At 63.2% G+C, this 112,863-nt stretch carries 113 protein-coding genes and 1 pseudogene (2 of these 114 only partly in view); 67 read left to right on the top strand and 47 right to left on the bottom strand.

The genetic code is table 11. The features are described 5' to 3' along the window. Together J5J10_RS08570 and J5J10_RS08565 are read right to left on the bottom strand one after the other, a co-directional pair. Nucleotides 1-481, bottom strand: partial view of an FAD-dependent monooxygenase gene (locus J5J10_RS08570; RefSeq protein WP_211929583.1) — the start only. It extends 683 nt beyond the left edge of the window; the window shows 481 of its 1,164 coding nt (coding positions 1-481); it begins with the start codon at nt 479-481; its stop codon lies off the left edge, out of view. A gap of 40 nt (nt 482-521) precedes the next feature. Further along, nucleotides 522-767, bottom strand: coding sequence for a zinc-finger domain-containing protein (locus J5J10_RS08565; RefSeq protein WP_208549902.1), 246 nt, complete (start codon nt 765-767; stop codon nt 522-524). A 162-nt stretch (nt 768-929) separates the two neighbouring features. On the opposite strand from J5J10_RS08565, the gene J5J10_RS08560 reads away from it, so the two are divergent. Beyond that, nucleotides 930-1,727 (top strand): alpha/beta hydrolase, encoded by a 798-nt coding sequence (locus J5J10_RS08560; protein WP_211929582.1) that lies wholly within the window; start codon nt 930-932, stop codon nt 1,725-1,727. Here the strand turns inward: J5J10_RS08560 and J5J10_RS08555 are convergent. Continuing rightward, complete coding sequence (locus tag J5J10_RS08555) at nt 1,714-2,517, bottom strand: enoyl-CoA hydratase-related protein (RefSeq protein ID WP_211929581.1); 804 nt, start codon at nt 2,515-2,517, stop codon at nt 1,714-1,716. The two genes, J5J10_RS08560 and J5J10_RS08555, sit on opposite strands and share 14 nt — an antisense overlap. 72 nt (nt 2,518-2,589) lie before the next feature. Between J5J10_RS08555 and cysE the strand changes: the two genes are divergently transcribed. From cysE to clpA, 5 genes are all read left to right on the top strand, one after another. Beyond that, nucleotides 2,590-3,414, top strand: coding sequence for a serine O-acetyltransferase (cysE, locus tag J5J10_RS08550; protein WP_211929580.1), 825 nt, complete (start codon nt 2,590-2,592; stop codon nt 3,412-3,414). 120 nt (nt 3,415-3,534) lie between these two features. Continuing rightward, on the top strand, nt 3,535-3,738 hold the full coding sequence (locus J5J10_RS08545) for a DUF3126 family protein (protein ID WP_208549909.1): 204 nt from the start codon (nt 3,535-3,537) through the stop codon (nt 3,736-3,738). 169 nt (nt 3,739-3,907) lie between these two features. Further along, nucleotides 3,908-4,252 (top strand): phasin family protein, encoded by a 345-nt coding sequence (locus tag J5J10_RS08540; protein WP_208549911.1) that lies wholly within the window; start codon nt 3,908-3,910, stop codon nt 4,250-4,252. 225 nt (nt 4,253-4,477) lie between these two features. After that, nucleotides 4,478-4,825 (top strand): ATP-dependent Clp protease adapter ClpS, encoded by a 348-nt coding sequence (clpS, locus tag J5J10_RS08535; RefSeq protein ID WP_208549914.1) that lies wholly within the window; start codon nt 4,478-4,480, stop codon nt 4,823-4,825. Between the two features lie 10 nt (nt 4,826-4,835). Then, a complete protein-coding gene (gene clpA / locus J5J10_RS08530) occupies nt 4,836-7,286 on the top strand; it encodes an ATP-dependent Clp protease ATP-binding subunit ClpA (RefSeq protein ID WP_211929579.1) in 2,451 nt (816 codons plus the stop codon). Between the two features lie 81 nt (nt 7,287-7,367). Here the strand turns inward: clpA and J5J10_RS08525 are convergent, their stop codons facing one another. Further along, nucleotides 7,368-7,766, bottom strand: coding sequence for a RidA family protein (locus tag J5J10_RS08525; RefSeq protein WP_208549918.1), 399 nt, complete (start codon nt 7,764-7,766; stop codon nt 7,368-7,370). Between the two features lie 160 nt (nt 7,767-7,926). Between J5J10_RS08525 and J5J10_RS08520 the strand changes: the two genes are divergently transcribed. The 4 genes from J5J10_RS08520 (at nt 7,927) to J5J10_RS08505 (ending at nt 10,680) form a co-directional block, all read left to right on the top strand. Continuing rightward, complete coding sequence (locus J5J10_RS08520) at nt 7,927-8,520, top strand: TetR/AcrR family transcriptional regulator (RefSeq protein WP_211929578.1); 594 nt, start codon at nt 7,927-7,929, stop codon at nt 8,518-8,520. A 44-nt stretch (nt 8,521-8,564) separates the two neighbouring features. Then, nucleotides 8,565-9,323: an AzlC family ABC transporter permease gene (locus J5J10_RS08515; RefSeq protein ID WP_211929577.1), complete on the top strand. Its 759-nt coding sequence runs from the start codon at nt 8,565-8,567 to the stop codon at nt 9,321-9,323. Further along, on the top strand, nt 9,320-9,652 hold the full coding sequence (locus tag J5J10_RS08510; protein ID WP_211929576.1) for an AzlD domain-containing protein: 333 nt from the start codon (nt 9,320-9,322) through the stop codon (nt 9,650-9,652). Before J5J10_RS08515 ends, J5J10_RS08510 begins: the two co-directional genes overlap by 4 nt. A gap of 107 nt (nt 9,653-9,759) precedes the next feature. Next, nucleotides 9,760-10,680, top strand: a complete 921-nt coding sequence (locus J5J10_RS08505; protein ID WP_211929575.1) for a DUF1989 domain-containing protein — start codon at nt 9,760-9,762, stop codon at nt 10,678-10,680. On the opposite strand, the gene J5J10_RS08500 is transcribed toward J5J10_RS08505, so the two are convergent. The 5 genes from J5J10_RS08500 to J5J10_RS08480 all read right to left on the bottom strand — a co-directional run bounded on the left by J5J10_RS08500 (nt 10,637) and on the right by J5J10_RS08480 (nt 13,987). Then, nucleotides 10,637-10,831, bottom strand: a complete 195-nt coding sequence (locus J5J10_RS08500) for a hypothetical protein (RefSeq protein ID WP_211929574.1) — start codon at nt 10,829-10,831, stop codon at nt 10,637-10,639. The two genes, J5J10_RS08505 and J5J10_RS08500, sit on opposite strands and share 44 nt — an antisense overlap. Before the next feature lie 285 nt (nt 10,832-11,116). After that, on the bottom strand, nt 11,117-11,536 hold the full coding sequence (locus tag J5J10_RS08495; RefSeq protein ID WP_211929573.1) for an HIT family protein: 420 nt from the start codon (nt 11,534-11,536) through the stop codon (nt 11,117-11,119). Nucleotides 11,537-11,593: 57 nt separating this feature from the next. Continuing rightward, nucleotides 11,594-12,787, bottom strand: coding sequence for a GNAT family N-acetyltransferase (locus J5J10_RS08490; RefSeq protein WP_211929572.1), 1,194 nt, complete (start codon nt 12,785-12,787; stop codon nt 11,594-11,596). Then, nucleotides 12,784-13,518: a glycerophosphodiester phosphodiesterase gene (locus J5J10_RS08485; protein WP_211929571.1), complete on the bottom strand. Its 735-nt coding sequence runs from the start codon at nt 13,516-13,518 to the stop codon at nt 12,784-12,786. The genes J5J10_RS08490 and J5J10_RS08485 overlap by 4 nt, the downstream gene beginning before the upstream one ends. Before the next feature lies 1 nt (nt 13,519). Continuing rightward, nucleotides 13,520-13,987 (bottom strand): RidA family protein, encoded by a 468-nt coding sequence (locus J5J10_RS08480; protein ID WP_211929570.1) that lies wholly within the window; start codon nt 13,985-13,987, stop codon nt 13,520-13,522. A gap of 119 nt (nt 13,988-14,106) precedes the next feature. On the opposite strand from J5J10_RS08480, the gene J5J10_RS08475 reads away from it, so the two are divergent. The 14 genes from J5J10_RS08475 (at nt 14,107) to lpxB (ending at nt 28,303) form a co-directional block, all read left to right on the top strand. Then, nucleotides 14,107-14,934: a cell envelope integrity EipB family protein gene (locus J5J10_RS08475; protein WP_208549931.1), complete on the top strand. Its 828-nt coding sequence runs from the start codon at nt 14,107-14,109 to the stop codon at nt 14,932-14,934. Between the two features lie 198 nt (nt 14,935-15,132). After that, nucleotides 15,133-15,900, top strand: coding sequence for a 30S ribosomal protein S2 (gene rpsB / locus J5J10_RS08470; protein ID WP_208549932.1), 768 nt, complete (start codon nt 15,133-15,135; stop codon nt 15,898-15,900). Nucleotides 15,901-16,121: 221 nt separating this feature from the next. Further along, a complete protein-coding gene (gene tsf, locus J5J10_RS08465; RefSeq protein ID WP_208549933.1) occupies nt 16,122-17,048 on the top strand; it encodes a translation elongation factor Ts in 927 nt (308 codons plus the stop codon). A gap of 99 nt (nt 17,049-17,147) precedes the next feature. Next, nucleotides 17,148-17,870, top strand: a complete 723-nt coding sequence (gene pyrH / locus J5J10_RS08460) for a UMP kinase (protein ID WP_208549934.1) — start codon at nt 17,148-17,150, stop codon at nt 17,868-17,870. Nucleotides 17,871-17,929: 59 nt separating this feature from the next. Then, nucleotides 17,930-18,490 (top strand): ribosome recycling factor, encoded by a 561-nt coding sequence (gene frr, locus J5J10_RS08455; RefSeq protein ID WP_208549935.1) that lies wholly within the window; start codon nt 17,930-17,932, stop codon nt 18,488-18,490. Nucleotides 18,491-18,535: 45 nt separating this feature from the next. Next, nucleotides 18,536-19,282, top strand: coding sequence for an isoprenyl transferase (locus J5J10_RS08450; RefSeq protein ID WP_211929569.1), 747 nt, complete (start codon nt 18,536-18,538; stop codon nt 19,280-19,282). 5 nt (nt 19,283-19,287) lie between these two features. After that, nucleotides 19,288-20,121, top strand: coding sequence for a phosphatidate cytidylyltransferase (locus tag J5J10_RS08445; RefSeq protein WP_211929568.1), 834 nt, complete (start codon nt 19,288-19,290; stop codon nt 20,119-20,121). Nucleotides 20,122-20,154: 33 nt separating this feature from the next. Further along, nucleotides 20,155-21,288, top strand: a complete 1,134-nt coding sequence (gene rseP / locus J5J10_RS08440; RefSeq protein ID WP_211929567.1) for an RIP metalloprotease RseP — start codon at nt 20,155-20,157, stop codon at nt 21,286-21,288. Nucleotides 21,289-21,497: 209 nt separating this feature from the next. Then, entirely contained in the window at nt 21,498-23,858 is a 2,361-nt protein-coding gene (bamA, locus tag J5J10_RS08435; RefSeq protein ID WP_211929566.1) for an outer membrane protein assembly factor BamA, read from the top strand. Nucleotides 23,859-23,905: 47 nt separating this feature from the next. Further along, the gene (lpxD, locus tag J5J10_RS08430; RefSeq protein WP_211929565.1) at nt 23,906-24,967 is read left to right on the top strand and encodes a UDP-3-O-(3-hydroxymyristoyl)glucosamine N-acyltransferase; all 1,062 of its coding nucleotides are present in this window, start codon (nt 23,906-23,908) and stop codon (nt 24,965-24,967) included. Continuing rightward, nucleotides 24,960-25,430, top strand: a complete 471-nt coding sequence (fabZ, locus tag J5J10_RS08425; protein WP_208549954.1) for a 3-hydroxyacyl-ACP dehydratase FabZ — start codon at nt 24,960-24,962, stop codon at nt 25,428-25,430. Before lpxD ends, fabZ begins: the two co-directional genes overlap by 8 nt. Beyond that, nucleotides 25,427-26,242 carry an acyl-ACP--UDP-N-acetylglucosamine O-acyltransferase gene (gene lpxA, locus J5J10_RS08420; RefSeq protein ID WP_211929564.1) on the top strand — a complete coding sequence of 272 codons (816 nt, stop codon included), beginning with the start codon at nt 25,427-25,429 and terminating at the stop codon, nt 26,240-26,242. The genes fabZ and lpxA overlap by 4 nt, the downstream gene beginning before the upstream one ends. 1 nt (nt 26,243) lies before the next feature. Next, on the top strand, nt 26,244-27,125 hold the full coding sequence (gene lpxI / locus J5J10_RS08415) for a UDP-2,3-diacylglucosamine diphosphatase LpxI (protein WP_211929563.1): 882 nt from the start codon (nt 26,244-26,246) through the stop codon (nt 27,123-27,125). Then, nucleotides 27,122-28,303, top strand: coding sequence for a lipid-A-disaccharide synthase (gene lpxB, locus J5J10_RS08410; RefSeq protein WP_211929562.1), 1,182 nt, complete (start codon nt 27,122-27,124; stop codon nt 28,301-28,303). The genes lpxI and lpxB overlap by 4 nt, the downstream gene beginning before the upstream one ends. Nucleotides 28,304-28,321: 18 nt before the next feature. Here the strand turns inward: lpxB and zigA are convergent, their stop codons facing one another. Together zigA and znuA are read right to left on the bottom strand one after the other, a co-directional pair. After that, nucleotides 28,322-29,530 carry a zinc metallochaperone GTPase ZigA gene (gene zigA, locus J5J10_RS08405; protein ID WP_211929561.1) on the bottom strand — a complete coding sequence of 403 codons (1,209 nt, stop codon included), beginning with the start codon at nt 29,528-29,530 and terminating at the stop codon, nt 28,322-28,324. A 38-nt stretch (nt 29,531-29,568) separates the two neighbouring features. After that, a complete protein-coding gene (znuA, locus tag J5J10_RS08400; protein WP_211929560.1) occupies nt 29,569-30,618 on the bottom strand; it encodes a zinc ABC transporter substrate-binding protein ZnuA in 1,050 nt (349 codons plus the stop codon). Nucleotides 30,619-30,719: 101 nt separating this feature from the next. On the opposite strand from znuA, the gene J5J10_RS08395 reads away from it, so the two are divergent. The 3 genes from J5J10_RS08395 to J5J10_RS08385 are packed head-to-tail and all read left to right on the top strand — an operon-like array spanning nt 30,720 to nt 32,804. Next, on the top strand, nt 30,720-31,592 hold the full coding sequence (locus J5J10_RS08395; protein ID WP_211929559.1) for a metal ABC transporter ATP-binding protein: 873 nt from the start codon (nt 30,720-30,722) through the stop codon (nt 31,590-31,592). Continuing rightward, nucleotides 31,585-32,409, top strand: a complete 825-nt coding sequence (locus tag J5J10_RS08390) for an iron chelate uptake ABC transporter family permease subunit (protein ID WP_211929558.1) — start codon at nt 31,585-31,587, stop codon at nt 32,407-32,409. The genes J5J10_RS08395 and J5J10_RS08390 overlap by 8 nt, the downstream gene beginning before the upstream one ends. Then, nucleotides 32,406-32,804 (top strand): Fur family transcriptional regulator, encoded by a 399-nt coding sequence (locus J5J10_RS08385; protein ID WP_211929557.1) that lies wholly within the window; start codon nt 32,406-32,408, stop codon nt 32,802-32,804. Before J5J10_RS08390 ends, J5J10_RS08385 begins: the two co-directional genes overlap by 4 nt. A 3-nt stretch (nt 32,805-32,807) precedes the next feature. Here J5J10_RS08385 and J5J10_RS08380 read toward each other — a convergent pair whose 3' ends face one another. From J5J10_RS08380 to J5J10_RS08350, 7 genes are all read right to left on the bottom strand, one after another. Next, nucleotides 32,808-33,335 (bottom strand): gamma carbonic anhydrase family protein, encoded by a 528-nt coding sequence (locus J5J10_RS08380; RefSeq protein ID WP_211929556.1) that lies wholly within the window; start codon nt 33,333-33,335, stop codon nt 32,808-32,810. 39 nt (nt 33,336-33,374) lie between these two features. Next, a complete protein-coding gene (locus J5J10_RS08375) occupies nt 33,375-33,644 on the bottom strand; it encodes a hypothetical protein (protein WP_211929555.1) in 270 nt (89 codons plus the stop codon). 47 nt (nt 33,645-33,691) lie between these two features. Further along, nucleotides 33,692-35,140: an SPOR domain-containing protein gene (locus tag J5J10_RS08370; RefSeq protein WP_211931184.1), complete on the bottom strand. Its 1,449-nt coding sequence runs from the start codon at nt 35,138-35,140 to the stop codon at nt 33,692-33,694. A gap of 169 nt (nt 35,141-35,309) precedes the next feature. Next, nucleotides 35,310-36,068: a hypothetical protein gene (locus tag J5J10_RS08365; RefSeq protein ID WP_211929554.1), complete on the bottom strand. Its 759-nt coding sequence runs from the start codon at nt 36,066-36,068 to the stop codon at nt 35,310-35,312. A 220-nt stretch (nt 36,069-36,288) separates the two neighbouring features. Then, nucleotides 36,289-36,903 (bottom strand): transglutaminase-like cysteine peptidase, encoded by a 615-nt coding sequence (locus tag J5J10_RS08360; protein ID WP_211929553.1) that lies wholly within the window; start codon nt 36,901-36,903, stop codon nt 36,289-36,291. Nucleotides 36,904-37,366: 463 nt separating this feature from the next. After that, nucleotides 37,367-37,735: a VOC family protein gene (locus J5J10_RS08355; RefSeq protein ID WP_211929552.1), complete on the bottom strand. Its 369-nt coding sequence runs from the start codon at nt 37,733-37,735 to the stop codon at nt 37,367-37,369. A 151-nt stretch (nt 37,736-37,886) separates the two neighbouring features. Continuing rightward, nucleotides 37,887-38,498, bottom strand: coding sequence for a PilZ domain-containing protein (locus J5J10_RS08350; protein WP_208550001.1), 612 nt, complete (start codon nt 38,496-38,498; stop codon nt 37,887-37,889). Between the two features lie 287 nt (nt 38,499-38,785). Between J5J10_RS08350 and J5J10_RS08345 the strand changes: the two genes are divergently transcribed. Together J5J10_RS08345 and J5J10_RS08340 are read left to right on the top strand one after the other, a co-directional pair. Further along, complete coding sequence (locus J5J10_RS08345; protein ID WP_211929551.1) at nt 38,786-39,505, top strand: rhomboid family intramembrane serine protease; 720 nt, start codon at nt 38,786-38,788, stop codon at nt 39,503-39,505. 131 nt (nt 39,506-39,636) lie between these two features. Next, nucleotides 39,637-40,071, top strand: a complete 435-nt coding sequence (locus J5J10_RS08340) for a CBS domain-containing protein (RefSeq protein ID WP_208550005.1) — start codon at nt 39,637-39,639, stop codon at nt 40,069-40,071. 39 nt (nt 40,072-40,110) lie between these two features. Here the strand turns inward: J5J10_RS08340 and J5J10_RS08335 are convergent, their stop codons facing one another. From J5J10_RS08335 to folE, 3 genes are all read right to left on the bottom strand, one after another. Next, on the bottom strand, nt 40,111-41,061 hold the full coding sequence (locus tag J5J10_RS08335; RefSeq protein WP_211929550.1) for a patatin-like phospholipase family protein: 951 nt from the start codon (nt 41,059-41,061) through the stop codon (nt 40,111-40,113). Nucleotides 41,062-41,167: 106 nt separating this feature from the next. After that, a complete protein-coding gene (hisI, locus tag J5J10_RS08330) occupies nt 41,168-41,626 on the bottom strand; it encodes a phosphoribosyl-AMP cyclohydrolase (RefSeq protein ID WP_211929549.1) in 459 nt (152 codons plus the stop codon). 28 nt (nt 41,627-41,654) lie between these two features. After that, the gene (gene folE / locus J5J10_RS08325; RefSeq protein WP_208550011.1) at nt 41,655-42,260 is read right to left on the bottom strand and encodes a GTP cyclohydrolase I FolE; all 606 of its coding nucleotides are present in this window, start codon (nt 42,258-42,260) and stop codon (nt 41,655-41,657) included. A 240-nt stretch (nt 42,261-42,500) separates the two neighbouring features. Between folE and J5J10_RS08320 the strand changes: the two genes are divergently transcribed. From J5J10_RS08320 to J5J10_RS08290, 7 genes are all read left to right on the top strand, one after another. Further along, nucleotides 42,501-42,947: an iron-sulfur cluster assembly scaffold protein gene (locus tag J5J10_RS08320; protein WP_211931183.1), complete on the top strand. Its 447-nt coding sequence runs from the start codon at nt 42,501-42,503 to the stop codon at nt 42,945-42,947. A 56-nt stretch (nt 42,948-43,003) separates the two neighbouring features. Then, nucleotides 43,004-43,372, top strand: coding sequence for a membrane protein insertion efficiency factor YidD (gene yidD, locus J5J10_RS08315; protein ID WP_211929548.1), 369 nt, complete (start codon nt 43,004-43,006; stop codon nt 43,370-43,372). An 8-nt stretch (nt 43,373-43,380) separates the two neighbouring features. Then, complete coding sequence (locus tag J5J10_RS08310) at nt 43,381-43,743, top strand: nuclear transport factor 2 family protein (protein WP_211929547.1); 363 nt, start codon at nt 43,381-43,383, stop codon at nt 43,741-43,743. Then, nucleotides 43,740-44,168 (top strand): DUF2267 domain-containing protein, encoded by a 429-nt coding sequence (locus tag J5J10_RS08305; RefSeq protein WP_211929546.1) that lies wholly within the window; start codon nt 43,740-43,742, stop codon nt 44,166-44,168. The genes J5J10_RS08310 and J5J10_RS08305 overlap by 4 nt, the downstream gene beginning before the upstream one ends. Nucleotides 44,169-44,220: 52 nt before the next feature. Then, nucleotides 44,221-44,418: a hypothetical protein gene (locus J5J10_RS08300; RefSeq protein WP_211929545.1), complete on the top strand. Its 198-nt coding sequence runs from the start codon at nt 44,221-44,223 to the stop codon at nt 44,416-44,418. Between the two features lie 107 nt (nt 44,419-44,525). Next, nucleotides 44,526-46,544 (top strand): threonine--tRNA ligase, encoded by a 2,019-nt coding sequence (thrS, locus tag J5J10_RS08295; RefSeq protein ID WP_349252054.1) that lies wholly within the window; start codon nt 44,526-44,528, stop codon nt 46,542-46,544. Nucleotides 46,545-46,644: 100 nt separating this feature from the next. Next, the gene (locus J5J10_RS08290) at nt 46,645-47,487 is read left to right on the top strand and encodes a lysophospholipid acyltransferase family protein (protein WP_211929544.1); all 843 of its coding nucleotides are present in this window, start codon (nt 46,645-46,647) and stop codon (nt 47,485-47,487) included. Nucleotides 47,488-47,511: 24 nt separating this feature from the next. Here J5J10_RS08290 and J5J10_RS08285 read toward each other — a convergent pair whose 3' ends face one another. Beyond that, nucleotides 47,512-48,402 (bottom strand): hypothetical protein, encoded by an 891-nt coding sequence (locus J5J10_RS08285; protein ID WP_208553528.1) that lies wholly within the window; start codon nt 48,400-48,402, stop codon nt 47,512-47,514. A 159-nt stretch (nt 48,403-48,561) separates the two neighbouring features. Here J5J10_RS08285 and J5J10_RS08280 point away from each other — a divergent pair, with 159 nt between their 5' ends. Continuing rightward, on the top strand, nt 48,562-49,152 hold the full coding sequence (locus tag J5J10_RS08280; RefSeq protein ID WP_211929543.1) for a nitroreductase: 591 nt from the start codon (nt 48,562-48,564) through the stop codon (nt 49,150-49,152). After that, complete coding sequence (locus J5J10_RS08275) at nt 49,152-49,757, top strand: flavin reductase family protein (protein WP_211929542.1); 606 nt, start codon at nt 49,152-49,154, stop codon at nt 49,755-49,757. The genes J5J10_RS08280 and J5J10_RS08275 overlap by 1 nt, the downstream gene beginning before the upstream one ends. Nucleotides 49,758-49,761: 4 nt before the next feature. Here the strand turns inward: J5J10_RS08275 and J5J10_RS08270 are convergent, their stop codons facing one another. After that, the gene (locus J5J10_RS08270; protein ID WP_211929541.1) at nt 49,762-50,523 is read right to left on the bottom strand and encodes an aldolase/citrate lyase family protein; all 762 of its coding nucleotides are present in this window, start codon (nt 50,521-50,523) and stop codon (nt 49,762-49,764) included. 86 nt (nt 50,524-50,609) lie between these two features. On the opposite strand from J5J10_RS08270, the gene J5J10_RS08265 reads away from it, so the two are divergent. Next, the gene (locus tag J5J10_RS08265; RefSeq protein ID WP_211929540.1) at nt 50,610-51,749 is read left to right on the top strand and encodes a DUF2336 domain-containing protein; all 1,140 of its coding nucleotides are present in this window, start codon (nt 50,610-50,612) and stop codon (nt 51,747-51,749) included. A 13-nt stretch (nt 51,750-51,762) separates the two neighbouring features. Here the strand turns inward: J5J10_RS08265 and J5J10_RS08260 are convergent, their stop codons facing one another. Then, complete coding sequence (locus J5J10_RS08260; RefSeq protein ID WP_211929539.1) at nt 51,763-52,176, bottom strand: hypothetical protein; 414 nt, start codon at nt 52,174-52,176, stop codon at nt 51,763-51,765. 211 nt (nt 52,177-52,387) lie between these two features. Between J5J10_RS08260 and J5J10_RS08255 the strand changes: the two genes are divergently transcribed. Then, complete coding sequence (locus J5J10_RS08255; protein WP_211929538.1) at nt 52,388-54,115, top strand: ABC transporter ATP-binding protein; 1,728 nt, start codon at nt 52,388-52,390, stop codon at nt 54,113-54,115. Nucleotides 54,116-54,125: 10 nt separating this feature from the next. Here J5J10_RS08255 and J5J10_RS08250 read toward each other — a convergent pair whose 3' ends face one another. From J5J10_RS08250 to pdxY, 3 genes are all read right to left on the bottom strand, one after another. Continuing rightward, nucleotides 54,126-55,313 (bottom strand): AI-2E family transporter, encoded by a 1,188-nt coding sequence (locus J5J10_RS08250; protein ID WP_211931181.1) that lies wholly within the window; start codon nt 55,311-55,313, stop codon nt 54,126-54,128. Between the two features lie 109 nt (nt 55,314-55,422). Then, complete coding sequence (locus tag J5J10_RS08245) at nt 55,423-55,764, bottom strand: hypothetical protein (protein ID WP_211929537.1); 342 nt, start codon at nt 55,762-55,764, stop codon at nt 55,423-55,425. Beyond that, nucleotides 55,761-56,609, bottom strand: coding sequence for a pyridoxal kinase PdxY (gene pdxY / locus J5J10_RS08240; protein ID WP_211929536.1), 849 nt, complete (start codon nt 56,607-56,609; stop codon nt 55,761-55,763). The genes J5J10_RS08245 and pdxY overlap by 4 nt, the downstream gene beginning before the upstream one ends. Before the next feature lie 277 nt (nt 56,610-56,886). On the opposite strand from pdxY, the gene J5J10_RS08235 reads away from it, so the two are divergent. Further along, nucleotides 56,887-58,551, top strand: a complete 1,665-nt coding sequence (locus J5J10_RS08235) for a sensor histidine kinase (protein ID WP_211929535.1) — start codon at nt 56,887-56,889, stop codon at nt 58,549-58,551. Here J5J10_RS08235 and J5J10_RS08230 read toward each other — a convergent pair. After that, nucleotides 58,544-59,503: an HD-GYP domain-containing protein gene (locus J5J10_RS08230; RefSeq protein WP_211929534.1), complete on the bottom strand. Its 960-nt coding sequence runs from the start codon at nt 59,501-59,503 to the stop codon at nt 58,544-58,546. The genes J5J10_RS08235 and J5J10_RS08230 overlap by 8 nt on opposite strands. 203 nt (nt 59,504-59,706) lie before the next feature. After that, nucleotides 59,707-63,786, bottom strand: a complete 4,080-nt coding sequence (locus J5J10_RS08225) for a putative Ig domain-containing protein (RefSeq protein ID WP_211929533.1) — start codon at nt 63,784-63,786, stop codon at nt 59,707-59,709. Nucleotides 63,787-64,089: 303 nt separating this feature from the next. On the opposite strand from J5J10_RS08225, the gene J5J10_RS08220 reads away from it, so the two are divergent. Further along, entirely contained in the window at nt 64,090-64,710 is a 621-nt protein-coding gene (locus tag J5J10_RS08220; protein WP_211929532.1) for a hypothetical protein, read from the top strand. A gap of 40 nt (nt 64,711-64,750) precedes the next feature. On the opposite strand, the gene J5J10_RS08215 is transcribed toward J5J10_RS08220, so the two are convergent. The 4 genes from J5J10_RS08215 to parE form a co-directional block, all read right to left on the bottom strand. Next, nucleotides 64,751-66,739 carry an autotransporter outer membrane beta-barrel domain-containing protein gene (locus J5J10_RS08215; RefSeq protein ID WP_211929531.1) on the bottom strand — a complete coding sequence of 663 codons (1,989 nt, stop codon included), beginning with the start codon at nt 66,737-66,739 and terminating at the stop codon, nt 64,751-64,753. Between the two features lie 409 nt (nt 66,740-67,148). After that, entirely contained in the window at nt 67,149-69,740 is a 2,592-nt protein-coding gene (locus J5J10_RS08210) for an autotransporter domain-containing protein (RefSeq protein WP_211929530.1), read from the bottom strand. A 154-nt stretch (nt 69,741-69,894) separates the two neighbouring features. After that, the gene (locus tag J5J10_RS08205) at nt 69,895-70,836 is read right to left on the bottom strand and encodes a helix-turn-helix domain-containing protein (RefSeq protein WP_211929529.1); all 942 of its coding nucleotides are present in this window, start codon (nt 70,834-70,836) and stop codon (nt 69,895-69,897) included. A 228-nt stretch (nt 70,837-71,064) separates the two neighbouring features. Further along, on the bottom strand, nt 71,065-73,140 hold the full coding sequence (gene parE / locus J5J10_RS08200) for a DNA topoisomerase IV subunit B (protein ID WP_211929528.1): 2,076 nt from the start codon (nt 73,138-73,140) through the stop codon (nt 71,065-71,067). Nucleotides 73,141-73,369: 229 nt separating this feature from the next. On the opposite strand from parE, the gene J5J10_RS08195 reads away from it, so the two are divergent. From J5J10_RS08195 to J5J10_RS08180, 4 genes are all read left to right on the top strand, one after another. Continuing rightward, nucleotides 73,370-74,254 (top strand): alpha/beta hydrolase, encoded by an 885-nt coding sequence (locus tag J5J10_RS08195; protein WP_211929527.1) that lies wholly within the window; start codon nt 73,370-73,372, stop codon nt 74,252-74,254. Nucleotides 74,255-74,377: 123 nt separating this feature from the next. Further along, on the top strand, nt 74,378-75,148 hold the full coding sequence (gene tpiA, locus J5J10_RS08190) for a triose-phosphate isomerase (RefSeq protein ID WP_211929526.1): 771 nt from the start codon (nt 74,378-74,380) through the stop codon (nt 75,146-75,148). Nucleotides 75,149-75,242: 94 nt separating this feature from the next. Further along, nucleotides 75,243-75,641 (top strand): preprotein translocase subunit SecG, encoded by a 399-nt coding sequence (gene secG / locus J5J10_RS08185; protein ID WP_211929525.1) that lies wholly within the window; start codon nt 75,243-75,245, stop codon nt 75,639-75,641. 135 nt (nt 75,642-75,776) lie between these two features. After that, a complete protein-coding gene (locus J5J10_RS08180) occupies nt 75,777-77,414 on the top strand; it encodes a CTP synthase (protein ID WP_349252053.1) in 1,638 nt (545 codons plus the stop codon). A gap of 87 nt (nt 77,415-77,501) precedes the next feature. Here the strand turns inward: J5J10_RS08180 and J5J10_RS08175 are convergent, their stop codons facing one another. Next, a complete protein-coding gene (locus J5J10_RS08175; protein ID WP_211929523.1) occupies nt 77,502-78,290 on the bottom strand; it encodes a DUF4394 domain-containing protein in 789 nt (262 codons plus the stop codon). A gap of 199 nt (nt 78,291-78,489) precedes the next feature. On the opposite strand from J5J10_RS08175, the gene J5J10_RS08170 reads away from it, so the two are divergent. From J5J10_RS08170 to J5J10_RS08155, 4 genes and pseudogenes are all read left to right on the top strand, one after another. Beyond that, a complete protein-coding gene (locus J5J10_RS08170; RefSeq protein ID WP_211931180.1) occupies nt 78,490-79,035 on the top strand; it encodes a sigma-70 family RNA polymerase sigma factor in 546 nt (181 codons plus the stop codon). A 653-nt stretch (nt 79,036-79,688) separates the two neighbouring features. Next, nucleotides 79,689-80,135 (top strand): annotated as a pseudogene (locus J5J10_RS22385) (anti-sigma factor); the annotation flags it as partial. A 1,471-nt stretch (nt 80,136-81,606) separates the two neighbouring features. Further along, nucleotides 81,607-81,933, top strand: a complete 327-nt coding sequence (locus J5J10_RS08160; RefSeq protein ID WP_211929521.1) for a hypothetical protein — start codon at nt 81,607-81,609, stop codon at nt 81,931-81,933. Between the two features lie 163 nt (nt 81,934-82,096). Then, complete coding sequence (locus J5J10_RS08155; protein ID WP_211929520.1) at nt 82,097-82,624, top strand: DUF992 domain-containing protein; 528 nt, start codon at nt 82,097-82,099, stop codon at nt 82,622-82,624. An 80-nt stretch (nt 82,625-82,704) separates the two neighbouring features. Here the strand turns inward: J5J10_RS08155 and J5J10_RS08150 are convergent, their stop codons facing one another. From J5J10_RS08150 to gltA, 7 genes are all read right to left on the bottom strand, one after another. Continuing rightward, complete coding sequence (locus J5J10_RS08150) at nt 82,705-83,667, bottom strand: class I SAM-dependent methyltransferase (protein ID WP_211929519.1); 963 nt, start codon at nt 83,665-83,667, stop codon at nt 82,705-82,707. 339 nt (nt 83,668-84,006) lie between these two features. Then, nucleotides 84,007-85,230 carry a gephyrin-like molybdotransferase Glp gene (glp, locus tag J5J10_RS08145; RefSeq protein WP_211929518.1) on the bottom strand — a complete coding sequence of 408 codons (1,224 nt, stop codon included), beginning with the start codon at nt 85,228-85,230 and terminating at the stop codon, nt 84,007-84,009. A gap of 3 nt (nt 85,231-85,233) precedes the next feature. Beyond that, nucleotides 85,234-85,725, bottom strand: a complete 492-nt coding sequence (gene moaC, locus J5J10_RS08140; protein WP_211929517.1) for a cyclic pyranopterin monophosphate synthase MoaC — start codon at nt 85,723-85,725, stop codon at nt 85,234-85,236. Further along, a complete protein-coding gene (trpC, locus tag J5J10_RS08135) occupies nt 85,722-86,537 on the bottom strand; it encodes an indole-3-glycerol phosphate synthase TrpC (RefSeq protein ID WP_211929516.1) in 816 nt (271 codons plus the stop codon). The genes moaC and trpC overlap by 4 nt, the downstream gene beginning before the upstream one ends. Further along, nucleotides 86,534-87,559 carry an anthranilate phosphoribosyltransferase gene (gene trpD, locus J5J10_RS08130; RefSeq protein ID WP_211929515.1) on the bottom strand — a complete coding sequence of 342 codons (1,026 nt, stop codon included), beginning with the start codon at nt 87,557-87,559 and terminating at the stop codon, nt 86,534-86,536. The genes trpC and trpD overlap by 4 nt, the downstream gene beginning before the upstream one ends. 28 nt (nt 87,560-87,587) lie before the next feature. Next, on the bottom strand, nt 87,588-89,474 hold the full coding sequence (locus J5J10_RS08125; protein ID WP_211929514.1) for a peptidylprolyl isomerase: 1,887 nt from the start codon (nt 89,472-89,474) through the stop codon (nt 87,588-87,590). Between the two features lie 251 nt (nt 89,475-89,725). Then, nucleotides 89,726-91,015: a citrate synthase gene (gene gltA / locus J5J10_RS08120; protein WP_211929513.1), complete on the bottom strand. Its 1,290-nt coding sequence runs from the start codon at nt 91,013-91,015 to the stop codon at nt 89,726-89,728. A 208-nt stretch (nt 91,016-91,223) separates the two neighbouring features. On the opposite strand from gltA, the gene J5J10_RS08115 reads away from it, so the two are divergent. Beyond that, on the top strand, nt 91,224-93,683 hold the full coding sequence (locus J5J10_RS08115) for a ComEC/Rec2 family competence protein (protein WP_349252052.1): 2,460 nt from the start codon (nt 91,224-91,226) through the stop codon (nt 93,681-93,683). Here J5J10_RS08115 and lexA read toward each other — a convergent pair. Beyond that, entirely contained in the window at nt 93,664-94,380 is a 717-nt protein-coding gene (lexA, locus tag J5J10_RS08110) for a transcriptional repressor LexA (RefSeq protein ID WP_208550110.1), read from the bottom strand. The genes J5J10_RS08115 and lexA overlap by 20 nt on opposite strands. A 162-nt stretch (nt 94,381-94,542) precedes the next feature. Here lexA and J5J10_RS08105 point away from each other — a divergent pair, with 162 nt between their 5' ends. The 3 genes from J5J10_RS08105 (at nt 94,543) to kdsA (ending at nt 96,873) form a co-directional block, all read left to right on the top strand. Further along, nucleotides 94,543-95,082: a DUF1003 domain-containing protein gene (locus J5J10_RS08105; RefSeq protein ID WP_211929512.1), complete on the top strand. Its 540-nt coding sequence runs from the start codon at nt 94,543-94,545 to the stop codon at nt 95,080-95,082. 70 nt (nt 95,083-95,152) lie between these two features. Continuing rightward, nucleotides 95,153-96,031 (top strand): VOC family protein, encoded by an 879-nt coding sequence (locus tag J5J10_RS08100; protein ID WP_211929511.1) that lies wholly within the window; start codon nt 95,153-95,155, stop codon nt 96,029-96,031. Beyond that, nucleotides 96,028-96,873: a 3-deoxy-8-phosphooctulonate synthase gene (gene kdsA / locus J5J10_RS08095; RefSeq protein WP_208550116.1), complete on the top strand. Its 846-nt coding sequence runs from the start codon at nt 96,028-96,030 to the stop codon at nt 96,871-96,873. The genes J5J10_RS08100 and kdsA overlap by 4 nt, the downstream gene beginning before the upstream one ends. A gap of 89 nt (nt 96,874-96,962) precedes the next feature. On the opposite strand, the gene J5J10_RS08090 is transcribed toward kdsA, so the two are convergent. Next, entirely contained in the window at nt 96,963-98,930 is a 1,968-nt protein-coding gene (locus J5J10_RS08090; protein ID WP_211929510.1) for a methyl-accepting chemotaxis protein, read from the bottom strand. Between the two features lie 249 nt (nt 98,931-99,179). Between J5J10_RS08090 and eno the strand changes: the two genes are divergently transcribed. From eno to lipA, 11 genes are all read left to right on the top strand, one after another. After that, entirely contained in the window at nt 99,180-100,454 is a 1,275-nt protein-coding gene (eno, locus tag J5J10_RS08085; protein ID WP_208550120.1) for a phosphopyruvate hydratase, read from the top strand. A 141-nt stretch (nt 100,455-100,595) separates the two neighbouring features. Next, nucleotides 100,596-100,916: a septum formation initiator family protein gene (locus tag J5J10_RS08080; RefSeq protein ID WP_211929509.1), complete on the top strand. Its 321-nt coding sequence runs from the start codon at nt 100,596-100,598 to the stop codon at nt 100,914-100,916. A 138-nt stretch (nt 100,917-101,054) separates the two neighbouring features. Continuing rightward, on the top strand, nt 101,055-102,101 hold the full coding sequence (gene pdhA / locus J5J10_RS08075) for a pyruvate dehydrogenase (acetyl-transferring) E1 component subunit alpha (RefSeq protein ID WP_211929508.1): 1,047 nt from the start codon (nt 101,055-101,057) through the stop codon (nt 102,099-102,101). Between the two features lie 18 nt (nt 102,102-102,119). After that, nucleotides 102,120-103,526 (top strand): pyruvate dehydrogenase complex E1 component subunit beta, encoded by a 1,407-nt coding sequence (locus J5J10_RS08070; protein WP_211929507.1) that lies wholly within the window; start codon nt 102,120-102,122, stop codon nt 103,524-103,526. Nucleotides 103,527-103,542: 16 nt separating this feature from the next. After that, nucleotides 103,543-104,913 (top strand): pyruvate dehydrogenase complex dihydrolipoamide acetyltransferase, encoded by a 1,371-nt coding sequence (locus J5J10_RS08065; protein ID WP_211929506.1) that lies wholly within the window; start codon nt 103,543-103,545, stop codon nt 104,911-104,913. 123 nt (nt 104,914-105,036) lie between these two features. Then, nucleotides 105,037-105,291, top strand: a complete 255-nt coding sequence (locus J5J10_RS08060; protein ID WP_211929505.1) for a hypothetical protein — start codon at nt 105,037-105,039, stop codon at nt 105,289-105,291. A gap of 55 nt (nt 105,292-105,346) precedes the next feature. Next, entirely contained in the window at nt 105,347-105,985 is a 639-nt protein-coding gene (locus tag J5J10_RS08055) for an SGNH/GDSL hydrolase family protein (protein ID WP_211929504.1), read from the top strand. A gap of 88 nt (nt 105,986-106,073) precedes the next feature. Then, nucleotides 106,074-106,313: a YdcH family protein gene (locus J5J10_RS08050; protein ID WP_208550149.1), complete on the top strand. Its 240-nt coding sequence runs from the start codon at nt 106,074-106,076 to the stop codon at nt 106,311-106,313. A 64-nt stretch (nt 106,314-106,377) separates the two neighbouring features. After that, on the top strand, nt 106,378-107,823 hold the full coding sequence (lpdA, locus tag J5J10_RS08045; RefSeq protein WP_211929503.1) for a dihydrolipoyl dehydrogenase: 1,446 nt from the start codon (nt 106,378-106,380) through the stop codon (nt 107,821-107,823). 73 nt (nt 107,824-107,896) lie between these two features. Beyond that, nucleotides 107,897-108,151, top strand: coding sequence for a GlsB/YeaQ/YmgE family stress response membrane protein (locus J5J10_RS08040; protein ID WP_054148070.1), 255 nt, complete (start codon nt 107,897-107,899; stop codon nt 108,149-108,151). 38 nt (nt 108,152-108,189) lie between these two features. Next, nucleotides 108,190-109,179 carry a lipoyl synthase gene (lipA, locus tag J5J10_RS08035; protein ID WP_211929502.1) on the top strand — a complete coding sequence of 330 codons (990 nt, stop codon included), beginning with the start codon at nt 108,190-108,192 and terminating at the stop codon, nt 109,177-109,179. 6 nt (nt 109,180-109,185) lie between these two features. Here lipA and J5J10_RS08030 read toward each other — a convergent pair whose 3' ends face one another. Continuing rightward, nucleotides 109,186-109,479: a type II toxin-antitoxin system RelE/ParE family toxin gene (locus tag J5J10_RS08030; protein WP_211929501.1), complete on the bottom strand. Its 294-nt coding sequence runs from the start codon at nt 109,477-109,479 to the stop codon at nt 109,186-109,188. Continuing rightward, on the bottom strand, nt 109,476-109,721 hold the full coding sequence (locus J5J10_RS08025; RefSeq protein ID WP_211929500.1) for a type II toxin-antitoxin system ParD family antitoxin: 246 nt from the start codon (nt 109,719-109,721) through the stop codon (nt 109,476-109,478). The genes J5J10_RS08030 and J5J10_RS08025 overlap by 4 nt, the downstream gene beginning before the upstream one ends. A 145-nt stretch (nt 109,722-109,866) precedes the next feature. Here J5J10_RS08025 and J5J10_RS08020 point away from each other — a divergent pair, with 145 nt between their 5' ends. Beyond that, nucleotides 109,867-110,319 carry a type II toxin-antitoxin system RatA family toxin gene (locus J5J10_RS08020; RefSeq protein ID WP_211929499.1) on the top strand — a complete coding sequence of 151 codons (453 nt, stop codon included), beginning with the start codon at nt 109,867-109,869 and terminating at the stop codon, nt 110,317-110,319. Here the strand turns inward: J5J10_RS08020 and J5J10_RS08015 are convergent. After that, a complete protein-coding gene (locus tag J5J10_RS08015) occupies nt 110,316-110,810 on the bottom strand; it encodes a CinA family protein (protein WP_211929498.1) in 495 nt (164 codons plus the stop codon). The two genes, J5J10_RS08020 and J5J10_RS08015, sit on opposite strands and share 4 nt — an antisense overlap. Continuing rightward, nucleotides 110,807-112,015 carry a bifunctional 2-C-methyl-D-erythritol 4-phosphate cytidylyltransferase/2-C-methyl-D-erythritol 2,4-cyclodiphosphate synthase gene (locus J5J10_RS08010; RefSeq protein WP_211929497.1) on the bottom strand — a complete coding sequence of 403 codons (1,209 nt, stop codon included), beginning with the start codon at nt 112,013-112,015 and terminating at the stop codon, nt 110,807-110,809. Before J5J10_RS08010 ends, J5J10_RS08015 begins: the two co-directional genes overlap by 4 nt. Before the next feature lie 171 nt (nt 112,016-112,186). Here J5J10_RS08010 and dusB point away from each other — a divergent pair, with 171 nt between their 5' ends. Further along, on the top strand, nt 112,187-112,863 hold the 5' portion of the coding sequence (gene dusB, locus J5J10_RS08005; RefSeq protein WP_211929496.1) for a tRNA dihydrouridine synthase DusB. The gene runs 328 nt beyond the window's last position; only the first 677 of its 1,005 coding nucleotides appear in the window; the start codon lies at nt 112,187-112,189; its stop codon lies beyond the right edge, outside the window.

The following is a 112,863-nucleotide window of genomic DNA, read 5'->3' as shown; positions in this document are numbered from 1 at the left end:
GGGTCGACCACACGCCGTCGGCGCCGACGAAGAGGTCGGCCTTCACGCCGGTCAGTGCCTCGATGGATGCGGGATCGGTCGATGTCAGCCGCGAGCCGAGATGCAGCCGGCAATTGCGATTATGCAGCACCGCGTGGAGCAGGCCCTGTTGCAAGGTCGCGCGATGCAGGACGCCATAAGGCGCGCCCCAGCGCTCGCGGGCGAAACGACCGGCGGGCAGGGCGGTGATGGTTTTCAGCGAGCGCCCGTCGGCAAGCCGCAGCGTGTCGGGCTCGCACCATTTTCGCTCAAGATCATCGAGCACGCCGAGTTCGGCGAGAATGCGCGAGGCGTTCGGCGAGAGCTGCAGCCCGGCGCCGACTTCGGTCAGCTGCGGCGCCTGCTCGAGGATGTTGCAGTGTATGCCGAGACGCGCGAAGGAGAGCGCGGCCGTCAGCCCGGCGACACCGGCGCCGACGATCGCGACGTTCTGGATGGACATGGAAAACGCCGTCCTGACGGCCGGTTTCTAGACCTGGAGATCAGGCGGCCTTGCTGTGGAACACGCAGCCGGCCGGGATCGTCTGTTCCGCCTTCAGGGACGGATTGTAGCGATAGAGCGTCGAGCAGTAGGAGCAGACCTTCTCGTTGTCGTCGCCCATGTCGATGAAGATGTGCGGATGGTCGAACGGCACGGATGCGCCGGTGCACATGAATTCCTTCACGCCGATCTCGATCACGCGGTGACCGCCATCGTTCTGGAAGTGGGGGATGGAGTGCCCGGCCATGAATGTCTCTCCGCTGCCATTGCCTGTTTGCGGCGGACATTATCGCCGTTCGCCGCAAATGTGTAGTGCCGCGCCTGGGGAAGCGGCGAGAAAAACTTTCGCGGGCCGTTGGATGAAAGAGTGTGTTCTCTTATGGTGCGCGCCGACGAAAGGACCCGCCGCATGAACCTCAACGTGCCCGCATTCTCCCTGTTTTATCACGATGGCCTGCAGCTTGCCTATTTTGACCAGGGAGAAAGAGACGCCCCGCCGGTGTTGCTGATTCACGGCTTTGCCTCGACGGCGAGCGTCAACTGGGTCAATCCGGGCTGGCTGAAGACACTGATTGAAGCCGGCTACCGGGTGATCGCGCTGGACAATCGTGGCCATGGCGCGAGCGACCGCCCGCACGATTCGGAGGCCTACTATCCGCCGCTGATGGCCGCCGACGCCGCCGCGCTCTTGAAGCATCTGGGCATCGAAAAGGCCCATGTGATGGGTTACTCAATGGGCGCCCGCATCTCGGCGTTCATGGCGCTGGATTATCCAGATATGGTCCGCTCGCTCGTATTCGGTGGCCTTGGAATCGGCATGATCGAGGGTGTCGGCGACTGGGACCCGATCGCCGACGCGCTGCTGGCGCCATCGCTCTCCGACGTCACCCATGAACGCGGCCGCATGTTCCGCCTGTTCGCCGACCAGACCCGTTCGGATCGCTTCGCGCTCGCCGCCTGCATCCAGACCTCGCGTGTGCTGGTGACGCGCGAACAGGCCGAAAGCATCGACCAGCCGACACTGATTGCCGTCGGCACGAAGGACGATATCGCCGGCTCAGGCGAGGAGCTGGCGAAGATCATGCCGAACGCCCGGGCGATCGACATCCCGAACCGCGACCACATGCTCGCCGTCGGCGACCGGGTGTTCAAGGCGGCGGTGCTGGATTTCTATCGCGAGTTGGACGGTCCGCTCACCGCCCGGTGAAGATCGGCTTCCGCCGCTCGACGAAGGCGGCGCGGCCTTCCGCGTAGTCTTCGCTTTCGAAGGTCGAGGCACCGAGTACCGCCGCGTCCGACATAAGCACCGGGTCGGCGGTTTCGGTAGCCCGCAGCGCAAGCTTGGCCGCCTGCACGGAGAGCGGCGCGTTCTGCGCGATCATGCCAGCAAGCTCGAAGGCGGCGCCGTCGAGTGCGCCAGGTGGCGTGACCTCCAGAAGGAAGCCATTGGCGGCGAGCGTACCGGCGGTCATCGCCGCGCCGGTGAAGAGCGCCTTGCGCGCCTGTTGCGCGCCGAGCGACAGCAGGAAGTCGCCGACGGCATCGGCCGGATAGGCAAGCCCGAGCCGCGCCGCCGGCACGGCGAACACGGCGGTGTCGTCGGCCAGCCTCAAGTCACAGGCCGCTGCCAGCCCGAAACCGCCGCCGTAGCAGATGCCCCTGATCGCCGCGACCACCGGAACCCGGCAGTCGCGCACGGCGGCAAACGCCGCTGAATTGGCCGCCTCGTAGATTCGAGCCGTCTCCGCGTCCTTGCGGACGGTCGGAAACTCGGAAATGTCGGCGCCCGCGGAAAAATCCCGCTCGCCGGCCCCCGACAGCACGACGACCCGAGCGTGGGCGTCCGCCACCAGCCAGTGCAGCGCTTCCGGGATCGCCCGCCACATCGCAAGGGTGACCGCGTTCTTCCGCTCCGGATGGTCGAGTACCAGCGTACCCACGCTATCGCGACACGCGGCCTTCACTCGCCCTCGGGCGAAATCACTCGTTATCTTCATTTTGATCGGCCCATTTAAGTCGAGTCACACTTGCTATATATATTGTCATCGAACACGACGAGGAGACAGTCGATGCCGGCCAAGAGCGAAATGCTTCAGGGACAATCGCTGAAGACCATGGACCCGATCTGGGACACGCTCCGTCAGGAGGCCAAGCTTGCGGCGGAGCGCGAGCCGTTGCTCGCCGCCTTTCTCTATTCCACCGTCCTGAACCACCGCTCGCTGGAAGACTGCGTGATCTATCGGATCTGCGAACGGCTCGACCATCCCGATCTGCAGGCGACGCTGTTGCGCCAGACCTTCGAGGAAATGCTCGAGGACTGGCCGGAATGGTCGACGATCGTGCGCGTCGACATCCAGGCGGTCTACGACCGTGATCCCGCTTGCCTGCGGTTCCTGGAGCCGGTCCTCTATTTCAAGGGTTTCCACGCGATCCAGACCCATCGTCTGGCGCACTGGCTGTGGAAGAAGGGTCGCCGTGATCTGGCGCTCTACCTGCAGAGCCGCTCGTCGAGCGTCTTCCAGACCGACATCAACCCCGCTGCTCATGTCGGCCGCGGCATTTTCCTCGACCATGCCACCGGCCTTGTCGTCGGCGAGACCGCGCGGATCGGCGACAACGTCTCGATCCTGCACGGCGTCACGCTCGGCGGCACCGGCAAGGAGGGCGCCGATCGCCATCCAAAGATCGGCGATGGCGTGCTGATCGGCGCCGGCGCCAAGGTGCTCGGCAATATCACGGTCGGCAATTGCTCTCGTGTGGCAGCCGGTTCGGTCGTGCTGAAACCCGTTCCGCCTTGCTCGACCGTCGCCGGCGTCCCGGCCCGCGTGGTCGGCGAAGCCGGTTGCGCCGAGCCCGCCCGGTCGATGGACCAGATGCTCGCCTCAGAGGCGTGAGAGGCTCTTTCCAGCCGGGCTAATTCTCGGAGAAAACCGGATAAACGGCGCTCGCGCCTTTACAGCGGCGCGCGGGCCGTGCGACAAGCGCCGCGATTTGAACAGTTGATGGAGATTGCGGTGAAGCCGGAAGAAATCAAGAAACTCGAAGCCTACTTCAAGCGCATGTTCAATCCGAACATGGTCGTCAAGGCGCGGCCGCGCAAGGATGACTCGGCCGAAGTCTATCTGGGCGATGAGTTTCTCGGCGTCGTCTTCAAGGACGACGAGGATGGCGATCTGTCCTACAATTTCTCGATGGCGATCCTCGACGTGGATCTCTGAGCGGTTCCCCGTTTGATGACATTCGAGGGCCGGTTGAGCGATCAACCGGCCCTTCTTGATTGTCGTCAAATGCAACCAAGAGATTTTGTGCAATGCAACAAAATTCCTTGACCGAATGTGCGCCAGTGCTTATATGAGGCTCAGAACAACGACGGGAAGGAGCATTTGCATGTTCAATTTTGACGAAGCCAACCGGAAGGGCAAGGAAGCCATGGACAACGCGCTGAAGGGCTATTCCGACGTCGCCAGGGGCTTCCAGGCGATCGCCACCGAAGCAACCGAATATTCCAAGAAATCGTTCCAGGACATGGCCGCCCACATGGAGGCGCTCACCTCCGTGAAGAGCGTCGAGCAGGCCATGGAGCTCCAGACCTCGTATCTGAAGTCGTCTTACGAGAGCTTCGTTGCCGAAGCCACGAAGATGGGCGAAATGTACGCCGATCTCGCAAAGACCGCCTACAAGCCCTACGAGGCACCTGTTTCCAAGGCAATGTCGATGTCGAACGCCGCCTGAGCGGTTTAAACCCGACAATCCCAAGGACCGGTCGCGACATTCGCGGCCGGTTTTTTTTCGTTTGTACGCTCTCTTCCTCCTTATTTTTGGGCCCTTTGCGCAAATCTGTTTGCACTGCGCCACGGGGGGCTTAAAATTGGCTCAAATCGAACTACCTTATGACAACTGTGTCACGGGGCGGTCTTGTCGTTCAAAACCGTCCCTGGCCGAGGAGAATGAATTGAAATGATCGCCAAGCCGCTTCTCATGCAGCAGCAACGGGATGGGGACAACGCCAATCGCGGCACCTCGGTGATCACGCGTACGAAGCCGAAGACGAAGAAGCCGAACCTGTATCGCGTGCTGCTTCTGAACGACGACTACACACCGATGGAGTTCGTGATCCACATCCTGGAGCGTTTCTTCCAGAAGGATCGCGAGGCAGCGACCCGTATCATGTTGCATGTCCACAATCATGGCGTCGGCGAGTGCGGCATCTTTACCTATGAGGTGGCCGAGACCAAGGTCAGCCAGGTGATGGATTTCGCGAGGCAGCACGAACATCCGCTTCAGTGCGTGATGGAAAAGAAATGAGGAACTGACTGTGCCCACATTTTCTCCCAGTCTAGAGAAGGCGCTGCATCAGGCACTGACTTTTGCCAACGAGCGGCACCACGAATATGCAACGCTCGAGCACCTGCTGCTGGCATTGATCGATGATGCCGACGCGGCGGCCGTGATGGGCGCCTGCAACGTCGATCTCGACGCTCTGCGCAAGACCGTCAAGGATTATGTCGACAACGAACTCGCCAATCTCGTGACGGGGTATGACGAGGATTCCAAGCCGACGTCCGGATTCCAGCGCGTCATCCAGCGCGCGGTGATCCACGTCCAGTCGTCGGGCCGCGAGGAAGTCACCGGCGCGAACGTGCTGGTCGCGATCTTCGCCGAGCGCGAGAGCCACGCCGCCTTCTTCCTTCAGGAGCAGGAGATGACCCGCTACGATGCGGTCAATTATATCTCGCACGGAATCGGCAAGCGTCCGGGGGCGACCCAGACCCGCGCGCCGCGCGGTGCCGAGGAAGGCGAGAGCGAGGCCAAGCAGGCCCGCGACGCTGACGAAGGCGGCCAAAAGAAGCAGCAGGACGCGCTGAAGGCCTACTGCGTCAACCTCAACGAAAAGGCCAAGGGCGGCAAGATCGATCCGCTGATCGGTCGCCACGACGAGGTCAACCGCACGATCCAGGTCCTGTGCCGTCGCTCGAAGAACAACCCGCTCTATGTCGGCGATCCCGGTGTGGGCAAGACGGCGATCGCCGAAGGCCTTGCCAAGCGCATCGTCGAAGGCAAGGTGCCGGAAGCGCTGGCCGACGCCACCATCTTCTCGCTCGACATGGGCACGCTGCTCGCCGGCACGCGCTATCGCGGTGACTTCGAGGAACGCCTGAAGCAGGTCGTCAAGGAACTGGAAGAGTATCCGGGAGCCGTGCTGTTCATCGACGAGATCCACACGGTCATCGGCGCCGGCGCCACCTCTGGCGGCGCGATGGATGCATCGAACCTATTAAAACCGGCCCTCTCTTCCGGCGCGATCCGCTGCATCGGCTCGACCACCTACAAGGAATACCGCCAGTTCTTCGAGAAGGACCGGGCGCTGGTCCGCCGCTTCCAGAAGATCGACGTCAACGAACCGTCGATCGACGATGCGATCGAGATTATGAAGGGCCTGAAGCCCTACTTCGAGGACTATCACAAGCTGAAATACACCAACGACGCCATCAAGGCCGCCGTTGAGCTTTCGGCCCGCTACATCTCCGACCGCAAGCTGCCGGACAAGGCGATCGACGTGATCGACGAGACGGGCGCGGCGCAGATGCTTTTGACCGCGTCCAAGCGGCGCAAGCTGATCACCGAGAAGGAGATCGAGGCAACAATCGCCACCATGGCCCGGATTCCCCCGAAGACGGTGTCCAAGGACGACGAGATGGTTCTCGCCAATCTCGAAAAGGAACTGCGGTCTGTCGTCTACGGCCAGGACAAGGCGATCGAGGCGCTGTCGACCTCGATCAAGCTGGCGCGCGCGGGTCTGCGCGAACCGAACAAGCCGATCGGCGCCTATGTCTTCTCCGGTCCGACCGGCGTCGGCAAGACCGAGGTTGCGAAGCAGTTGGCTTCGTCGCTCGGCGTTGAACTGCTGCGCTTCGACATGTCGGAATACATGGAGCGGCACACGGTTTCCCGTCTGCTCGGTGCGCCTCCCGGCTATGTCGGCTTCGACCAGGGCGGTCTCCTGACCGACCAGGTGGACCAGCATCCGCATTCGGTCGTGCTGCTCGACGAAATCGAGAAGGCGCATCCGGATATCTACAACATCCTGTTGCAGGTGATGGACCACGGCTCGCTGACGGACCACAACGGCAAGAAGATCGACTTCCGCAACGTCATCCTGATCATGACGACCAATGCGGGCGCATCGGAAATGGCCAAGGCCGCGATCGGCTTCGGCTCGTCCAAGCGCACCGGTGAGGACGAAGAGGCGCTCAACCGCCTGTTCACGCCGGAATTCCGCAATCGCCTTGACGCAACCATTCCGTTCGCGCCGCTGCCGACGGAGGTCATCCACCAGGTCGTGCAGAAGTTCGTCATGCAGCTGGAAGCCCAGTTGTCGGAACGCAACGTCACCTTCGACCTGTCGAAGGAGGCAATCGCCTGGCTCGCGACGCGCGGCTACGACGAGAAGATGGGCGCCCGGCCGCTGTCGCGGATCATCCAGGAGCACATCAAGAAGCCGCTCGCCAACGAGATCCTCTTCGGCAAGCTGAAGAAGGGCGGCGTGGTCAAGGTCGGTGTGAAGACCGACGATACAGGCGCCGAGGTGCTGGATCTGGAGGCGGTGTCCGAAGTCGCTCCGGTCAAGCCGAAGCCCGAGGCCGAGCAGGTCGAGGCCAAGGCCAAAAAGCCCCGCAAGGCGGCGAAGGCCAAGGCGGAGAAGGTGACCGAGCCGGAACCGGAGCCGAAGCGCCGGACATCGGTTCCGCGGGTGCCGAAGAAATAAGTCGAGGAATTCGACACACAGAAAGGCCGGGCAATGCCCGGCCTTTCTGCGTTTCCAGAATTGAAGCCTCTCTCTGAGACCTCAGCCGGCATTGGGGACGCGGGCCACCACCTTGATCTCGAAGTCGAAACCGGCAAGCCAGGTGACGCCAACGGCGGTCCAGTTGGGGTAGGGCGCTTTCGGGAACACGGCTTGCTTCACGGCCATGATGGTGCCGAACTGGTTTTCCGGGTCGGTGTGGAAGGTCGTCACATCGATGATGTCATCGAGGCCGCACCCGGCGGCTGCGAGCGTCGCCCGCAGATTGTCGAAGGCAAGCTCAACCTGCCTCGCGAAATCGGGTTCCGGGGTGCCGTCTGTACGGCTGCCCACCTGGCCGGAGACGAACAGGAGATCACCGGATCGGATTGCGGCGGAATAGCCATGCTCTTCATAGAGCGCGTGCCGATTGGCGGGGAAGACGGGTTGAGGCTTGGACATTGATTTTCCTTATCTATGGCATGACGAGACCCGTTCCGCGGACGTCATGCGCCGCCGGCTTTCCAGGTCTTCAATTTTCATATACGGTGCGTATGTAATCTGATGACATACGCGCCGTATGTCAAGTTGAAATACGTTACGTATGTGAAAGAGTAGCCGAATGGCCAAAAGCCGTGCAGAAACGATGGAGGAAAACCGCGCCAAGCTGATCGGCGCGGCGCGCAAGGCGTTCGCGGAAAAGGGCTATGCGGCCGCGTCCATGGACGAGCTGACGGCTGAGGTCGGGTTGACGCGCGGCGCCCTCTACCACAACTTCGGCGACAAGCGCGGCCTGCTGGCCGCCGTCGTCGATCAGATCGACAGCGAGATGGCCGCCCGCGCCCAGCAGATCGGCGCAGAGACCGCCGATGACTGGGACGGCCTGCTGGCCGAGGGCGCTGCCTATATCGAGATGGCCCTTGATCCCGAGGTCCAGCGCATCGTCCTGCTCGACGGTCCCGCCGTGCTCGGCGATCCGTCGCTGTGGCCGAGCCAGAACAGCTGCCTGCAGGTCACGCGCCGAACGGTGGAGAAGCTGATCGAGCGTGGCGTCATGAAGCCGCTCGACGCCGAGGCGGCGGCGCGGCTGGTGAGCGGCGCGGCGCTCAACGCGGCGCTGTGGGTGGCTGCGAGTGACGATCCCAAAGGCGTGCTGCCGAAAGCGCTGGAGGCATTCCGGGCGCTCGCGGCGGGTTTGCTCGCCAAGCCGGCATGACAGGCGCATTGCCCGTGCCGCGCGTTTGCGCTAGCGGTAGATCGATGTCCGAAGCAGCATACTCATCATCCTCACTCCACTGGTTCCTTGCCGGCGCGCGGGGAATCTTCACGCTTCCGGCGCTGATCCTGATGACCTCCTTCGTCGGCTTCGCCGCCTTCGCCTTCGAGGCCGGACTGACGCGCGGCGAGGCAATGTTCATGACGCTGATGGTCTGGGCGCTGCCGGCCAAGATGATCCTCACAGGCATGCTGGTAAGCGGCGCCCATCTCTTCGCGATCATCCTCGCTGTCTCGCTCTCGTCGATCCGGATGATGCCGATGGTCGCGTCTCTGGTGCCAGACATGCGCAGCGAGCGGACGCCGACCTGGTGGCTGCTGTTCCTCTCGCATTTCGTCGCCATCACCGCCTGGGTCTTTGCCACCCGCACGATCAGCGCGGTCCCGCGCGAGCATCGCACCACCTATTTCGCCGGCTTCGGAATGACGCTGACGCTGGTCAACACGGCTCTGGTCGGCATCTGTTTCGGCCTTGTCGCGGCTTTTCCGCCCGTTGTCGCCGGTATTCTCTATTTCCTCACACCCGTCTATTTCATCGCCTCGATCTGGGCGACGTCGCGCCAGCCCCTGCTGAAGCTCGCTTTCGTCATCGGAGCGGTCGGCGGTCCGGTGCTCGCCCTTGTCGCGCCTGGCATGGATATCCTGATCGCCGGCATTGGCGGCGGAACGCTCGCGTGGGTGATCGACCGCCAGATCAGGCGCTCGAAAGCGGCCAGGGTGGCGCCGGACGAGGGAATGCCGTGATGTCCGACTACTGGGTTTATGTCGTCATCATCGTCGCCGGCTGGCTGGCGACCGATATCTGGCGCTGGCTGGGAGTTCTGGCCGGCAACCGGCTGGACGAGGAATCCGAGGCGCTGCGCTGGGTGAAGGCCGTGGCGACGGCCTTGGTGATGGCGGTCACGGTGAAGCTGATCGTGTTTCCCACCGGCTCACTCGCGGAAACGCCGCTGTGGTTGCGGCTCGGGGCGACGCTCGCCGGCTTTGCCGCCTTCCTTGCCACCGGCCAGCGCGTTGCCGTTGGCGTTGTGGTGCCGATCGTGCTGCTGGCGGCGGGCCTGGCGCTGTTGTGAGCCCCACGGAAAAGCCGCTGCCGCTCTTGGAATGGCAGTTTGTCACGCGGCAGGTCAGGATGCTGAAGAGAGTGGGGGAAAACCCCGGAAGAACTGAAGGACATGTCATGACGTCGAACGCCTCCGTCGCCACCCCTGCCGATGCTGCGGCCCGCCGCGCCGTCCAGCCGGTCATCTGCTATCCGAACGAGACCCTGCCGGCGCCCGATATGTCCTTGCTCGACAGGGCGCGGGCGACGATCGAGAAGATCGACGAAGTCATCGTGCCGCCGCGCGAGGGGCGGACGTTCGCCGTGCCGAAGGGACATTTCTTCCGCATCGTCAGCATCGAGGGCCCGCAGGTCGGCGATCTCAATCTCTGGAACGCCAACGATCTCAATGAGCGGTTCTTCAGCGGCAAGACGCGGGCGCTGCACGCAACGCATGTCACGACCGGAAACCGCTTGTGGAGCAATCTGCCGAATCTCAGGCCGATGGCGACGATCACGCATGACACGCTCGGATGGTACGGCTTCGACGACTATGGCGGCGGCGTCCACGACGTCATCGGGACGCGCTGCGATCCTTACACCCACCGCCTGCTTGCCGGCGGCGACTATCACCACTGCTGCCATTCCAACCTGACGCGCGCGCTCGCCGGCGCACGCGGCATGACATTCGGCCAAGCCGAACCGTTCGTCCACGATGTACTGAACGTCTTCATGTGCACCGGCTTCACCGCCGATACGCACCAGTATTTCATGAAGGCAAGCCCGGTCCGTCCGGGCGACTACCTGGAGTTTTTCGCGGAGATCGATCTTCTGGGTGGTCTTTCGGCATGCCCGGGCGGCGACTGTAGCGCCGAGCATTCGAGCGATACAGCCACCTGTCACCCGTTGAAGGTGGAGGTGTTCCAGCCGGATATGGAGATGCTGAAGACCTGGCCGTTCCCTGATCGCAACGGCTATGTCAGCCCCTCGTCAGGAGGGGCCGTGGGTGGCGCGCTTAACCCTGCCCGTACCGTTGCGGGTAGGGAGACAGCGGAATGAGGTTCAAAAGCTCTGTCACCTCGATCGCCTCGTGCTGGCGGAGCGACGAAGCCTCGCGGTCACCGATGAGCGATGGCCGGTTGGTGAAGGTATCAATGACAGTCCAACGACCGTCGGGTTCCCTGATGCATTCATAGCGTTGCTGGTTCATCGTTCCGTCCTCCTGTTGGAGAGAGAGCAATGAAAAGCGGATCGGACTTCTGTACTAGGAACCGAAACCGCCCGTTTCGGTTGATATGCACGGCGGCGACGAACGTCGACGCCTGATATGGTGGGCATGGAAGACATGATGTCCTCCTTGGCTTGGGGCAAAGGTAACGAGCCTCCCGCCGACAGCGCCCGTTTCAAAATGCTGTCGATATCATCATCATGCGGGTGAAATGCGTTATTAACAAGACCCAATTTTAGTCTGGCCAAAAAAACGGCCTTTGGTGCGCTAGAGTACCAACTTGATCTTTTCCGCGTTCGCCTTCAGCACCTCGATATCCTCCATGCCGCCGCTGTGCGGCTTGAGCGGCTGGCCGTCGTGGCGCGGGATCACGTGGAAATGCAGGTGGAAGACCGTCTGCCCTGCTGCCGGTTCGTTGAACTGCGCCACGAACACGCCATCGGCCTCGAAGGCTTCCTTTGCGGCGACCGCAAGCTTCTGCACCACCGGGATGACCTTCGCGAGGACGGCTGGGTCGGCATCGAGCATGTTGCGGGAGGGCGCCTTCGGAATGACCAGCAGATGGCCCGGCGCCTGTGGCATCACGTCCATGAAAGCCAGCGTGTCGTCATCCTCGTAAAGCTTCACGGACGGGATTTCACCGCGCAGGATCTTGGCGAAGACGTTGTCGCTGTCATAGCTGGTCATGGGACTCTCCTCATTGTCGCGCGTACTTAACGACGGCCCGTCATGCCGATCAAGCCGTCAATCATCGCTTTCCGCCTGCTGCCGCTCACCCTTGCGGAACGGCGTATGTTCGCTGAGATAGTCGCCGATATGCTCCACCTCGAGCCGTTCCCGCTCGAGATAGTCTGCAACCGCCCGGCGCAGGCCCGGATGGGAAATGTAGTGTGCGGAATGGGTCGTCACCGGCACGTAGCCCCGCGCCAGTTTATGCTCACCCTGCGCACCCGCCTCGACCCGCTTCAAACCCTTCGACAGGGCGAAGTCGATCGCCTGGTGATAGCAGACCTCGAAATGCAGGAAGGGATGGTCCTCGACGCAGCCCCAGTGCCGCCCGTAGAGCGCCTCGGTCCCGATAAAGTTGATCGCACCGGCGATATAGCGGCCCTCGCGCTTTGCCATCACGAGAAGCACGTCGTCGGCCATGCCTTCGCCGATCAGCGAGTAGAAATGGCGCGTCAGATACGGACGGCCCCATTTGCGGCTGCCGGTGTCCATATAGAAGGCGTAGAACTGGTCCCAGATATCCTCGGTGAGATCCGACCCCGTCAGCCAGTCGATCTCGATTCCGTTGGCAAGCGCATTGCGCCGCTCCTTGCGCAGGTTCTTGCGCTTGGAGGACGAGAGTTCGCCGAGGAACGCCTCGTGATCTGCGTAACCGTTGTTGATGAAATGGAACTGCTGGTCCGTCCGGTGCAGATAGCCGGCGTCTTCGAAGACGGATACCTCCGCGTCGGGCAGAAACGTGACATGTCCGGAGGAGACGCCAAGCTCGCGCACGACCTGCTGCAGGCCGGCGGCAAGCAATCCCTGAATCTCGCGCGGATTTTGCCCTTCGGCCACCAGAAGCCTCGGGCCTGTCGCCGGCGTGAAGGGAATTGAGCACTGCAGTTTGGGGTAATACGAACCGCCGGCGCGCTCGAAGGCATCGGCCCAGCCCTGGTCAAAGACGTATTCGCCGCGGCTATGGCTCTTGAGGTAGGCGGGAATTGCGCCGAGAAGGTCGCCTCCGCGCTCCAGAAGAAGATGGTGGCCCAGCCAACCGGTCTCCCGTACGGCCGATCCCGAGGCTTCGAGCGCCGACAGGAAGGCATGCGACAGGAACGGATGATAGGGCATTCCGTCGCGTTTCGATGTGCCGGAAAGGCGCGCCCACATGGCGGGCGCGATATCGTCGAAGGATCGTGCGATCCGGATGGTGACGCTGTCGGTCATGCCGTGGCTGTCTGGCTCTCCCGCGGGTCAAAACCCTCGAATGTCATCTGCTCCGCATAGGTATAGGTATGCGCCCGCATGATTTCATCCCTGACCGTCCAGGTAATGACCGGAATTCCGCGCTGGCGCTGCGCGGTGATGAAGCTGTTCGGCAAGTGGGCGGCCGCATACGAGATGAAATCCAGCCCCCAGGCCATGGCCTCGTCGTGGGTGAAGAAATCCTCCGGCTTGGCCCCTTCCGCCGTCAGCCCGACAGGGTAGGGGCAGTCGGCCTCCTTCAGCGCCTTCAAAAGCCAGTGGTCGAAGCTCATCAGCGCGACATGGCCCTGGTATCCCTCTAGCGCGTCGAGAACGTCATCCACATAGCCCTCGTCCTCAACCGCGCCTATGCCCTTGAGCTCGATCACGAGCGGCACCTGGCCTTTCACGAGTGCGAGCATCTGCTTCAGTGTCGGAACGCGGTCGGACGTGCCGCCGATCGACAGCATGCCGAGTTCGGCAGCGGTGCGCTCCCGCACCTCGCCGTTGATGCCGCAAAGCCGCTGCAGGTCGTGATCATGGAACACCATGGGCACGCTGTCGGCGGACAGCTGGATGTCGCACTCGATCGCGAAACCCGCCTCGATGGCGCGGGCGAAGGCCGAGAGCGTGTTCTCCCAGACCGACTTGTTCATGTCGTGATAGCCGCGATGCGCGATCGGGCGCTCTGTCAGCCAGTCGAGCTTGCCCATGTCACGCGATCTCGATGATGGCGTCGATCTCGACGGTGGCATTGAGCGGCAGCGAGGCCATGCCGACGGCGGCACGCGCGTGCTTGCCGGCATCGCCAAGGATGTCGGCGATGAGGTTCGATGCGCCATTGATGACGAGGTGCTGGTCGGTGAAGCCGGCGCCCGACGCCACGAAGCCGTTCAGCTTGACGATGCGCTTGATGCGTCCGAGATCGCCGGACAGCGCTGCCTTCGCCTGAGCCAGGATGTTGATGGCGCAGAGTTCTGCCGCGCGCTGCGCGTCGGCCAGAGCCACCTCGCTACCGACGAGACCTGTCACCGCCACCTTGCCATTTTCCATCGGGAGCTGTCCGGAGAGAAAGAGCAGATTGCCGCTGATCACGTAGGGCACGTAGTTGGCGGCCGGCGCTGCGGCGGCGGGCAGGGTGATGCCCCGCTCCTGGAGGCGGTTTTCGATGACGTCGGACATTTTCGTTTCCCGGATTTGTTGTAAAATCTTCAAGAATGCTGCATTCAGAGGGGCAAATGCCTCGCCTGAACCGAGAGAGTTCTTATCGCATCGGCGGCGAGTCCGACAGGAGGAATTGCATGCAAAGCTCGAGGACGGCGATCGTCGCCACCGTGGTCGCAACGGCAGGCTGCCTCAGCGCCGCGAGCGCCAGCGCCACGATCGCCGCGGGCCTCGTTCCGCACCGCGCCGTCTACGACATCGAGCTCAAGGAAGCCTCCGAACGCTCCGGCATCGAGGGACTGAGCGGCCGGCTCGTGTTCGAGTTCAGCGGTTCCGAATGCGCCGGCTACACGACGAACTACCGCTTCGTGAACCGGATCGACACCGGCGACCAGGTGCGCGTGACCGACCAGCAGAGCGTCATGTTCGAAGACTTGAAGGCGGGCACCTTCGAGTTCGAATCGAAGTCCTTTACCGACGATCAGCTCGACAAGGATGTCAGCGGCCTGGCCCAGGAGGAGAAGGAAGGCGTCAAGATAGAACTGTCCGAGCCAGCGCGTCGCACCGTGGAACTGGCGAGCAGCCATTTTCCAGCCGAGCACATGCTTGAGATCATCGACCGCGCGAGGCAAGGCCGTGCGATCTTCGAGGCGCGGATTTTCGACGGGTCCGAGGACGGCGATCGCAGCTACATGACGACCATCGTCGTCGGCAATTCGCAGCCCTCGACGGCCGAGGATCCGGAAGTCAAGGCGGCCGGCGATCTCGCCAAGTCGAGCTATTGGCCCGTCTCCATCGCCTATTTCGACGAGGCGGGCGCCGGCGATCAGCTGCCGATCTATACCAATTCCTTCAAGCTCTATGAAAACGGCATCACCCGCGACCTGACGCTGGATTACGGGGATTTCGTCCTCACCGGCAAGCTGTCCCGGCTGGAGATTCTGGGCGACGGCGACTGCAAGTAGGGCGTCGCCCCGGCACTAATCCCGTCTTTCTGTCACAAATGCCTTGATTTCCCGGCGCCTTGGCTATAAGGCCACCTCCATTCCACACGCGTGGCTTGGGATTGTCCGGGAGAAATCCGGTCCGTTCCGCCCGGTGGCACGCCGAAAGGGGTGCTGTTCGCCACGCGGGGGTTCAACCGGAAAAGGAGAATGACAGGCATGTCTTTGCCCGATTTTAGCATGCGCCAGCTTCTGGAAGCCGGCGTCCACTTCGGCCACCAGACTCACCGCTGGAACCCGAAGATGAAGCCGTACATCTTCGGCGACCGCAACAACATCCACATCATCGACCTCGCTCAGACCGTCCCGATGCTGTCGAAGGCCCTCCAGGTCGTTTCCGACACCGTCGCTCGTGGCGGCCGCGTTCTGTTCGTCGGCACCAAGCGCCAGGCTTCGGAAATCATCGCTGACAGCGCCAAGCGTTCGGCCCAGTACTACGTCAACTCCCGCTGGCTCGGCGGCATGATGACCAACTGGAAGACCATCTCGAACTCGATCCAGCGCCTGCGCAAGCTCGACGAGATCCTGAACTCGGAAGCCTCGGGCTTCACGAAGAAGGAACGCCTGAACCTCGAGCGCGAGCGCGAGAAGCTGGACAAGGCTCTCGGCGGTATCCGCGACATGGGCGGCACTCCGGACCTGATGTTCATCATCGACACCAACAAGGAAAAGATCGCCATCGATGAAGCCAAGCGCCTGGGTATCCCGGTCGTTGCCATCATCGACTCCAACTGCGATCCGGACCAGATAGACTACGCGATCCCGGGCAACGACGACGCCTCGCGCGCCATCGCTCTCTACTGCGACCTGATCGCGCGTGCTGCCATCGACGGCATCGCTCGCCAGCAGGGCGCGGCAGGCCGCGACATCGGCGCATCGGCCGAAGCTCCGGTCGAGCCGGCTCTCGAGGAAGAAGCCGGCGCCTGATCGCCGCTTCTGACGCGATCATGACTGGCCGCCGCGCCGAAAGGTCGTTCGGCGGCCGGTTTCTTTCAGGCGAGGGCATTTGGTCCGCAAAGCCTGGGACATTCCATTTTCCGTGGTGACCGGTTCATCACGTTGTCATGTTGCGGGTACATGTCGTGCCCGACACGGGCCAGGCGCCCATCGTGCGTCCTGCGTCCGCGAAAACGATCAAGAGGCAAACAATGGCTGAAATCACTGCTGCACTGGTGAAGGAACTGCGCGAGAAGACCGGCGCGGGTATGATGGACTGCAAAAAGGCTCTCGCCGAGACCGACGGCGACATGGAAGCCGCCATCGACTGGCTGCGCGCCAAGGGCATCGCCAAGGCCGACAAGAAGTCGGGTCGTACCGCTGCTGAAGGTCTGGTCGGCATCGCCAGCGCCGGCACCTCCGCCGTCGTGGTCGAGGTCAACTCCGAAACCGACTTCGTCGCCCGTAACGACGCGTTCCAGGATCTCGTCCGTGGCGTTGCCTCGGTCGCGCTCGGCACCGACGGCACCGTCGACGCCATTGCCGCCGCCAGCTATCCGGCCACCGGCAAGTCCGTCGCCGACACGATCAAGGACGCGATCGCCCATATCGGCGAGAACATGACGCTGCGCCGCGCCGTCAAGCTCTCGGTCGAGGACGGCGTCGTCGCGACCTACATCCACAATGGCGTCGCCGACGGCCTTGGCAAGCTTGGTGTTCTCGTCGCGCTGAAGTCGACCGGCAACAAGGATGCGCTCGCTGCCATCGGTCGTCAGGTCGCCATGCACGTCGCCGCCACCAATCCGCTGGCGATCCGCGCCGAGGAAGTCGATGCCGCCGTCGCCGAGCGCGAACGCAACGTCTTCATCGAGCAGTCGCGCGCCTCTGGCAAGCCGGACAACATCATCGAGAAGATGGTCGAAGGCCGCATGCGCAAGTTCTTCGAGGAAGTCGCCCTTCTCTCGCAGGCTTTCGTCATCAATCCGGAGCTGACCGTCGGCGCCGCCGTCAAGGAAGCCGAGAAGGAAGTGGGCGCTCCGATCGAAGTGGTCGGCATGGCCCGCCTGCTGCTCGGCGAAGGCGTCGAGAAGGAAGCATCCGACTTCGCCGCCGAAGTTGCCGCTGCCGCCAAGGGCTGATTACGGACGCCTTGTCCGTGTTTTGGAAAAGATCGGGCATCGCGTGACAACGCGGTGCCCTTCGTGTATCGGGCAGTAAGTTCATCGACAGGAGCCAGTATGACCTCCACCCCTCTCTACAAGCGCGTCCTTCTCAAAGCCTCCGGCGAAGCCCTGATGGGCAGCCAGGGCTTCGGCATCGACGTCGCGGTCGCCGACCGCATCGCCGGCGATATCGCTGAGGCGCGGCGGATGGGGGTCGAGGTGGGTGTCGTCGTCGGCGGCGGCAATATCTTCCGCGGCGTTGCTGTCGCCTCCAAGGGTGGCGACCGTGTGACGGGCGACCACATGGGCATGCTGGCGACCGTCATCAACGCGCTGGCGCTCGCCACATCGCTGCGCAAGCTTGATATCGATACCGTTGTCCTGTCGGCGATCGCCATGCCTGAGATCTGCGAGAGCTTCTCGCAGCGCGCCGCGATCCACCACCTGTCGCAGGGCAGGGTGGTGATCTTCGCCGGCGGCACCGGCAACCCGTTCTTCACGACCGACTCGGCTGCCGCTCTGCGTGCCGCCGAAATGGGCGCCGAGGCGATCTTCAAGGGTACCCAGGTCGATGGCATCTATTCCGCCGACCCGAAGAAGGACCCGAACGCGACGCGCTTCGACCAGCTGACCCACAGCGAGGTTCTCGAGCGCGGTCTTGCGGTCATGGACGTGGCCGCTGTCGCGCTCGCGCGCGAAAACTCCATCCCGATCATCGTCTTCTCGATCCACGAGAAGGGTGGTTTCTGCGAAATCCTGTCCGGCGGCGGCCGCAAGACCATCGTCAGCGACACCTGAGAACGGCGGCTTCGCCCACCGGGGCGCGGCACCGCCAGTAAAGAATGGGAGACATGACCATGAGTGAAGGCATCGACTTCAACGACCTGAAGCGCCGCATGGAAGGCGCGATCAACGCGTTCAAGCACGACATCGCGTCGCTGCGCACCGGCCGCGCCTCGGCCAACCTTCTCGACCCCGTCACGGTCGAAGCCTACGGTTCGCGCATGCCGCTGAACCAGGTCGCGAACGTGACCGTTCCCGAACCACGCATGCTCGGCATCTCTGTCTGGGACAAGTCGATGGTCAATGCCGTTGATCGCGCCATCCGCGAGGCCAATCTTGGGCTCAATCCGATCATCGATGGCCAGAATCTTCGCATTCCGCTACCGGAACTCAACGAAGAGCGCCGCAAGTCGCTGGTCAAGATCGCGCACGAATATGCCGAAAAGGCCAAGGTTGCGATTCGCCATGTGCGCCGTGACGGCATGGACGGCCTTAAAAAGGCCGAGAAGGACGGCGTCATTGGCCAGGACGACAGTCGCGCCCATTCCGAGAAGGTGCAAAAGCTGACCGATGACACGATTTCCGACGTCGACCGCTTGCTCGCGGAGAAGGAAAAGGAAATCATGCAGGTCTGATGCTGCACTGCACTGCATCGACCGCTGCCTAATCCGGAACCTCCCATGACGATATCCGACGACCGCACTCCGCCCGAACATGTCGCCATCATCATGGACGGCAACGGCCGCTGGGCGAATGCGCGCGGACTTCCGCGGACCGTCGGGCATCGCAAGGGGGTCGAGGCGGTGCGCGAGGCCGTCCGCGTGGCGGGCGATGTGGGTATCCGCTATCTGACCCTCTTTGCCTTTTCATCGGAAAACTGGCGTCGGCCAGCCACCGAGATCAACGATCTCTTCGGCCTCTTGCGCATGTTCATTCGCCGCGATCTCGCTGAATTGCATGCGGAAAACGTCAAGGTCCGGGTCATCGGCGACCGCAACAACCTGCGTGACGACATCCTGCCGCTGCTGATCGAGGCGGAGGAGACCACCCGCGACAACACGGGGCTGACGCTGGTGATCGCCTTCAACTACGGAGCGCGGGACGAGATCGCGCGGGCCGCGGTTACACTGGCGCGCGAGGTCGCCGAAGGCCGCCTGCCGCCGGAGGCGTTGACGGTCGAGGCGATCGGCGAACGCCTCGACACCGCCGGCATTCCCGATCCCGATGTCATCATCCGCACCTCTGGCGAGGAGCGTCTTTCGAATTTCCTGCTCTGGCAGGCTGCCTATTCCGAACTCGTCTTCGTGCCGGAATACTGGCCGGATTTCAGCCGCGAGGTCTTCCTAGGGGCCCTCGATCGGTTCGCCGCGCGCGAGCGCCGCTTCGGCGGGCTCGCCGGCCGGCCGCCGGTCGCCGTCAGGTCGTGATGTCCATGTCGCGCGAGCTTACACTGCGAATCTACTCCTCGATCGTCCTGATCGCGGTCGTGGTCGCGGCCACCTGGTTCGGCGGCTTCGCCTTCCGTATTCTAGCCGCCGCGATCGCGCTTCTGGTGTTCTACGAGTGGTCGAAGATGACGCGGCTCTACGAACGGTCCGTTCCGGGCCATAGCTGGGGGTGGCTGTCGGTCGGCGTCGTCTCGCTCAACATGCTGTTCGGCGAGCCGGATCTCACCGTACCGCTGCTAGCAGGCTTTTTCGTCACCGCGCTGATCCTCTCCATCGTCAGGGTGTGGAGCGGCTGGCTGCCCGGCGGCATCGCCTATGCGGGGCTGACGGCCGTGGCGCTGGCGGAGATCCGCGGCAACGATGCGGTCGGCTTTGCCGCCATGCTGTTCGTTTTCGCCGTCGTCTGGTCGACCGATATTCTCGCCTACTTCGTCGGGCGCGCGATTGGCGGACCGAAGCTCGCGCCGCGCATTTCCCCCGGCAAGACCTGGTCCGGCGCGATCGGCGGCACGCTCGCCGGTGTCATAGGCGGCGTCTCGCTCGCGCTCGTCTATTTCCAGAACGTCGGTCTGTGGGTCGTGGTCGTCGCCTTGCTGCTGTCGGTTTTCAGCCAGATCGGCGACCTCTTCGAGTCCTTCATCAAGCGTCGATTCGGCGTGAAGGACTCCAGCCACCTGATCCCTGGCCACGGCGGTGTGATGGATCGGGTCGACGGACTTGTTTTTGCCTGTTTCACCGCGTTCTTTCTCGCCGTGTTCCACGCGGCTTCGACCGGTCGACCGGTCGCGACACTGGGTGGTTTCCTGTTCGGCCTCTAAAACGGGCCGGCGACAGCGGAAAGGCTTGAAGAAATGGAATTTGTCGCATCGGTGTTCGGCTTCCTGACGGGCTATATCGTGCCGTTCGTTCTGGTCCTGTCGCTGCTCGTCTTCGTCCATGAAATGGGCCACTATCTGGTCGGGCGCTGGTCTGGCATCCGGATCCTTGCCTTTTCCGTGGGTTTCGGTCCGGAACTCGTCGGCTTCACCGACCGCCACGGCACGCGCTGGAAGATTTCCGTCATTCCGCTGGGCGGCTATGTCCGCTTTTTCGGCGATGCCGATGCCTCGAGCCGTCCCGAGAAGGACGCCTACGATAGCCTGTCGCCGGAGGAAAAGGCGCAGACCCTGTCTGGCGCAGCGCTCTGGAAGCGGGCCGCGACCGTCGCGGCCGGACCGATCGCCAACTTCCTGCTGGCGATCGTCATCTTCGCCGTTCTCTTCGGCATCTTCGGCAAGCCGATCGCCGATCCGGTCGTCGCCGAGGTCAAGTCGCCGAGCGCCGCCGAGGCCGCCGGGGTTCTGCCGGGCGACGTGCTGCTGGCGCTCGACGATGTCCGCGTCCAGACTTTCGACGACGTGCGGCGCTATGTCTCCGTCCGCCCGGAAATCCCGATCACCGTCACGTTGCGCCGCGGCGATGAAGAGCTGCGCCTGCCCATGGTGCCGGAGCGCAGCGAAATCACCGACCAGTTCGGCAACACGATGGAAGTCGGCCTCATCGGCATCATCACCAATCAGGAGGCCGGCAATTTCCGCGTCGAGGAACTGACACCGGTCGAGGCCGTCGCCGAGGGCGTTCGCCAGACCTGGCACGTGGTCACCGGCACCATGGATTATCTGGCGAATCTCGTCACCGGCCGCATGAATGCCGACCAGCTGGGCGGTCCCGTCCGTGTCGCGCAGGCTTCCGGCCAGATGGCAACGCTTGGCGTGGCTGCGGTCCTGCAGCTTGCCGCCGTGCTCTCGGTTTCCATTGGATTGTTGAACCTGATGCCGGTTCCGGTACTCGACGGCGGCCATCTGGTGCTTTATGCGCTAGAGGCGGTGAGGGGACGTCCGGTCGGTGAGGCCGCGCAGGAAATAGCCTTCCGTATCGGTCTGGCAATGATCCTGTCGCTGATGGTGTTCGCCACCTGGAACGATATCACCCGGTTGATCGGGTAGGTGCGGGCGAGGTGGCCGTCTTGCCAATCCGGATAGGATTTGTTTACGATGTTTCAAACTGATAGTGGCGGATGTGACACGCCTCCAAATGAAGTAAATAGAATTTAACGGTCCACCTTGCTTGTAGGGGAAAACCGGGTAAAACCTCTCACGAGCCGGAGTCGGGACACTTGGCTGTGGGGCAACGGAAAAAGGTTGAAAGTAAGACTATGAAAGCTGGTTCGAGGTTTTTGAACGCAGTATCGGCGTTTGCGCTGTCTGCAGGTGTTGCTTCCTCGGGCGCGGGTATTGCTGTTCTGGCATCTACTGTCGCGGCGGAAGCGGCGGTCATCCAGCGAATCGAAGTCCGCGGTGCGCAGCGCACCGGCGTCGACGCGGTCCGCTCCAACATCACAATCCGCCCGGGCCAGAACTTCTCCAGTGCCGACATCGATGAGTCGGTAAAGCGTCTTTATGAGACAGGTTTCTTCTCCGACGTTCGCATCGCCGTATCCGGCGGCACGCTGGTCGTTACTGTGTCCGAGAACCAGCTCGTCAACCAGGTCGTCTTCAACGGCAACCGCAAGATTAAGGACGATCGTCTCCAGGGTCTGGTCCAGACCCAGCCGCTCGGTCCCTACAGCGACGCGCTGATCTCCTCCGACATCGAACGCATCCGGGAAGCCTATGGCGCCATCGGCCGCAGCGATGTCGAGATCACCACGCAGGTCGTTCCCGTCGGCGAAGGTCGCGTGAACCTGGCCTTCGTGATCAACGAAGGTGATCGCACCAAGATCAAGAACATCAATTTTGTCGGCAACCAGGCCTATAGCGACGGTCGTCTCGGCGCTGTTCTGCAGACGAAGGAATCGGGCATACTGTCCTTCCTGACCCGCAAGGACGTCTATAACGCCGACAAGCTTCGCGCCGACGAAGAGGCTTTGCGCCAGTTCTATTACAATCACGGTTATGCCGACTTCCGCGTCATTTCCTCTGATGCCGTTCTCGATGAAGCAAGCAACGAATACACCCTGACGATCACGGTCGAGGAAGGTGAGCGTTACCGCTTCGGCAACGTCGCGGTCGAGTCGACTGTCGAGGGCGTTGATCCGGCTGAACTCGAGCGCATGCTCGAGACGCGCACCGGCAACATCTACAACGCCTCCGATATCCAGAAGTCGATGGAAGCCATCTCGCGCCGGGTTTCGTCGCAGGGCTATCCCTTCGCCCGAATCGTACCGCGCGGCGACCGCAACTTCGAAGATAACACGATCGGCGTGACCTATCTCGTCGACCAGGGCGAGCGCGCCTATGTTGAGCGCATCGAAATCCGCGGTAACACCCGCACGCGTGATTACGTGATCCGCCGCGAGTTCGATATCTCCGAAGGCGATGCCTTCAACCAGGAAGTCATCTCGCGTGCCAAGCGCCGCCTTGAGGCTCTCGGCTACTTCACGACGGTCAATATCTCGACTGCCCCTGGCAGCTCTGCCGACCGCGTTGTCATCGTGGTGGATGTCGAGGATCAGTCGACCGGATCGTTCGGTATCGGCGCTGGCTACTCTGTCGACGACGGTGTCGTAGTCGAAGCGTCCGTCGAGGAAAAGAACTTCCTCGGTCGCGGCCAGTTCATCCGTCTCGCTGTCGGCGGCGGTCTGGACAATGCCCGCAGCTACAATTTCTCGTTCACCGAGCCGTATTTCCTCGGCTACCGTCTTGCTGCGGGCTTTGATCTGTTCCGCAACTCGACCAGCAGCTACGACTACTATGACTACGAAGAGCAGGGCGTAACCTTCCGCGTCACGGCGCCGATCACCGAGGATCTGGCGACGACGGTTCGTTACACCTACAAGGAGCTCAAGTACAAGGAAGACGGCGCTTTCGGTGCGGACGGTATTCCGAATACCGCGGACGACAAGCTTTCCGATCCCTACGTCGACCTTGTCGATGGAGAGAAGTACCAGCAGTCGATCCTGTCGCATCAGCTGGTCTACAACACGGTCGACGATCGCCTGAACCCGCATGAAGGCATCTATGCGAGCTTCACGCATGAATATGCCGGTATCGGCGGCGATTCGGAGTTCTACAAGCTCTACGGCAAGATCCGCTACTACCATACGCTGTCGGATGAGTTCGATCTCGTCGGCTCGGTGTCCGCGAGCGCAGGCCATGTCATTGCGACCGGCGACGATTTGAACATCTTCGACCAGTTCCGGATCGGCGGCAAGGAAATCCGCGGCTTCGAGAACAACGGTATCGGCCCGCGTGTCCGCGGCGACGACGATTCGCTCGGCGGGACGACCTATTTCACCACTTCGGCTGAAGTCAACTTCCCGATGCCGGCCATTCCGCAGGATCTCAACGTTCGCGGCGCGCTGTTCGCCGATGCCGGTACGCTTTACGGCAATGACGTTCCGAGCGGTGGTGAAACGATCGTCGGCGACGACATGGCATGGCGTGCCTCGGTCGGTGTTGGCGTGATCTGGCTGTCGCCCTTTGGTCCGCTGCGGTTCGACTATGCTGTCCCGGTCCTCAAGGAGGACTACGACAAGGAGCAGAACTTCCGGTTCTCGATGGCCGGCCAATTCTAATCGCGGCGGCTTAGGCCGCCGCCTGAAAGACTCCGAGGCTTTGCTCGATGGAGCATAATATCTTCTTCCCGCCCCAGGACGGCTTTGCCCTTGGGGCGCTCGCCGCGCGTATAGGCGCGACTTTGGAAGACGCCAGCAAATCAGACACGCAGATTCGCTCTCTTTCCCCCGTTTACCGGGCGAAGGAGGGTGACCTGTGTTATATTCTGTCGCGCCGTAGCCGTGACGAACTGAAGACCTGCAAGGCGTCCGCAATCCTCTGTGCCCCTGAATTGCGCTCCGCGATTCCCGCACACATCCCGGTTCTGGTGACGAACAACCCGCATACGGCCTTCGCGGTCGCCGGCTCGCTCCTCTTCCCGCAGGCCATGCGGCCCCGACGTCTGGATCGGTCTGCGCCCGATATCTCTCCCGCCGCCCATGTGCATCCGACAGCAAAGATCGAGGACGGGGTCGTCATCGAGCCCATGGCCGTGATCGGTGCCGGTGTCGAGATCGGTGCAGGCACGCAGATCGGCGCCGGATCGATCATCGGCGAGAATGTCCGCATTGGCCGCGACTGCACGATCGCCACCGGCTGTTCCATCCAGTCGGCCCTGATCGGCAACAATGTCATTGTCTTCGATGGTGCTCGTATCGGCCAGGACGGCTTCGGCTACGCGCCGGGTCCGCGTGGCATGCTGAAGATTGTCCAGGTCGGCCGCGTCATCATTCAGGATCATGTCGAGATCGGCGCCAACACGACCATCGATCGTGGCACGATGGACGACACCGTCATCGGTGAGGGCACCAAGATCGACAATCTCGTGCAGATCGGCCACAACGTCCGCATCGGCCGCCATTGTGGCATCGTCGCGCAGGTCGGCATCGCCGGCAGCACGCGCATCGGCGATGGGGTCATGATCGGCGGCGCAAGCGGCGTCAACGGCCACATCACCGTCGGTGACGGCGTGCAGATCGCCGCCATGAGCGGCGTCATCGCCGATGTCCCGCCGGGAGAAAAATATGGCGGCCTGCCGGCCCGTCCGCTGAAGGATTTCCTGCGGGATGTCGCCCAGCAGATGAGCCAGTCCGAAAGCCGCAAGGGGAAGGGGAAGACCAATGAGTGAAACCGAAAAGGCGAGCCTTCACGCGGCCGACATCCTGGAGATTATGCGGCTCCTGCCGCATCGCTATCCGTTCCTGCTGATCGACAAGATCATCGAGATCGACGGCGACAATTCCGCCATCGGCATCAAGAACGTCACCATAAATGAGCCGCAATTCACGGGTCATTTCCCGACGCAGCCGATCATGCCGGGTGTGCTTCTGATCGAGGCGATGGCCCAGACGGCGGGCGCGATCTGCGCGCGCAGCCAGGGTGGCGCCGGCGACCTCGTCTACTTCATGACGATCGACAATGCGCGCTTCCGCAAGCCGGTGGTGCCTGGTGATCGGGTGGAGTTCCACGTCGTCAAGCAGAAGCAGCGCGGCAATATCTGGAAGTTCCACTGTGATGCCAAGGTCGACGGCGCTCTGGTCGCCGAGGCCGACATCGGCGCGATGATCGCGCCCGACAAGGAAAAGAAATGAGCAAGATTGCCCCGAGCGCCCGCATCCATCCGATGGCTGTCATCGAGGATGGTGCGGTCATCGGCGAGAATGTCGTCGTTGGCCCCTTCTGCCGTGTCGGCCCGAAAGTGGTGCTGAACGAGGGCGTGGAGCTTTTGTCGAACGCGGTCGTCACCGGGCTCACGACGATCGGGCGCAATACCCGAATCTTCCCGATGGCGGTCATCGGCGGCGATCCGCAGAGCATTCATCATGCGGGTGAGGAAACGAAACTCTTCGTTGGCGAAAATTGCACCATCCGCGAAGGCGTGACGATGAACACGGGCACTGCCGAGGGCGGCGGCGAGACTGTTGTCGGCAACAACAACCTTTTTCTTGCCAATTCGCACGTTGCGCATGATTGCCGCCTTGGCGACCATATCATCCTGTCGAACAACGTGATGCTGGCCGGCCACGTCAAGGTCGAGGACCGCGTGATCCTCGGCGGCGGCTCGGCCGTGCACCAGTTCACCCGCATCGGTCGTCAGGCCTTCGTCGGCGGCTTGTCCGCCGTCAGCTACGACGTCATTCCGTATGGCATGCTGAACGGCAACCCGGGCCTGCTTGGCGGCCTCAACGTCGTCGGCATGACCCGTTCCGGCATCGAACGCGCGACGATCCACCGGGTGCGCAAGGCCTACCAGGCGATCTTCGCCGAAGAAGGGGCGATCCGCACCAAGGCGGCTGCAATCCGCGACGAGTTCGCCGACTGCAAGGAGGTGATGGAAATCCTCGATTTCATCGCCGCCGACAGCGATCGCGCGCTGTCCTCGCCGTTCCGCGGCAAGGCCTGACATGGCGACCGCCGCCACCGCATCGCGCGCGGGACGGCTGGCGATCATTGCCGGCGACGGCAAGCTTCCGCTTTACGTTGCGCAAGCCGCGCGTGCCGGTGGCGAGAACCCCTTTATCCTTCCGTTACGGAACGAAGCGGCCCAGGACTGGCACGGCTTCGATAGCGCCGTCATCGGCGTCGGCGACATGGCCGGTCTCGCGCGCCTGCTGAAGCAGAATGCCATTGGCCGCGTCGTGCTCTCGGGCGGCGTCCGGCGGCGACCGGCCTTCGGCGAAATTCGCGCCAACCTGCGCCATATCCTGAAGCTGCCTTCGGTGGTGCGCACGCTGCTGGCCGGCGGTGATGATGTGGTGCTGAAAATGGTGATCGAACTCATCGAGGCCCAGGGCGTGCGTGTCGTCGGCGCCCACGAGATTGCGCCCGACCTTCTGGCGACGGCCGGCCCGATCGGCAAGGTGGTGCCTGGCGAGGATGATCGTCGCGACATCGCCCGCGCGGCGGAAGCGGCCGAAGCGCTCGGCCGGCTGGATGTGGGGCAGGGCGCCGTGAGCGTCGGCGGCCGGATCGTCGCCCTGGAGGGTGTCGAGGGGACGGACGCGATGCTCGCCCGCGTCGCCGACCTGCGCGCGGAGGGCCGTATTTCGAAATCCCGCAAGGGCGTGCTGGTCAAACTCTGCAAGCCGCAGCAGGATGTCCGCGCCGATCTTCCGACGATCGGCCGCTCGACGGTGGAGAACGCCGTGAAGGCGGGGCTTGCCGGCATCGCGGTGGAAGCCGGCCGGTCGCTGATCGTCGATCGTGAAGCGCTGGTCGCGATGGCAAACGACGCGGGCCTCTTCGTCTGCGGTCTCGACCGCAGCCTGCCGGGAGACGGAATATGACGGAAACGCCGCTGAAGATCGCCGTGATTGCCGGGGAGGTGTCGGGCGACCTGCTCGGCGGTGATCTTATCGCGGCACTGAAGCGCCAGCACGGCGGACCGGTTTCGTTGGTCGGCGTCGGCGGCGACGCGCTGCAGGCCGAGGGGCTGGTCTCGCTCTTCGACTTTTCAGAACTCTCGATCATGGGCTTCACCCAGGTCATTTCAAAACTGCCGAAGCTGGTGCGGCTGATCAACCGGACGGCGGACGCCATTGTCGCTGCCAGACCCGACCTGCTGCTCATTGTCGACAGCCCCGATTTCACCCATCGGGTGGCAAAGAAGGTTCGCAAAGCGCTACCCGATCTGCCGGTCGTCGACTATGTCTGCCCGAGCGTCTGGGCGTGGAAGGAATATCGGGCGGAGGCCATGCTCGATTATGTCGACCTGGTACTTGCCGTGCTGCCGTTCGAACCGGAAACCATGCAAAGGCTTGGCGGCCCCGAGACGCATTATATCGGCCACCGCCTGACAGCAGACCCGGATCTGCTTCGGGTGCGGCAACAACGGGCGGAGCGGGGTCTTTCGACCGAGGCCGGTGAGCGCACCATCATGCTGCTGCCCGGCTCGCGCGGCGGCGAGATCCGGTCGCTGATGCCGGTCTTCGGCGAAGCCGCGGCCGAATTCGTCGCCCGCAACGGGCCGGCGCGCCTCGTCCTGCCCACGGTTACCCGGCAGGAAAACCTGGTGCGCCAACTAGCCGCCGGTTGGACGGTGAAGCCGGAAATTTCTGTCGGCCCCGCCGCGAAGTGGCAGGCCTTCGCCGCTGCGGACGCCGCAATTGCTGCCTCTGGCACGGTTATCCTCGAACTCGGTCTCGCCGGTGTGCCGGTGGTCTCCTGCTACAAGACCGACTGGCTGATCAAGCTGCTTGCCGGCCGCATCAAGACCTGGACGGGCGCGTTGCCCAACCTGATCGCCGATTATGTCATCGTCCCGGAATACATCAACGAGGTCGTTCGCCCGGCAAGCCTCGCCCGCTGGACCGAGCGGCTGTCCGCTGACACGCTGCAGCGGCGCGCCATGCTGGAGGGTTTCGAGGCCGTGTGGAACCGGATGGGCACGGAAATGCCATCGGGCGAGGCGGGCGCGGGTCTGGTGCTCGATCTGCTCCGAAAGAGAAACCGCCTGCCGCGCTGACGCCGGCAGGCGAGGGTGCTACTCCGCCGCGACCGCGCGTTCCCAGGAGGCGAACGGGTCCGGCAGGTTGCGCCAGCGCTCCGGCGTGAAACCGTCGGCATCGAGAAGACAGGAATCGAGATCGGCCCGGATCGCCGCCTCGTCCATCGCCTGAGCGCCGATGAAGACGAGTTCCTGGCGCCGGTCGCCCCAGACGGGATCGAGATACGGCGCCATCATGCGCTCGAAGCCCGGATCGTCCGGCCAGCGCTGGCGGGGAACGGATGCCCACCACAGCCCCATCTTGCTGGTCCGGACAATCGCGCCCGCCTGGCTCAATTCGCCGACATGGTGCGGACGCGTCGCCAGCCAGAAGAAGCCCTTGGCGCGCACGACACCGACCCAGCTCTTGTTGATGAAGGCCTGGAACCGTTCGGGATGAAACGGCTGCCGCGCCCGGTAGACGAAGGATCGGATGCCGTATTCCTCGGTTTCCGGCACATGGTCCTTGAAACCGTGCAGTTCCTTGAACCAGAGCGGATGTTCCTGCGCCTTCTCCAGATCGAAGAGACCGGTGTCGAGCACGTCGGAGAGCGCCACCCGCCCGAAATCGGCTTCCACCAGCCGCGCATCCGCGTTGAGGCCGCGGATGATGGCGCGGGCGGCCTCGCGCTGTTCGTCGGTCGCGGTGGCGACCTTGTTCAGCACCACGACATCGGCGAATTCGATCTGCTCCACCAGCAGGTCCACCAGCGTCCGATGATCGCCGTCACCTGCGGTCTCCCCGCGATCGGAGAGGAAATCCGTCGAGGAATAATCGGCGAACAGATTGGCGGCATCGACCACCGTCACCATTGTATCGAGTCGAGCGACGTCGGACAGGCTGCGTCCGTGCTCGTCGCGATAGTCGAACGTGGTGGCGATCGGCAGCGGTTCGGCAATGCCGGTGCCCTCGATCAGCAGGTAGTCGAACCTGCCGTCTTCGGCCAGGCGTCGAACCTCGGTCAGCAGATCCTCGCGCAATGTGCAGCAGATGCAGCCATTGCTCATTTCGACGAGCTGCTCTTCGGTGCGCGAGAGATTGGCGTCACCGCCGCGCACCAGCGCCGCGTCGATATTGATCTCGCTCATGTCGTTGACGATGACGGCGACCCTCAAGCCCTCGCGATTGGCGAGCACATGGTTGAGCAGGGTCGTCTTCCCGGCTCCGAGGAAGCCGGAAAGGACGGTGGTCGGAAGGCGCTTCATGCGGATTTCCCCGTTTTATAGCAGAGGTTTGGCTTCGGTTAGTCCGAGAGGCAGTCCTTGAGTGATGTCGCGATCGCCCGCATCATGTCCGGATAAAGCTGCGGTCCGGCGGTGAGCGTGCCCGCTTCCGGATCGAGAACGCCGGACTTCGAATCCGTTCCTTCCATCACGACCGCAATCAGCTTCGGCTCGAACTGCGGTTCGGCGAAGACGCAGGCTGCGTTCAGTTCCTTGATCTTGGCATGGATCTGGCTGACGCGATCGGCGCCGGGCATGACTTCAGGGCTGACGGTGATCGAGCCGGCGACGCGCACGCCGTAACGATGCTCGAAATACTGGTAGGCGTCGTGGAAGACCACGAACGGCTTGTCCTTGATCGGCGCAACCGTCTCGGCAATCTCCTTGTCGAGGGCGTCGAGCGAGGCAAGCAGGGCCTCGGCGTTCTTGGCGTAGGTCGCGGCATTCTCAGGGTCGGCCTCTTCCAGCACGCGGGCGATCTCGCTCGCCATGGCTTTCGCATTCATAGGGTCTAGCCACATGTGCATGTCGTTGCCGCCATGCTCACGGTCGTTCCCTGCTTCCTCATGCGCGTGCTCTTGATCTTCATCCTCGTGCTCGTGCGCATGGGCCTCCTCGGCGCTTTCAGCCGCATGATCGTGATCGTCATGCCCGGCTTCTTCGCCCTCGTGTGCATGATCGTGGTCGCCGTGATCGTGCGCCTCAAAGGCGCCGCCTTCACGGAACGGCAGAACCTCAAGGCCCGGCGCGTCCTCTAGTTCGACAACTTTTGCGTCGGACGACAGCGCCTCGAGCGGCTTTTCCAGGAAGGCTTCCAGCCCATGACCGACCCAGAACACGACATTGGCATCCTGAAGCTTCCGCGCATCGGAGGGCCGCAGCGTATAGGTATGCGGGGAGGCGGCGCCCTCGACGATCAGTTCCGGCGTCTCGACACCCTCCATGATGGCCGCGACCAGGGAGTGGACCGGCTTGATCGAGGCAACCACCTTCGGCGCGGCCATCGCGGCCTGGGGGAGAAAGGTAAGCGCGACCGAGGTTGCGAGGAGGGCTATAACTGACGATTTCATGAATATGCTCCGGTTTGGCAGGCGTGTAATGTTATTACATCCGTTGCGTAACGCTATAACGTGTGCCATAGCGTCGGGCAAGATCAAAAACTGGAAAAACCATGACCCCTTCCGAACTTGTCGGACAGACGCCGTTGGTAACGCTCAGGAATGCTGGCGTACGCCGCAGCGGGCGCTGGCTGGTGCGCGGAGTCGACTTTTCGGTCAGCCCCGGCGAAATCGTGACGCTGATCGGCCCCAACGGCTCCGGCAAGTCGACGAGTGCCAAGATGGCGATCGGCGTCCTGAAGCCGGACGAGGGCGAGGTCGAGCGCCATCGCCCGTTCACCGTCGGCTACGTCCCCCAGAAGCTCGCGATCGACTGGACCATGCCGCTGACCGTCCGTCGCCTGATGACCCTCACCATGAAGCTGTCACCGGTGGAGATCGACGCGGCGCTTCATGCGGTCGGTATCGCCCACCTGAGGGAGGCCGAGGTGCAACACCTCTCCGGCGGCGAGTTCCAGCGCGCGCTTCTTGCCCGCGCCATCGCCCGGAAGCCGGACCTGTTGGTGCTCGACGAGCCCGTGCAGGGCGTCGACTTCTCCGGCGAGATCGCGCTCTACGATCTGATCACGTCGATCCGCAAGTCGACCGGCTGCGGCATCCTGCTGATCTCGCACGATCTGCACGTCGTCATGGCAGAGACCGATACCGTGATCTGCCTCAACGGACACGTCTGCTGCCGTGGAACGCCGGAGGCCGTCAGCCGCAGTCCGGAATACCAGCGCATGTTCGGCGCCACTGCCGGCAGCACGCTCGCCGTCTATAACCATCATCACGATCACACCCATCTGCCTGACGGTCGCGTACGCCATTCAGACGGCACCGTCACCGATCATTGCCACCCGGAGGATGGCCATCACCACGAGCATGACCACGACCACCACGAACACGCCCATGGGGTGAAGCACGAGGGACATCGCCATGCTTGACGACTTCTTCGTCCGCGCGCTCATCGCCGGCGTCGGCGTCGCGCTCACCGCCGGCCCGCTCGGCTGTTTTGTCATCTGGCGGCGCATGGCCTATTTCGGCGACACCATGGCCCACTCGGCCCTGCTGGGTGTCGCGCTCTCGCTGTTCTTCTCGCTCAATCTGATGGTCAGCGTCTTCGTTGTCGCCGCCGGCGTCTCGTTGTTGCTGCTGCTTCTCCAGCGCCGGCAGGCGCTGTCGTCCGACGCGTTGCTTGGCATTCTCAGCCACTCGACGCTGGCGATCGGCCTGGTCATGGTCGCTTTCATGACCTGGGTGCGAATCGACCTCATCGCCTTCCTGTTCGGCGACATCCTCGCGGTCACCCGTGCCGATATCGCCATCGTCTGGGTCGGCGGCGCATTAGTTCTGGCGGCAATCGCGGTCCTGTGGCGGCCGCTGCTCGCCTCCACCGTCAATGTCGAGCTGGCCGAGGCGGAAGGGCTGAACCCCGAACGCGCGCGCCTGTTCTTCATGCTGCTGATGGCGCTGGTCATCGCGATCGCCATGAAGATCGTCGGCATCATGCTGATCACCTCGCTGCTGATCATTCCGGCAGCCGCAGCGCGGCGGTTTTCGTCGACGCCGGAGATAATGGCGATCTACGCGGCCCTGCTCGGCGCCGTCGCCGTGGTCGGTGGCCTGTTCGGCTCGCTCGAATACGATACGCCCTCCGGCCCCTCGATTGTGGTTGCGGCCCTTCTTATCTTTCTGGTGAGCCTGCTGCCTTTCGGTCGCAGGAACGCCGTGGCGGATGCCACTAGGGAGACCACGCGATGAACCAGCCAACGCTGACCAAGAACCAGTCCCTCGTGCTCGGCGTGCTGCGCCAGACCGACCAGCCGCTCTCGGCCTATACGATCCTCGACAAGTTGCGCGACCAGGGTTTTCGCGCGCCGCTGCAGGTCTACCGGGCGCTCGAAAAGCTTCTGGACACCGGGTTGGTGCATCGCCTTGAGAGCATCAATTCCTTCGTCGCCTGCGCCCATCCGCAGGAAAGCTGCTGCAGCCACGGGATCGTCGCCTTCGCGATCTGCAACAGTTGCGGGCAGGTGTCGGAATTCCACGATCATGCGATCGACGACCGTCTTCGCCAGTGGGAGACGTCGAAGCAGTTCCGCGCGGAAAAGACCACGATCGAGATCAGGGGCCTCTGCGCCGCCTGTGCCGCCTGAACCTCAGAGTGGTGTGAGGTCGCGCGAAAACCGTTTCCAGTTGGCGACATAGCTTTCCGCCGAGCGTTTCAGCCCGGCGACGGCCGCCTCGTCCAGCGTACGGATTGCGCGGGCGGGCGAACCGACGATCAGCGAATTGTCGGGAAATTCCTTGCCCTCGGTGACGAGCGCGTTCGCGCCGATCAGGCAATTGTTGCCGATCCTCGCGCCGTTCAGCACCGTCGCACCCATGCCGACAAGCGTGTTGTCGCCCAACGTGCAGCCGTGCACGATCGCGTGGTGGCCGATGGTGCAGCCCTTGCCGATGGTGACGGGGAAGCCCGGATCGACGTGGATCATCACGCCTTCCTGGATGTTCGTGCCGTCGCCGATGACGATGGGTTCGTTATCGCCCCGAAGCACCGCGCCGAACCAGATGCCGACATCGCGGCCAAGCGTGACCTGTCCGATCACATGCGCGTCCGGCGCGATCCAATAAGCGTCGTCCGCCGGTGTGTTCGGCGTCAGATTGCCAAGTCGATAAAGCGGCATGGTCGTCCTCCCGGCTTGCCGGCCCCGGTGGGGCGCGGCTTACTTAAGCCGCAGGATAACCGGGAAACGACCGTGATGCGAGCCGATGTGCAGGTGGATGTCGGCGTGCGCCTGCGATTGCCGCCAGGCGCGGGCGCCGTGGCTGAGCAGCAGGCCGATGAGGTCCTTGCTCTTCGCCTTGGGCTTGCCGAGCCCCATGTCGGCAAGCCGCATCGCGGCTTCATGAAGCGGATGCAGTGTAAAGCGGGACTGCTGTTCGCTCTCTTGCCCTTGCCGTGCGGCATCGAGGCTGTTCTCGTTCGTCGCCATTGAATTTCCCTCGTACGCAGTACACAAATCGAGGGGTCACGGGGCCATTACTGCAGTGCGGCCCAGCAACCAATTCCTTTTTTCTTCAGAGAGTTGCACGCATTGACGGCCGACTTCTGATCGTCAAAGCCGCCGAAACGCGCGCGGTACACCTGTGCGGCGCCCGTATCGTAGGCAACCGTGAATGGGGTGGCGGAACGCAATACCTTGCCGCCTTTATCCTGCGCCTTGCGCAGGAGTTCCATGGCCATGTCGCGATCGGGCGACGTGCCAACCTGTACGATCCAGCCCGACACCGGCGCTGCTTGCTGCGTCGAGGCCGTGACCGTGCCATCGACGCCTTCGGGAACCGAAAGCGAAGCCACCTGCTGCGGGGCCTGCGCCTGCGGCGCGATGATCGCGGATGATTGTTCCGGCATATAGGCCGGGGCGGGCGCCGGGACCGGGACGCTCGTTGCCGTCGCCATCGCCGGTGCGACCGATGTCGTTGCCGTCACCTGCGCCAGCGCCGATTGGGCGGCGCTTTCCGTCGGTGCGGCATAGGCATTCGCAACCGGTGCCTGCTCGTAGCGGGCGACCGGAACCGGACCGTTCAGCGGCAACATATCGTCCACCGTCACCACGGCCATCGCGTCGGCCGGCATGACCGAGGTGCTGCCGCGTGCGATCAGCAGGCTCTGGCGGCCCGAGCGGCTCGCCTTCGGCATGTACTTTGCCACCAGCTCACGCATCGTCGCATCGCGCCGCGCACCCGAGCTGCCGCCCATGACGACGGCGACGATGGTGCGGCCGTCGGCCTGGGCCGAGGTCACGAGGTTGAAGCCGGCGGCGCGTGTAAAGCCCGTCTTGATGCCATCGACGCCGCGCACATTGCCAAGCAGGCGATTGTGGTTGCCGATGACGGATTTGCCGAACTTGAAGCTGCGGGTGGAGAAATAGCCGTAATATTGCGGGAAATGCTGGCGCAGCGCCACGCCGAGGATCGCCTGGTCGCGGGCGGTCGTCATCTGCGCGGTATTGGGAAGGCCGTGTGCGTTGCGATAGGTGGTGCGGCTCATGCCGAGGCTACGGGCCTTGGCGGTCATCATCTGGGCGAACCGGGATTCGGAGCCGCCGAGATATTCGCCGAGCGCGGTTGCGATGTCATTGGCCGAACGGGTGACGAGAGCGAGGATACCCTGCTCGATCGTCACGGACCCGCCCGCACGCACGCCGAGCTTGGACGGCGGCTCTGCTGCGGCATTCTTGGAAACCGGAACCTTTGTGTCGAGCCGGACGCGACCGCTCTCGAGCGCCTCGAACACGAGGTAGAGCGTCATCATCTTGGTGAGCGATGCGGGATAGCGCAACGAGTCCGCATCGCTCTCGTAGAGCGTCTTGCCGGTGCGGGCATCGATGACGATCCCGGCATATTTCGGCGCGGCCTCGGCTGTCGAAACGACGAGGCCTAGCGCGAGGGAAAACGCCAGTGCGAATATGGGCAATTGACGCTTCATCAGGAAAGAAAGGGCCTGCCTGAAACCAACCGTTCTTGTTCTTGTCACCGCTAAACTCTTCACTTGATCTGTCTGGATACGGATGCCCCCTCCGACCCTCTGCAAGGATATGCAGCCAGCCTTACCAAGTGGTTTATGATGAATGGAAAGTTTCCAGGTTCAGTCGAATTTATTGAGAATCCGAGCTTTTTTCGGCGCCGCCGCCAAGGCGCGCCTCAAAGTGCTGCCGGATCGCCGCGTCGATCCGCTCCCAGTCGGCAAGGCGCCGGCTGGAAAAGCGGTAGAGCACGGTGAGGTCGCGCCCGACATGGATGTCGCGCTGGCAGTCACCGCTGCTCGGCGGGCTGTCGGGAGCGGCGATCAGGCAGCGAACCGCGTAATCGGACTGGCCGAAACGGGGTGCGGTGTACATGACTTCGTTCGCATAGCCGGCATCGTTGCGAAGCCGGTGAAGGGTAAGGCCGTGCGGGCCGGGCTCGGCAGGTCCGTCGAACAGATAGGAGTAGATCGGTTCCACGCGCCCCGACATGTCCCGGGACATCGTGCTCTGGGAAAGCTGCACAAAGATCAGGGTGTCGGCGAGGCTCACGTCGTCGAAGCGCCGTCGCTCACCGCGCTGATAGCCGGTCATCTCCGGCCAGAGGAAATAAAGATCCGCACGCTCGGCGGAACCGCTGTGCCTCTGACCGGCGAACCGCAGCGTGTTCGCCTCGAGCGAAAGCGTATCCTGGCCGATCCGGATGGAGAACGTTTCAGTGCTGTCGGTGTGTCCTGCCAGAAGCATGCGATCGCCGAACATCTGGCCGGCAATGCTGATGGCAACGGAGAGCAGGGCGATCGCCACTACGGCGATGGCAACCTTGGTGATGAAACCGCTGGAGATCGCTGGCGCTTCGCTGTGCGCGCTCGTCTGGCTGGCATTCGCCATGTCTCGTGTCCCGGCTATCGACTCACGGCACGGTTTGTCGTGAATCTCAAGCGGCAGGCTGCGACATCAGGGTTAACGAAACGCTAACGACGGATCTGCTGCCCAAAGAAAGAGAGCCGATCCCGCTGGCGTGTGCGGGATCGGCTCCTGGCGCCGGTCGGGGACGGGGTGCGGGGGACGGACCGGGGCCAAACTCTCCTGTAACGGTTGATCGATGCGGTCAATTGGTGCCGACGCTGCTGACGGCCGTCGCGCGGCCATCCTGCAGCTTCACCCACCGACCGGCATGGGTCGATGACTGCCGTTTCAGGTATGTGTATTCCGTGTCGGACCACAGCAGCACCTTGTTGCGCATGTTGTCCAGAATGAAGTCGCCATGGTCGGTGCGGACGGTCAGCACCGCGTGGCCTTCACCATTCGGCTGCAGCACCACGGTGATCAGCAGGTCGGAGGCCGAGAACCCGGCATCGATGAGCATCTTGCGCTTCAGCAGAACGAAGTCCTCGCAGTCGCCGACCGATCGCGGATAGGTCCACAGTTCCTCGACGCCGTAGATCTCCTGGTCCGTCAGCGGCTGGATTGCCGAGTTGACGTCGTAATTCACCTGAAGAAGCGTTTTCCACGCGTTCTCGGTCAGCGTCATCGGTCCCGTATCGCCGGACGCGGAAGGCTGGCATTCCGAGCTGTAGGTCTTGCAGAATTCGTAGTGACCGATCGGCGGATTGGCTTTGCCGACGATATGCATGTTCGCGGGTACGGCGGCTGCCTGTGACGTGAGCGCTCCCAGCGCGGCTGCGACGATCAGGCTGCGGCGAAGTGTGTTGTTTCTTGTCATTGTTTGTCTCCCCGTTATGGAAGAACAATGACACAAACACTTTTATCCATCGCAAAATCATGAAGTAAAAATAAGGACTTATAAGAATTAAATAAGAATAGATTTTGCAATTAATAGTATTAAAGTTCTAGTTTTATTTGAGTATTTTTTGAATAAAACACGCGTAAAATTTGAATGAAATGCACCGGCGCGAAATGCAGGCCATCAATGATTTCATTGGATTTTTTCGCTCTGCGAGTGCCAGATGAACGCTGGCCTCTGCTGCGCGGGAGGCAGGGCTGCCGCGGTTTTTGTCGCACTCCCGCTATCCGCGAGGTGGCAGCAGCCATTTCTGCGGCCTTGTCGGCGTCTGATTGTCCGCAAACCGTGACAAAAATTTTTTCGGGAAGCGCGTATTTTTTCGGTGAAACGGTCGACCGCGTGTTTGGGAGGGTCGGACGTAAGGGCCGACCCTCTTCGCCGATTAAATCGGTTGTCCGACGTCGATGCGGGTCCCGTCTGGATCTTCGAACACGAAGGCCCTGAGGCCGTAGTCCTTGTCTGCGAGGCTCTTGATGATCCGTGTGCCGTTTTTCTGGCAGACAGCGTGCAACTGGTCGACATCCTCGACAATCAGGTGGGCGACATTGAAGGTCGCGGCCTTGCGTCCGGGCTGCAAGGTCAGGTGCAGTTCCGCGTCGTGGCGCTTCAGGATCATGAAGCCGACGGGATTGCCGTTTTCGAATAGTTTTCGGAAACCGAGCACTCCTGTGTAGAAGTCGTGCGCCTTGTTAATGTCGCGGACAGGCAAGGTAGCGGCAATTCGTCCGAAGCGGACGCCGTGGTCGTTCATGGCGGAACCCATTTTGCGAACCCGCATGCATCGACGGACAGTGCCGGTCGTTCTGCTGCGTCTCGCTGTTGATCTCCGCGAGACGGTGCCCGCAGGCATCCGTATAGCGTGACGCGCCGTTGGATGCCAGAGTCAGGATTTCGGAAGTGGATTACAGAAACTCGGTCAGCGCTTCGCGCGACTGCAGAGTCAGGAATTCGATCGCAACGCCTTCGAGGAAGTGACGCACCACGCGTCCGCGCATGTTGCCGAGCTTGATCTGTGTGCCGATTGGCGGGCGGATATCGATGTCGATCGCCGCGCCCGACAGCGAAAGGTCCATCAGCCGGCACGGATAGCGCCGGCCGTCGTCGAGCACGAGTTCGGTCAGCGTGTTGCGCGGCGTCAGTCGGTCGTGGCGACGATCCTCGGGCAGGCCGAGTTCGTGCTTGTTGGCGATCCAGGTCAACTGTGCCGCGAGTTTCTCGCGCTTCCGGCCCGTGGCGACGATCGACATCACGAAACCGTCATCGGTCAGCTTGATCGTGGTGCCCTCGATACGGCCGATATGATCGATATAGGCAATAACCCGCTCGCCGGGCTTCGGCCGGCCGTCGCAGGCAAAGCGCACGTCGCCGGGCGACATGTTGACGACCGAGCAGACATATTCCTCATAGTTCGCAAGCATCAACCGGCCCTGCAGGTTGACGTTGACGCGCTGAAAAGACCGCTGATCAACAGGAGCGGACGATGGGCTGCTCTGTTGTGGCCTGAACGAATACATGCTGCTCTCTCGGCTGTTCTTGCGAAACTTTACGCTGGAGCGGTTAACAGAAGGTTGGGCCGTACGCCGGCCCGGGCCGATGTTAAGGTTAAAGACCGGTTGTCCTTGCTCGGATTGCGACGGAATGCGAAAACGTCATCAACGACGTCCTGCCGGATGTCGATCAGCACATCTCTTCAGGGCCGGGGTAACCCGCGGGGGCCCGACCGGCCGTCCGGCGTTTGTCGGACGGCCTTTTTTTTGATCGCCGTGTCGCGTATGCCGGTGCACAGCACCGAGGAGAAGCAATGACCCACGACCCGAGAGATGACAACGGCGCGTTTGGCGGACGGGGCAGGGGCGGCGAACCCGTCTTCAACCTGCCGACCGGAATCCTGGCCGCGATGGTGCTGCTGGCCGGCATATACGTGCTGCAGGCCTATGTGCTCTCGCCGGACGCCGCCCAGTCCTTCGTCTTCACCTTTGCCTTTTCACCGCTGCGATATGTCTATCCCTTGTCGGAACAGGGACTAGAGTGGCTTTGGACGCCGGTGACCTATTCGCTGCTGCACGGCAGTATCGAACATATCGCCTTCAACAGCCTTTGGCTGGCCGCCTTCGGCACGCCGGTGTTCCGCCGCATTGGCGGGACGCGTTTTATGGCTTTCTGGGTTTTCTCCGCCGCCGCCGGCGCCGCGCTCCATGCGGCGGTCAATTGGGGTCAGCCGACCTTTATGATCGGCGCATCCGCCGTCGTCTCGGCGCTGATGGGTGCCGCCTGCCGCTTTGCGCTTGGCCCCGGATCGCGCCTGAGCTTCGGTCACCTTCGTCCGCGCCTGACGATCGCGGAGGCACTGGCGGACCGCACCGTTCGGGTGTTCGCAGGCGTCTGGTTCCTCGGCAATATCCTGATTGCCGTAGGGCTTCCGCTGATAGGCGATGTTTCCGGCTCGATCGCCTGGGACGCCCATATCGGCGGCTTCCTCTTCGGCTTCCTGCTGTTTTCCCTTTTTGATCCACAACGCTGAGGACGGCCAAACGCTCCACCGCAAAGCGTGTTGCATTAGTTGCTAATTCAAGGCACGCTTTCCATGCGCGCCGTTTGCCGGAGGAGGGCAAGACGGAAGCGTTGAACGCGATCTTTGCGATGGAGGAGCGAATGTCCGTACTGGTGAAGACGATTCTCGATCAGAAGGGCCGCGACGTGGTCACCGTCGCGCCGCATGCGAGCCTCGCCGAGGCCGCCCGAACTCTCGAACAGCACAAGATCGGCGCCGTCGTGGTGGTCGGCATGGAGAACCGCATTGTCGGCATCTTCACCGAACGCGATCTGGTAACGGCGATCGGCCGCCGCGGCGCGGAATGCCTGGAAGACCCCGTCTCGTCGGCGATGACGGCGAATGTCTATCGCTGCGGCGAAGAGGCGACCGTCAACGAGTTGATGGAAGTCATGAGTGCCCGCCGCTTCCGTCACGTGCCCGTCGAAGCCGGCGGAAAGCTGTCGGGGATCATTTCGATCGGTGACGTGGTGAAGAACCGAATCCGCGAAATCGAGCACGAGGCCGAACAGATCAAGGCGTATATCGCCGGCTGACGTGTCATGAGAGGACGGACGAGTGGCTGACGCCGCCCGTCAGCGCATCACGGCTTCCTGCATCCGCTTAATTTCGGCGATTCGGGACTTCGTCTCCTCGTAACCCCGCTCGATCGCCTCTCCGGCGCGGTGAAACTCAGACAGGCCGATATCGCTGACGCGCGGATGCAGCGCCAGATCCGGCGGATCGCCGGCAAGCCTTGCCCGCGAGATGCGGTCCTGGATGATGTTGAAAGACTGGACCATGACGCTCGTCACGCCCAGCCGATTGGCCTTGTTCCGGAACTCGGCGTCTTCGCCCAGTTCCTGGGCCTTGTGCTTGACGACGGCGGAGCGGCCGAACAGGTCGTAGTGCAGGTTGACGGCCATCACCAGCGTCTGCTCGTGCGAGCGACAGACGGATACCGGGACCGGATTGACGAGAGCGCCATCCACCAGGGTGCGGCCGTTGCACTTGATCGGCTCGAAGATGCCCGGTAGCGCGTAGGACGCACGGATCGCGGTAATCAGGCTGCCGCCGTCGATCCAGACTTCGTGGCCGCTGTTGAGTTCCGTCGCGACGGCCACGAAGGGCAGGGGCAGATCCTCGATCGACATGCCCTGCAGGTGTTCCTGCATGCGTTTGGTCAGCCGCATGCCGCCAAGCAGGCCGCCGCCGCCGATTGTCAGATCGAGAAGCGAAGCGATGCGCCGCATGGTCAGCGATCGTGCGAAGGCTTCCAGTTCGTCGAGTTTTCCGGCGAGGTAGCAACCGCCGACCAGTGCGCCGATCGAGGTGCCGGCCACCATACCGACTTCGATCTCCGCCTCGTCCAGAGCACGAAGCACGCCGATATGGGCCCAGCCGCGAGCAGCACCGCCACCGAGCGCCAGCGCTATCTTCGGCTTTTTCGGCAAGGCAGGGGGCGTCGGATTGGAATCGCCGGGATCGCCGGATTTCGGCTTGTCGGCGGAAGGCGCCGCATGACGCGTCAAACTGAAGTTCAGCATCCACAATACCCCTACGGCTGAACGATACCCCGAAGCTCTATTAGCGCATTCGATGCTTACGAATTCGTTATGCTGATGCCGAAACGGTCGAGAACAAGGCAAACGCCTATTTTTTGCTATCGCCGTAGAGGTCGGCGGGGTCGAAATGCCTGTGATCGTCGACGATCGTCAGTTTCGCCTCGCCATTCTCGAGCGCCGCCGATCGATAGAAGCAGGACCGGCGCCCGGTGTGGCATGTCGCGTCATGGCCGGCGACGGAGACCTTCAACCACACGGCATCCTGATCGCAATCGACACGGAAATCCTTCACCGTCTGCAGATTGCCTGAGCTTTCGCCCTTTTTCCAGATTTTCCCGCGCGAGCGGCTGTAATAGTGCGCGATCCCGGTCGAGAGCGTTAGCGACAGCGCCTCCGCGTTCATGTGCGCCACCATCAGAAGCTCGCCATCACGGGCGTCCGTGACCACGGCGGTCACCAGCCCGTTCGCGTCGAACTTCGGTGTGAACGGTCCGGCATCCTCCAGCGCCGCGTGGTCGGCCTGCGGCGGGGCGAATTCGATCGTCATGAAAAGCGTCCTTAGAGAAACGTCCGCGTCAGCGGCTGCGGATCATCGACATGAAGCGCGCCTGTTCGGCGGCATTGCCCTTGAACTCGCCGGTAAACGTCGTCGTCAGCGTCGTCGATCCGGACATCTTGATGCCGCGCATGGCCATGCACATGTGCTCAGCCTCGACCATGACGGCAACGCCGCGCGGCTGCAAGGCGGAGTCGATCCCCTCGGCAATCTGTGCCGTCATCGCTTCCTGCGTCTGCAGGCGGCGGGCGAAGACATCGACCACGCGGGCGATCTTGGAAAGACCGAGCACCCGGCCGTTCGGCAGATAGGCGACATGCGCCTTGCCGATGATCGGCACCATGTGATGTTCGCAGTGCGAGAAGAACGAGATGTCCTTGACCAAGACGATGTCGTCATAGCCGGCGACCTCCTCGAAGGTCGTGCCGAGAATGTCGTGGATATCCGCCTCATAACCGGAGAAAAGCTCACGATAGGCCTTCGCCACGCGCTTCGGCGTATCGAGCAGGCCCTCGCGGGTCGGGTCGTCGCCCGCCCAGCGCAGGAGAACGCGCACGGCCTCCTCGGCTTCCTCGCGCGACGGCTTGCCGGCTTCCGGAACCAGTTTCTTGACGATGGCGTCCATGGTGTCGTCTCCCGCGGCCCTGATATCGGACCGGATCGTGCGGTTATCGCTTGTAATTGTGCAAAGCCGGCCTCGATGGCAAGGGCAGGCATGCTCTTTAACACGAGCCCGGTGAAAAAACCTTGTTTTGCATGTCTCGTCACCCGACATTACATATAGTGTAATCGCAAGACGGGAGAAGGCGGCGCGATTGCGACATGGCTTTCGCCGTTGCCGCTGCTGACGAACGGGCCGAAACGGATCATGGACGACATTTACAACAACAGGATTCTCGATTTCGCCGGCAATATCGAGCGGACTGGCGCGCTTGCCGACGCCGACGCCGTCGCGGACAAGCACTCGAAGCTCTGCGGGTCCAAGGTCAGGGTGTACCTCAAGACCGATGGCGATACCGTTACGGACTTTTCCCACGAGGTGAAGGCCTGCGCGCTTGGCCAGGCCTCGTCATCGATCATGGCGCGACACATCGTCGGAGCCTCGGCGGCGGAAATCCGGAAGGCTCGCGAGGAGATGCTGGCCATGCTGAAGGAAGACGGCGAGGGCCCGTCTGGCCGTTTCGAGGACATGCGCTTCCTCAAACCCGTCAAGGACTACAAGGCCCGCCACGCCTCCACCATGCTGACTTTCGAGGCCGTCCTTGATTGTCTCGACCAGATCGAGGCGAAGAAGGTCGCCGAAGCATCATGATCGGAGCCGTGTTCGCGGTCGCCCCTGTCGCCGACTTCTCAACGGAAGCCGCCTGAATGTGCGCCGCTGGCCATCGTCAACCAGCTTCCCGGCCCGGCGGTCGCAACTATGCCGGTCCGTTCCGCAAGACGCCCGGCCGCCTTCTCGGCATGGGTCTGATCCGCCTCTACCAGTTGACGCTGTCGAGCCTGATCGGCAGTTCCTGCCGGCACAGCCCGACCTGTTCGGAATACGGCTACGAGGCGATCGCCCGCCATGGCCTCTGGTCCGGCGGCTGGCTGACGCTCTTCCGCGTCGGTCGCTGTGGCCCGGGTGGAACCTGGGGCTTTGATCCGGTTCCCGAAACGCTGGACGACCGCTATCACTGGTGGGCGCCCTGGTCGTTCTGGAAGGCCGGGCGGAAGAAAGACGACATCCTCCGATAGGACGCTCCATGCCCTTCGATCCCGCCGAACATGTCCGGATCTACCACGCCGCGATCAACGCCCTCGATTTCGCCGCGATTGAAGCCTTCTTCGCCGAAGATGCCGTCTATCTCTCCCCCGGCACCGGCGACACGGTCGGCCGCGACGCCGTCCTGTCGGCCTTCCGCCAATACTTCGAAACCTATCCGGACCAGCGCGCCTGGGACGACGCGATCGAAACCACCGGTCCACGATCGGCCCGCGCCGTCTGGAATATCGAGGCGACGCACGCGACAACGGGTGAGCGTCTCTCGCGCCGGGGAACCGAGACGGTCGACTTTGACAGCGAGGGCCGCATTGTCAGGATAGAAGTAGAGGATCGGAATCCATGACCGTACCGATGGAATACCGCCACGCATCGCGTGATTTCGACGCCTTCATGACCGACCTGCGCGACCATGCGATGCTGCAGACCACGCATCAGACCTATACCATGCTGCAGGCGGTCCTCTACGCCTTCCGCCGACGTCTCGACATCAAGCAGGCCATTGCCTTTGCCGCTGTTCTTCCGCCGGTGCTGCGTGCTATCTTCGTCAGCGATTGGGACGTCGATGTCCCGCCCGTTCCGTTTGGCAGCGAGGCGGAAATGATGGCGGAGGTGAGGGCGCTTCGCCATAACCACAACCTGTCGACGGACTGGGCGATCCGCGACGTCGCGGTCGTGCTCTGGCGTCATGTCGATCCGGCCGCGTTCGAGCGTGTTCTGTCCGACTTGCCGGAGGGAGCCCGGGAATTCTGGCGGATCGGCGAGACCTGACGGGCTCGCTAGCAGAGCATATGATCGGTGTCATAGGGGCGACCGGATAACGGTGCTGCAGGGTCTTCTCTTTCTGGCCTCATTGGCGCTCGGCCTCTGGTTGACCGGCTGGGGTGCGCTCTACCTCCTGCAACGCCGCCGCTTCGCCGCCCGTCGCGGCGACAGCCGCACCTCCTCGCCGTGGCAGATCATCTGTTGCGGTCTTTTGGCGCTGGCGCTTGCCGTCTCGGTCGCGCTGGCCGAGTTCTAGCGTCTTTACTCAAGAGCGATTTCGCACTATCACGCGCACGTCATCGCCGGCCCGTCCGGCACTTTCACCACCCGCATTCGTTGGCGGGACTGGATAGGAGATACAACGTGTCCATTTCCCTTACATTCCCCGATGGTTCCGTGCGCAGCTTCGAGGCTGGCACCACGGGTCTCGCCGTCGCCGAATCCATTTCCAAGTCGCTCGCCAAGAAGGCTGTTGCCATCGCGCTCGATGGTGACTTGCGCGATCTCTCCGATCCCGTTACCGACGGCCGGATCGAGATCGTCACACGCACCGATCCGCGCGCGCTGGAGCTCATCCGCCACGACGCCGCCCACGTGATGGCCGAGGCGGTGCAGGACCTCTGGCCCGGCACGCAGGTCACCATCGGTCCTGTGATCGAGAACGGCTTCTACTACGATTTCAAGCGCGTCCACCCGGATACCCGCGAGGACTGGCCCTTCACGCCCGACGATCTGCCGAAGATCGAGAAGAAGATGAAGGAGATCATCCAGAAGAACGCCGCCTTCACCAAGGAGATCTGGTCGCGCGACAAGGCCCGTGACGTCTTCGCCGACAAGGGCGAGGCCTACAAGGTCGAGCTGGTCGACATGATCCCGGAAGGCCAGGACCTCAAGATTTACAAGCAGGGCGACTGGTTCGACCTCTGCCGCGGTCCGCACATGGCCTCCACCGGCCAGATCGGCACGGCCTTCAAGCTGATGAAGGTCGCCGGCGCCTACTGGCGTGGCGATTCCACCCGTCCGATGCTGACGCGCATCTACGGTACCGCCTGGGCGACCCAGGAGGAGCTCGACCAGTACCTGCATGTGCTGGAAGAGGCCGAGAAGCGCGACCACCGCAAGCTCGGCCGCGAGATGGATCTCTTCCATTTCCAGGAAGAAGGTCCGGGCGTCGTCTTCTGGCATGGGAAGGGCTGGCGTATGTTCCAGACCTTGACCTCCTACATGCGTCGCCGTCTTGCCGGCGCTTACGATGAGGTCAACGCGCCGCAGATCCTCGACAAGTCGCTCTGGGAAACCTCGGGTCACTGGGGCTGGTACCAGGAAAACATGTTCGCGGTGAAATCCGCCCATGCCTTCACCCATCCCGATGATGAGGAAGCCGATCAGCGCATCTTCGCCCTGAAGCCGATGAACTGCCCGGGTCACGTGCAGATCTTCAAGCACGGCCTGAAGTCCTACCGCGACATGCCGATCCGCTTGGCGGAATTCGGCACCGTCCACCGCTACGAGGCGTCCGGCGCTCTGCACGGCCTGATGCGCGTGCGCGGCTTCACGCAGGACGATGCCCACGTCTTCTGCACCGAAGAGCAGATGGCGGCCGAATGCCTGCGCATCAACGACCTGATCCTCTCGGTCTACGAGGACTTCGGCTTCTCGGAAGTCGTCGTCAAGCTCTCGACCCGTCCGGAAAAGCGCGTCGGTTCCGACGAGCTGTGGGACCGCGCCGAGAGCGTCATGATGGACGTCCTGAAGCAGATCGAGGCGCAGTCCGGCGGTCGCATCAAGACCGGCATCCTGCCGGGCGAGGGCGCCTTCTACGGTCCGAAGTTCGAGTACACGCTGAAGGATGCCATCGGCCGTGAATGGCAATGCGGCACCACGCAGGTCGACTTCAACCTGCCGGAACGCTTCGGCGCCTTCTACATCGACCAGAATTCCGAGAAGAAGCAGCCGGTGATGATCCACCGCGCCATTTGCGGCTCGATGGAGCGTTTCCTCGGCATCCTGATCGAGAACTTCGCTGGCCATATGCCGCTCTGGTTCGCGCCGACCCAGGTCGTCGTCGCCACGATCACCTCCGATGCCGACGATTACGGTCGCGAAGTGGCCGAAACGCTGCGCGAGGCGGGCATGCAGGTGGAGACCGATTTCCGTAACGAGAAGATCAACTACAAGATCCGCGAGCACTCGGTCACCAAGGTCCCTGTCATCATCGTCTGCGGCAAGAAGGAGGCCGAGGAACGCTCGGTCAATATCCGTCGCTTGGGATCGCAGGCCCAGACGCCGATGTCGCTGGTGGAAGCCGTCGCGCTGCTGGCCGGCGAGGCGACGCCGCCCGATGTTCGCCGCAAGCTTTCGGCGAAATCCTTCATCGCCTGATCATCTGCGGCGGGGCTTTCACAGCCCCGCCGTTTTTCTGTCATGTCCCTGTCATCCAGAGGGTTCAAAGCTCTTCGGATAACGAAAGCCGGAGATTGCCTTGCGATTCGAGGAACTGTCCTATGCCAACGAGCGTGATCCGCGCCTCAAGCGCTGGTTCATCCGCTCCATCGAAGGTCTCTCCGGTCGCGACCGCTTCGCCCGTCTCTACGACATCTGGCGTTCCGACATCGTCGGCAAGTCCGATCGCGTCTTCGGCAAGATGCTCGACCTGATCGACGTCCGCCTTGATATCACCGGACAATGGCCGCCCGCCAATCTTCCCGACGGCCCTGTCGTCATCGTCGCCAACCACCCGTTCGGCATCGGCGACGGGATCGCCGTGCTGGCCATGGCCGAGGAACTCGGCCGTCCCTTCCGTGTGCTGATCAACAACGAACTGCTCAAGGTGCCGGAAATGGCGCCCTATTCGCTGCCGGTGTCCTTCGAGGAGACGAAGGAGGCGCTCGCCATCAACATGCAGACCCGGCACGAGGCCGTGCGGCTCTTGAAGGAAGGCGTGACCGTCGTGGTCTTCCCGGCCGGCGGTGTCGCCACCGCGAAGAAGGGATTTGGCCGGGCCGAGGACCTGCCGTGGAAGATGTTTCCGGCAAAGCTCATCCAGTCGGCCCGCGCCAGCGTCATACCCGTCTATTTCGAGGGGCAGAACGGCCGGCTCTTCCACATCGCCAGCAAGCTCTCGCTGACGCTGCGGCTGTCTCTGCTGGTGCGGGAATTCCGTCGCCTGTCGGGCAGCGCCATCACGGCCCGCGCCGGACGAGTGATCACCTGGACCGAGTTGTCGCTGATCGCTGACCGCAAGGACTTGCTGTCGACGCTCTACCAGTCGGTCTTTTCCATGGCGCCGGTAAAGAATACGCGCGTCTTCCGGAAGGCTGCCTGAGGCAACGCCGCCCTTGGGACGGCGTCAACTGCCGAGCAGCACCTCGACGTCCTTGTTGACGCCGGCTTCCACCGAGAAATCCTGCTGGAATATCTTGTCCTTGTTGCGGGCGATGGCGGTATAGCCGCCTTCGGCCAGTACGAGGGTCGGGAAGGCGCTGACGCTTTCCCCGACGATATCGCCGCCAGCGGTCACGATCGACCAGGCGGTGTCGGCGATTGCCTCGCCGCCGGCTTCAGACACCAGCTTGAAGTTGATCTGCGCCGCCCGGTGCTGAATCGTCGCCTCGGTCAGCTTGCCGGCCTCCACCTTGATGTCGGCGCGCACGACGGCGTTCACGCTGCCGTATTCCGACACGATATGATAGGTATCGGCGCCGAGCCGGACGATGGTGTTCGGCTTGACGTCGGACAGCACGAGACGCCGATCGCCGTTTTCCTGCACCTCCGCCGCGTAGACGTCAAAGCGCAACTGCTGTGGCGGAACGCGGGTGTCTGCGCCTGACACGGCGTTCAACACCAGGCCACCGGCATCCAGTACCATGACCTGATGTTCGACCGTCCCGTCTTGCGGCACGGAGAGCTTCTTCGTCGCGCCTGCGCGGCCGAAGGCGACGTTGACGAAATAGTCTCCCGGCATCAGCTGGAAATCGGCCGATCCGCCCTCCGAGCTTGCCAGCAGGGGCAGCTTGCCGTCGTCGCCGGGGATCGGGCTGAACACGCGCCAGGAAAGCCCCTGTTCGACCGCTTCGCCGTCTTCCGTCAGCCGCGCTTCCATGCTCACGCTCTTGGCGGGACTGGCGGTCAGGGCGTCGGGCAGCTCAGGAGAAAACGCCTTCAGCTTGGGCATCTTCACCGAACCGTCCAGCTGCTTGAACGTGCTGAAGGCATCCTGCGCAAAGCCACGATCGGCCATCGGGACTGCCACGAGAAACAAAAGAAGAAGGCAGGCGAGCGGGCGAAACCCTGGCATGCGTCGGTAACCGGTTGACATCTTGAGCGTTGGCAGCAAGTTCAATCCCAACCGCATGGCAATTTCAAGTCCATTCCGCTCCGCCTGACCCAGGGAAACCCCATGAACACCCAAAATAATGCAGCGCTACTCGATTATCTGAAAACCCGCCGCTCCGTTCCCGCCTTCCAGATGTGCGAGCCCGGCCCGAATCGCGATCAGTTGGAGGATATTCTGCGGCTTGCCGTGCGCGTGCCTGACCATGGAAAGCTGGCCCCGTGGCGCTTCATCGTTTATCGCGGCGACCGCCGGGCCGAGATCGGCGAGGCGCTTCTGCAGATGGCACTGGAGAAGAACCCTGATCTCAGCGAGGAGATGGTGAATGTCGAGCGCACCCGCTTCACCCGCGCGCCGGTCGTCATCGCCGTTGTCAGCAAGGCCGCGCCGCACTTCAAGATTCCGGAATGGGAGCAGGTCATGTCCGCCGGCGCAGTGTGCCTGAATCTCCTGATGGCGGCCAACGCCCACGGCTACGTCTCGAACTGGCTGACGGAATGGTTCGCCTTCGACGAGCGCGCCTTCCCGCTACTCGGCATCGAGCCGGGCGAAAAGGTCGCCGGCTTCATCCACATCGGCTCGACCACCTTCCCGGTCACCGAGCGTCCAAGGCCGGAGCTTGCCGATGTCGTCACCTGGGTCGGCGAGGCGGAGTGATGTTCTACGACACCGCCAACAACCGACACGGTCTTGCCCACGATCCGTTCAAGGCGATCGTCGTGCCGCGTCCGATCGGCTGGATCGGTACGAAGGGCAGGGACGGTTCGCTCAACCTCTCGCCCTATTCCTTCTTCAATGCCATCGGCGACAATCCCAAGATGGTGATGTTCTCCTCCTCCGGCCCGAAACACAGCGCCCGCAATGCCGAGGAAACGGGCGTCTTCACCTGCAACTTCGTCGGTCGCGAACTTGTGGACGCGATGAACATGTCGTCGATCGCCGTTCCCTATGGCGAGAACGAGTTCGAGATCGCGGGGCTGACACCGGTGTTCGGCGAACTCGTCGACGCGCCCTATGTCGGCGAGGCGGCGGCGGCACTCGAATGCCGCGTGACCGAGGTTGTCCGTCCGCGCACCGTCGATGGCGTCGTCGCCGACTCGATCATGGTCGTCGGCCAGGTCATGGGCATCCACATCGACGAGCGGATCATTCGCGACGGCATGCTCGACATGTCTCTCGCACGGCCGGTCGCGCGCATGGGCTATCTCGACTACGCGGAGGCGAGCGACACCTTTCCGCTGCGGCGTCCAAAGGCACCCTGAGAGATCATCCGGCGTCGCCGAAGCCCTGCCGCAGGGGTGCGACGAAATCCGCGTCCCGCGTCATCGCGCCACGCATGCCGTCGTTCTGTAGCCGGCTACAGATGGCCGCAAGCTGCATATACTCGACCGACATCGGTAGCGCTTCGAAAACAGGCACGCCCGCTGCGGCCGCCGCCATCAGCGCCAGACCACGACCGGTCAGCGTCGCCGATCCGCCGATCTCGCGCGCGCCCGTCGCGGCTGCCAGCGCTTCCGGATCGAAGACAAGCGCCGCCAGTCGTGGCGTCTTGCCCGCAAGACTAGCCGCCTGCAGCACCCCGAGCGGCGTGTCGCCGAGCTCCGCGACGATCGCGAGTGCACCCTGTTCGAAACCGCCTCGGGCTTCCTCCACCGCCATCAGCGAATGCAGGTGCTGCAGGTCGGCGCCGTCGCGAATGCCGCACTGGACAATGCCATCGGCACCCACCTGCGCCGCAATCGCGATCTCGTCGCTCACATCGTCACCCGCCGTCACCGGCCGCACGCGCACGAGAACCGCACCGCCGCCAGCCTCACGCCATGTGTTCGCAATCATCCCCGCGGCGCCGGCGGTACCTTCGGTAGCAGCGCGGTCGCGGACATCGATCACGAGCCCGTCGCCGGCCGTAACGGGCTGGGGAAGCCGGTCGACTGGGGCGGGAGCGCCGATGTCGAGGAGCGTGCGAAGCGGACGAAACCGGGAAGCGTGACGTGCGTCGGGGCTGAAGTGCGGATGGTTAAGAGACATGGTGAACCAATCTTAAACTTTTCCCCGCTAGCCTGCATCCATGATCTTCGGTGACGAGGACGTGGTGGCGAGTTGGGGTTGATGGCGTGATAGTAGAGGCATTTCTGCGCTGGGCCGAGACGGCAAGGGCGACCGAGAGGGCAAGGGCTGCGAACGCGCTGGGCCGGGCCTATCTCAAGTCGGACATGTCTCCCGATGAGCGCAAGGCCGCTGGCGTCGCCATGACCTGGCTTCTCGACGACCCGTCTCCCCAGGTCCGCGGCGCGCTCGCCGAGGCGGTCGCCGAGGCCGAGAATGTACCGAAGATCGTCGTGCTCTCGCTCGCCGAAGACCAGATCGAGATTGCCGCGCCTGTTATCCTGCGTTCGCCGCTGCTTTCGGATATCGATCTCGTCGACCTTGTCGGCCGTGGCGCCGATCACACCCGCGCGCTCGTCGCGGCCCGCCGACCGCTCGGCTGCGGCGCCGTTGCCGCGCTCGCCGAAATCGCAGCCGCCGATGAAATCGCCCTTCTTCTCGAAAACGAGGCGGCCCGCTTTACCCGGCTTTCGCTTCGCCGCATCGCCGAGCGCCATGGCGACGATGCCGGTGTGCGCTGCCTCCTTCTCGACCGCGAGGACCTCCCGGCCGATGTCCGTCATATCCTGATGCAGAAGGTCGCGAGCGCGCTGTGCGGCTGCGGCCTTGTGCGTGCCGCCGTCGGTGCCGAACGCGTCGAGCGGATTGCCGGCGAGGCTGAAACATCGGCCGCCATCGTGCTCGCGGGTGCCGCAAGGGCCGAAGATTGCGTCATGCTCGTCGACCAGATGCGCCGCTCCGGACGCCTGACACCCGCCTTCCTGATGCAGGCCCTGTGCTCGGGCCGCACGGATTTCTTCGGTGCAGCCATCGCGGCGCTGTCCGGCCTTGAAGATCGCCGCGTTCGCGCGATCCTCGCCACCGGCCGCTTCCATTCGATCCGCGCACTGGTCGAATCGGCCGGTCTCGGCCGCGCCATCAGCATCCTGTTCGTCGAGGCCGTGCTGCTCTGGCGCGACGCCGAACAGAACGCTCCCCACATTGCCGTCGTCGCCATGCTGGAGCAATTGCTCGAACGGGCCGCGGCCCTTGGCTCGCTCTCCGAGGAAGCGATCGAACTCTTGGAAATCGTCGAGAAACTGCATCGCCAGGAATTGCGCCGCCGCGCCCGTGACTACGCCGTCGGCGTGGCGCTCGCCGCCGCCTGACCGGTCGCTGGCGTTACTGGCCGACCTTCCGGGCGACCCAGGAATAGCTGTCGGAAATGACGTGCAGCGGCGCTTCGAACACCATCTTCACCTTTTCCTTGCCCGGTATCGCGAGTCGGACCGTGTCGAGCGCCCGAGCAGCAAGGCCCTTCTGCGCCGGCGAAGGTGCCGTCGGTGTTGCATCTGCCGTGTCCTGCGTCTCGGGCGCTGGCGTTGCCTCCGCCGTCACCGGAGCGGGCTCCGGCTCCTGGCAAACCGCAATCACGGTCGGATAGCCGGCATTGGTGAACCCGTTCAGAAGCTTCTCCGACGCCGCATGGCAGAGCTCCACGCTCACCCAGCGCTCCCGGGGCGAGTCGATGTAGTCGCACTGGCTGACCGCGTCATCGCAGCCGAGAATCGTCATGATGATGAGGGCAGTCTGCATGCTCTTCTAACCTCTTGCGGCGGCCGATAGCGCCACAATGCAGAGGATTGGGCCGGAAGCAAGACCGCTTGCCGCCCGCGTGACACTCAGCGTTGCGGTTCGGCCACGACCCGGCAAAAGCGGGCACGGATCGCAGAGGTGCGCTTGGCGTGCCCGGATTAACATGACAGAACACGGATAGTTTTCGACGATAGCCATTTTGGTGCTGATCATGCTCCGCCGATTCTTTGCCTATTACTGGCCCTATCGAGGCCTGTTCATCCTCGATTTCACCTGCGCGGTGCTGTCGGGCCTGCTCGAGCTCGGCTTTCCGATCGCGGTCAAGTCCTTCGTCGACGACCTCCTGCCCACCGGCCAGTGGGGCCTGATCATCGCCGCCTCCGTCGGCCTCCTGATGATCTACATCGCCAATACTGCGCTGATGGCGACGGTCACATATTGGGGCCACATGCTCGGCATCAACATCGAGACCGACATGCGCCGCATGGCCTTCAGCCATATCCAGAAACTGTCGTTCCGCTATTTCGACAACGAGAAGACCGGCCATCTGGTCGGACGCCTGACCAAGGATCTGGAAGAAATCGGCGAGGTTGCCCACCACGGTCCGGAAGATCTGTTCATCGCGATCATGACCTTCCTCGGCGCACTGGCGCTGATGCTGGCGATCAATGTCGAGCTGGCGCTGATCACCGCGGCGATCGTGCCGCTGATGGCCTGGCTGACGAGCCGCTACGGCACCCGCATGACCGACAATTTCCGCGCGCTCTTCGGCCGCGTCGGCGATTTCAACACCCGCATCGAGGAGAATGTTGGCGGTATCCGCGTCGTCCAGGCCTTTGCCAACGAGGAACACGAGCGCCGCCTGTTCGAGCGCGACAACCAGAACTACCGCACCACCAAGCTCGCCGCCTATCGCATCATGGCTGCCTCCACGTCGATGAGCTACATGTCCATGCGGCTGATCCAGATGGTCGTCATGGTCGCCGGCGCCTGGTTCGTGTTGAAGGGCGAACTCACCAATGGCGGCTTCATCAGCTTCCTGCTGCTCGTCGGCGTCTTCTTCCGCCCGGTCGAGAAGATCAACTCGGTGATCGAGACCTATCCGAAGGGCATTGCCGGCTTCCGCCGCTTTCTAGATCTGATGGATACCGAACCCGAGATTGCCGACGCGCCGGGAGCAGTGGAGGCGCCGCCTCTCCGAGGGGATATTTCATTCCGTAACGTCAGCTTCGGCTACACGCCCGACCGGACCGTCCTGTCCGGCGTCGATCTCGACATCCGGGCGGGCGAAACCGTCGCCTTCGTCGGTCCCTCCGGTGCCGGCAAGACGACGCTGTGCTCGCTTCTGCCGCGCTTTTACGAAATCAACGGCGGCGCAATCACGGTCGATGGCCTGGATATCCGCAAACTTAAGCTCGCCTCGCTGCGCGGCCAGATCGGCATCGTTCAGCAGGATGTCTTCCTGTTCGGCGGCTCGATCCGCGAAAACATCGCCTATGGCCGCCTCGGCGCCGGCGATGTCGAGATCATGGAAGCAGCGCGCCGCGCCCGTCTCGACGGCGTCATTGCCGCCATGCCCGATGGTCTCGACACCATCATCGGCGAACGCGGCGTCAAACTCTCCGGCGGCCAGAAGCAGCGCCTCGCCATCGCCCGCATGTTCCTCAAGAACCCGCCGATCCTGATCCTCGACGAGGCGACCTCGGCGCTCGACACGGAGACCGAACGCGCCATCCAGCAATCGCTCAATGAACTGGCCAAGGGGCGCACGACGCTCGTCATCGCCCATCGTCTCGCAACCATCCGCGATGCGGCGCGCATCGTCGTCGTCGACGGAAACGGCATCACCGAGACCGGAACCCACGAGGAATTGCTGAAGAGGGGCGGCGCCTATGCCCGCCTGCACCAGGCGCAGTTCGGCTCGATCGCCGCGGAATAGGGGCAGACCCTCAGCGCGACGAGGTTGCCTTGAGCGGCGCGGTCGTTTCCACCGTGGCGGTTTCCGGTTCGGCGAGTGCCGCGGCATCCTGCGGCGGCTCTGCGAGCTCGACCTCGCGCATCCATTCCCGCCAGATCGACACGATGAGCGCCATCAGCACCGGCCCGATGAAAAGGCCGAGAAAGCCCATGGTCTTCACGCCGCCGACCAGGCCGAAGAAGGTCGGCAGGAACGGCAGCTTGATCGGCCCGCCAACGAGCCTCGGGCGGATTGTCTTGTCGACGATGAAAAGCTCGACGGAGCCCCAGATGAAGAGCGCAACGCCGGAGACGTAGGAGCCGCTGGCGACGAGGTACACGGAAACCAGCGTGAACGACAGGGGCGCGCCGCCGGGAATGAGCGCCATGATGCCGGTCAGCACGCCGAGCGTCACAGGCGAGGGCACGCCCGCCAGCCAGTAGGCGATGCCGAGCACGATGCCTTCGCCGATGGCGATCAGCGTCATGCCTGTCACTGTGGACGAGATCGTTGCCGGAACGACGCGGGAAATGCGCTCCCACCTTGCCGGCAGGATGCGTTCGCCGAGCAGGTCGAGCTGGCGCGAGAAGCTTGCCCCGTCGCGGTAGACGAAGAACAGCGCGATCAGCATGAACAGGAGCGTCAGCAGCAGGTGGAAGATACCATCTCCGGCCGCGATCAGGGCACGATAGATATTGCCGATATTGGCGCCGCTGACGATCTGGATGAGTTCGCCGATCGCGCCCGGCGCACCCACATGGGCCGCCCATTTTTCGGCAAGCCACGGACCGACGGCCGGCAGCGCCACGATCCAGTCCGGCGGCGGCGCGCCGACCCGGTTGACCTCCAGCGTCCAGCCGATCCACTGGCGCAACTCGTCGATCGTATAGCCGATCGCGATGGTGATCGGCACCACGAGAAAACCGATGATGAAAAGCAGCGCCAGCGTCGCGCCGAGGGTCGTGCTGCCGCCGATCCTGTCGAGCAGACGGCGGTAGAGCGGCCAGCTGGCAAAGGCGATCACCAGCGCCGCCAGCACCGGCACAACGAAGCCGTGGAAGAAGTAGATGGCGGCGATGACGATCAGCACCAGCAGCCAGCGGGCGGCCGAAATCGGCGTGATCAGCGCGCTGCGGCTGGCCGCCGCCGTCTGGCCGAGCCATCTCTGGGCTTTCGGCATTGTCTTCTGGTCGGCCTTGTCCACGTGATTTCCGGGTTCCGTTGGCGTCGCCCTGCATATGGTCCATTATCGGCCGTCCTGCAAGCGCCGGTCCTGACCGGCCGGATCATTATGGGGTCGAACGGCAAACAAAGGGTAGAAACGAACTCGCCGTCCCGAATCCCATTGCCGCGATCGTCAGCGCATTGGCAAGCTCGATGTCCTTGTCCGAGACGGGGCAAACATCGGCGCCGCTGGAGCAGCCGTCCGAGATGAATTTGCGATTGCCGGAGACGAAGTCAGCGGTAACGCCTTCCGGTCCGACAAAATCGAGAAGCTCGTTGAAGGCGCGGTCGTAGCGGACGCATTTCTCTACCGTCCAGGCGTCCGTGCTGCTCTCCTGCGCCGGGACTGGAGTGGGAAGCACGGCGACGGCCGTAATGAGTGAGAGGACGAAGCGGTGACCGCTCAAAGCGCCGTCACCGTCTGCGCCGCCGGATGGGCGAAGTCGTCCTGCGCGGCGATCAGCGCCAGCTCGCGACGGCCGGCGGCCCGCGTCTTCTGGAACAGCGCGAAGATGCTTGACGCCGTCTTCGAAAGCGCAGTGTCGAGCGAGGCGCCCGACAGGATATGGCCGAGGAATAGCGCCGAGGTGCAGTCGCCGGCACCGTTCGGCGCCGGATCGAGCGGCAGGCGAGGGGTGGACACGAGGAACTGATGTCCGGCCTTCGAGGATGCGAGCATCTGGATTTCCGTATCGGCCGTCTGGTCGTGGATCAGCGACGTCACGAGCACGATCTCCGGCCCCATGGCATGCGCCCGCCGCGCCGCCTCGCGCGCATCGCCGAGCGTCGCGATCGTCATGTCTGTCAGGAATTCGAGCTCGAACTGGTTCGGCGTGATGATGCCCGCCCGCGCCAGCGCCCGGTCGCGGAAATAGTCGGGTATCCCCGGCCGCACGAAGAAGCCCCGCCCGACATCGCCCATGACGGGATCGCACAGCCACTTGACGCCAGCCGGCAGCCGGTCGAGCAGGTCGAGAATGATCTGCCCGATCGCCGGGTCGCCAAGATAACCTGTCAGCAGGCCGTCCACCGTATCGAGCACGCCGAGCTTCTCGAGCCCGGTGACCACATCCTCGATATGCGCGGCCGAAAACACCTCGCCCGTCCAGCTGCCATAGCCCGTGTGGTTTGAGAACTGCACGGTGTTGATCGCCGTCACTTCGTGACCGAGCCGCTGCAGCGGAAAGACGGCCGCACGGTTTCCGACATGCCCGAAGGCGACATGGGACTGGATCGAAAGGATATGGGACATGGGCAGGCCGTGGATTGGAACGATGGCGAAAAGTCGAAATGGACATCCTCTTTAGCCGGGTTGCGGCCATCGCGCCAAAGAGAATTTGTCCCGGTGACATCTCTGCGCGCCGCCGGTCACCTGTTCCATCCTGACGCGACTCCGTGAGGGGTCCGGCATCAACCCCGCCGTCCGTCGGCAATAGGGGGATACAACAGAGAAAAACATGCTACATAAACCTTCAGGCCGGGGGGCTGAATCACGGGGGTCAAGGCACGTACGAACAGGACGACAGGACTTGCGTTATCTGAATGTCTTTCGCCGCAGAGGCAGAGCCGGCGTAAGGTCCTACATGGTGGGCCTCGCATTGATCACCACCCTGCCGCTTGCGGTCTTCTCGCTGGTGATCGTCGGGCAATCGCGCAATGAGGAGCTCCGCGCGCTTCAGCTGCGCGCCCAGCAGGAAGCCGACACCTACGCCCGCATGGTGGAACGCCAGTTCCACGACATGACGACAACGCTGATGGTGCTCGAAACCTCTCCGGAACTGCGCACGCGCGATTTTGCCGATTTCCACGCTCGCGCGACAGCGGCGCTCGCCCGCAGCGACTGGTATATGATCGTCGTCGACGAAACCGGGCAGCAATTGCTCAACACGCGCGTGCCCCGGGGGCAACCTCTCGGCAAGACCAGCAACATGGAGGCCCTGCAAGACACACTCGCGCGTGACGAGCTCGTCGTTTCGAACCTCTTCTTCGGCCGCACGAGTTCGCAATTCGTCTACAATGTCATGAAGCGGGTCGAGTTGGCCCAGGGTGAGGGGCGACTCGTCATTATCCTAACTCAGGCTGCGGCCGACATGGATCGGATCATCGACGGTCGGAAAGCGTTGGAAGGCTGGACCTACAGCATCATCGACGGCGCCGATCGGATGGTGGCTTCCAACACGGAGACGGCGCCCGGCGAGCCGGTTCCGCCTCAATTGCTCGCCGCCGCCCGCACGCCGCTTGAGGACCGACTCCAGCGGCGCGGCGAAATGCTTGGCTATTCCCGCATCGGCCTGACGGAATGGCAGGTGCTCGTCGAGGGACCGGCCGGCGCCGACGATACGATTTTTGCCTCGGTGTTGAACACGCTCGTCCTGGCCGGTCTCGCCTGCTTCCTGCTGTCGCTGGCGAGCGCCGCGATCTTCGGCCGCAAGCTCCGCTGGGCGATCGACCTGGTCGCCGACCGAGCCGATGGCGTCGGGCGGGGCGAGATCGTCTCGCCGCTCGACACTGGCATCCGCGAGATCGACGAGGTGTCCAAGGCGCTCTCCAATGCCTCCTTCGACCGCCACCAGGCCGAAGAGCGCCTGCAACTGGTTCTCAGGGAAATGGCGCATCGCACGAAAAACGTCATCCTCGTCGCCCAGTCGCTGGTGCGCCAGAGCGCCCGCTACAGCGACGACAAGGAGAGCTTCGTGACCGCCATCACCGGTCGGCTGCAGTCCTTCGCCGCGTCGCTCGACCGACTGCTGTCGGAAGCGGCGACCGCGCCGACTTTCCGCGATCTCGCCATGGTGCAGCTCGGCAGCTTCGTCGAAGGCGAGGAGCGCCTGACCCTCGACGGACCGGATTTCCCCGTCACCATGGAGGCCGTCAAGGAGATCGGCATGGTGCTTCACGAACTGGCGACCAATGCGATGAAATACGGCGCCTGGTCCGGCCCTGCGGGACGCGTCGAATTGTCATGGACGGAGGAGGTTCTCGACGGCGAGACCCGCATCCGCGTCCTCTGGCGCGAACGCGGCGGGCCGCCGCCATCGGGCGACGCGCGCAAGGGCTTCGGCTCGCTGCTGATCCGTTCGACCATTCAGAGCCTGCGCGGAACCGCGCTCGGCGATTACAGGGAGGATGGGGTCGTGTGGACCATGGACCTTCCGGCCGATCGCATCCGCGCCGCCGGCCAGACGGTCAGTTGATCGTCCCGTTGACGACCATGCGCGAGACGAAGCGCTTTATCAGGTCGGGGTCGAAGTGCCCGTGCGCCTGCAGCATCCGTTCCACTGCTTCCGCCTGCGTCCAGGCCCGCTTGTAGGGCCGAACCGTCGTCAGGGCGTCATAGACGTCGCATATCGCCGCGATCCGCGAAGCATAGGGGATCGCCTCGCCCTTGAGGCCCTGCGGATAGCCGCTGCCGTCGAATTTCTCGTGGTGAAAGCGGCAGATGTCGAGCACCTCGGTCGAGAGACCCTCGGTTCTGGCCAGCATCCGGTATCCCCGTTCCGGATGGCTGCGGATGATGGCCAGTTCGTTGTCGTTGAGGGAACTGTTTTTCTTGAGCACGCCCTTCGGGATCGCCATCTTCCCGATATCGTGCACCAGTCCGCCGAGGCCGAGTGAACGCACCGTATCCTCGTCCAGCCCGAGCGTGCGTCCGAAGGTTATCATCAAGGCGCTCACCGACAGAGAGTGGAGGAAGGTTCCCTCGTCCTTTTCCTTGAGCTTCAGCAGGCTGATCATCGCCGCCGCGTTGTCGACCGCCTCCATCATCACCGCGTCGATGGCGATGCCCGCGCCCTCGGCGTCAAACGCCTTGTCCGCCTGCGCTGCCCGGAGCAGGTCCCTGACATGCGGCACGGTTTCAGCGATCGCCGCCTTGGCGCGGTTGATCTGCCTTTTCGAGTAGACGCCGATCAGTCCGGCTTCGTATTCGGCGCGGTTGAGCCGCGGGAATGCCGCGCCGTCGATGTCCACGCCCTTGCTGACGTCGATCACCGCGCTCATCGCCTTGCAGGCGAGCAGCGACTTGAGCTCCGCCATCGAATTGATGAGAAAGTGTTGTCGGATGGCGACCGCCTTGGGATCGCGCGCTTCGATTTCCTCGACATACATGCCGGGGCGGAGCTGGTGCAGGTGGATTCTCTTTTTCATGTTGGCGAGCGACACACGAAGCGGGTTCCGGTGCTTGTCCGGCGCCGTCGCGATAGACGCGACAGGACCGGACATGCGAAAGCTTTGCCGTCGGCTCGTGAACAAAATCCTAATCGGTAATGTAAAAGACCGTCATATGACGATATGTCGGTCCTAGTCCCAAATTTGGTCAGGAAAGGCCGCTGTCGCGGCCTCTCGGAACCTTAGAACTGCCGGGTGAAATCGATGTTGAAGCGCTGCCCCTTGAGCCCGTCGCCGTCGAACGTCGCCTTGTAGCGGCCCGAGAGCGTGCCGCCGCTTCCCGAGGCGAAGGTGAGGCCGAAGCCGACCGAGGCGCTGTTGCGGCGATCCTCGGAGCCGGGCACGACATAGTCGATCGGCCAGCCATCCGCATAGGTGACGGTGGTGTCGCTCGTGCCAAGGAAATCGTGCGAGAAGTCGAGCTCCAGTTCCGGCGTCAGCACGCCGTCCTCCAGCAGGATGTCGTAGCCGAAGGTCACGCCGAGTGTCGCCGTCAGGCTGTCGGCGGTTTGCGAGCCGATCGCCGCGTTCTCCCAGCCCGCGCCGGTTTCCTCGACGCTGTCGAGGAACGACCTGGAGGCGCCGAGCCGTGCATAGGTCGACATCGATAGACCGCCGATCTGGTGGTCGTATCCGCCGGTGATCGCGCCGTAGACCTGCCACCCGCCGCGATCGGCTTCCGCTTCCGAGCCGGTGGCCGAGGTCACGCGGACCGAGTTGAAATCGAGCAGGCCCGCGCCGACGAGGCCGTCGACGAAGAACCCGCCGCCCGGCTGGTAGAGACCGTAGACCGTTGCGCTTGCCGCCCGGTTGAGGCTGGTCGTGCCGTCCGTGCCGATATCGGTCCGGTCGCGCGACACGCCGACGGCAAGGCCGCCGATGAAGGTCTCGTCGAAGCGGTAATCGACACCCGCCGTCAGCGCCACGGTGGCGTAGTCGAAGGCGCTGGCGCCTGCGATATTGTCGCCGTCGCCGAGCGCAATCGAGCCATTCGCCCAGAAGGCGAGATCGCCGCCGGCGATCGGCGAGCAGCCGGCATTCGCCGTCACGGGCGCCGAGCCGTCGGCCCCGTCGGAGAGCGACAGCGAGGCGCTGTTTTCCAGGCAAGCCTTGCCGCGTAGCGAGCGCAGGTGATCGGTCACATTGTCGATCTGGCCGTCCGCCAGCCGCTTCGCCGCCGAGGCCTGCGCCTCGATGAGGCCGATCAGGTCGGCATCCTCGTTGAGCACCGGACGGGCCGCGATCATCAGGCTGATCGCCGCCGGCGCCGAGGTTCCGGTGGCACCCGTCAGCGTATAGGTGATGGTCGCGGTGCCGCTGAACATCGGATTGGCGGTGAAGCGCAGCTGGTAGCGCCCGGCCGCCTGTGCCGCCGCGATTGCCGCGTTGCCATCCGTCGCCGCCGTGTCGCCAAGCGTAATCACCGCCGTCCCTGATTCGGGCGGCGACAGTGACAGCAGCTTCGCGTCGGTGAACGGTCCGCCGGTCGCGCCTTCGGTCAGGTCGATGATCGTCGTCAGCCCGGAAACCACCGCCGAGGTCTTGCTCGGCGCCACCGGCAGGGCCGGATCGATGACAAGGGTCACGGCGGCGCTGCTCGATGCCCCGAGCGCGTCGGTCGCCGTGATCGCCAGGGCAAATTCGCCGTCGACAGCAGGCGTGCCGGAGAGCGTCGCCGTCGCAGTGTCGAACGAGAGACCCTCGGGCAGGGTGCCTGACACTGCGAAACTGTAGGGCGCCGTCCCGTTCGCGGCGGTGAAGGCCTGGCTGAAGGCTTCAGCCTGCCGCAGCGTTAGCCGTCCCGTCGGCGTCACCGCGATATCGGGCGCTCCGACCATCACCGTCACGGTCGCGGCAGCCGAGGTCCCCGTCGCATTGCTGGCCGTGTAGGTGAAGCTCTCGGCGCCGGAGTAACCCGCGGCCGGCGTGTAGCTGATCGCAGTGCCGCTCACCGTCGCCGTCCCGTGCGAAGGCGCCGAGGCAATGGCGACGCTGGCAGCGGCGCCGCCGGACAGATTGACCGGGATCGCGTTGGCGCTGCTGTTCGCCGCCACGCTGGCGCTCACATCGCCCGCCACAGGCGCGGCGACCGCGACGCCCAGCGTATAGCTCCGGCTGCCCGTTGCGCCGTAGGCGTCGGTTGCGGTGATCGTGAACGAGGCGCTCTCGTCGCCGGCCGGCGTCCCCGAGATCGTTCCGTCGCTGGCAAGCGTCAGCCCGTCGGGCAAATCGCCGGCGGTGATCTCAAACGTGTAGGGCGCAGTGCCTTCGGCCGCCGTGACCGTCGCGTCATACGCCACGCCACCCGTGGCCGCCGGAAGGCTGGAGGGCGCAACCGCAAGCGTCGGCGCCGAGACCGTCACGGTAACGGTCGCCGAAGCAGAGGTGCCGGAGGCATTGGTCGCGGTGTAGGTGAAGCTATCTGAGCCCGAATAGCCGGCTGTTGGCGTATATGTAATGGACGTGCCGCTTGCGCTCGCCGTGCCATGCGACGGGTCCGAGGCGATGGCAACGCTGCTCGCCGCGCCACCGGACAGGGTGAGTGCAATGCCGTTCTCGCTGCTGTTTGCCGCCACCGTCGCGTTGACCGCGCCTGCGACGGGCAGGGCGATGCCGGTGGTGATCGTGTAGCTCCTGCTGCCGGTCGCGCCATAGGCGTCCGTTGCTGTCACCGTAAATGCGGCACTCTCCTCTGCAACCGGCACCCCGGACAGCGTCCCGTCGCCTGAAAGCGTCAGCCCGTCGGGCAGGGCGCCGCTAGTTACCTCGAAACGGTAGGGCGCGGTTCCGGCCGAGGCCGAAAGTGTCTGGTCATAGGCGACGTCGGCCGTTCCGCCGACAAGCGTTGACGGTGCTATCGCAAGCGTCGGCGCCGCAACCGTCACCGTGACGGTCGCCGCCGCCGACGTGCCCGACGCGTTGGTTGCCGTGTAGGTGAAGCTGTCGGTGCCCGAATAGCCGGACGTTGGGGTATATGTGATCGACGTGCCGCTGGCGCTTGCCGCTCCGTGCGCCGGTGACGATGCGATGGCGACGCTCGTCGCGATACCCCCACTGACCGCCGTCGTGATGGCATTGCCGTTGCTGTTGGCCTCGACGGTCGCGTTTACATTGCCGGCCACTGGCGCTGCAAGCACGACGTTGACGCTGTAGACCCGATTGCCGGTCGCCCCGTAGACATCGGTCGCCGTCACCGTGAAGGTCCGGCTTTCAGCCGTGGTGGGCGTACCGGAGAGAACCCCGGCGGGCGAAAGCGAAAGACCGGATGGCAGCGCGCCTGACGTGACCGCGTAGCTGTAGGGTGCGGTACCGTTGGCGGCCGAAAGCGTCTCCTCGTAGGCTATGGTGGTTGTGCCATCGGGCAGCGTGGTCGGCGAAATGGCAAGCGTCGGCGGCGCTACCGTGATGGTGATCGTGGCGGTATCGGAGAGCCCGCTTTCGCTTTCGGTCACCGTGAAGGTAAAGCTGTCCGGGCCGGAATAGCCTGCGTTCGGCCGGTAGGTCACGGCATATTGGGAAAAACCCGTTGTCCCGTGCGATGCGGCGGAGACGCCGGAAATGGACTCGGAATCGGATAAGCCGAACAGCATGGAAACGGTCAGGCTGTTTGCCGAAATCGGGCTGGAATAGTTTCTCGCCGACGGTCCTACCTTCAGCGTCATGCTCTGGAAGCTGGAATAGCCGTCGGCATTGGTCGCCTTGAACGAAAAGCTGGAGCTGCCGGACTCGCTCGGAGTGCCCGATATTTCACCCGTCGAGGCGTTCAACGTGAGTCCGGAGGGTAGCGAGCCATCCTCTATCGAATAGGTGATGTCGCCCGATCCGGCGCTGAAGGTCGCGGTCACGGACTGGCTGTAACTTTCGCCCTTTTTGGCATGGGGCCAGGTGCTGGCGGAGAAGGTGATCCGCGGCTTCACCGAAATATAATGCGTGTCCCGGGCGACAACGTTCGACGACATTCCTTCGTAAGCGGTTGTCGTGATAACCTGCATCCCGAGATATCCGGCATCAGAGATGAAAATCAGGTCCACCGTGGTGTCGAGGGTCGCATCTGTCCTGCCGTGAATGCCGTTGGGGTAGTCGTAGCCGATGGAATTCTGCCCATAGCTGTTGACCGTGATCCGGATGGCCTCGCCGCTGAACGCATCGTAGTAGTAATCCGTTGCTCTGGCACTGGTCTGCGACAGACAGACGAGGAAGGCGAGCGCGGCAAGAGCGAGACAGGAGAAACGTCGAAAGTGGCTGGTGATGGAAATGAACATCTTACGTACTGCTCTTGCGCGTGGGCGCGTGCTCAATCGGAACGGCTGAAAAATCTGGGCCTGGCGCACCTCTAGCGGGGACGCGAGCCGACCGGTCGTCCAAAACTGGTCCAATCGCGCAAAGCGATCGGCCAAAAATGGACGTGTGCGGAACATTTGCGGCACGGTGAGCCTTGTTGCTCGCGCCCGCGCGCAACGCGAGAGTCACCGGAACGCCGGCCCGCGCTTGAGCGGATCGCTGCATTAGGAAACAATGAACCGCGCGGCAGCTATGTTAGGACGGAAAATCTTCGGAGAACTGTTTTGATCGATCGGTATATGGGCGCGGTATTGTTGTTCGGGTCAGCCCTTACGCTGGCCGTCGACACGGCGGATGCTGAGGACAGCCGGCCGGCCGATGACGCGATCGACCAGGCCGTGTTCGGCGTCGTTGGTGCGATGACACAGGGCGACATGGGACAGAGCGCCAATCCCTTCACCGTGGGCTACGAGGACCATCCCGTCGTCGGCTTCGGCTATCAGTTTTTCCCCTATAGCATCGGCGAGGTCAAACTCGGCCTCGAGGCAGGACTTGCCGGCCGCTTCGGCGGCGATGCCAGCGCCGAAATCTGGGGTGGTCTGGTGGCGCGCTACGACGGTTTCGTGATCGCCGACAAAGTCCGTATATCGCCGGCCTTCACCTTCGGTATCAGCCACGTCACCGGAACCATGGAGGGCAGGGAGCAGGACAACGAGGACAGCCGCAAGAATGGTGACGCCAGCACGCTGTTCTATCTGGGACCCGAGATCAGCCTGTCATCGGTCGACAACCCGAACCGCGAGATCTTCTGGCGCCTGCACCACCGCTCCGGCGCCTGGGGCACGCTGGGCAACATGGAGGGCGGCTCGAACGCCAACCTCCTCGGCGTCCGCTACCGGTTCTGACCGGCTCGTATCCCGCCGCCAGACCTCGCCGCGCCGTCGCTCAGAAGCGGCCGCTGAGATCGACGCGGAAGGATTGGTTCACGACGCCATCGCCATTGAAGGCGGAGCGATAACGGGCGGAGATCGATGCCCTCTCTGTGCTGCTCAGGGTGATGCCAAGGCCTAGAACTGCGTTGTTCCTGCGGTCGGTCGTGCCGGGGATGACGTAGTCGATCGGCCAGTTGCTGTCGGCATAGGTCGCTGTGGTGTCGCCGCTGTCGAACAGGCTGTGGGAAAAGTCGAGCGAAAGTTCCGGGGTCAGCACCGCATCGTCGAGCAGGATCGCGTAGGATATGTCGAGGCCGAGACTTGCCGTCAGCGTGTCTACCGTCTGGCGCGACAGCGCCACGTTCTCCCAGTCGGCCCCCGTTTCCGTCATCGCGTCGAGCACGGAATGCGACGCGCTGATACGCCCGTGCGGTGAGACCGTGAACCCCCCCGCGGTCCAGTCATAACCGCCGCCAAAGGCGGCGAAGAACTGGTGACCGTCACGCTGGGCCTCCGCCTCGGCCGAATTGGTCCCCGTGATCCGCACGGAAGTAAAATCAAGCAGTCCGACGCCGGCAAGGCCATCGACATAAAATCCGTCGCCCAGCGTCTGGAGACCATACACGGTCACGCTGGCGGCGCGGTTGCTGCTCGTGGTGCCGCTCGAGCCGATCTCATCCTCGTCGATGGCAAAGCCTAGTCCGATGCCGGCCGTCAGATACTCGGTGATGCGATAGTCCAGTCCGGCGGTGAGGTTGACCGTCTTGAAGGTCGAGTCATTCCCTCCGCGGCTGGCATCATCGTCGCCGAACATGATCGAGCCCGCGCTCCAGAAGGCGAGGTTGCCGCCGGCGATGTTGGAGCAGCCGGTATTGGCGTCGATGGGTGCGGTTCCGCCATGGCCGTCGTCGGCGGTTATCTGCAGGCTGTTTTCCAGGCAGGGCTTGGTGCGAAGCGACCGCAAGTGGTCCTGTACCGTGTCGATCTGCACCTCGGCGAGACGGACCGCGGCGCGCGCCTGCGCCTCGACAAGGCCGACGAGATCGGCGTCGCTGTTGAGCAGGGGCCGTGCGCTGACCATGAATGTGACCGTTGACGGCGCGGACGTGCCGCTTGCACTGGTCAGCGTGTAGGTGGCGATGGCGGTGCCGGTGAAGGTCGGGTTCGCTGTGAAGCGAAGCTGGTACCGACCGGACGAGAGTGCGGCGGCAAAGGCGGCATCGCCCGTCGAGGCCGCTGTGTCGCCCAGGATGATCACGGCATCGCCGGCGTTTGGTGGCGACAGCGAGAGGAGCCGCGCTCCGGTGAGCGGCCCACCGGTCGCGCCGGTCGTCAGATCCACCGTCGTCGTCACGCCCGAGATCGCGGAGACCGTGATCGGCACGGTTGTGACGCTGATGTCGACGGCAAGGGTGATGACGGTGCTTGTGGAAGCACCGAGCGCATCGGTGGCCCGGAGCGTCAGCGGATAGGTGCCGCCTTCCGTCGGCGTGCCGGAAAGCGTCGCCGACGCTGCATCGAAGGACAGTCCGTCCGGCAGGGCTCCCGTCATGGCGAAGCCGTAGGGAGCCGTTCCATTGCTCGCCGTAAAGGCCTGCGAGAACGAATTGCCGACGGTTGCGCTCAGCGAACCGGACGGCGAGATGGCAAGGGCCGGCGCGCTGATCGTGATCGAAACCGTTGCAGCCGCCGACGTGCCGCCGCTGTTGGTGGCGGTATAGGTGAAGCTGTCGGAGCCCGAATACCCGGCCGTCGGCGTATAGGTGATCGACGTTCCGCTGGCGGTTGCGGTGCCATGTGATGGCGAGGATGCGACGGCGACGCTGGTCGCCGTGCCGCCACCCAGCGACAGCGTGATGGCATTGTCGGCGGAATTGGCCGCGACGGTGGCTACGACATTAGCGGCCGTCGGGGCTTCGTCGGCCACGGTGAAGTTGACGGTGATGACATCGTTTCCACCTATCAAGCACAGGTCATCATACCAGGCAGCGTTTATCGCCACCGTATAACTTCCCGGTATCGTCGGAATCCCGGAATATTTGAAGACGGGGTTGGTGGAAAATGCGAATAGAGAGACGCCGGGGGGGATTGAGCCTGACGCAATGCTCGCCCCTGTCACGTGTTCAAAGCCACAAGGCCCGCCCGCTGGACTATGATAAATTTCGCCACTCGCGTATGTTCCCACCCTCATCGGAATGTCAATGCTGCCATCGGCGGCGAACGCCGATGGTACCGCTGCCAAAATACCGGCCAGAAGAAGGACACAGGGCAGGATTATGCCGATCGGACGGTCGGAAAATCGAATAAGCGTCAACGGAATTACCTCAATCGCGGAAGGAAAAGCCTTCCACCTCTTGGATCGGCGTCTCGGAGATCAAGATTGTCCGAGAACGCGCACGGGACACCCCGTTTCAAAATGTCATGCCGAGCTTTGCGGTGGCCTGATGTTCGACGCTGCTTTCGCCGAACCGGCCGGAATAGCCGATCGCCAGGCTGGTGGTCTGGCTGAGATCGAGGCTGACGCCGAGATTGACCATCGCGGTGTCCCGATCGGCGGACGCGCTGGAGATCACAAAATCGTCCGAACCGGCAAACGCCATGGTCGCCTCGCTCGACAGATCCCCGAAGGTGTGCCGCCAGCCGAGCCCGGCCGAAAGCCGGCCGAGCATTCCCTGCCAGGCGATGTCCCGGTCGAGGCGCACGCCGAGCGTGGCCACCAGCTGGTCGTCGTTTGTGGCTTCCTTCGACAAGGCAGCCGCGCCACCGTTTTCGGTGAAGGCATCGGTGCGCGTTTGCACATAGGCGAGATTGGCGAAGGGCTCGATGTGCACGAGATCGTGGTCGAAGCGCCAGGCGGCCTCGGCGAAGGCCTGCGAGGTCGTGCCATGATAGTCGGCCGTCAGATGGTCGGTGAAGCCTGGGAAGGCGACGGTGCGCTCGCTGTCGATCTCCTGGATGCTGTGGATCGCGCCGAAGCGCAGGGAGAGCGGACCAAGATGCCGGCCGCCGTAAAGGCCGAGATAATAGCTGTCGATGGAGGCGCTTGCCTCGATGCCATCGCTGCTCAGCCTGTCCTGGCCATAGCCGGTGAGGGCCCCAAGCTGCCAGCCGTCACCCAGGGGACGGTCCACTCCGAACAGGACGCCGCCGCCGCCCGCCGTATTGCCCAGCGCGTTTCCATCACCGTCGAGCGTCGTTAGGCCGCCGAAGCCGCTGGCCCAGAACGCTGTCGCGGGCAGATCGTCCGAAAATCCGGCAAAGCCGTCCTCGCCATAGGCGGCCACTGCCGAACTGCCCGTCATGGGGGCGTTCATCGTATCGCGAACGCGGTTGATCACCACGTCGCGGCTGAAGGCCGATCGCGACAGCATGGACGCCGGTATGCTGGCACTCAACTCTCCGGAAAGCTGCTGGAAGGCGTTGTCCGGCGCGCCGTCCGGTAGATGGAGGATGGCGTCGTAAAGTGTTCCCGATCCCATCGCGTCGATGGCGTTGGCGGTGGCGCGGCCGTTCGCCGTGGTCGCCAGGTCGGCGAAGGCAACGACATCATCGTCGTCGTCGTCGTCGTCATCGTCGTCATCATCATCCGGACTGCGGCTGAGTATCAGGCTGATGCTGTTATTGTCGTAGGCAAGGGCGGCGGACAGATAGGCAAAGTTCTCGGTCACCGACGTGAAGGCGCCGTCGATGCCGCTGTCGGCGGTCAGGATGGTGTAGGTGGTGTCGAGCGCGTACGTCGAACCGTCATCCGTGCCGTTCTCGGCGGAGACGGAGACGGACGCACCGTCATCGACGGTCACGACACCCGTTGCGTGAATCAGGTCTGATCTGCCCCCGGCGTCCACTTCGACGGCGTAGGTCGAGCCGGATCCGAAGGTCAGGTCGCCATCGACGGTGAGCGTGCCGATCGAATTGCCGGGTGCGATGGTCGCGCCGGAGGTGAGGGTGACATCCGACACCGTGCCCACGCCGCCAAGGATGCCGCCGTCCAGGATCAGGATCGTGCTGGCAAACCTGGAGCCGACCGACAACGCGCCGCCGTGGATCTCAGTGGCGCCGGTGAAGTTGGAAAGGTCACCTGTCAGGCTCGTATATCCGGAATAGACGTCGATCTCGCCGTGTCCCGTCATGTCGGCGGCGAATTCGTAGTCGTCATCGGTGTGGTTGAAGACGATCGTGCCCGTGCCGGCGCCGAAGGCGAGGGTTCCGGCATTGACGGTACCGGCCGCGACCGCCGTCTCGCCCGCCGCGGCGCCAATGTTCAGCGTGCCGGTGGAGCCTGCCTGGTCTGCGATGGTGATCGTTTCGTCGCCGGCGTTGACGGTGACCGTGGCACCATCGGCGACAGTCAGAACCCCCGAACCCTGGTTGCCAAGCATAAGCGAAAAACCAAGATCAAATGTCGATCCGGCACCTTTGACGGTGATCGTACCCTGATGATTCGAATAGAAGCCCAGGACGGAATACATGGCGGTTACCTCCGCACCCTCGGAGATATGGAGTGTGCCAGAGCCTGCCGAGCCGACCACAAGCTGCTCTCCGACATTCAGTCTGGATCCATTACCGGTGACCGTAACCGCGCCCTCCGAACCGAGTAGGTTGCCAATAACGGTGTTTTCTTCTGAGGTGACCTCTGCGCCGTCGGTGATCGTCAGTTTGCCCGAGCCGTTCCGGCCGACAATCAAGAACGAGCCCGCACCGAGGCTTGATCCGTCGCCGGTGACGGTCACGGAACCGTTGCTGCCGTAAGAGTATCCTAGAAATGTGCCATCGGCTGTGACATCGGCGCTGCCGGAGATGTCGAGCGTGCCTTCGCCGGATGAGCCGATGTAAAGAGTGCCACCAGCGTCATGCTGCGTTCCCCCTGAGTAAACCTGACTGCTGCCGCCATCGATGATCTCGTCGGCAAGTGCGCGAGACAGCGGAGCGCCCGTCACGGTCAGGGAGGTGGATGTGAGAAGAACGGCTAGGCGCGCGCCGGGACGAAGGCGGTGAAAATTCACGAATAAACTCCCCTCAAGTCGATCGCGACTGAAAATTCCCCGCTTGCATGCCGCAAAGCAGGGCCGTGTCGCAGGCCGAAACTAGAAAAGGCAGTGCCGCGCCCGCTATCCGCTTTCCGCAAAAGCGATCGGAGGCATGTTTTTTCTTGCTATTTCAGGAGGTCAGAGTCGAAGACGGGCTTTCGCCGAACAACTTCCGATAGTCGGCGGCGAAGCGGCCTAGATGCAGGAAACCGAAGTGCATTGCAACCTCGGTGACCGTCGTTTCCGATGGGAGGGCTTGGCGCAGCAGCGCGCGGGCGCGGTTGAGCCGGCAGATTCGGATGTAGGCGAGCGGTGAGACGCCGACATATTCGTGGAACGCATATTGAAGACCGCGTTCGGAAACGCCGAGTTCCTCGCAAAGGCGGCTGATCGAGGGCAGTTCGTCTTTTTGCAGCTCCTCTTCTATCCGCGCCCGCGCCCGCCGGCCTATATGGAATCCACGTGCACGTTCGCCGGCACTCACGTCGCTGAAACCCTGCTGCTCGCTGGCGGTGAGGATTTGAAGCACCGCGTCCCTGATCGTCCCGCTCAGCCTTTCAAGGTCGACGGCGTCACCCCTGGCGACGGCCGCGCCGACGGCCTCGAACCAGATCGCCGCCGCAGTCTCGAACATCGCCTTGTCGGCCATGTCGATTGCCCGCATGCCTTCGGCTCTGTCGTTCCAGTTCGCCGGTCGAAGCGCCTCGATGGCGCGCAGCAAATCGTCTTCCGGGAAGCTGACATAGGTTGTCTGCGAGCCGCCGGCGATCAGCAGATCGAATTCCGTCTGACCGGGAAGAAAGAACACACAGCCGATCCCGTCTTCGCCATGCACCGAAATGCGATTCTTTCCCGGTGTGCAGATTGATAACGTGCAGAAATTCCTGGGCGTGGTCCCCACCTTGTGAACCGAGACCGTCTGGGTCTCGCGCACGATCTGCTGGGTGCCGAGGTCAATCACATCCATCGTGCCGACGGACCGGCCCGGCGTCAGCTGATTGCACTCCATGGCGACCCATGGCTGTCGCCTGGCCTGTTGGGCGGCATCTTCGACCACCGACGACGACAGCATGTCAACAGGTCTCCCGGACATGCCTATCGACGCTTTCGCCGTGTAAATTCCAGTGAAATCGTCCCTGCCCATGGCTTCCGAGTGACACCTGCGGTTCTCTTCCTGGTCGCGGAGAATGCCTCAACTTGCAGGTTCAGGGCAACGATGCCGCAAGCGTCTGGCGCTCCAAACCGGTGTATTTGCACGAAGCGAACAGTCATGTGCAAAGTGTGCCGGGGCTTCGATTCCTCAGATGTCGAGGTTGTCCGCGAAGGCCGCGCGGTCCTGGATGAACCGGAAACGGGCCTCGGGCTTGGTGCCCATCAGCGCGTCGACCGCGTCGCGGGTGCCTTCGAAATCGACATCGTCGATCTCGACCTTCAAGAGCGTCCGCTTGGCCGGGTCCATCGTCGTTTCCTTGAGCTGTGCCGGCATCATTTCGCCGAGGCCCTTGAACCGGCCGACTTCCACCTTCTTGCCCTTGAACACGGTTTCCATCAGCTCCGCCCGGTGCGCGTCATCCCGCGCATAGACGGTCTTGGCTCCCTGGCGGATGACATAGAGTGGCGGTACGGCGAGATAGAGGTGGTTGCCCCGGATCAGCTCCGGCATTTCCTGGTAGAAGAAGGTGATCAGCAGCGAGGCGATGTGCGCGCCGTCGACGTCGGCATCGGTCATGACGATGATGCGTTCGTAGCGGAGATCTTCCTCGCGATATTTCGTCCGCGTGCCGCAGCCGAGCGCCTGGATCAGGTCGGCGATCTGCTGGTTGGCCATCAGCTTCTCGCGGCTCGCCGAACCGACATTGAGGATCTTGCCGCGCAGCGGCAGGATCGCCTGGTTGGCGCGGTTCCTCGCCTGCTTGGCCGAGCCACCGGCCGAATCGCCCTCGACGATGAAGAGTTCGGCACCCTCTGCGGTGTTCTGCGCGCAGTCGGCCAGCTTGCCGGGCAGACGCAGCTTGCGCACCGCCGTCTTGCGGTTGACTTCCTTTTCCTTGCGTCGGCGCAACCGTTCCTCGGCCCGCTCGATCACCCAGTCGAGCAGCTTCGCCGCCTCGTTCGGATTGTCCGCGAGATAGTGGTCGAACGGATCGCGCAGCGCGTTTTCGACGATGCGCTGGGCCTCGACGGTCGCAAGCTTGTCCTTGGTCTGGCCGACGAACTCCGGCTCGCGGATGAAGACCGAGAGCATGCCGACCGCCGAGATCATCACGTCGTCTGTGGTAATCTGCTGCGCCCGCTTGTTCTGCGTCAGCTCCGCATAGTTCTTCAGTCCCTTGGTGAGCGCGATGCGCAGGCCGCTTTCGTGCGTGCCGCCTTCGGGCGTCGGGATGGTGTTGCAATAGGAATGGATCGCCGGATCGCCGCCATACCAGGTGATCGCCCATTCGAGCGCACCGTGGCCGCCGGTCTTTTCCGTCTTGCCCGCGAAAATCTCGCGCGTGACGGTGAATTCCTTGCCGAGCGTCGCCGCCAGATAGTCCTTGAGGCCGCCGGGGAAGTGGAAGACCGCCTTCTCCGGGATTTCTCCGCCCTCCGGCACCATGCCGGGATCGCAGGACCAGCGGATTTCGACGCCGCCGAACAGATAGGCCTTCGACCGCGCCATGCGGAAGATGCGGCCCGGATCGAACTTCGCCGCGTCGCCGAAGATCTGCGGATCGGGGTGGAAGCGCACGCGCGTGCCGCGCCGGTTGTGCACGTCGCCAAGTTCTTCCAGTCCGCCCTGCGGCACGCCGCGCGAGAAGATCTGCCGGTAGAGCTTGCGATTGCGTGCCACCTCGACCTCGAGATAGTCCGACAGCGCGTTGACGACGGACACGCCGACGCCGTGCAGGCCGCCCGAGGTCTCGTAGGCCTTGCCGTCGAACTTGCCGCCGGCATGCAGCTTGGTCATGATCACTTCAAGCGTCGACTTGCCGGGCACCTGCGGATGCAGTTCCACCGGTATGCCGCGGCCGTTGTCGGTCACCGTCAGGAAGCCCTGGGTGTCGAGATGCACCTCGATGAAGTTGGCGTGTCCGGCGACCGCCTCGTCCATCGAGTTGTCGATCACTTCCGCGAAGAGGTGATGCAGCGCCTTTTCGTCGGTGCCGCCGATATACATGCCGGGCCGCATGCGCACCGGCTCCAGCCCTTCCAGAACCCGGATGGAGGATGCGCCGTAATCGTCGCCCGACGAGGTCGCGGGTGCCGCCGGAACCGGACGCGGGGCAGGGGCCGCCTGCGCAACCGGGGCGGCCGGCTGCGGCCGGGCCTCTGGGGTGGGGTCCGGCTTTGCAGGTGCCGGCACGGCGGAGAAGAGATCGTTGCTGTCTTCCATGTCGTCTCTTGTTCTCGGGCGGCGCGGTGCGGCTTTGACGGAGCGCACACGATCGCCGCATTTGGTCCCTTGGATCGCGAATCGGCTGGATCTTGCCAGAAAGGCGGATGGGTCGCGACCGCGATACGCCCGGATGTCCGGCAATCGCGGTATTTCGTGGCGAATCTTTGCGTTTCCCGGGCGCCCGTGGCAAGACCGCAATGCCCTCGCAGTACAGGAAGGGACGAGGATGTCCACAGGTCATTTCCGCATCGCAACGCTGGCGACGGTCCTTCTGGGCCTTTCAACGCCGCTGTCCGCCGCGCCCGACGGCCCTCTGAAACCCTTCAAGGACGACCTGTTTTCCGGACAGGCGGTGCTCGAAACCCGCGACGGCGGCGATTTCGAGGTGATCGACTATCAGGAACTGCGCGACATCAACGGCCGCGACCAGATCCCCGAACGCCGCGCCAAGGCGAAATACGTCTCCCTTGGCGTGAAGAAACAGCAGGCGAACGAAACGCTGAACCTCGCGACGGGACCGCTGCCCGTCACCCGCGTCGGTCGCGCCGAAGGTGCCGCCTTCACCGTCATCTTCATTCACGGCAGGGGCGGGGACCGCCGTCTCGGGTCGAACGACTTCTCCTTCGGCGGCAACTTCAACCGGCTGAAGAACCTCGCCGTCGACAATGGCGGTGTCTACTACGCCCCGAGCGTTCCCTCCTTCGATGCCGCCGGCGTCGCGGCGGTGGGCGGTCTCGTCGCCCATGCCCGGGCTGTCTCGCCCGGACGCCCCGTCATCCTCGCCTGCGCCTCCATGGGCAGCTTCATCTGCTGGGGCATCGCCCGCGAAACCGCCGCCGTCGCCGATCTCGCCGGCATGATGATCATGGGCGGCGCGACCGACCCCGACTTTTCGAAGAGCGCTTTCGCGAAGACCAAACTGCCGCTCTATTTCAGCCACGGCTCTGCCGACAGCGTCTACGCCGCCACCGATCAGATCGCCCTTTACGACCGCCTGAAGAAGGCCGGCTACCCGACCCGCTTCACGCTCTTTGCCACCGGTTCGCATGGCACGCCGGTGCGCATGACCGACTGGCGCGACGCGATCAACTGGATTTTATCGGCGAAATAGCCGGAAACGGGCCTAATTTTCACCATATGCGCCGATTCCCAAGGCCTCTGCGCCCCGGAACCTTTCCTTTGCGGTCAGGTTTTGCTAGGTCGACGCGATGGTATAGAGGGATGAGAAGAGATCATGACGCCAGACGTTCGCCCGCTGGTCGCGGGAAACTGGAAGATGAACGGCACGCGCGATGCATTGCCCGAGCTGAAGGCGATGGCCGACGGCGTCAAGGGCGACCTGTCGAACAAGGTCGAGACGCTGATCTGCCCGCCGGCGACGCTGCTCTATGTTGCGACCGCGCTCTGCGAGGACAGCCCGCTTGCGATCGGCGCCCAGGATTGCCACCAGAACCCGTCCGGCGCCCACACCGGTGACATCTCCGCCGAGATGGTCGCCGACTGCTTCGGCACCCATGTCATTGTCGGCCATTCCGAACGCCGCACCGATCACGCCGAAACCGATCACCTCGTCCGCGCCAAGGCCGAAGCGGCGTTTGCGGCCGACCTCACCGCCATCATCTGCATCGGCGAGACCGCCGACGAGCGAAAGGCCGGCCAGACGCTCGATATCCTGAAGCGCCAGCTCTCCGGTTCCGTCCCTGATAGCGCTGTCGCGGCCCGCACGGTGATCGCCTACGAACCCGTCTGGGCGATCGGCACCGGCCTGACACCGACCGCCGCCGACGTCGCCGAGGCCCACGCCTTCCTGCGCGACGAACTTGTGAAGCGCTTCGGCGCCGAGGGTGGCAAGATGCGCATCCTCTATGGCGGCTCGGTCAAGCCGGGCAATGCGAAGGAGCTGATGGCGGTCGCCAATGTCGACGGCGCGCTGATCGGTGGCGCCAGCTTGAAGGCGGCCGACTTCCTCGCCATATACGGCGTCTACGAGAGCCTGCTCGGCTGAAAAGCGTCCAAGGGGCTTTCCTTGCGCAGACGGCTGATGTAAGGAGCCGGCCAACACGAATTCGCATGGCCCGCAAGGGCAGGATGGATATTCCATGCAGACCGTTCTGATCGTCGTTCACCTCATGATCGTGCTGGCGCTGGTCGGCGTCGTGCTGATCCAGCGCTCCGAAGGCGGTGGCCTCGGCATCGGCGGCGGCTCCGGCTTCATGTCGGCGCGCGGCACCGCCAATGCGCTGACCCGCACGACCGCGATCCTGGCGACGCTGTTCTTCATCACCTCGCTGGGGCTTGGCATTCTTGCCCGCTACCAGTCGAGCCCGACCGACATCCTCGACCGCATCCCGGCCGGCCAGACCGGCGGCAACGTTCTCGACCAGCTCGGCGGCTCCGCTCCGGCTCCGGCCACCGGCGAAACGCCCGCGGCCCCGGCAGCACCTGCTGCGCCGGCTCAGGCCCCGGCCGACCCGAACGCCGTTCCGACCGGCAACTGATCGGTCAGGCATGACATCCTCCGGCGGACCCTGAAAAGTCCGCCGGTTTTCTTTTGTCCATATTCCGCCGCGCCGACAAAAAAGTCGGGACTGTGCTCTTTAGGGCTGGCGGAATCAGTTTCGAGAAGGTATCCGGTGACTCCCATGGCGCGATATGTATTCATCACAGGCGGCGTGGTTTCCTCTCTTGGCAAGGGCATCGCGGCCGCGGCACTCGGGGCATTGTTGCAGGCACGCGGCTACCGCGTTCGTCTCCGCAAGCTGGACCCTTATCTCAACGTCGATCCGGGCACCATGAGCCCGACGCAACACGGCGAGGTCTTCGTCACCGACGACGGCGCGGAAACCGACCTCGACCTCGGCCACTACGAGCGCTTCACCGGTCGCTCGGCCACCAAGACCGACAACATCACCACCGGCCGCATCTACAAGAACATCATCGACAAGGAACGCCGCGGCGACTATCTCGGCGCCACCGTCCAGGTCATTCCGCACGTCACCAACGAGATCAAGGATTTCGTGGTCGAGGGCAACGAGGACTACGATTTCGTCATCTGCGAGATCGGCGGCACCGTCGGCGACATCGAGGCCATGCCCTTCATGGAGGCGATCCGCCAGCTCGGCAACGACCTGCCGCGCGGCTCCGCCGTCTACGTCCACCTGACCCTGATGCCCTATATCCCGGCCGCAGGCGAGCTCAAGACCAAGCCGACCCAGCACTCCGTCAAGGAACTGCAGGCGCTCGGCATCCACCCGGACATTCTGCTGGTCCGCGCCGACCGCGAGATCCCGCAGGCCGAGCGCCGCAAGCTGTCGCTGTTCTGCAACGTCCGCGAAAGCGCCGTCATCCAGGCGCTCGACGTCGCCAACATCTACGACGTGCCGATGGCCTATCACAAGGAAGGCCTCGACAACGAAGTGCTCGCCGCCTTCGGCATCGAGCCGGCCCCGAAGCCGCGTCTGGAAGCCTGGGAAGACGTCTGCGAGCGCATCCGCACGCCGGAAGGCGAGGTGACCATCGCCATCGTCGGCAAGTACACGGGCCTCAAGGACGCCTACAAGTCGCTGATCGAGGCGCTCTACCACGGCGGCATCGCCAACCGTGTGAAGGTCAAGCTCGAATGGATCGAGTCGGAAATCTTCGAGAAGGAAGACCCGTCGCCGTGGCTTGAAAAGGTCGACGGCATCCTCGTGCCCGGCGGCTTCGGCGAGCGCGGCTCGGAAGGCAAGATCCTCGCCGCCCAGTTCGCCCGCGAGCGCAAGGTTCCCTATTTCGGAATCTGCTTCGGCATGCAGATGGCGGTCGTCGAAGCCGCGCGTCATCTCGCCGGCATCGACAAGGCCTCGTCCACCGAGTTCGGCAAGACCGAGGAGCCTGTTGTCGGCCTGATGACCGAATGGATGAAGGGCAACGAGCTCGAGAAGCGTTCCTCCGCCGGCGACCTCGGCGGCACCATGCGCCTCGGCGCCTACCGTGCCTCGCTGAAGTCGGGCACCAAGATCGCCGAGATCTACCGCTCGACCGACATTTCCGAGCGCCACCGCCACCGCTACGAGGTCAACGTCGACTACAAGGAAAAGCTCGAGGAGTGCGGCCTCGTCTTCTCCGGCATGTCGCCCGACGGCCTTTTGCCCGAGACGGTCGAATACCCCGATCACCCGTGGTTCATCGGCGTCCAGTACCATCCGGAACTGAAATCCCGCCCGCTCGACCCGCACCCTCTGTTCGCAAGCTTCATCGAAGCCGCCAAGGAACAGAGCCGCCTGGTCTGACCGGCAGCCTGCCGCGATGGCATTCATATGAAAAACCCGGCGAAATCGCCGGGTTTTTCGTTTCTCGCAAAACCTCGAAGCGATGCCTCACATCGCCGGCAGCACCGTGATGTCGCGCACGGCGCTGTCCACGCCCGTGACGTCGCCGACCTTGGTCGCGGCACCCGTTTCCAGGTTCACCGTATAGAGCGTCCGGTCGGCGACCAGATAGGCCGTGTTGGCGCCGCCCTCCATGCCCTGGATGTCGAAGGCATAACTCGCCTGCGTGCCGTCGATGCCGAGCTTGCCGATCGCCTTCAGCGTGCCGTCGTTCGGCTTGGTCTGCTGGATCAGCGCGCCGATCGTCGCGTCGATATTGTACATCGCGGTCGCCTCCGGCTTGCCGATCGAATTGATATAGGCCGCTGCCACCGTATTGGGCGTCTCACCCTTGTGCATGTCGCCGTCCTCGAACGCGAGGCTGCCGTCGACGGTGACGGCACCGGTATCCGGATGGACGCGGTGATTGGTCGTGCCGGTCATGAAGCGCAACCTGTCGGCCATCGGGTTGAAGTCGACGACAACAGGCGCGTCCGTCATCGGCAGCATCGTGTCCATCTTGGCGACTTCGGTCGCGGCACCCGTCTCCAGGTCGATGGTGACGATCGCATGCCCCGGCGTCACGCCGACGACGGTCTTGTTGCCCGGACGGAAGTCGATGCCGACGAGCTTGTCGACGCCGGTGACCTCCATGGTCTTGCTGACCTCCGGCGTGTCGGTGTCGAACATGACGAGCGTCTTGTCGCCCGTTAGCCCGAGAACCGGGGCGGCGGCGGCGGAGAGGGCGGAAAAACCGAGCGCGGTGCTGGCGATCAGGGCGAAACGAATGGTCTTCATGGGTGGTCTCCCGTGTTGTGGTTCCGGTTGGAAGCAGGCGTCTCTGCCCATGCTTCCGTCACTGAAGACACGGCAGACCCACCGTTTGGATGCAGTCGCATCAAAAATTTTCCGGCAGTGCATCCGAAAGCTGGGTCTCGCGCGTATAGCCTTTGAGGGTTGTTGCGCCCTCGCGACAACGGAGATGCGCGTGAATTCCATGACGACCACGGTGGACCCTCTGGCGGAAGCGATCGCCGGATGTGCCACCGGAGACAAAACGGCACTCAGGCGGATCTTTGACAGCGAGGGCGGCAAGCTTGTCGCGGTCGCCGAGCGCATCCTGCGCCGCCGCGATCTCGCCGAGGAAGCCGTGCAGGACGCCTTCCTGCGCATCTGGACCCATGCCCATCAATACGCGCCGGACCGTGGCTCCGCGCGCGGCTGGATCTACGCCATCGTCAGGAACCGAGCCCTCAATCTCCTGCGCGACGACAGGCGCGAGTTCACCGTCGACGAGGTGGAGGCCATTCAGGAGGCAGAACGCTCCGACGAGATCATGGCTGCCTGGCACCGCCTCGACCGCGATGCCCGCCTGCGCGACTGCCTCGGCGCCCTCGACGAGACCCGCCGTCGCGGCATCCTGATGGCCTATGTCGGCGGCTATACCCACGGCGAGATCGCCGGACGCCTGCGCATCCCGCTCGGCACAGCCAAGTCGTGGATTCGCCGGGGGCTGACCGCGCTCCGGGAGTGCATGGCATGACAAACGGCTCCCCTACAACGCCGCCCGGCGGCAACGATAACGACGACATCCGCGCACTCGCCGACGAATACGTGCTCGGCCTTCTCGATGCCGCGCGCAAGGAAGAGGTCGAACGCGCGATCGACCGCGACCCGGCAATGTGCGCCGCCGTCGCCGAAAGCCGCGACCGCTTTTTGCCGCTCGACACCGGCATCGAGCCGGTCGAGGCGGGCGAGGGGCTCTGGCAGCGCATCGAGGCAGGATTGTCCACACGTGCCACAACGCCGCCTTCGACCACCTCGCCCACGGACCCATCCGCCGCGACGGTGACCGCCCCCGGAATGGACTCTCCCGCGGCGGGTCACCTATCATCCGGCCCCGCGTCGAAGCCGGGATCCGTGCCGTCGCGTGGAGCACCGACCGAGCCGGTCACTGCCGCAAACGAAAGCGTCCAGACGGATACGGCGCTGCCTCTGTCAGGCGAAAGTCCGGCGCCTCGCGCCACGACCGAGCGTAATCGTCGAGGCGATGTTGGCGACCCGCAGTCCGGCGGCCCGTTGTCCGACGGTACTATCCGCTCCTCCGGCGAGGGCCCGGTGGCCGGTGCGGTCGCGCAGTCCGGATATAACGACAACAACACTGGACTTGGTCCGATATCGCCCGGAATCGCCACGTCTGCCAACGACAACCGCGCTGCCCCCTGGCGCGCCACGGCGCTCGCCTCGCTCGCCGCCACGCTTGTGCTCGCCGTCGGTCTTGCCTTCAGCCTGATGCGCACGGTGGATCCAGTGGTGATCGCCGTGCTGCTCGACGAGAGGGGTGCGGTTCAGGCCGTTGTCGAGGATTTCGGCAACGAGAACGCCAGGGTGCGCCTGCTCGCCGACTTCGCGGTTCCCGCCGACAAGACCATCGAGGTCTGGACCCTGCCGTCCAATGAAATGGGTCCAGTCTCGCTTGGCCTCCTCGCCGGCGCCCGCTCCGCAAGCCTCGACGGCCCGCCACTGCCGGCCCCGCGCGACAACCAACTCTACGAACTCACCCTCGAACCCTTCGGCGGCTCCCCCACCGGCCGCCCCACCGGCCCGATCCTCGCCAAGGGGTTTGCGAGGGAGCCGCTGTGAGGGGCAAGGGGAAACCGTCAGCAACGCGGCGTACCTACTCCCTCCAGCCTCATGCTGGTGCGCCGACGGCGCCTCGAAGCACGAGGCTGGCCGCCGATTGTGCCCCGCAAGCACCCTTCGAGGCCCTCGCTCCGCCAGGGCACCTCAGGGTGAAGCGGTGGAGATCACGACCCCCTCACCAACAAAATCTATGACTTAGCTTTCGCTAAGATCATGATTTTGTAACCTCTCCCACCAAGGGAGAGGTGGAAGGCACCGGCGCGGCAATCTCCTCCTCGCCCCTGGTGGGAGAGGAAGAAAAATCGGCGTCTTAGCTTTAGCTAAGTGCCAGATTTTTCAGGTGAGGGGATCGTCCCAAGGCACACCACAAAAATTATATCCCAACAAAATCAGCATCTTAAAAGAAATCCGCTCCCACCCTCGAAAAAATTTCACCGCTGCTTTCCCCCTTCTTTTCCACGCCCGTATCCTTGTTCCCGTTCCGTCGCGGATACACCACAAGGCGTTGTGGCGAGGCGGGGCCGGCGCTGGTGGTGGGGGAAGGACGCAAGAGCCTGCCACCGGGGTCCGCGGAAAATGGTCTCCCTCCGGCGACATGGGGGAGGACGGGTTTGCAGCCAGGCCCGTCATCCAGCCCTAACCGGGCGCCGGGTGTGCCTGTGGGGCACGGAGGGGAGCGCGGGGTATGCATGCGGCGCGGGCCAACGGACCTGACAAGTCCCGGCGGCGCATGCGGGGTGGAGGTTTATCCTCCACCGGAAGCCTGACGCTCTCGCAGAGAGGCCGAAGTCGCGGATAAAAACCGCCGAACAGGGTACCGGAAGGTACCACTATACTAAACTAAACGAGGTGCCCCCGGTACCCCGTCCGCTTCCCCTGTGTTTCGAGTTTGGGGAAGACATTACAGGTGATGCCGAACCGGAGGGGGAGAGCCTCTGCGGGGTTTTGGGGTGCGCGGGATTTTGAAGGGGTGAATGGAGGAGATGGATGACGAGAAGCGAGGCAACCACGCGAGAGGTCGAGGGGGAAGAAGAGACCCCCTCACCTGAAAAATCTGGCACTTAGCTTTCGCTAAGATGCCGATTTTTCTTCCTCTCCCACAAGGGTAGAAGAGGCGTTTGCCGCGCCGGCGCGGTCCACCTCTCCCTTGGTGGGAGAGGTTACAAAATCATGATCTTAGCGAAAGCTAAGTCATAGATTTTGTTGGTGAGGGGGTGAGGCGCGGTCCGCGCAGCGAAGCAATCGATCCAGTGAATCGATTGCAGCAACGAACGCCTTGAGCACAAGCGAAAGGCCACCCTGCACCCCCTCATCATGAGGTGACCTCGCGAACGCGAGGGCCTCGAAGGATCATCGGAGGCACACCGGCGAGCGACGGTAGATGGATGGAACGGTCCGCGGCCGAATTCACCCTTGGATGGCCCTCCAGCCGGTGTTACACTGGCTATGCCGACCTTTAGATGGAGGAGAGATGCGCCCGACAACGATTTTGCCCGCTCTCCTGACCGCCCTGCTGACGACCGGCGCGGCCCATGCTCAGGAACTGCCGGCGATCGACTGGGGATCGGCCGGCAAGGGCGAAGCGATGAGCACGGAACCGTTGCCTCAAAAGACGGCCGAGGTGCCGGACGACGGCTTCGAGTGCAACACCGTGATGGTCGACCGCACGACCTTCGGGACCACCGTGCACGAGCGGGTCGCCGGAGACAGGGACGAGGATCTTCCGGGCCTGCCGCGTGAGGTTCGGCGCTGCGGCCGGGACGGTGTTTCCGTCGAACTGTCGCTGCCGGCGCCCTGAGGTCGGCGGCGCGGCGGAGGTCTGACGCCAATGTTTCGGCCTGTGACATTTCGTTGACGCCATCTTTGGATCATTCTTTTGCCACGAGCGTTGAACATGACTGCCGGCGGGGCGTTCGCCTCGCGCTGGCGGGCAGCCAACGAATTGAAAAAGGAGGACAGGGATGAAAAAGACCCTTGCAGCGGCATTGTCCGCATCGATGGTCACGGCGAGTGCGGCCATGGCGGCGGACGCCGTCTATCGTGCCCCGGAGCCGGTTCCGGCCTACGAGAGCGGCAAGACCGGCGGCGTGCGCATCGGTTATCTCACCTGCGATATCGGCGGTGGCGTCGGCTACGTTCTCGGCTCGGCCAAGGAAGCGACCTGCACCTTCTCTTCGGCCATGGGATCGGAACCGCTTGACACCTATACCGGAGCGATCCGAAAGATGGGCGTTGATCTCGGCTTCACCACGCGCTCGAAGCTGGTCTGGGCGGTCTTCGCGCCGACCGCCGGCTATCACCAGGGTTCGCTCGCCGGCCTCTATCAGGGTGCCACGGCGGAGGCGACAGTCGGAGCGGGTATCGGTGCCAACATCCTGATCGGCGGCACCTCTGGCTCGATCCACCTGCAGACCGTCAGCGTCACCGGCCAGCTCGGCCTCAACCTTGCCGCAACAGGCACGTCGATGACCCTGACGCCGGCAGGCTGATTGCGGAGGTTGCGGTGGGTGAAAGCCCGCCGCAACCTCGCTCTACAAACAAAAAGGTATCGGACTGTTGCCAGTGAGCTCTAACGCCACGGCCACCAGCTCTTCTTTTTCTTGTTGCTTTTCTTTTTCGGGGCAGCTGCGGGCGTGGACTTACGCTTCGGAGCTTCAAGCGGTAGAGTAGCTGCCGCTTCCGTCACCGTCGCTTCCTTCCCCTGATGCGGCTTGTCCTGCGCCAGGATGCCGCGTTTTCTCAACTCTTCGGGGTCTTGAATTCCGTCCCAGTAATCGTCGACCCATTTGTCGTTCACAGCTTCGTTTGTCTTGATAGCCGAGAAGACTGCGCGACCGATCTTACGATCAAATGTCTTGTCTAAATTCTTCTCATCGACTGCGATGATCGCGTGGCCACCCTTGATGTGCTGGATCATCGATTCAACTTTAATCTTCGTAAAGCCCATCGACTGAAGGGTGCATCGCATCCCAGTAATGTTGAAAAAGGTACACGAGGTCGGATCGTAAGGGCCTTTTACCTCTCCCGCTGGACAAAACATCATGGGATGCTGGTTCATCGACAGGAGTACGCCTGTCTCGATAATGATTACGCCACCATCGTTCAGGCACTCCTGTAGCCTTTTCATTACCCAGAATGGATACCGGAGATGGTACAGGACGCCTGCAAAGATTATCACATCGAACGTGCCAAAAGTTTCGCGGGTCAAGTCGTTAACGTTCATCTCGACCATCTGGACTTTCGACTTTCGCGCCGGAATAACAACCTCCACGGCACCTTTCGACAAAAAGTTGTCTATCCCGATGATCTCGGCAGCACCTTTCTCTTCCGCGTGGAAGCTGAAAAGTCCGTCCCGGCAACCAATGTCGAGCACTCGCTTTCCGGCAAAATCGATCCGGTCGAGCGATTGGATGACGAGATCCCACATGTACTTGAAATGTGGTCTTCCGGGAGTCTGGAGGCCGCCAGGCAGATCCACGATATGATACCAATCATAATTCCCTAAAGACTCTTGAAGCGCTTGATCTCCCATCCCAATCCCCAGCTTGGTTCAACTTCATCTCGAATGTCTTTAAAAGAATTTGCTGTGTCAATCTGGAATTGCTCACATTTCGCCGGCAACGTGGGATTGCTTCCGCCTGCTTGCCGATGTTGAGGTCATTCAGGCCGACGAACTATGAATTTTCACAGTCAGCTAGTTCTGCGAGCGCTCGCTTCACCAGCAAACCCCCGATGGTGCTTGGACGCGAGCGATTGACCAAAAGATCGTCCACGGCAGGTGCCGGGGCTACTTATTGAAGTTCTGTGGTTGAAAACAAAAAGCTGAAAGTAGGAGTGAAGAGGTAGGGGAGACGTCTCCACCCCATTTTTTCTAACTGTCGATCGACCGCAGCAAAAGAACCGGGCAGGGGCTTCCCGCTTCCAGCGCTGGGGCATGGGGCGGACGGATGATCAGGCATTCGGACTTGGCGAAGATCTTCATCATCGACGAATCCTGCTTGCCGTGGCTGCGGGCGAGCAGGCGGCCGTCGGCATCGCGACGGAGTGTCGCGCGAACATAGTCCTGCCGCCGGTCGTTGGCGGGCATGGCCGTCTCGCTCACCGCCATCCGTTCGCGCGACAGGGGCGATCGGCCCGAAAGCGTCAGTAGCAGCGGTTCGAGAAACAGAAGCCCGCAGACCATGCTCGACACCGGATTGCCGGGCAGCCCGAGCACGTGCATGTCGCCCAGGCTCCCGACCATCAGCGGCTTGCCGGGGCGCATGGCGATCTTCCAGAAATCCAGCACCATGCCGCAATCAACGAGTGTCTTCTGCACCAGATCATGATCGCCGACCGAGGCGCCGCCGAGTGTCACCAGCACATCGGCGCCGGCGGTCCGTGCCTTTTCAACGGCCGCCGCGATCGCCGGAACCTGATCCGGCACGATGCCAAGATCGAGCACCTCGGCCCCGGCCTCGCGGGCAAGGGCGGCGATCCCGAACGTGTTCGAGCCAATGATCTGCGACGGACCCGGGGCCTCGCCAGGCCGCACCAGTTCGTCGCCGGTGGCGAGCAGCGCCACCAGCGGCCGGCGGTAGACATCGAGCGTCGCATGATTGGCCGCGGCGGCGAGCGTCAGGCGAGCGAAATCGAGACGGCAATCCTTCGCGAGCACGACCTCTCCTTCGGCGAAATCCTGCCCGCGCGGCCGGATATGACGGCCGGGCTGCACGGCAAATGTCGTGCGGATGCGGTTGCCCGAAAGCACCTCCGCATCTTCCTGCAACAACACGGAGGTCGCACCGGCCGGAACCGGCGCGCCGGTAAAGATTCGCACCGCCTCTCCCGGACCGACGGAGCCTTCGAAAGCGTGGCCGGCCGCCGATTCGCCCATCACGGTGAATTCCGATCCAACCGCGGGCGCGTCCTCGGCCCGCAGCGCGTAGCCATCCATCGCGGAGGCATCGAAGGGTGGTTGGGTGAGCCTGGCGGTAACGTCGGCGGCGAGTCTGCGCCCGTCGGCCTCCATCAGGCCGACCGTCTCGGTCCGGGTGATCGGAGTGGCCCGCGCCAGCAGCCGGGCCTGAGCATCCTCGACCGGCAGCAGCGTCATGGGTCAATCCTCCGCGCGGCGGTAGTCGCCGGACTTGCCGCCGGTCTTCTCCACCAGCCGGATGCCGCCGATTTCCATCGCCTTGTCGGCGGCTTTGGCCATGTCGTAGATCGTCAGGCAGGCGACCGAGACCGCCGTCAGCGCCTCCATCTCGACGCCGGTCTTGCCGGTCAGCTTGACGGTCGCCGTGACCCTGAGGCCGGGCAGGGCAGTGTCTCCCGCGATGTCGACGGACACCTTGCTCAGAAGCAGGGGATGGCAGAGCGGGATGAGGTCGGAGGTCTTCTTGGCCGCCATGATGCCGGCAAGCCGGGCCGTGCCGACCACGTCGCCCTTCTTGGCGTCGCCGGCGAGGATCAGCGCCAGCGTTTCGGGCCGCATCCGGATATGGCCTTCGGCCACTGCGATGCGCACCGTCTCTCCCTTTGCACCGACATCGACCATATGGGCCTCGCCGGACGCGGAAATATGGGTGAGGCGGGTGTCCTCGCTCATTCGGCCGCCATCGTCGCGGCGTCGCCGGTCAGAAGCGTCTTCGTCGCGCCGGTCACGTCGTCCTTGCGCATCAGGCTCTCGCCGACGAGGAAGGTGGAGATACCGGAGGCCTTGAGCCGCACGCAGTCTTCATGGGTGAAGATGCCGCTTTCGCCGACCAGCAGCCGGTCGTCCGGCACCATGGTGGCAAGACGTTCGCTCGTCGAAAGGCTCACCTCGAATGTGCGCAGGTTGCGGTTGTTGATGCCGATCAGCGGAGAGGAGAGTGTCAGCGCCCGCTCCATCTCCTCTTCGTCATGCACTTCGACCAGCACGTCCATGCCGAGGTCGAAGGCGCACTGTTCCAGCTCTCGCGCTTCGGCATCGGAAAGAGAAGCCATAATCAGCAGGATGCAGTCCGCACCCCAGGCGCGGGCCTCGAACACCTGATAGGTGTCGAACATGAAGTCCTTGCGCAAAGCCGGCAAAGAGCAGGCATTGCGAGCCGCCGTCAGGAATTCCGGCGCGCCCTGGAAGCTCGGCGTGTCGGTCAGTACCGAAAGGCATGCGGCACCGCCCGCGTCGTAGGCACTGGCAAGCGCCGGCGGATCGAAATCCGGGCGGATAAGGCCCTTGGACGGGCTCGCCTTCTTGATTTCGGCGATCAGGCCGAATTGACCGGCTGCCTGCTTTGCCCGGAGTGCCTTCAGGAAACCGCGCGGTGCCTCCCGGTCGGCGGCGCGGCGCTTCAGCTCCTCGAGAGACACCTTCGCTTTGGCGGCCGCGATCTCTTCGCGCTTGTAGGCTTCGATCTTCCTGAGGATATCGGTCATGCCGGCTGCTCCGCACGGTTGGACACGGCGACGAGCGTGTCGAGCGCCGCCGAGGCAGCGCCGCTTTCAAGCGACTCGGAAGCCAGCGTCATGCCCTCCTCGATCGTCTTCGCCTTGCCGGCGACCATCAGCGCGACGGCCGCGTTGCAGAGGGAGATGTCGCGGTAGGCATTGCGGGCGCCGGAGAGAACCTCGCGCAGCGCCGCCGCGTTGGCGATGCCGTCGCCGCCCTTCAGCGCTTCGAGTTCGACGGTCGGCACGCCGAAATCCTCAGGCAGTAGTTCGAACTCGCGGATCTCGCCATTCTCCAGCGCCGCGACCTTCGTCGGGCCCGTGGTGGTGATCTCGTCGAGGCCGCTGCCATGCACGACCCAGGCGGTGGTCGAGCCGAGGTCGCGCAGCGCTTCGGCGAGCGGCAGCACCCATTCCGGGGCGTAGACGCCGAGAAGCTGGCGCTTGACGCCGGCCGGATTGGAGAGCGGACCGAGCAGGTTGAAGATCGTCCGGGTCCCGAGTTCGACGCGGGCCGGACCGACATGGCGCATCGCCGAATGATGCATCTGCGCGAACATGAAGCCGATCCCGGCTTCACGGATGCAGGCGGCGATCGCCTCCGGCTCGATGTCGAGCTTCACACCCAGCGCCGAGAGGCTGTCGGCGGCACCGGATTTCGAGGACAGCGCGCGATTGCCGTGCTTGGCGACCGGAACGCCGGCGCCGGCGGTGATCAGCGAAGCGAGCGTTGAGATATTGTAGGTGCCGGTCCCATCGCCGCCCGTGCCGACGATATCGACGGCGTTCTCCGGCGCCGATACAGGCAGCATCTTAGCCCGCATGACACTGACGGCGCCGGCGATCTCGTCGACGGTCTCGCCACGCACACGAAGCGCCATCAGGAAGCCGCCGATCTGCGCCGGGCTTGCTTCTCCCGACATAATGATCTCGAAGGCTTCGCTGGCCTCGCGCCGGTCTAGTGGCTGGCGGGCGGCGATCCGGGCGATATAGGGTTTCAGGCCGGTCATGCGCGATCCCTCCCGTTGCCCCGTGCCGTCACTGGACCATCGCCTGGTCGGCGAGGGTCTGGTTGATGCGCACACCATAATCGCTCTGCAGCTGGTTCACCATCTGGTCCAGGATGTCGTCGCCGGCAGCATTGGCGATCGCCTCGACCTGATTGTCATCGGCGGCAAGAACGTCCCCGCCGGCGCCGGACTGTACATTGGTCACCTTGAGCACGACCTGCGTATCTGGATCGGCGCCCGGCGCGCTGTCGGCAGTGCCAACCGGGCCACTGAAGGCAGCCGCGACGCCGGCCGAGCCGAGTACCGCGTCGTTGTCGGAGCGCTTGAGCCCCGTTTTCGTCTCCACGGCGATCGAAAGTTCCGTGGCGAGGTCCGCAATCGTCTCGCCTTTCTCCAGCCGCTCGCGCAAAGCTTCTGCCTTGGCGCCGAGCGCAACGCGCTGCTGTTCAGCGGTCCAGTCGGCCAGCGCCTTTTCGCGGACCTCCTCCAGCTTGCGTTCACGCGAAGGAACGATGTCGGCAACCTCGAACCAGAGATAGCCGTCACGGCCGATGTTCAGCGGCAGGGCCTCGACGCCGACATCCGTTTGGAAGACGTCCGTCAGCAGCTCGGCGCCGCCCGGCAGATCGACATCCTGTTCCGAGGTGTCGCGGCCGGTGTTGTCGACGAGTGGAACCTCAACAAGTTGCAGGTTCAGTTCCTTGGCCGCATCCGCTAGCGTCGCGCCCGATCCCCGGATGTCCTCAAAGCGGTCATGGACAGTGAGAATGTCCTCGACGGCGGCGGCCTGCGCCAACTCGTTACGGATCTCCTCCTTCACCTCGTCAAAGGTGCGGGTGGTATCGGGCTTGATATTGCTGATGCGCAGGATCACCGGTCCGAAAGCGCCGTCGATGACGGGCGTCGTTCCGCCGTTTTCGGCGACCGCGAAGGCTGCGTCCGCAAGAGCGGGATCGGGAATCGACGCGCGAGTAAAGTCTCCAAGAAGCACATCCGTCGCCGTGCGGCCCTGATCGGCCACCAACTGGTCGAACGAGGTGCCACGCGAAAGCTCCTCGGCCGCGGCGTTCGCCATGTCGCGGTTCTCGAACGTCAGCTGCTCGATCGTGCGCGTACCAGGGATCTCGTAGCTCGCCTTCCGGCGCTCGTAATCCTCGCGGATCTGTTCGTCGGTGATTGCGGCGGGTTCGGCGATATCGGAGGGTTCGAGCTTCACATAAGCGAAGCGGCGATATTCCGGTGCATTGTAGCGGGCCTTGACCGTGTCGAACCAGGTGGCGAGCACATCGTCCGCGGGCGGGGCGACCGGGTCGAGATTGGCCTTGGTCAGAAGAAGATAGTCGACGTCACGTGTCTCGTTGCGATAGGCGCGCAGCGCCTCGACGAGAACCTGGGGCGCCTTGAACCCATCGGCCGTCGCCTCAACGATCTGGCTGCGGATCGCGACGTTGGAACGCTCCAGGATGTAGTCATCTTCCTGCAGGCCGGCATTGCGCAGACGTGCGGTAAACACCTGCCGGTCGAACTGGCCGCCGGCGCCGGTGAAGGCCGGATCGTCAGCGATCAGCTGCGCCAGACGATCTTCCGAAAGGCCGAGATTCATCTCGTCCGCCAGTTCGTCGAGCGCCGCGCCGGCCGACAGCTGCGCGTAAACCTGGTTGACGACGCCGAGCGCGCGGGCCTGTTCCGTTGTCAGCTGCGTGCCGAACTGGCGGCTGAGTTCGGCGAGCCGGCGCTGGTAGGCCAGCCGGAATTCCGACGCGGACACAGACTGGTTGCCGACGGTGATGACGGAATTCGAGGTATCGGCGATGATCGAGCTCGACACGCCCCAGATGCCGAACGAGACGACGAGCAGGAGCAGGAGCAACTTGGCGACCCAGGTACGGGCGGCGTTTCTGAGTGAATCGAGCATCGGGACGCAAACCTCTTGTCTTTGCCTCGAAAACGACCGAAGCAGTGGACGTTCCTTAAAGCAAACTTTCCGGGAAATGAAGGCATGTTTGGGGAAAAGGCCAACGGTTGCCGACACGGTGGCGCGATGCTGCGGCGCAGGCGCGGCCAAAGCGGCTGGCGCTCGCAGACGGGGAGCGCGGTTCGGTCCGCCGTCAATGAGAAAACCCGGCACGAAGGCCGGGTTTTGCAGGTGGTTCAGTCGTATCGGCCTCAGCGCTTGGAGACAGGCAGGTAGTCGCGCTTCGGCGAACCCGTGTAGAGCTGACGCGGACGGCCGATGCGCTGCTGCGGGTCCTCGATCATCTCGTTCCACTGGGCGATCCAGCCGACGGTGCGGGCGAGCGCGAAGAGAACGGTGAACATCGTGGTCGGGAAGCCGAGTGCACGCAGCGTGATACCCGAGTAGAAGTCGACGTTAGGATAGAGCTTCTTCTCGATGAAGTAGCTGTCGTTGAGCGCGATCTTTTCGAGCTCCAGCGCAACCTGCATCAGCGGGTCGTCGGCGTGGCCGGTGGCTTCCAGCACCTCGTACATGGTCTTCTGCATGATCTTGGCGCGCGGATCGTAGTTCTTGTAGACCCGGTGGCCGAAGCCCATCAGGCGGAACGGATCGTTCTTGTCCTTGGCGCGGGCGATATATTCCGGAATGCGGTCGACCGTGCCGATTTCCTGCAGCATGTTGAGCGCCGCTTCATTGGCGCCGCCGTGAGCCGGACCCCAGAGGCAGGCGATGCCGGCCGCGATGCAGGCAAACGGATTGGCGCCCGACGACCCGGCGAGACGGACGGTCGACGTCGAGGCGTTCTGCTCGTGGTCGGCATGCAGGATGAAGATGCGGTCCATGGCGCGGGCCAGAACCGGGTTCACCTGGTATTCCTCGCAAGGAACGGCAAAGCACATGCGCAGGAAGTTGGCGGCGTAGTCGAGATCGTTCTTGGGGTAAACGAAGGGCTGGCCGATGTGGTACTTGTAGGCCATTGCGGCGATCGTCGGCATTTTCGCGATCATCCGCAGCGACGCGACCATGCGCTGATGCGGATCGGTGATGTCGGTCGAGTCGTGGTAGAACGCCGACAGCGCCCCGACCGTGCCGACCATGACGGCCATCGGATGGGCGTCGCGGCGATAGCCGGTAAAGAAGCGGCTCATCTGTTCGTGCACCATGGTGTGGTGCGTGACGCGGTAGTCGAAGTCCTTCTTCTGCGCAGCCGTCGGCAGCTCGCCATAGAGCAGCAGGTAGCAGACTTCGAGGAAATCGCCCTTGTCGGCGAGCTGTTCGATCGGATAGCCGCGGTGCAGCAGCACGCCCTCGTCGCCATCGATATAGGTGATCTTGGATTCGCACGAGGCCGTGGAGGTGAAGCCCGGATCGTAGGTAAAGGCGCCCGTGTGCTTGTAGAGCGCGCCGATATCGATGACGTCGGGGCCGATCGTGCCCGCCTTGACAGTGAACGGGACCGACTTGCCGTCCAGTTTCAGTTCAGCGCTTTTTTCCGTCATGCTTTTCCTCCGACAGTGTCAGGGGACGCCGTCCGGGACGGGCCCACCAGTTAAGCGTTTGACTGTAGCTATATGATACGAAGATGAATGCCAAGTTAGCCTTAGGGCAAATTGTGCATCGCGAAATGCACGGGCGCAATGCGTCTGCTGCACGCCTCCTTGCCGCTTTTCGCAAACCTTTCAAGCTGCTACCGTAGGTCGAGCGGCCGTGAGCGCACATCTCCGGCGGCGGCTCGCGAGGGCGTTTGAGGTGGACGGGACAACCGGGCGAAAGGAACGCGGGGAGGCGACGGTCGCGGCCGATGCCTGGCCTTCCGCGCCGCCTTCCTTGAAAGCTGCCGAGCGGCTCCGGCTTCGTGCCCCGGACCGGGAGGATGTGGCCCGCGCCTGGGAGATGGAAGCCGCCCACAGGCACCTTTTCCTGTTCGTGCCGGTCCTGCTCGGCGCCGGCGCGGCGATCTGGTTTTCGGTCGCGACACCGCCGCCAGCGTGGGTGACGGCCGGCGTCGCCAGCGTTTTCTTCGCGGCCGCTCTCCGCCGCGGGAACGCCGCTGTCGCACCGATCGTGGTCTTCCTTCTCCTCTGCGGCATGCTGCTGGCGGAATGGCAGACACGGCGTGCGTCCACCGTGCTGCTCGACACGCCGGTCACTACCTTTCTCTCCGGCAGGGTCGAGGCGCGGGAAGTGGGTCCGGCCGGCGACTGGCGCTATCTGGTGACCGTCACCGAAACCAGCGAACCGAAGCTCAAGCGTCCCCCTGTGATGGTCACGCTGGTGACGCGCGCTACCCATGACCCTTTCGCCGTCGGCGAAGCGATCACCGGGCGCGTCCGTCTCTCTCCGCCCTCGGGCCCCGCGCTGCCGGGCGGCAATGACTTTGCCTTCCAGGCCTATTTCAGGGGTGTCGGTGCCGTGGGCTACGTGCTCGGTGCACCGCAGAGGCCGACCGATGTAGATGACGCTCTGGCTGCCAGCGCCGACGACGAGAGTTTCGCCGTGACGGCGGGCCGCCTGCTGCAGGCGGTTCGAACGACGGCGACCGACCGTATCCGGTCGGTGATCAGTGGCGATGCGGGCGCATTCGCGGCGGCGATCATCACCGGGGAACGGCGCGGCATGTCGGAGGCGACGGTCGAGGCGCTCAGGATTTCCGGTCTCGCCCACGTCATTTCGATTTCGGGACTGCATATGGCGCTTGCCGCAGGACTGTTCTTCGTCGGAATGCGCCTGCTGCTCAGCCTCTCGCTCGGCCTTGCCCATGCGATCCCTGTGAAGAAGGTTGCGGCGTTCGGCGCCCTGCTGGCGGCCACCGCCTATCTGTTGATTTCCGGAGGTCAGGTCTCGGCGGTGCGCGCCTATGTGATGATGGCGGTGATGCTGGTCGCCGTCCTGATCGACCGTCCGGCGATCAGCCTTCGCAATCTCGCCGTCGCGGCACTCGTCATCGTCGTGATCGAGCCGTCCGAGGTGGTCGGGCCAAGCTTCCAGATGTCGTTTGCCGCAACCGCGGCGCTGATCGCCGGGTATGCGGCGTGGCGAAACCGCCGCCGCGATGACGGCTTTCTTCCCGAAGGCCTGCTGCCAGCGCCGCTTCGTTATCTCGCAGCGCTGTTCGGCGGCATTCTTTTAAGCTCGATCATCGGCGGCCTGTCGACGGCGGCCTTCGCGGTCGATCATTTCCACAGGCTCGGCGTCTACAGCCTGCCGGCCAATCTCGCCGCCATGCCTGTGGTCTCCTTCCTCGTGATGCCGATGGCGCTGATTGCGATGATCCTGATGCCTTTCGGGCTCGACTACATCCCCTTGAAACTCTTGGGCTTCGGTCTGGAGATCACCATAGCGCTCGCCAGGGAGGTGGCCTCCTGGGGTGGCGATGGCGGCATCGAGCGGCTGCCGGCGTGGTTCCTGCCATGCTTCACCGCCGGCTTCGTCGTTCTGACCCTGATGCGGACCTGGCTGCGTCACGCCGGCTCGGTGATCATTCTCGCGACGCTTGCCGCCGTGGTCGTCCTCCCGCGTCCGCCGGCCGGCGCCCTTCTGGTCTCCGAGGATGGCGGGCTGGTCGGGCTGACGGGCGAGGGCGGCATCGCCACCAACCGTGCTCGTCCGCCCGACTTCGTCTTTTCGCAATGGCAGGAGGCGCTCCAGCGGCATACGCATCTGAAGCCGTCGAAACAGGACGCAGCGGCGCTGGCAGATGCTTTTCGGGAGGCGAGGGCGGCCGGTGGCGCGGTACCGCAGGACCTGATCGACCGGACGCGCGCGGCCATGGACAGCATCGCCGCCGACATTCCCGCGGACCGGTTCATCTGCCTCGGCCGGATCTTCTGCCTGACGCGATTGACGCCGCAGCTTGTTGTCGCAACTGTGGAGGAAACATCTCTCGTCGGCCTTGCCTGCGACCGCGCCGATCTCGTGGTAACACCGAGGCGCCTGCCGTTCCGCACCTGTCGCTCGGGCGCGCGACTGATTTCCGCCGATGACCTGCGCCTCACCGGATCGCTGGAACTCTGGCCCGAGGGTGAAAAGGGACTTCGGATCCGTTCGGCCATCTCCGGATCGCCGCGTCCCTGGAACATGCACAGACGATACGACTGGCGTGGCGACGATTACGTCACGACGCCGGTCGACGAGGTGATCGCGAGGATCAGTGGTAGCGGCGAATGAGGCCGACGAGCCTGCCCTGGATCTTGACCCTGTCAGGCGGGAAGATGCGTGTCTCGTAGGCCGGATTGGCCGCTTCGAGTGCAATCGAGGCGCCGCGGCGGCGGAAGCGCTTGAGCGTCGCTTCCTCGTCATCGACCAGCGCCACGATGATGTCGCCGGGATTGGCGGTCGTGCCGTTGCGGATGATGACCGTATCGCCGTCGAGAATGCCGGCCTCGATCATCGAATCGCCCTTGACCTCCAGCGCATAGTGCTCGCCGCCGCCGATCATATCGGCAGGCACCGAGATATCGTGCGTGTTGTTCTGGATCGCCGAGATCGGCACGCCGGCTGCGATGCGGCCCATGACCGGTACCGAGATCGAGTTGCCGTTGTCGGCGACCGGCTCCTTGGCGGGCGCGGCCGGGACCGCCGGCTTCTTGCCGAGGCTGCCCTCGATCACCGCCGGCTCGAAGCCCCGACGGGCCTGCGGCGGCGAATAGGCTTCCGGAAGCTTGATGACCTCCAGCGCCCGGGCCCGGTTGGGCAGACGGCGGATGAAGCCGCGCTCCTCGAGCGCCGTGATCAGACGGTGAATGCCCGACTTGGAAGCAAGATCCAGCGCATCCTTCATCTCGTCGAAGGACGGCGGCACGCCGGACTCCTTCATTCGCTCGTGAATGAAGAGCAGAAGTTCCTGTTGTTTGCGCGTCAGCATCGGCGAATCCCGGTGAAACAAATACAGAACGGACACTATATGTTCCATATGTGTTCCGCAAGTGCCTAAATTTCCGTGAACAGTGATGAAATACCATTGTTGACTGCCTCCGGAACGGCTTTCTGATGAGGCGGCATCATCCCGCGCAAGGAAGGACATCGGATGGTCGAGATCGGTCAGAAGCTGCTGGGCAAGACGGCGGAGCAGTTGAGCGCCGTCGAACGGCGTGTTTTGAAGAAGGCACGGGAGCGCCGGATCGTGTCCGCCGATGCCCATGAGGATTTTCTCGCGACGGCGACGCTGGGCCAAAGGCTCGCGGACGGTATTGCCAGGGTCGGCGGCTCCTGGAGCTTCATCTTCGCCTTCATCGCATTTCTGGTGATCTGGGCGCTGGCGAACACGATTTTCCTGACGAAGGACGCGCCGGACCCCTATCCGTTCATCTTCCTCAACCTCTTGCTCTCGATGCTGGCCGCGATCCAAGCACCGATCATCATGATGAGCCAGAACCGCCAGGCCGAGCGTGACCGTTACATGGCGGCACGCGACTACGAGGTCAATCTGAAGGCGGAGATCGAGGTGCTGGCGCTGCACGACAAGATCGATATCGAGGTGCTGGTCGAACTGCGCGATGCGCGAAAGCAGATCGACCTGCTGATGGATGAGGTGACAAAGCTTTCCGCGCGGCTCGAAACGCGGTAGGGCGGGTGCGATATGAAGGCTCGCTCTGTCAGATCGGGATGAGCGGACGGGAATGGGAAGGAGACAGGACATGACGGCACGCACGATCGACCATCTGGTACTGCCCGTCATCTCGATCGAGGCGGCGCGGGCAAGGCACGCCGCTCTGGGCTTCACCGTCGCCGCCGATGCGCGACATCCGTTCGGAACGGAAAACGCCTGCGTCTTCCTTGCTGACGGCACCTATCTGGAGCCGCTCGGCATCGCGAGCCGGGAGGAGTGCGAAGCCGCGGCAAGGGCCGGCAATGTGTTCGTCGCCCGCGACCAGGCCTTCCGCTTCCGCTGCGGCGAGGGCCTTTCGGGAATTGCGATCACGTCCGACGATGCGGCGTCCGATGACGCCCGTTACCGGGAGGCGGGGCTATCGGCGGGTGCCATCCTCGAGTTCTCGCGACCGGTGCGGATGCCGGACGGGAGGGACGCCACCGCGAGCTTCCGGCTGACCTTCGCCGCCGATCTGCGCGCGCCGGATTTCTTCCTGTTCAACTGCCAACGGATCAATCCTCTGCCCGCCGATCGCGGCAGCCTGACAACCCATGAGAACGGCGTCTCCGGCATCAGGAGCGTCGTGGTCGTCGAGGAGAACCCGTCCGACTTCCAATATATCTTCGAGGCGGCCTTCGACAGCCGCGAGATCGGCGCCAATTCCTTTGGAATCGACCTCGTCGCCGGCGGCACGAAGGTGGAGGTCATGACGCCGGAGGGCGCGCGCGCCTATTTCGGGCTGGAGGCGCAAAGCGCGGAACGCGGACTGCGGGGGCGGGCGGTTGTTTTCGCTTGCCATGATCTTGGCGTGACAGAGCGTCGGCTTGTTGCTAATGGGGTGGCCTTCTCGCGCCAGGGCGGCAGGCTATCGGTCCCGCCGGCACCGGGTCAGGGCGTAACCTACATCTTTGAGGAACAGGCATGAGCATTGAGACAAATTCCGTCGTCACCGTCGGCGAAGGTGCCGTCAAGGTTTCCTTTTCCAATACGGCGCGCTTCTCGCTGATCGCCGGTCCGTGCCAGATGGAAAGTCGCGACCATGCCTTTATGATCGCCGGCACGATGAAGGAACTCTGCGAAAAGCTCGGAATCGGCCTCGTCTACAAGTCATCCTACGACAAGGCGAACCGCACCTCGATTTCCGGCAAGCGCGGCATCGGTCTCGACAAGGCCATGGAAATCTTCGCCGACCTGAAGAAGGAATACGGCTTCCCGGTCCTCACCGACATCCACACCGAGGAACAGTGTGCACTCGTGGCGCCGACGGTCGATATCCTGCAGATCCCGGCCTTCCTCTGCCGCCAGACCGATCTTCTGGTCGCGGCCGCCAAGACCGGCCGTGCGATCAATGTCAAGAAGGGCCAGTTCCTCGCCCCCTGGGACATGAAGAACGTCCTGAACAAGTTCACCCAGAGCGGCAATCCGAACGTGCTGCTGTGCGAGCGCGGCGCCTCGTTCGGCTACAACACGCTCGTCTCCGACATGCGCTCGCTACCGATCATGGCTGCGATGGGTGCGCCCGTTGTCTTCGACGCGACGCACTCGGTACAGCAGCCGGGCGGGCAGGGGGGCTCCTCGGGCGGTCAGCGCGAATTCGTCGAGACGCTGGCGCGGGCAGCAGTTGCGGTCGGCGTCGCCGGCCTCTTCATCGAAACCCATGAAGACCCGGACAATGCGCCTTCCGACGGCCCGAACATGGTGCACCTGAAGGACATGCCGCGGCTTCTCGAAAAGCTGCTGGCCTTCGATGCCGTCTCGAAGGGCTGACATCAGCCTAAAGTCTTGAATCGAAACGAAAAAAGGCGCCGGTGTGAAACCGGCGCCTCTTTTGTTCTGGATACTCGAACACCTGCGTCTCAGAACTCTTCCCAGTTGGCTGTGGCGGCCGAACCTGCGCCGCCCATGCCGAGCGCGCCTGCGAGCTTCTGTCCGAGCGCCCGGGCCGGAGAGACGACCGGTGCCGTTGCCGGTCCGGCCTGATGGATTTTCACCGGCGGCGCGTTGACGGCAGCCGACCGTGCCGAACCGACGCCACTGACCAGCCTGCCATCGAGCTGGAAGCGTGTCAGCAGCGAGTTCAGGTGCACGGCCTCATCGGACAGCTCGCGGCAGGACGCATTGGTTTCCTCGACCATCGCCGCGTTCTGCTGGGTCAACTGGTCCATCTGGTTGATCGCGGCGTTCACTTCGTTGAGCGCCGAGGACTGCTCGGACGAGGACTGGACGATAAACTCGATCAGGCCGTTCACTTCCTTCACTTGTCCGTCGATCTCGGCAAGCGCATCGCCGGTGCGGCTGACGAGCGACACGCCGGCGGCCACCTGGCTGGACGACGTTTCGACCAGTTCCTTGATTTCCTTCGCAGCGTTGGCCGAACGCCCGGCCAGTTCGCGGACCTCCTGGGCGACGACCGCAAAACCCTTGCCCGCTTCGCCAGCACGCGCGGCCTCGACGCCGGCGTTGAGGGCGAGCAGGTTGGTCTGGAAGGCGATCTCGTCGATCACGCCGATGATCTGGCCGATCTTGGAGGAGGAGTCCTCGATCTTGCCCATCGCCGAAACGGCATCGCCGACGACGGCAGCCGAGCGCGCGGCGCTCTCCTTGGTCCTCCCCATCATGTCGCTGGCCTGCCGGGCGCGGTCCGAGGCGTTCTTCACGGTCGCTGTAATCTCGTCGAGGGCGGCGGCCGCCTGTTCCAGCGATGCCGCCTGTGTCTCGGTGCGCTTGGCGAGATCATCGGTGCTGGTCGCGATTTCCGCCGAGCCGTTGCGCACGGTGCTGGTCGCGGTGGAGATTTCGCCGAGGGTGCCGGCGAGCGTTTCGACGCTTGCATTGAACTCGCCGCGGAGCTTTTCGTACGCTGCGGCGAAGGGCGTGGTCATGCGGAACGTCAGATCGCCCCTGGCGAGCTTCTCGAGTCCCCCTGATAGCTCGGCGATCACGCGGGCGCGCTCGGCATCCTCGGCCGCCTTTTCCTCGATCTGCCGACGCTCATGCTCGATCTGCCGGTTCCGTTCCTCTTCCTGCCGCTGACGGTTCATCTGTCGGTCTAGCGATGCTTCGCGGAACACCGTGACGGCATGCGCCATCTCGCCGATTTCATCGGCGCGGCCTTCATAGGGCACCGGCTTGGTGTAATCTCCGCCGGCCAGATCCGTCATGTAGTCGCGCATCTGGCTCAATGGCACGACCGCGCGGCGACGCATCCAGTAAAGGCCGCCGAACAGGATGGCGACGGAAAGCGCCGCGGCTCCCATCGAAAGGCTTGTGAAGAACGCTGTCTGCTCCGCCGCCGTCGCCTCCGACTCCGTCTGGAACTGGACCGCCATCGCGACGAGCTCGTTGACCACCTTGTCATGGTCGTGGAAGGCTTTATGCAGGTCGTCGAAGGCAGGACCTGCATCAGTGCCGCCCATCAGCGCCGGCTTGATCTCTCCGGTGAGCACCGTCCAGAAGATGTCGCCGGTGTTGACGATGTCCGTCAGCAGCTTCTGCTTGAGATGCGGCGCAAGGTCCGTGTTGCTCCAATAGGCGCGCCGGTCGTCGTAGGCCGGTTTCAGCACCTCTTCGATGCGCTTGAAATTCTGTTGCGCAAGTTCCGGATGCTCCGCAGCCTCCAGTGCCAGCGAATAGGATTCAACGACGTAGAGCGGCGGCGGAAGAATGTCGGCGACGAGGTCCTTACCGTAGACAATCTGCTGGTAGGAGTTGCCGTTGACCTTCAGTTTCATGAACGCGTAGGTCTGTATGCCAATGGATGTAATCATGCCAAGGCAAACCACCGCGCCGAACAGCGTCAGGCTGCGCGCAATGTTGAGTTTCATGTGTTCCCCACGAACGATTAGAAAATCTATTTTTCCGGACTAAAGGCCTGGGCGGGCCGGAGCTCGAATAGTCCATATGGTTAACAAATAAAGATTACCGAACGCTGAATCGTGTCTTGCGGGGACACGGGCGCGACGTGCGGCCGGCTGCGATGCGACCGTCGCCGCCGGCCGGGGTCTGCCATTGTATTTTTGGAATCATCCGGTAAGACAGGCCATTCTCAATCCCACCCAAGCAGGGAGGTCCTCATGACTGCCATCACCGATATCATCGGCCGCGAAATTCTCGACAGCCGCGGCAACCCGACCGTCGAGGTCGACGTCTATCTCGAAGACGGCAGCATGGGCCGCGCAGCCGTTCCCTCGGGCGCCTCGACAGGCGCGCACGAGGCGGTGGAACTGCGCGATGGCGGCAAGCGCTATCACGGCAAAGGCGTCGAGAAGGCCGTGGAAGCCGTAAACAGCGAGATATTCGACGCGATCGGCGGCTTGGATGCCGAAAACCAGATCCAGATCGACAATGTCATGATCGAGCTGGATGGCACGGCCAACAAGTCGCGACTCGGCGCTAACGCCATCCTCGGCGTCTCACTCGCCGTCGCCAAGGCTGCCGCTATCTCGTCCGGCCTGCCGCTGTTCCGCTATGTCGGTGGTCCGAACGCCCGCGTCCTGCCGGTGCCGATGATGAACATCATCAATGGCGGCGCGCATGCCGACAACCCGATCGATTTCCAGGAATTCATGATCATGCCGGTCGGCGCCGAATCGATCCGCGACGCAGTGCGCATGGGCTCGGAAGTGTTCCACGTTCTGAAGAAGGAACTGGCGGCTCAGGGTCACAACACCAATGTCGGCGACGAAGGCGGTTTCGCTCCGGGTCTCAAAAGCGCGCCGGAAGCGCTCGACTTCATCATGAAGTCGGTCGAGAAAGCCGGCTACAAGCCGGGCGAGGACATGTATCTCGCACTCGACTGCGCCTCCACCGAGTTCTTCAAGGACGGCAAGTACGTCATGGAAGGCGAGGGCCGCACGCTTGAGCCGGAAGCCATGGCGGAATATCTTGCTGAACTCGCCGCCAAGTACCCGATCATCTCGATCGAGGACGGCATGGCGGAAGACGACTGGGATGGCTGGAAGGCGATCACCGACAAGATCGGCAAGAGCTGCCAGCTCGTCGGCGACGACCTGTTCGTCACCAATTCGGCCCGCCTGCGCGACGGCATCAAGATGGGTGTCGCCAACTCGATCCTCGTGAAGGTCAACCAGATCGGTTCTCTGTCGGAAACGCTCGATGCCGTCGAGACCGCGCACAAGGCCGCCTACACCGCCGTGATGTCACACCGCTCGGGTGAAACCGAGGATTCGACCATCGCCGATCTCGCGGTCGCCACCAACTGCGGCCAGATCAAGACCGGCTCGCTGTCGCGTTCGGACCGTCTGGCAAAGTACAACCAGCTGATCCGTATCGAGGAAATGCTGGGCCCGCAGGCAGCCTATGCGGGTTCGTCGATCCTGCGCGCCTGATGGCGGCACCTTCGCCTCAACGTTCTAAGCCCGCGCCATCCCGGCGCGGGCTTTTTTCTTGCGCCGCCACAGGGTCAATATTCGGTTAAGCAATCCGCTCTAAGGTGAAGCTTCAGTATTGCGTTTCAGGGCATACCCGGCATGTGGACCAGGCATCACAAGAAAAGAAAATACGGCCGTCTTATTCTTCCCGCTCTCACTGTCGCCTTTCTCAGCTATTTCGGCTATCATTCCGTCCATGGTGACTATGGCCTGATCGCTGCCCAGGGGTTCGAGAAGATGCGGTTCGAGCGCGAGCGTGAGCTTGCCTTGCTCGTCAAGCAGCGAACATCGCTCGAAAAGCAGGTCGAGCTGATGAGTGACGGTTCGCTCGAGCGCGATATGATCGATGAGAAAGCGCGTTACCAGCTCAACGTGTCGCGTCCGGACGAGATCGTGATCTTCAATTCCTATTTCGATTAACCGAAATCAGGTTAATCGACTTTTAGCGTGCTTTTACAATAGCTTGATTGGAATGCGAGGCATGCATTTCTGGCATTGCCGACGGGTGAAAGCTTGTTTATGGTTTGCTCAACGACATCACGAGACAGGGAGGGTTGAATGGCGCCGCGCAAAACCGCGTCTGCTTCCAGCCGCAAGACGGCAGCAAAGACTGCCTCCAAGGATTTCACCGGAAAAAACAGCCCCGATTTTACAGCTGATCAGGAGCTTCACGCCTATCGCGAGATGCTTCTGATCCGCCGTTTCGAGGAAAAGGCCGGCCAGCTTTACGGCATGGGCTTCATCGGCGGCTTCTGTCACCTGTATATCGGCCAGGAAGCGGTGGTCGTCGGCATGCAGATGTCGCAAAAGGAAGGCGATCAGGTGATCACAGCCTATCGCGACCACGGGCATATGCTCGCCGCCGGCATGAGTGCGCGTGGCGTCATGGCCGAGTTGACCGGTCGTCGCAGCGGTCTGTCGAAGGGCAAGGGCGGCTCCATGCACATGTTCTCGAAAGAGAAGCATTTCTATGGCGGCCACGGCATCGTCGGCGCTCAGGTGTCGCTTGGAACCGGTCTGGCCTTCGCCAACAAGTATCGCGGCAACGACAATGTTTCTGTCACCTATTTCGGTGACGGCGCGGCCAACCAGGGCCAGGTCTACGAGAGCTTCAACATGGCGGCGCTGTGGAAGCTGCCGATCATCTACATCGTCGAGAACAACCGCTACGCGATGGGCACGTCAACGTCCCGTGCCACAGCGCAGTCGAACTACTCGCTGCGCGGCTCCGGCTTCGGCATTCCGGGCGTCCAGGTCGATGGCATGGACGTGCGCGCCGTCAAGGCTGCCGCGGACGAGGCGCTCGAGCACTGCCGCTCGGGCAAGGGCCCGATCATTCTCGAAATGCTGACCTACCGCTATCGTGGTCACTCGATGTCCGACCCGGCCAAGTATCGCTCCAAGGAAGAAGTGCAGAAGATGCGCTCCGAGCAGGATCCGATCGAGCAGGTCAAGGCGCGCGTCCTGGCGAATGGCTGGGCGACCGAGGACGATCTGAAGGCGATCGACAAGGACGTTCGCGACATCGTCGCCGACAGCGCCGATTTCGCGCAGGCCGATCCGGAGCCGGATGTATCCGAGCTCTACACCGATATCCTGTTGTGAGTGGGGAGGCGCAAGTCCATGTCCATTGAAATCCTGATGCCCGCCCTGTCTCCGACCATGGAAGAGGGCACCCTGTCCAAGTGGCTCAAGAAGGAGGGTGACAAGGTCACCTCCGGCGACGTCATCGCGGAAATCGAAACCGACAAGGCGACCATGGAAGTGGAAGCCGTCGACGAGGGCGTGATCGGCAAGCTGCTGGTCGATGCCGGCACCGAAAACGTCAAGGTCAACACCCCGATCGCCGTCCTGCTGCAGGATGGCGAAAGCGCCGACGACATCAAGGCACCCAAGCCCGCCAAGACGGAACAGGCTCCGGCCGAGGCGTCGGATGCCACCGCCGGCAAGGCCCGCGAAGCCAAGGAAGAAACGCCGGCCGATGCCAAGGTTCCGGCCGCTCCGAAGGTCGAGGTCGCTTCCGATCCGGACATTCCGGCCGGCACCGAGATGGTCTCCATGACCGTCCGCGAAGCGCTGCGCGAGGCCATGGCCGAAGAAATGCGCCGCGACGAGAACGTCTTCGTCATGGGTGAGGAAGTCGCCGAATACCAGGGCGCCTACAAGATCACGCAAGGTCTGCTGCAGGAATTCGGTGACAAGCGCGTCATCGACACCCCGATCACCGAGCACGGCTTTGCCGGCGTCGGCGTCGGCGCCGCGATGGCCGGTCTTCGCCCGATCGTCGAGTTCATGACCTTCAACTTCGCCATGCAGGCGATCGACCAGATCATCAACTCGGCCGCCAAGACGCTCTACATGTCCGGTGGCCAGATGGGCGCCCCGATGGTGTTCCGCGGCCCGAACGGTGCCGCTGCCCGCGTTGCCGCCCAGCACAGCCAGGATTACGCCGCGTGGTACAGCCACGTGCCCGGCCTCAAGGTCGTCATGCCGTACACGGCAGCCGACGCCAAGGGGCTGCTCAAGGCCGCGATCCGTGATCCGAACCCCGTCATCTTCCTCGAAAACGAAATCCTTTACGGTCACTCCTTCGAGGTGCCGAAGCTCGACGATTTCGTGCTGCCGATCGGCAAGGCGCGTATCCACAAGAAGGGCAATGACGTGACGCTCGTCTCCTTCGGCATCGGCATGACCTATGCGGTGAAGGCGGTCGAGGAACTGACCAAGGACGGTATCGACGTCGAACTGATCGACTTGCGGACCATCCGCCCGATGGACCTGCCGACCGTCATCGAATCGGTAAAGAAGACCGGTCGCCTTGTTGTCATCGAGGAAGGCTTCCCGCAGTCCTCCGTCGGCGACTTCATCTCCAACAGCGTCCAGCGGGTCGCGTTCGACTATCTCGACGCGCCGATCGTCACGATCGCCGGCAAGGACGTGCCGATGCCGTACGCCGCCAACCTCGAGAAGCTTGCGCTTCCGAACGTCGGCGAAGTCGTCCAGGCGGTGAAGACCGTCTGCTACAAGTAAACGGGAGGGCAGGAACATGCCGATCAACATCACGATGCCGGCACTCTCCCCGACGATGGAAGAGGGCAATCTGGCCAAGTGGCTGGTCAAGGAAGGCGATACCGTCAAGTCCGGTGACGTCATCGCCGAGATCGAGACCGACAAGGCGACCATGGAAGTGGAGGCTGTCGACGAGGGCGTCGTCGCCAAGCTCGTCGTGCCCGCCGGCACCGAAGGCGTCAAGGTCAACAGCCTGATCGCCATTCTCGCCGAGGAAGGCGAGGACGTGAAGGCCGCAGCCGCCGGTGGCGATGCCGCTCCGGCGCCGAAGGCAGCACCTGTCAACGATGACGGCCCGGGCAAACCGGAGCCGACACCCAACCCGACGCCAACGCCGGCAAAAGCGCCGATCGCCGACCAGGGTCCGGCTCCGTCGACACCCGCGCCGGTTTCGGCTTCGGGCGATCGCGTCTTCTCCTCGCCGCTGGCACGCCGGCTGGCGAAGGAAGCGGGTCTCGACATCTCCAAGGTATCCGGCTCCGGGCCGCACGGCCGTGTCGTGAAGTCCGACGTCGAGAAGGCCGTTGCCTCCGGTGGCGCAAAGGCATCCGCCGCGCCGGCGGCATCTGCGGCGCCGGCTCCCGCCATGGCCAAGGGTGCTGGCGACGATGCCGTGCTCAAGCTGTTCGAGGAAGGCTCCTACGAGCTCATTCCGCACGACGGCATGCGCAAGACGATCGCTTCGCGCCTTCTCGAGTCGCACCAGACCGTGCCGTCCTATTTCGTCTCGATGGACTGCGAACTCGACGCGCTGATGAAGCTGCGCGCCGAGATCAACAAGGCCGCCCCGATGGTCAAGACGGAGAAGGGCGAGGTTCCGGCCTACAAGCTCTCGGTCAACGACTTCATCATCAAGGCGATGGCGTTGGCGCTGCGCGACGTTCCGATGGCGAACGCTTCGTGGACCTCGACGGCTCGTATCAAGCACAAGCACTCTGACGTCGGCGTCGCCGTGGCCATTCCGGACGGACTGATCACGCCGATCATCAAGAAGGCCGAGACCAAGACGCTGTCCACCATCTCCAACGAGATGAAGGATCTGGCACGGCGCGCCCGCGACAAGAAGCTGAAGCCCGACGAATACCAGGGCGGCACCACGGCGGTGTCGAACCTCGGCATGTTCGGGGTGTCCAACTTCACCTCGATCATCAACCCTCCGCATGCCTCTATCGTCTCGATCGGCGCCGGCATAGAGAAGCCGGTCGTCAAGAACAGCGAGATCAAGGTGGCGACGGTGATGACGGCGACGTTTGCCTTCGACCATCGCGTGATCGACGGCGCGCTCGGCGCGGAACTGGCATCCGCCTTCCAGAAGCACATCCAGAACCCGATGGGCATGCTGGTCTAATAAACTCGGCCTCTCCCGGACACCGGGAGGGCCATGTCCTTGCGCATGGAACAGGATCGACATTTCCCGATCGCAGACACATATCTTACGGGTAGGCGATGCGGGTTTTGACGGAGGTCTCACATGGCAAATGAACCAGTCGACATGATCATGCCGATGCTGCGGGAAATACGCGCCGAGATCAGCGATATGCGCGGGGAGATGAACCAGCGTTTTGAGGCGGTCGAGGAGCGGCTTGACAAGCTTGAAAGCGGCCAGAAGACCATTCGCCAGGCTATGCAGGCGGATACGATGATGTCCAGACTCGTGACCGGCGAATTCGAGGACCGGATATTCGAGCTGGAGCGCAAGGTCGATGCGCTGATGAAGGGCAAGTGACGGGTCGGGCGCGGACGCGTTTCCGGCACGGGCAGGCAAGGGACCGAAGGCTCATATGAAAAGCGTTCTCTGCTACGGCGACTCACTGACCTGGGGCTATGATCCCGTCAAACTCGGCCGTCATGCCTATGAAGACCGCTGGACGAGCGTGCTGCAGAAGGGGCTTGGCCATGGCGTCCGCGTTCTGGCGGAAGGACTGAACGGGCGCACCACGGCCTATGACGACCATCTGGCCGATTGCGAGCGCAACGGCGTGAAACTGCTGCCGACCCTTCTCGAGACCCACAAGCCGATCGACCTCGTCGTGATCATGCTCGGAACCAACGACATGAAGCGCGGGATCGAGGGAACGGCCGCGGGCGCGACGAGCGGGATGAAGCGCCTTGTTTCGCTCGTGCGCCACCACGACTGGGGCTTCGACTTCGAGGGACCGGACGTGCTGATCGTGTCGCCACCGCCGATTTGCGAGACGGCAAACGCCTTCTTCGCGGCGATGTTCAAGGACGCGCTTGAGGAAAGCGCCATGCTTGCCAGCATGTACCGCGACATGGCCGACGAGATGGGGTGCGGTTTCTTCGATGCCGGTTCCGTGGCGAAGACGACGCCGCTTGACGGCATCCACCTCGACGCGGCCAACACCCGCGCAATCGGTCGCGGGCTTGAGCCGGTCGTGCGCATGATGCTTGGAATCTAACGGAAATCTTGGATTTTTGATCAGGATCAAGGAGTGAGAGAGAGGGCACGCTAGGCTTCAGGTATCAGACAACAAGAGGAGATACCTGATGTCGAACACCCCGCACGAACTGGCGGAAGAGTTTCCCGAACATGTCGCCAAGATGCACGCGCTGAAGACAGGCGACGCACACTTTGCGAAACTCTTCGAGGACTATCACGAGGTGAACCGCGCCATTCATCGTGCAGAAACGGATGTGGAGCCTGTCGGTGACGCGCACATGGAAACGATGCGCAAGAAGCGGATGGTTCTGAAGGATGAAATCTACGGGATGCTGATGCGCGCATAGCTCTTCATCCCGGGCAGGCGGGTCGGTTCAGGTCCGCTTGCCGATAACAAGGAGATGAAGACCCGTGTCGAACGCCTATGACGTCATCGTAATCGGATCCGGTCCCGGCGGATACATCGCAGCGATTCGCGCAGCCCAGCTCGGCATGAAGGTTGCCGTCGTCGAGCGCGAACATCTGGCCGGCATCTGCTCGAACTGGGGCTGCATTCCGACCAAGGCGCTACTGCGCACCGCCGACGTGATGCACACCGCCACCCATGCCAAGGATTACGGACTGACGCTCGAAGGCTCGATCAAGCCTGACATCAAGGCCATCGTCGCCCGCTCGCGTGGTATCGCGCATCGTATGAACAACGGCGTCGGCTTCCTGTTCAAGAAGAACAAGGTCGACATCATCTGGGGCGAGGCCAAGATCACCAAGCCCGGTGAGATCGTCGTCGGCAAGCCGACCAAGAAACCGGTCGAGCCGATGGGTCCCGTGCCGAAGAACACGCTGGGCGAGGGCACCTACACCGCCAAGCACATCATCGTCGCCACCGGTGCGCGTCCGCGCGCGCTGCCCGGCATCGAGCCGGATGGCAAGCTGATCTGGACTTATTTCGAGGCGATGAAGCCGGAGGAAATGCCAAAGTCCCTGCTGGTCATGGGCTCGGGCGCGATCGGCATCGAATTCGCCAGCTTCTATCGCACCATGGGCGTCGACGTGACCGTCGTCGAGATCATGAAGCAGGTCATGCCTGTCGAGGACGAGGAAATCTCCGCCTTCGCCAAGAAGCAGTTCGACAAGCAGGGCATGAAGATCCTTCTGGAGGCCAAGGTCGCCAAGGTGGAGAAGGGTGCCAATTCCGTCACCGCGACGATCGAGAAGAAGGACGGTTCGGTCGAGAAGATCACCGCCGACCGGATGATCTCGGCCGTCGGCGTGCAGGCCAATATCGAAGGCATCGGCCTTGAGGCCGTCGGCGTGAAGACCGATCGCGGCTTCATCGTCATCGACGGCTACGGCAAGACCAACGTGCCGGGCATCTATGCGATCGGCGACGTCGCCGGCCCGCCGATGCTGGCCCACAAGGCCGAGCATGAGGCAGTGATCGTCGTCGAGAAGATCGCCGGCCTGCCGAACGTCCACCCGATGGACAAGAACAAAATCCCCGGCTGCACCTATTGCCACCCGCAGGTTGCCTCCGTCGGCCTGACCGAAGCCAAGGCCAAGGCAGAGGGTCGCGACGTCCGCGTCGGCCGCTTCACCTTCGCCGCCAACGGCAAGGCCGTGGCGCTCGGCGAAGACCAGGGCATGGTCAAGACGATCTTCGACAAGAAGACCGGCGAGCTTCTGGGCGCCCACATGGTCGGCGCGGAAGTCACCGAACTCATCCAGGGCTTTGTCGTCGCGATGAACCTTGAGACGACGGAAGAAGACCTGATCCACACGATCTTCCCGCATCCGACCATTTCGGAGACGATGAAGGAAAGCGTGCTCGACGCCTACGGCAAGGTGCTGAACGCCTGAGGTCTGTTGTGAAAGAGGACCATGCCGCCTATATGGGCGGCATGTCCAAACTACGATCCGAAAGGGGTTCGACGTGGCGGGTTTTGAAGTCGGCATCATTGCAACGATATTCTTCGGCGGTCTGGCCGGCTGGCTCGCCGGCAAGCTCATGGACATGCGCTTCGGCGTGTTCATGAACATCGTGATCGGCATCGTCGGCGCGGCGATCGCCGCCGCGATCTTCCGCCGCCTCGGCATCTTTGTTGAAGGCGACTGGCTCGGCTACCTGATCACCAGTTTCGTTGGCGCGAGCCTCCTTCTCTTCATCGCCAGGCTCGTCCGGCGATAAATCAGAAAGGCCGCCCAGGCGGCGCACAGGGTTTCATCATGGTCACCATCCTCGACAGGATCAATCTTTCCAGCGCCGCCGCAGGGACCGTCGCGGATGAAAAGCGCGTGCGCCATCCGGAAAAGGCCCATCGGCCGGATACGGAAGTGCTGCGCAAGCCGGAGTGGATCCGCGTGAAGGCGCCGACCTCGAAGGGTTACAACGAGACGCGCGAACTGGTGCGCTCGCACAAGCTGGTCACCGTGTGCGAGGAGGCGGGTTGCCCGAACATCGGCGAGTGCTGGGACAAGAAGCACGCCACCTTCATGATCATGGGCGAGATCTGTACCCGCGCCTGCGCCTTCTGCAATGTCGCGACCGGCAAGCCGAACGCGCTCGACATGGACGAGCCGGAAAACGTCGCCAAGGCGGTCCGGCAGATGGGCCTCAGCCATGTCGTCATCACCTCTGTCGACCGCGACGATCTGGAGGACGGCGGCGCCGAGCACTTTGAAAAGGTGATCTGGGCGATCCGCGAAGCCTCGCCGCTGACGACGATCGAAATCCTGACACCGGATTTCCTGAAAAAGCCGGGTGCTCTGGAACGGGTCGTCGCTGCCAAGCCTGACGTGTTCAACCACAACATGGAAACCGTTCCGGGCAATTACCTGACGGTCCGCCCCGGCGCCCGCTACTTCCATTCGGTGCGGCTCCTCCAGCGGGTCAAGGAACTCGACCCCACCATGTTCACCAAGTCAGGCATCATGGTCGGCCTTGGCGAGGAACGCAACGAAGTCCTTCAGCTGATGGACGACCTGAGGACGGCCGATGTCGACTTTCTGACGATCGGCCAGTACCTGCAGCCGACCCGCAAGCACCACAAGGTCGAGCGCTTCGTCACACCGGACGAGTTCAAGTCCTACGAGACGGTCGCTTATTCCAAGGGCTTCCTGATGGTCTCGTCCAGCCCGCTGACGCGCTCGTCGCACCATGCGGGGGATGACTTTGCGCGGCTGCGAGCGAACCGGGAAAAGTTGGCCCGGACCTAGTTCAAGTTAACTTAGGTGGTCATGCCAATTCTCGCGCGCGTTTGGAACGGCGACGATGAGCACGTCACCATTGGCCTTGACCCTATAGATGACCAGATGCGATCCCGCTGGATGGATACGAACTGGTGGGGAAATCTCCGGACGTTCGCGAGCCATATGGGGATTTTCGGCGAGTAGATTGAAGACGTGTTCGAGATGAAGGTGGTAGGTTTCGGCCTGCACCTCTCCGAATGTCTCGACACCACGACGATAGATCCCGCGAATATCCTCTGCTGCTCTGCGGGTGAGCCGATAGCTCAAGCGGTTTTGCTCCGCTTTTCTTTCATCGAGCGGAGAATATCGCGCATACTTTCGTCGCTCTCGCCGCTTGAAATCGCTTCCTCGACAATTTTCTGGATGTCGGCGATCTTTTGCTGGCGTTCCTGATCCTGCTTGATTAGGTCCTGGACGTAGGCATCCTCGCTTGCGAACTGACCGGTTCGTGTCCGATCGTCAACAAACTGCTTCATGTCGTCGGGTAACCCGATGTTCAGTTTGGCCATGCTACTGTCTCCTGTGAGGGAAATTTGCTCGCGTACGCGTAAAAAGTCAAAGATTGGCGCTGTAGATTGGAGCGAAACGAATTTTGGCCGTTCTCGAGCACGCCACTTGCTTGATCTTGCGGACATCCCCCACTAAATCCCGCTCATGCCTCAATTCGAAACCCGCCGTATCGTCAAGCACTCGCACGACCGAATGTATGCCCTCGTCGCCGACGTCGAGCGCTATCCGGAATTCCTGCCGCTCTGCGAAGCGCTGACCGTTAGGTTGCGCAAGGAGCGCGACGGCAAGGAACTGCTGATTGCCGACATGAGCGTCGGTTACAAGGCGATCCGCGAAACCTTTACGACACAGGTTCTCTTGAATGAGCCGGAACGGGCGATCGATGTGAAATACATCGACGGGCCGTTCCGCTATCTCGACAACCGCTGGCGGTTCGAGGAAACGGCGGAAGGCGGCTGCTCCGTCCACTTCTTCATCGACTACGAATTCAAGAACCGGATATTGGGCGCGCTGATGGGCTCGATGTTCGACCGCGCCTTCCGCATGTTCGCCGAAGCCTTCGAGGCCCGCGCCGACAAGGTCTATGATGCGGCCTAAGCCGCCTCGATCAGCATGTCGAGCGCTGTTTTGACTGTGGCGAGCCTGATCTCTTCCCGACCGAGATCGCCGTAACGCATTTCCCGGTGGAACGCGGTCCCATCGCTTGCAACAGCGGCCAGATGCACCAGCCCGACCGGCTTGTCCTGCGATCCGCCGCCGGGACCGGCGATTCCCGTCACGGCGACTGAAACGCTCGTACCGGCCTTCGCGCGCGCGCCGCGCGCCATTTGCAGGGCCGTCTGCATGGAGACGGCGCCGAAGTCGCGCAGCGTATCGGCCTCCACGCCGAGCATCTCCATCTTGGCCTTGTTCGAATAGGTGACGAAGCCGCGGTCGACGACCGCCGACGATCCGGCGATCTCCGTCAGGATGCCGGCGATCAGCCCGCCCGTGCAGGATTCCGCCGTTGCGATCGTCAGGCCACGCGCGGTGAAATCCCTGATGATGGATGATGCAAGCGCTTCCAGTTCGGCGGGAAAGAGGCTCATCCCGTGACTCCGTAGACGACCGTCGCCGTAGCGATCGCGGCGATGCCCTCTCGGCGGCCGACGAAGCCGATCGTCTCGTTCGTCGTCGCCTTGACCGAGCAGCGGTCGACGGTGATGCCGAGGATGTCGGACAGCATCTCCCGCATGGCCTGCCGGTGCGGACCCACTTTCGGCGCCTCGGCGATCAGCGAGATATCCGCGTTCATGATCGTGCCGCCGGCATCGCGCACGATTTTTGCCGCATGCTCCAGGAATATTCGCGAGGCCGCGCCTTTCCATTGGGGGTCTGATGGCGGAAAGTGATCGCCGATGTCGCCCGCGCCGCAGGTGGCAAGCAGGGCATCCGTCAGGGCATGCAGTGCCACGTCCGCATCGGAATGCCCCTTCAGTTTCTGGTCGTGCGGGATGAAGATGCCGCAGAGCGTGACACCGTCGCCGGGTTCCAGTTGGTGGACATCGTAGCCGTTGCCCGTGCGCACGTCCGGTAACGTTGTCTTCGACAGGCGTTCGTCGGCCATGGCTATATCCCTTTGTATGGTGAGCTTCACATTGTCGGGCGAGCCGAGCACGATAGTAACAGGCAGCCCGGCCCATTCGGTGATTGCGGCATCGTCGGTGAAGTCGAGCCGGCCTTCCGCGAGAGCCTTGCGGTGCGCGGCAAGGATCGCCTGCAGGTCGAAGCTCTGTGGTGTCTGCGCGGCATAGAGGTCGGTGCGGGAAACGGTTTCCCTGACTGTCATGCCTTCGCCAGCCCTTTTCAGCGTGTCGGTAACAGGCGTGGCCGGCAGCACGCACGGCGCGCCGTCCTCAAGCGCGTCCGCCACCCTGTCGAGCAGCTCCCGATTGAGGAAAGGTCTGACGCCGTCATGAATCATGACGTAGCGGAGATCGCGGCCGTCAAGGCGTTCGAGACCTGCAAGCACGGATTGCTGCCGGGTCGCGCCACCGAACACTTTCTCGACCAAAATCGGCCCGGCTGTGGCTTCAAGCGCGGCGTCGAACAAGGTCTCGTCGTCCGGGTGGATGACCACCACGATCGGACCGTGACCTCGCCAGGCCGCGAACCTGTCCAGTGTGTGGGCGATGACAGGACGGCCGCCGATCCGCCTGTATTGTTTAGGGCCTTCCGATGAGGCGCCGGCCCGCTCTCCCCGCCCGGCCGCGACGATGACGATTCCCGTGTGCGGCGCCGAACGATGTTGCATTTGCACAAAAAATCCCGGAGAGAAAATCAGACGACCTTCCTCTAGCCTCTGCACAGGTGTTTTTCCAGCATTTGCCCGGTTTTTTGTCCACCGCTTGGGATTTTGCTTGGCAAAGGCGCCGTCGATGTTTAAAAAACGTGCAGTACATTATCGTGCCTGAAAGATAGTCATTTGCGTCCAGCGGACCTCGATACGCCCTTCCAGATCGGATCGGTCACTGTTCGGAACAGGGTCGTGCTTGCGCCGATGTCCGGCGTGACGGATCTGCCTTTCCGAAAGCTGGCCGTTCGCTTCGGCGCAGGGCTCGTCGTGACGGAAATGGTCGCAAGTCGCGAACTCGTTCACAACGCGGCCGAATCGTGGACACGCCTGCGGCATGCCGGCCTCAAGCCGCATATGGTGCAGCTCGCTGGACGCGAGGCACACTGGATGGCCGAGGCCGCCAGGATATCCGAGGCCGAAGGTGCTGATATCATCGACATCAACATGGGTTGCCCGGCCAAGAAGGTCATCGGTGGCTACTCCGGATCGGCGCTGATGCGCGATCCCGATCATGCGCTGTCCCTGATCAAGGCGACAGTGAAAGCCGTCAGGGTGCCCGTGACTGTCAAGATGCGGCTCGGATGGGACGAGAACACGCTGAACGCACCCGAGATTGCGCGCCGCGCCGAACAGGCAGGCGTCGCGCTTGTCACCGTACATGGCCGGACGCGCATGCAGTTCTACGAGGGCCGTGCCGACTGGGACGCGATCGCGCGGGTTCGCGAGGTCATATCCATTCCGCTGATCGCCAATGGCGATGTCGATTCGGTCGACGATGCCCGTGAAATCCTGCGGCGGTCCGGCGC

The organism is Ciceribacter sp. L1K23 (assembly GCF_018122705.1).
In the GTDB taxonomy this organism is placed as follows: Bacteria; Pseudomonadota; Alphaproteobacteria; order Rhizobiales; family Rhizobiaceae; genus Allorhizobium.
Note: the sequence above shows the minus strand (reverse complement) of the source record. Positions and strands in the feature narration are given on the sequence as shown.

Bases quoted from the DNA above. Each gene is read 5' to 3' on its own strand.
- J5J10_RS08565 (WP_208549902.1), bottom strand. From the start codon at position 767: ATGGCCGGGCACTCCATCCCCCACTTCCAGAACGATGGCGGTCACCGC.
- J5J10_RS08195 (WP_211929527.1), top strand. From the start codon at position 73,370: ATGTCCACAGGTCATTTCCGCATCGCAACGCTGGCGACGGTCCTTCTG.
- J5J10_RS08360 (WP_211929553.1), bottom strand. From the start codon at position 36,903: ATGACAAGAAACAACACACTTCGCCGCAGCCTGATCGTCGCAGCCGCG.
- pyrH (WP_208549934.1), top strand. From the start codon at position 17,148: ATGACCTCCACCCCTCTCTACAAGCGCGTCCTTCTCAAAGCCTCCGGC.
- J5J10_RS08100 (WP_211929511.1), top strand. From the start codon at position 95,153: ATGACGGCACGCACGATCGACCATCTGGTACTGCCCGTCATCTCGATC.
- J5J10_RS08560 (WP_211929582.1), top strand. From the start codon at position 930: ATGAACCTCAACGTGCCCGCATTCTCCCTGTTTTATCACGATGGCCTG.
- J5J10_RS08050 (WP_208550149.1), top strand. From the start codon at position 106,074: ATGTCGAACACCCCGCACGAACTGGCGGAAGAGTTTCCCGAACATGTC.
- J5J10_RS08230 (WP_211929534.1), bottom strand. From the start codon at position 59,503: ATGAAAAAGAGAATCCACCTGCACCAGCTCCGCCCCGGCATGTATGTC.
- hisI (WP_211929549.1), bottom strand. From the start codon at position 41,626: ATGACGATCGAATTCGCCCCGCCGCAGGCCGACCACGCGGCGCTGGAG.
- J5J10_RS08520 (WP_211929578.1), top strand. From the start codon at position 7,927: ATGGCCAAAAGCCGTGCAGAAACGATGGAGGAAAACCGCGCCAAGCTG.
- J5J10_RS08025 (WP_211929500.1), bottom strand. From the start codon at position 109,721: ATGGCCAAACTGAACATCGGGTTACCCGACGACATGAAGCAGTTTGTT.
- J5J10_RS08505 (WP_211929575.1), top strand. From the start codon at position 9,760: ATGACGTCGAACGCCTCCGTCGCCACCCCTGCCGATGCTGCGGCCCGC.
- J5J10_RS08540 (WP_208549911.1), top strand. From the start codon at position 3,908: ATGTTCAATTTTGACGAAGCCAACCGGAAGGGCAAGGAAGCCATGGAC.
- J5J10_RS08450 (WP_211929569.1), top strand. From the start codon at position 18,536: ATGACGATATCCGACGACCGCACTCCGCCCGAACATGTCGCCATCATC.
- J5J10_RS08080 (WP_211929509.1), top strand. From the start codon at position 100,596: ATGTGGACCAGGCATCACAAGAAAAGAAAATACGGCCGTCTTATTCTT.
- bamA (WP_211929566.1), top strand. From the start codon at position 21,498: ATGAAAGCTGGTTCGAGGTTTTTGAACGCAGTATCGGCGTTTGCGCTG.
- J5J10_RS08065 (WP_211929506.1), top strand. From the start codon at position 103,543: ATGCCGATCAACATCACGATGCCGGCACTCTCCCCGACGATGGAAGAG.
- tsf (WP_208549933.1), top strand. From the start codon at position 16,122: ATGGCTGAAATCACTGCTGCACTGGTGAAGGAACTGCGCGAGAAGACC.
- J5J10_RS08170 (WP_211931180.1), top strand. From the start codon at position 78,490: ATGACGACCACGGTGGACCCTCTGGCGGAAGCGATCGCCGGATGTGCC.
- J5J10_RS08340 (WP_208550005.1), top strand. From the start codon at position 39,637: ATGTCCGTACTGGTGAAGACGATTCTCGATCAGAAGGGCCGCGACGTG.
- lpxI (WP_211929563.1), top strand. From the start codon at position 26,244: ATGGCGACCGCCGCCACCGCATCGCGCGCGGGACGGCTGGCGATCATT.
- J5J10_RS08150 (WP_211929519.1), bottom strand. From the start codon at position 83,667: ATGGGAGATCAAGCGCTTCAAGAGTCTTTAGGGAATTATGATTGGTAT.
- pdxY (WP_211929536.1), bottom strand. From the start codon at position 56,609: ATGTCCCATATCCTTTCGATCCAGTCCCATGTCGCCTTCGGGCATGTC.
- J5J10_RS08260 (WP_211929539.1), bottom strand. From the start codon at position 52,176: ATGCAGACTGCCCTCATCATCATGACGATTCTCGGCTGCGATGACGCG.
- folE (WP_208550011.1), bottom strand. From the start codon at position 42,260: ATGGACGCCATCGTCAAGAAACTGGTTCCGGAAGCCGGCAAGCCGTCG.
- clpS (WP_208549914.1), top strand. From the start codon at position 4,478: ATGATCGCCAAGCCGCTTCTCATGCAGCAGCAACGGGATGGGGACAAC.
- J5J10_RS08490 (WP_211929572.1), bottom strand. From the start codon at position 12,787: ATGACCGACAGCGTCACCATCCGGATCGCACGATCCTTCGACGATATC.
- J5J10_RS08495 (WP_211929573.1), bottom strand. From the start codon at position 11,536: ATGACCAGCTATGACAGCGACAACGTCTTCGCCAAGATCCTGCGCGGT.
- cysE (WP_211929580.1), top strand. From the start codon at position 2,590: ATGCCGGCCAAGAGCGAAATGCTTCAGGGACAATCGCTGAAGACCATG.
- fabZ (WP_208549954.1), top strand. From the start codon at position 24,960: ATGAGTGAAACCGAAAAGGCGAGCCTTCACGCGGCCGACATCCTGGAG.
- J5J10_RS08175 (WP_211929523.1), bottom strand. From the start codon at position 78,290: ATGAAGACCATTCGTTTCGCCCTGATCGCCAGCACCGCGCTCGGTTTT.
- lipA (WP_211929502.1), top strand. From the start codon at position 108,190: ATGGTCACCATCCTCGACAGGATCAATCTTTCCAGCGCCGCCGCAGGG.
- J5J10_RS08385 (WP_211929557.1), top strand. From the start codon at position 32,406: ATGAACCAGCCAACGCTGACCAAGAACCAGTCCCTCGTGCTCGGCGTG.
- parE (WP_211929528.1), bottom strand. From the start codon at position 73,140: ATGGAAGACAGCAACGATCTCTTCTCCGCCGTGCCGGCACCTGCAAAG.
- J5J10_RS08310 (WP_211929547.1), top strand. From the start codon at position 43,381: ATGCCCTTCGATCCCGCCGAACATGTCCGGATCTACCACGCCGCGATC.
- J5J10_RS08345 (WP_211929551.1), top strand. From the start codon at position 38,786: ATGACCCACGACCCGAGAGATGACAACGGCGCGTTTGGCGGACGGGGC.
- J5J10_RS08010 (WP_211929497.1), bottom strand. From the start codon at position 112,015: ATGCAACATCGTTCGGCGCCGCACACGGGAATCGTCATCGTCGCGGCC.
- lpxD (WP_211929565.1), top strand. From the start codon at position 23,906: ATGGAGCATAATATCTTCTTCCCGCCCCAGGACGGCTTTGCCCTTGGG.
- J5J10_RS08445 (WP_211929568.1), top strand. From the start codon at position 19,288: ATGTCGCGCGAGCTTACACTGCGAATCTACTCCTCGATCGTCCTGATC.
- glp (WP_211929518.1), bottom strand. From the start codon at position 85,230: ATGACGCTGCTGCCGGTCGAGGATGCTCAGGCCCGGCTGCTGGCGCGG.
- J5J10_RS08375 (WP_211929555.1), bottom strand. From the start codon at position 33,644: ATGGCGACGAACGAGAACAGCCTCGATGCCGCACGGCAAGGGCAAGAG.
- J5J10_RS08335 (WP_211929550.1), bottom strand. From the start codon at position 41,061: ATGCTGAACTTCAGTTTGACGCGTCATGCGGCGCCTTCCGCCGACAAG.
- J5J10_RS08015 (WP_211929498.1), bottom strand. From the start codon at position 110,810: ATGAGCCTCTTTCCCGCCGAACTGGAAGCGCTTGCATCATCCATCATC.
- J5J10_RS08525 (WP_208549918.1), bottom strand. From the start codon at position 7,766: ATGTCCAAGCCTCAACCCGTCTTCCCCGCCAATCGGCACGCGCTCTAT.
- J5J10_RS08500 (WP_211929574.1), bottom strand. From the start codon at position 10,831: ATGAACCAGCAACGCTATGAATGCATCAGGGAACCCGACGGTCGTTGG.
- J5J10_RS08485 (WP_211929571.1), bottom strand. From the start codon at position 13,518: ATGGGCAAGCTCGACTGGCTGACAGAGCGCCCGATCGCGCATCGCGGC.
- kdsA (WP_208550116.1), top strand. From the start codon at position 96,028: ATGAGCATTGAGACAAATTCCGTCGTCACCGTCGGCGAAGGTGCCGTC.
- J5J10_RS08370 (WP_211931184.1), bottom strand. From the start codon at position 35,140: ATGAAGCGTCAATTGCCCATATTCGCACTGGCGTTTTCCCTCGCGCTA.
- pdhA (WP_211929508.1), top strand. From the start codon at position 101,055: ATGGCGCCGCGCAAAACCGCGTCTGCTTCCAGCCGCAAGACGGCAGCA.
- J5J10_RS08365 (WP_211929554.1), bottom strand. From the start codon at position 36,068: ATGGCGAATGCCAGCCAGACGAGCGCGCACAGCGAAGCGCCAGCGATC.
- lpxB (WP_211929562.1), top strand. From the start codon at position 27,122: ATGACGGAAACGCCGCTGAAGATCGCCGTGATTGCCGGGGAGGTGTCG.
- J5J10_RS08020 (WP_211929499.1), top strand. From the start codon at position 109,867: ATGCCTCAATTCGAAACCCGCCGTATCGTCAAGCACTCGCACGACCGA.
- J5J10_RS08160 (WP_211929521.1), top strand. From the start codon at position 81,607: ATGCGCCCGACAACGATTTTGCCCGCTCTCCTGACCGCCCTGCTGACG.
- J5J10_RS08105 (WP_211929512.1), top strand. From the start codon at position 94,543: ATGGTCGAGATCGGTCAGAAGCTGCTGGGCAAGACGGCGGAGCAGTTG.
- J5J10_RS08480 (WP_211929570.1), bottom strand. From the start codon at position 13,987: ATGTCCGACGTCATCGAAAACCGCCTCCAGGAGCGGGGCATCACCCTG.
- J5J10_RS08355 (WP_211929552.1), bottom strand. From the start codon at position 37,735: ATGAACGACCACGGCGTCCGCTTCGGACGAATTGCCGCTACCTTGCCT.
- zigA (WP_211929561.1), bottom strand. From the start codon at position 29,530: ATGAAGCGCCTTCCGACCACCGTCCTTTCCGGCTTCCTCGGAGCCGGG.
- J5J10_RS08250 (WP_211931181.1), bottom strand. From the start codon at position 55,313: ATGCCGAAAGCCCAGAGATGGCTCGGCCAGACGGCGGCGGCCAGCCGC.
- J5J10_RS08275 (WP_211929542.1), top strand. From the start codon at position 49,152: ATGTTCTACGACACCGCCAACAACCGACACGGTCTTGCCCACGATCCG.
- gltA (WP_211929513.1), bottom strand. From the start codon at position 91,015: ATGACGGAAAAAAGCGCTGAACTGAAACTGGACGGCAAGTCGGTCCCG.
- J5J10_RS08285 (WP_208553528.1), bottom strand. From the start codon at position 48,402: ATGGCCGATCGTGGCTTTGCGCAGGATGCCTTCAGCACGTTCAAGCAG.
- trpD (WP_211929515.1), bottom strand. From the start codon at position 87,559: ATGACCGGCCTGAAACCCTATATCGCCCGGATCGCCGCCCGCCAGCCA.
- rpsB (WP_208549932.1), top strand. From the start codon at position 15,133: ATGTCTTTGCCCGATTTTAGCATGCGCCAGCTTCTGGAAGCCGGCGTC.
- J5J10_RS08090 (WP_211929510.1), bottom strand. From the start codon at position 98,930: ATGAAACTCAACATTGCGCGCAGCCTGACGCTGTTCGGCGCGGTGGTT.
- J5J10_RS08555 (WP_211929581.1), bottom strand. From the start codon at position 2,517: ATGAAGATAACGAGTGATTTCGCCCGAGGGCGAGTGAAGGCCGCGTGT.
- lexA (WP_208550110.1), bottom strand. From the start codon at position 94,380: ATGCTGACGCGCAAACAACAGGAACTTCTGCTCTTCATTCACGAGCGA.
- eno (WP_208550120.1), top strand. From the start codon at position 99,180: ATGACTGCCATCACCGATATCATCGGCCGCGAAATTCTCGACAGCCGC.
- J5J10_RS08475 (WP_208549931.1), top strand. From the start codon at position 14,107: ATGCAAAGCTCGAGGACGGCGATCGTCGCCACCGTGGTCGCAACGGCA.
- J5J10_RS08390 (WP_211929558.1), top strand. From the start codon at position 31,585: ATGCTTGACGACTTCTTCGTCCGCGCGCTCATCGCCGGCGTCGGCGTC.
- yidD (WP_211929548.1), top strand. From the start codon at position 43,004: ATGTGCGCCGCTGGCCATCGTCAACCAGCTTCCCGGCCCGGCGGTCGC.
- J5J10_RS08155 (WP_211929520.1), top strand. From the start codon at position 82,097: ATGAAAAAGACCCTTGCAGCGGCATTGTCCGCATCGATGGTCACGGCG.
- J5J10_RS08270 (WP_211929541.1), bottom strand. From the start codon at position 50,523: ATGTCTCTTAACCATCCGCACTTCAGCCCCGACGCACGTCACGCTTCC.
- J5J10_RS08380 (WP_211929556.1), bottom strand. From the start codon at position 33,335: ATGCCGCTTTATCGACTTGGCAATCTGACGCCGAACACACCGGCGGAC.
- J5J10_RS08125 (WP_211929514.1), bottom strand. From the start codon at position 89,474: ATGCTCGATTCACTCAGAAACGCCGCCCGTACCTGGGTCGCCAAGTTG.
- J5J10_RS08225 (WP_211929533.1), bottom strand. From the start codon at position 63,786: ATGTTCATTTCCATCACCAGCCACTTTCGACGTTTCTCCTGTCTCGCT.
- J5J10_RS08395 (WP_211929559.1), top strand. From the start codon at position 30,720: ATGACCCCTTCCGAACTTGTCGGACAGACGCCGTTGGTAACGCTCAGG.
- secG (WP_211929525.1), top strand. From the start codon at position 75,243: ATGCAGACCGTTCTGATCGTCGTTCACCTCATGATCGTGCTGGCGCTG.
- J5J10_RS08060 (WP_211929505.1), top strand. From the start codon at position 105,037: ATGGCAAATGAACCAGTCGACATGATCATGCCGATGCTGCGGGAAATA.
- lpxA (WP_211929564.1), top strand. From the start codon at position 25,427: ATGAGCAAGATTGCCCCGAGCGCCCGCATCCATCCGATGGCTGTCATC.
- J5J10_RS08255 (WP_211929538.1), top strand. From the start codon at position 52,388: ATGCTCCGCCGATTCTTTGCCTATTACTGGCCCTATCGAGGCCTGTTC.
- frr (WP_208549935.1), top strand. From the start codon at position 17,930: ATGAGTGAAGGCATCGACTTCAACGACCTGAAGCGCCGCATGGAAGGC.
- J5J10_RS08055 (WP_211929504.1), top strand. From the start codon at position 105,347: ATGAAAAGCGTTCTCTGCTACGGCGACTCACTGACCTGGGGCTATGAT.
- trpC (WP_211929516.1), bottom strand. From the start codon at position 86,537: ATGACCGATATCCTCAGGAAGATCGAAGCCTACAAGCGCGAAGAGATC.
- znuA (WP_211929560.1), bottom strand. From the start codon at position 30,618: ATGAAATCGTCAGTTATAGCCCTCCTCGCAACCTCGGTCGCGCTTACC.
- J5J10_RS08280 (WP_211929543.1), top strand. From the start codon at position 48,562: ATGAACACCCAAAATAATGCAGCGCTACTCGATTATCTGAAAACCCGC.
- J5J10_RS08515 (WP_211929577.1), top strand. From the start codon at position 8,565: ATGTCCGAAGCAGCATACTCATCATCCTCACTCCACTGGTTCCTTGCC.
- rseP (WP_211929567.1), top strand. From the start codon at position 20,155: ATGGAATTTGTCGCATCGGTGTTCGGCTTCCTGACGGGCTATATCGTG.
- J5J10_RS08305 (WP_211929546.1), top strand. From the start codon at position 43,740: ATGACCGTACCGATGGAATACCGCCACGCATCGCGTGATTTCGACGCC.
- tpiA (WP_211929526.1), top strand. From the start codon at position 74,378: ATGACGCCAGACGTTCGCCCGCTGGTCGCGGGAAACTGGAAGATGAAC.
- moaC (WP_211929517.1), bottom strand. From the start codon at position 85,725: ATGAGCGAGGACACCCGCCTCACCCATATTTCCGCGTCCGGCGAGGCC.
- J5J10_RS08070 (WP_211929507.1), top strand. From the start codon at position 102,120: ATGTCCATTGAAATCCTGATGCCCGCCCTGTCTCCGACCATGGAAGAG.
- J5J10_RS08350 (WP_208550001.1), bottom strand. From the start codon at position 38,498: ATGTATTCGTTCAGGCCACAACAGAGCAGCCCATCGTCCGCTCCTGTT.
- J5J10_RS08205 (WP_211929529.1), bottom strand. From the start codon at position 70,836: ATGCTGTCGTCGTCGGTGGTCGAAGATGCCGCCCAACAGGCCAGGCGA.